Genomic DNA, 112261 nt, shown 5'->3' with positions numbered 1-112261 from the left:
CCGGCCAGGATGTCGTCCTCCTCGGACCTGGCGGTGAGGAAAAGCAGGGGAGCGGTGCTTAAGGCGCGGATTGCCCGGGCAACGACGTGACCGTCCATGTCCGGCAGGCCAAGGTCCAGAGTGATCAGCGAAACCGATGGTTCAGCGGCCGCGGCAATTCCTTCGGCGCCGTTGGCAACCGAACGCACGGAAAAGCCTGCGCGGGTCAGAACCACAGTGATCAGACCCCGGATGTCATCGTTGTCCTCGATGACAAGACAGATACGTTTTGTTTCCATGAACGCCCCTCAGCCAGCTTTGCCACCAGTGTACGGGCTGGTGGGGTGGTAAACCGTCATAGTGACGTATTCCGCAAACCGGCCGCCGGTCGTCTCAGCCGTCACTTCGCTGGCCGCCGGCTGCGGGGAGGGGTTCAGCCGTCGTAGTGCGTCCGGGCCGGCCCCTGGCCCAGCGCATTCACCACGGCCGCGGCGACGATATGAAGCTTGGAATTGCGGGTGCTGGACGCCGCTTTGAGGAGCTCGAAAGCCTCCTGCTGGCTGCACCGGTTCTGGGCCATGATGATGCCCACCGCCATGTCGATCACTGTTCGTGATTCGAGGGTGGCACGCAGATGCGCCGCCGTCTCGCTGTAGTGCGCGAAACGCACCGCAAGCCGCAGGGCAAGCGAAGTTTGGCGGACGAAGTCCTCGGCAGCCTTCAGGACGCGGCCTTCGAAGCGGGAGGTCCGGTGGGAGTAGAGGAGGAGAGTTGCTTTGGTTTCCCCCTCCAGTCGGAACGGGATGGCAAGGACTGACCGGATGCCTTGTTCCAGGACGGCTTCGCAGTATTCGGGCCAGCGGGCTTCGTCGTGCAAATCAGGAACATGGACCGTCACCGGCTCCAGCGACGCAGCCATCCCTGGGCTTTGCTCGGACCGATATTCAATCTGGCTGATGGCCCGGGCAGCGGCACCGCTGCTGGCTACCGTGGCAGCCATGCGCTCGCGCAGGAGGGTGATGCCGCACAGCACTTCGTCGCCGGGATCGGAAAGATTTCGCGCCGAAACGCGGGCGAGCTCGTCCAGAAACTCCTCAACATCGGTGCTGTTGAGAAGTTCCTCGTGCAGGTGCTCGGTGATTGATGAAGGTGTTTTTGCTGTTGACTCGCTGGCCACGGTTCTTAGTGCCATTCGCTCTGGTCAAAACGAGCCGGCAACTCCCCGCACACCTTGCCGTGGAGGCGGAAGGTGCCGGCGGTCGCTGGATCGACGAACTGTCCAACGGCCTGCTGCTAAACCGATAACCAGAAGTATATACAGGCCAGAGCCGTGGGAAGCGCCACATGACAGCCAGGCCGCGGAGTACTCAGGTACTACCTGCTTGCCGTGCGGGTGGCACTGCGCGAAGATCCGGCGGTGGGGCCTCTTGGCTTGAAACACAAGGAATGCGGCTGGCTCCCGAACGCTTGCGCGAAGAGTCCCCGCGTATCGGACACCGCCCGTCCGGTCGACGAAAACTGAGTACCCTGCCCCTCATCCAAGAGGTCGTGGCTGGGGAGGTCCGCAAAAGTCCAGTACTGCTACGCGTTGTTGGGATCACCAGGGCCGGGAAGTATGGGCGTCATCGATCAGCCGGAAGCAAGGCCCCGTAGTGGTTCCCGATGGCTGTGTGTCTCAGCATCTGTCTTTACCCCAGCCAAAGGAGTCTCTTCCATGCGCAAAATGACCAATAAGAACAAAGTCCTGGCAGCAGTCGGTGCACTGGCACTGGTGGCAGGCGGCGGCGGGGCTGCCTACGCCTACTGGACCACCACGGGCACCGGTTCCGGCCAGGCGACCAACTCGGTAGGCGAGGGTACGGTGACCCTGCACGCCAACTTCACTGACGGACTCGCCCCCGGAGACGTCCGGACGGTGGGCTACACGGCAGACAACGCCGACCCAAACACCAGCACCAAGGTGGGGGTGCTGTCCGCCACCGTGACCACCGACAAAGCCGGTTGCGATTCAGCTTGGTTCGTTGTCACTGCTGACACCAGCAACACCACGGTCGCGAAGAACTCATCGGGCACGTCTGTGGGCAGCGGAACCCTGACGTTCAATGACAGTGCAACGGTGGACCAAGGGGCCTGCAAGGGTGCCGTCGTCACCATCACGGTCGGCAGCGTCTAATAGTCTTCGCCGGCGGGGAGGAGCAGAACCTCCCCGCTGGCGAATTCCAACTCCTCCCGCTCAATTCAGATCAGGCCAGAAGGGCTGAACGTGCAGAATGATTCTGGGTACTTCCGCACAGTCATGCGAAGAACCACCACCGTAGCGAAGGTGCTGCTGGTGGGTCTTGTGGCGATGCTCGTTTCGGCGGGCACCATCTTCGCGGCCAGCCAGGGCGGGAGCCAGGGCAACAAAACCAAGGGAGTCACCATCCAGGTAAATCCCTCCAGCCGGACGGTTGACCGGGGCGACCCGGTCAGCTATGCGGTGTCCCTGACCTCCACCAACGGGTTCAGCGGCAGCGTCACCCCCACTGTTTCGGGCCTGCCGGCCAGTACGACGGCGGCCTTCGCGCCGGCGTCGGTCACTCTCGCTTCGGGCAAGACGGCCACCGTCACGCTGACGGTGGCGACGTCGGCAACCACTCCGGACGGCAAAGCGGACCTGACCATCGGCACGGCCGCCGGCGCAAGCCAGGCTGACGCTGTCGTCGTCCAGCTGTACATCCAGTCGTCCAAAAAGACCTTCAGCATCTCCGGGAACCTGGGCACCCAGCTCACTCCGGGAGCAAAAGTTCCGCTCAATCTTTCCATTGCCAATCCGAACAACAAGAGCCTGGCGCTGACCAGCCTGTCGGTCTCCATCACAGGCGTCACCCGGACTCAGTCTGCCGTGACGGCGGCGCTTCCCTGCACCAAGGACGACTACGTGGTGACCAACTACAGCGGCACCTACCCGCTCACGGTCCCCGTGGGGTCCAGCTCGCTCCAATCACTAGGTATACCGCCGGCACTATGGCCCAAAATCGCCATGCTGGACACGGCGCTGAACCAGGACGGCTGCAAGGGCGCCACTCTCCAGCTCGCCTATTCCGGAGCAGGGGAGGGGAACTGACATGACGCACACACCAAGGAGCACCTCCGCACGGTTGGCTGCCAGGACTGCGGCAGCAACCGTCACCCTCTGCCTCGCCACGGGAGTGGGCGGCGCGTACGCCTACTGGGCCACTGTGGGTGCCGGATCAGGCGCCGCCACCAACGGCAGCATGGCGACCGTCACCGTAGAAGCACTCGTGGCGGGCGACACCCCGCAGAGCACACTCGTCCCGGGCGGCACCGCCGATGTTGCCGTCCGGGCATACAACCCCAACGGTTACGCCGTGCAGGTTTACGCCATCCGCGGCAACGGGGCCACGACGGCCGACGCCAACCATTCTGGATGCACCACCACCGGCGTGACGTTCGCTAGTCCGGCGGCACCGCTGACCCCGGCGGTTAGCATTCCGGCGAATTCGTCGGTCCTGATCACGTTGCAGGGAGCGGCCTCGATGTCGACGGATTCGCTGTCCGCTTGCCAGGGCGCGACGTTCCGCCTCCCCGTCACTTTGGAGGCACGGAAATGACGCGCCCCATCCAGACTCCGCCGCCGGGCCGGAAGGCCCGCGTGGCCGGGATCGTCGCGGCTGCCCTCGTCATCTCGTGGGGCGGGCCGGCGGCCAGCGCCTACTGGCAGACCCTCAGCAGCAATGACGGCGCGGCCAAGGCCGACTCCATCGTTGCCTTGGCCGCACCCGTAGCGTCAGGTTCCGGCGGTGCTGCGTCAGTCAGTTGGGCGCAAGGCACGACGGCGGCAGGCCGGCTGGTCTCCAGCTACACCGTTGCCCGGTACTCGTCCGCGACCGGCGGCACCAAGGTGGCAGCCGGGGGAGGCTGCTTGGGAACCATCACAGCGCGGACCTGCAGCGAGGCTGCGTTGCCGAGCGGTACCTGGTACTACACCGTCACCCCGGTCGTCGGATCCTGGGCGGGCGTGGAATCATCGCGCAGCAGTGGAGTGGTGGGGGACTCCACGCCTCCTGCCATTCCGACAGTCACTGCTCCAGCGGTCGTGAACATCTCCAATGTGGCCACCGTCCCCGTCAGCGTCACTGCTGAGACAGGGTCATCAGTGAAGGTTACTGTCACCGATACGCCGCCGCCTGGGACACCGCAACAGACACTCACCCAGAACCTGACGGCGAATGGCTCCGTTCAGACGATGAACTTCGACCTTTCCACCTTTAGCCAAGGAACCATTACGTACACGGCGATCGCCACCGATGCGGCCGGCAACGTCAGCAATCCAGGCGCGGCAACGTCGACCAAGGATACGGTGGCGCCGACAGCCAAAGTCACTCTGTTCAGCCCTTCCAAGAACACAGCAGGCGTTGCGGAGACGGGGGACACAGTCAGGATCAAGTACTCCGCTGACATCAACAGCAAAACCATCTGCAGCTCGTGGACCAATGGCGTGCAGCCCCCGGACATAGCCGGCAATAACGTGGTAACAGTGACTATTAGTAGCGCGAACATTCTCACGGTCACCACTGCCGGTGCGGCCTGCACGCCTAACATCGGCCCCGTGACGCTTGGCGCCAATTACGTGAGCTCCGGATCCCTGACGTTCACCGGGACCGGAAACGGCGGCGGCGCGTCGAAGGTCGCATGGGACAATGCCAGCCAAACCCTGACAATCACTTTGGGCACCCGTAGCGGTACCGCCAACACCGGGGTGGGAACGTCTTCCCCCACGGTGGCGCCGCCCGCCGGCGTGACCGATACCTCGGGTAATCAGGCAGTTGGAGTTGCCCCAGACGCAGCATCCCGGTTCTGACCTCCCCCCAATCCAACGCCAGCCTCCAGGTGCCCTCCCGGAGGCTGGCGTTGTGTTGCCACTTGTGGGCAGAATGAAGCACACGTTGGCGCTGCCGACAGGGACCCGAGACCAGCAAGGCAAGGACGCCGCGGAGGAACAGGAATATGACCAGACTGCTCATCATCGGGCCGCCGGGCTCGGGGAAAGGCACCCAAGCGGTGCGCATCGCCAAGCACTTCAGCATCCCAACGGTATCCACGGGCGAAATCTTCCGGACCAATGTCAGCCAGGAGACGCCGCTGGGCCTGGAGGCCGCCAAGTATCTCGACGACGGCGCTTTTGTGCCGGACCATCTCACCAACGCCCTGGTCAAGGACTGGCTCCTCGACGCCGATCTGCAGCCCGGTTTCCTGTTGGACGGGTACCCCCGGACAGCTCCCCAGATCATGGAACTGGATAACGTGCTGGCCTCCCAGGGCCACCGCCTCGACGCTGTGGTGGAACTCCGCGCACCGGATTCCGAACTCGAGCAACGGATGTTGCAGCGGGCCAAGGAACAGGGCCGGAAGGACGACACCATCGAGGTCTTCAGGCGCCGGTTGGACCTCTACCATCGCGAAACCCATGAGGTCGTGGCGGTCTACGCCGGCCGGGGAATGGTGGTTTCGGTGGACGGCAGCGGTGACCCCGGTGCCATCACCACACGTGCCATTGCCGCCGTCGAAAAGTTCCTGGCTGCCCGGGTGTCCCCATGAGAATTGCAGTGACCGGCGGCAGCGGAAAACTCGGACGGCATGTGGTCCGCAGACTGACGGACGATGGCCACCAGGTGCTGAACCTGGACCGTGCGGGGGACAGAAGCCCGGGGCTGGCCATCGTGGACCTGCGCAACTACGGCCAGGTCCTTGACGTGTTCCTGGGTCTCGACGACCGGCATGATGGCTTCGACGCGATCGTTCACCTTGGAGCCATTCCGGCGCCCGGCATCATCCCGGACGCCGCTACGTTCGAGAACAACATGCTCTCCACCTACAACGTGTTCCAGGCGGCCAGACGGGCCGGGATCAAGAAGGTGGTCTACGCCTCCAGCGAGACGGTGCTGGGACTGCCGTTCGACGTCGACCCTCCCTACATCCCGGTGGATGAGGAATACCCGGCCCGGCCGGAAAGCACCTACTCACTTGTGAAGCACCTTGAGGAGCAGATGGCGATCCAGCTGACGCGCTGGGATCCGGAATTGAGCATCACGGGCCTGCGGTTTTCCAACGTCATGGATCCTGAGGACTACGAACGGTTCCCGTCGTTCGATGCCGACGCCACGCTGCGCAAGTGGAACCTCTGGGCCTACATCGACGGGCGCGACGGCGGGCAGGCTGTGGCGCGGGCGCTGGAAAACGGCCAGCCCGGATTCGAGGCTTTCATCATCGCGAACGCGGACACCGTCATGACGCGTTCCAGCGCCAGCCTTGCCGCGGAGGTGTTTCCCAACGTCACCGTGACCAAGGAGCTGGGCGAACACGAGACCATGCTGTCCATCGACAAGGCCCGGCGCCTGTTGGGCTTCGAGCCTGAACACACGTGGCGGACCTACCACTCCAACAGGACCACGCCCACGGAAGACTGAACCACGGAAAACTGAAACCGAAGTCAGGCCACTGCGGAGGGCGGTCCCTCAAGAATTCCGCAGGCGCCGAAGGGTTGGCGCAGGATCGGCTCAATTCCCGGCCGCGGCGCGTGGCGGCTCCTAATCTGGTGATACGTGGGGGATATTCCGCCGCCCACAACAGTCCAGACAGCCACGCTAGGACCTCAAAATGCGCACCTTCCGTTTTGTGCCGCCCGCTGCCGCAACGCTGCTGGCTGCCGTCGCCCTCACAGCTCCGGGCCTGCCCGCCGCGGCCGTTGCACCGGCCGGCAACGACGCCAGCGTCCGCTATCTGGTCCGCTACGCCGCGGAAACTGACGTCCCGGCCGAGGCTGCGCGCCTCAAGTCCCAAGGTATCGGCGTCGGCCGCTCCTTCACGCACGCCCTGCGCGGCGCCGTGGTTACCGCGACGCCGGCGCAAGCCGCGGCATTGTCCCGCTCGTCCGCCGTCACATCGGTGGAAGTGGATGCGCCCATCACCGTTTCCGCGACGCAGCAGCCCGCGCCGTGGGGCTTGGACCGGGTGGACCAGCGGGCCCTGCCGCTCTCCGGTTCCTACACCTGGAGTGCCGCTGGCGCCGGAGTGAGCGCGTATGTGGTGGACACCGGCGTGCTCGCCGCCCATTCCGAGTTTGCCGGCCGGGTGACGGCAGGCTGGACGGCCGTAGCCGATGGCCGCGGCTCCAGCGACTGCAACGGGCACGGCACGCACGTGGCCGGAACGGTGGCCGGGACCACCTACGGCGTGGCCAAGGCGGCGACGATTGTACCCGTCAGGGTCCTGGACTGCACCGGCTCCGGCTTCAACTCCGACGTCGTGGCAGGCCTGGACTGGATCGCCGCCAACCACCCCGCCGGAGCCCCCGCCGTGGTCAACCTGAGCCTGGGTGGAGCGGCCAGCGCGGCCGTGGATGCCGCGCTCCAGGGTGTCATCAACGACGGCGTCACCGCAGTGGTTGCCGCCGGCAACTCTGCCGCAGATGCCTGCGGCAGTTCCCCGGCGCGGCTCCCGGCAGCGGTCACGGTGGCAGCCAGCGATTCCGCCGACCGCCAGGCTTCCTTCTCCAACTTCGGTTCCTGCGTGGATCTGTATGCACCCGGCGTCGGCATTGTCTCCGCGTGGTACACCTCAACCACCGCAACCGCCTCCATGTCCGGCACGTCAATGGCCACGCCCCACACGGCAGGCGCCGCGGCGGTGCTGCTTTCCCAGAACCCGGCGCTTACGCCGGCCCAGGTGGTTTCGGCTTTGACCTCCAACGCGACCGCCGGTGCCATCACGGGCACCGCGACCGGCACGCCGAACCGGCTGCTGTACGCCACTGCCGCGGCGCCCGCGCCCGCGCCGGCCCCGGCACCCACTGTTACGGCCAAGTCACCCGCATCACAGTCGACGGCGGTGCCAGTGGCCAACAACGTGACGGCCACGTTCAGCAACGCCGTTCAGGGCGTTGGTACCGGAACATTTGTGCTCCGGAACGCCGCCGGAACCGCCATCCCCGCAACGGTAAGCTACAACGCCACAACCAAGACGGCCACCCTCGATCCGTCCTCCAACCTGGCCGTGGATGGCACCTTCACCGCGACGCTGGTGGGTGGCGCCTCCGCCATTCGCGACACCGAGGGCACGCCGCTGGCCAGCACGAGCTGGACCTTCACCACCGGCCCGGCGCCCACGGTCACGGGTTTCACGCCCGGCAGCAACGCCCTCCTGGTGCGGCGGAGCAACAACATCTCGGTGACCTTCAGTGAGGCTGTCCAAGGCGTCAGCACGGCCGCGTTCACGGTGAAAAACGCCGCCACCGGCGCAATGGTTGCCGCCGCCGTCTTCCGCAACGGCACCACCAACCAGTGGATCCTGGACCCCCAGAACGCCCTGTCGGCCAAGACCAAATACGCGGTGACGGTCACCGGCGGCGCGACGTCCATCCGCGACCTCGCGGGCAATCAGCTGGCCACCAGGACGTGGCAGTTCACCACGGGTTCGTTCTAGCTTTCCCCGAGGGAACGGGAGGCCGACGGCGGCAGTTGGGGGGCGCCGTCGGCCTCCGTTGGGTGCCGCAGGGACGCGTCCGGCGCCTCGTTTGGGTGATGCTCGGACCAGATATGGCCTACCTCTTCGGCGACCTGTTCCACGATTCTGCTCATGGCGGCATGCGCGGCGCCGGCTTCACCGCGCTGGATGGCGCTGGCCACGTCGACGTGCAGCTGCAGTGCTTCGTGATGGGGCAGGTGTGGCATCAGGCCGTGCTTCGTCCGGCCGGTGAGGACCTCGGTCACAAGTGACTGGAACTGGGCAAACATGGCGTTGCCTGATGCGTTGAGGACGGCGGCATGAAACTCGACGTCCAGCCGGAGGAATTCGTCGTTGTCGCCCCGCTGGCCGGCCGCCCACAGCCGCGCTGCCAGGGAGACCAGATCGCTGCCGGCATCCCAGGAGGCCCGCTCGGCCGCGAGCCGGGCGGCCTGAGGTTCTATCGCGCCACGGAGCTCGTTGAGGGCCTGAAGCTGCTCCAACCGCCGGGACGAGGCCAGCCGCCAGCGGATCACCTGGGGGTCGTAAAGGTTCCAGGCCTCTTCGGGCTGCACCACGGTGCCGAACCGCCTGCGGGATGCCAGCATGCCCTTGGACGAAAGAACCCGGGCGGCTTCCCGGACCACCGAGCGGGATACCTTGTGCTGGGCCTCCAGCTCGTCCAGCCGCACCACCGAATTCGGTGCGAGGGTCCCCTCGGCGATCGCGAGTCCCAAGCTCCGGACCAACGCAGCATGCCGGTCTGTGGGGGCCTCCGCCTTTGGGGTTTTCATAGATAAATCATACTGGTTGCCAAAAGGGGTTGTTTAAGTCTGCCTTATTTACCTAAGATCTCTTCCAGAGCAGATGTAAAGATGCATTTGTAGGTGGCTGGACAGTGACGTCAGCCTCGAAGCAAGGGAGTCGTCATGAAGCGACGTTCAGTAATGAAGTACGCGGCAGTCGCCGCGGCACTTTCCATGGGGCTGACAGCCTGCGGCGGCAGCGGCAGCAGCGACGCCAAGGAATCCGGTATCGTCCGGGTAACTCTCGCAAACCACGTCTGGACCGAAGGCATCAAGGCCGCCATCCCGGAATTTGAGAAGTCCTCCGGGCTCAAGGTGGAACTGACGCAGCTCGGCGAAGACCAGCTCTCGGACCAGTACAACGTCAAGCTCAACGCAGGCAGCGACGAGATCGACGTGATGATGTACCGCCCGCTCCAGGAAGGCAAGGCGTTCGCGAAGAACGGCTACCTCGCGGACCTGACCAACAAGGTCACCTCGGATTCCGGCTGGGACTGGAAGGACTACCAGGAGGGCCCGGTCAAGGCCACCACCGCTGACGGCAAGGTTGTGGGCGTCCCCATCATCACCGAGCGCGAAGTCCTTTACTACCGCAAGGACCTGCTGAAGGCCGCCGGACTTGAGGTCCCCAAGACCATGGAGGAGCTTGAAGCGGCTGCCAAGGCCATCAAGGAATCCAACCCGGACACCGCCGGCTTTGTGGCCCGCACCGGTAAGTCCGCCGCCGTCACACAGTTCTCCAGCTTCCTGTACAGCTTCGGCGGCGACTTCACCGATTCCAGCGGCAAGTCCACCGTCAACTCGGACGCTGCCAAAAAGGCCTACGCGTTCTACGGCGGCCTGATCAAGAACTACGGCCCCGCCAACGTCAGCACGGACATGAGCTGGCCCGAGGCGATGGCCATCTTCACGCAGGGCAAGGCCGCCTTCTACACCGAGGCGGACTCGCTCTACAAGAACGCCACTGACCCGGCCAAGTCCAAGGTTGCCGAGACTGTCGGGTTCGCCGCCCTGCCTGCCGGTCCCGCCGGTTCCAAGCCGTACAACATCCCGTCCTGGGGCCTGGCAGTGAACGAGGCTTCGGGCAACCGGGACAACGCCTGGAAGTTCATCCAGTGGGCCACCAGCAAGGAACGCACCCTGGCCGCACAGAAGGCCGGCGTCCCCGGACCCCGCGCCTCCGTCTGGGCTGACTCCGCGGGAACTTCTACGTACCCGAAGGACCTGGCCGAAGCCATTGCCGCCAGCGCCAAAAACGGTGTGGGCCACGACCGTCCCGAGGTAGTCACCGTAGGCAAGGCCCGCGAAATCGTGGGCGAGCCGATCGTTGCCAGCATCACCGGCGCCGACGCTTCCGCCGCTGCCGACTCCGCCCACGAGGCCTTCCAGAAGTTCCTGGACAGCGAAAAGAAGTAACGCACCCGGTGCACTCGGGGCTCAGGTATTGATGCCCGGTGCACGCAACAGCCCCGGCGGGACGGCAGTGACGCTGCCGTCCCGCCCCGGCCGTTCTTCACCCCCCAACTCCTTAGGTGAACCATGTCTGTAATGACTCCTCCCCGCAGCGCAGCCCGGAACGCAGGCCGTGCTCCCGGTGCCCGCGAAAAATTCTCTGACTGGGCCAACCGGCACCGCAAATGGCTCTTCGCAGCCCCGGCGATGGCCTTCGTCGGCGTCCTGATCATCTTCCCGCTGGCCTGGACGCTGTACCTGAGCCTCACCGATTCGCAGGGCTCCGTCCGCGCAGCCACCGAATTCATCGGCCTGGAAAACTACCTGACGGTCCTGTCCGACGTCGAACGCTTCTGGCCCGCTGTGGGCCGCACACTCACCTTCACCGGTGTTGCCCTGGTCTGCGAAGTGGCCCTGGGCATGGGCATCGCCCTGCTGCTCTGGCGCCCCTTTCGCGGCGAAAAGTGGGTCCGCGTGGCCATCCTGCTGCCGCTTGTTGCCACCCCGGTAGCCGTCGGCATGATGTGGCGGCTGATCTTCGACCCCAACATCGGGTTCGCGAACCAGCTGCTCGCCGCTGTGGGCATCCCCGCCCAGCCCTGGCTCTCCGGCCAGGACACCGCGCTCGGCACCACCATCTTTATGGACGTGTGGCAGTGGACCCCCATGGTGGTCCTGATCCTGCTCGCTGGCCTGACCTCCCTCTCCGAGGAGCCCGACGAAGCAGCCCGCATGGACGGCGCCAACGCGTTCCAGCGGTTCTTCTTCATCACTCTGCCCCTGATGATGCCCACGGTGATCGTGGCCATCCTGCTCCGGGGCATCGACGCCCTGAAGACCTTCGACATCCTGTACGCCACCAAGGGCAAGGGCGGCGGTTCCTTCCACGAGGTGGAGACCCTGAACGTCTACGCCTACGGGCTGAGCTTCGACTACAACCAGTACGGGCTGTCCTCCGCGGTGCTGATCCTGTTCTTCATGATCATCATCGGCTCCATGTGGCTGCTGACCATGCGCAAGAAAGCGGTAAGCAAATGACCGTCCTGAACGAAAACATCGAAACCCAAACGTCCGCCAGGCAGCCCCGGCCGGTCCGCCGCCCGAAGAAGCCCCTCGGCACCCGCGCCTACAGGGTCTTCCGTGTCGCGGCCCTGATCGCCGTGGTGCTGTTCCTGGTGGCGCCGCTGTTCTGGATGCTGCTGGCGTCGCTGAAGACCAACGTGGACATCTACGACACCGCCAAATCGTTCATCTTCAGCCCCACGTTCGAGAACTACGCGAACGTGCTGCAGCGCAACAACTACTTCGTCTTCATCTTCAACAGCTTCTGGGTGGCTTTTGTCTCCACGGCCCTGTCGCTGGTGCTGGGCGTCCCGGCCGCGTACGCCATGAGCCGGTTCACCATGCACCGCTCGGCCCTGGTGGTCCTGATGGCCCGCGTCATCCCGGGTGTCTCCCTGCTGGTGCCCTGGTACTACGTGTTCTCCAACCTGAAAATGGTGGGCGGGTTCGAGGTGCTGATCCTCAGCCACATGTTCGTTGCCCTGCCGCTGATCGTCTACATCATGATGAGCTACTTCGATTCGCTCCCGCTGGAACTGGAAGAATCGGCGCAGGTGGACGGGCTGACGCCGATCGGCGCGTTCCAGCGCATCACCCTGCCGCTGTCCGTGGCCGGCATGGCCACCGCAGGCATCCTGTCCTTCATCTTCTCGTGGAACAACTTCATGTTCGCCCTGGTGCTCTCCGGGTCCAAGACCAAGACGCTGCCGGTGGCCATCTTCGACTTCGTCTCCTACGCCAGCATCGACTGGGGCGGGCTGATGGCGGCCGCCACCGTGGTGACCATCCCCATCATGATCATTGCGCTCTTCACGCAGAAGTACATCGTCTCCGGTATGACCGCCGGAGCTACCAAGGGCTAGGTCCGGCATGACACTCATCAGCAGAATTGAAACCTTCCTAGTCGCGCCCCGGTGGCTGTTTGTCCGGATTGAGACCGAGAGCGGGATTGTCGGCTGGGGCGAGGCAACCTGCGAGGGGCGCAGCGAAACGGTCCGCACCGCCGTCGGGCAGCTCTCGGAGCTGCTGATCGGCAACGACGCCCTCCGGATCGAAGACCACTGGCAGGTCATGACCAAGGGCTCCTTCTACCGCGGCGGACCCATCCTGGCCAGTGCCGTCTCCGGGCTGGACCAGGCCCTCTGGGACATCGCCGGCAAGCACTTCAACACCCCCGTGCACCAGCTCCTGGGCGGCCACGTCCGCGACAGGATCCGGATGTACGGCTGGGTGGGCGGGGACGAACCCAACGAGGTGGCGGACCAGATCAGCGCGCAGCTGGAAGTGGGCCTGACCGCCGTCAAGATGAATGCCAGCGGCCGGATGAGCCCGGTCGCCTCGGTGGCAGAGCTCGACGGCGTCGTCCGCCGTGTTGCCGCGGCCCGCGAGGTGCTGGGGGACCATCGCGATGTCGCGGTGGACTTCCATGGCCGCTTCAGCCTGGCCAACGCCCGCCGGGTGGCGCCGCTGCTGGAACCGTACCGGCCGTTCTTCCTCGAAGAACCCGTGGTTCCGGAAAACACGCACCTGCTGCGCGAATTCACGTCCTCAACCACCACACCGGTTTCCACCGGTGAGCGGCTCTACAGCCGGCAGGAATTCCTGCCCGCCCTGCAGGCCGGCATTGCCGTGGCCCAGCCGGACCTTTCGCACGCCGGCGGCATCACAGAGGTCCGCAAGATCGCCTCGTTGGCGGAAATCTACGACGTCCAGCTGGCCCCGCACTGCCCACTGGGGCCGCTGGCCCTGGCAGCGTGCCTGCAGGTGGGTTTCGCGACGCCCAACTTCCTGATCCAGGAACAGAGCATCGGAATCCACTACAACCAGGGCGCGGAAGTCCTGGACTACGTGGTGGACAAATCCCCGCTGAGGTTCGTGGACGGCCACATCGAACGGCTGACCGGCCCCGGCCTCGGCATTGAGATCGACGAGGCCGTGGTCCGCGCCGCGGACAAGCGCGGCCACGCCTGGCGCGGGCCGGTCTGGCGCCACTCGGACGGAGCATTTGCAGAATGGTAAACAACATGACTGACAGCACGGACATGCCGCCCGAAGGCCTGCTGGCCGGAATCCAGGAGTCGCGGCTTGTGGGAATCGTGCGCGGCACGGACGGCAAGGCCGCGGCGCAGGCTGCCCTCGCCGCGATGGCGGAAGGGTTCCGTTTCGTCGAGATCGCCCTGACCACGCCGGGGGCCTTGGAAGCGATCCGCGAGGTCCGCGCCGCGTCGCCGGCGGGCTGCTACGTCGGCGGCGGAACCGTTTTGACCGTGCAGGACGTGGACAACGTCGCCGAGGCGGGTGGCCAGTTTATGGTCACGCCGTCACTGGCGGCATCCATCTACGAATCGGCGCGGCAGGGAATTCCCATCCTGGCCGGGGCACTGACGCCCAGCGAGGCGTACGAAGCGATGAACCGCGGGGCCACAGCCATCAAGCTGTTCCCCGCCTCCATCGGCGGCCCCGGCTACCTCAAGGCGCTGCGCGATCCCTTCCCAGGGATCCCGTTCATCGCGGTGGGCGGCGTGGGCCTTGACGAAGCGGCGGGCTACTGGGAAGCCGGCGCGATCGCCGTCGGGCTGGGCGAGCCGCTGTTCGGTGATGCCGGCTCCGGCGGAGACCTCGCCCCGATGCGCGGGCGTGCCCGCGCATTTGTGGACCTGGCGGACTCCTTTGCCCGCCGGACCGCCGCAGCGGGCGTGCGGTGAGCGCCGCCGTCGACCTTCTGACGTTCGGCGAATCCATGGTTTCGCTGCGGTCCGCCGGGCCGCTGTCCGCCGGCGGCAGCCTTGCCATGCACGTGGCCGGTGCGGAATCGAACGTCGCCGTGGGGGTTGCGCGGCTGGGCCACAGCGTCACATGGGCCGGTGCCGTTGGCGCCGACCCGCACGGTGAATACATTCTGCGGCAGCTGCGCTCCGAGGGCATCGCGGCGCAGTGCCGGGTGGATCAGTCCCGCAGCACGGGCGTGATGTTCCTCGAGCAGCGGACGGCCGACGTCACCCGGGCCTTCTATTACCGCGCCGGTTCGGCCGGTTCCACCGTCAGCCGGGACGATGTGGACGCTGCCCTCGCTGCCGGCCCGCGCGTCCTGCACCTGACCGGCATTACCCCCGCCCTCAGCCCCGAAGCCCGGAAAGCGTTTGAATACGCCGCCGAGCGCGCCGCAGCTGACGGTGTGGTGGTCTCCCTCGACGTCAATTACCGCAGCAAGCTCTGGACCCGGGATGAGGCCCGCGCAGTGCTGGCCCCCATCGCGCGGCACGCCGACATCCTGATAGCGTCCGAAGACGAACTGGACCTTGTGTCGTCGGCCGCCTTGCGCGGTGACAGCCCCGACTCCCTGGGGAACGACGACGCCGAAACCGCGCTCGCTGCCTCGTTGCTGGAGCAGGGGGTCGGGGAAGTCGTGGTCAAACGGGGTGCCGCCGGCGCCGGCGTCCACACCGCCTCCGGACGGTTCGAAGCGCCCGCCGTCACGGTGACAAGCATCGACACCGTGGGGGCCGGGGATGCCTTCACCGCCGGCTACCTCTCCGCCCTTCTCGACGGCGAGGACGTTGCCGGCCGCCTGAAACGCGGCGCCGTTATGGGGGCCTTCGCCGTCAGCACTGCCGGCGACTGGGAAGGCCTGCCCAGCCGGGCCGAGCTCGCCATGCTGGGCGCCACCGCCAGCGGAACCACCCAGCGGTAGCGGCCGGGTCTTGCCTGGGCGCGGAGCAGGCGGGTACTGACAGTGCCTGCCGCCCGGGACCGCCGACGCCTACCGTAGGGGTATGGGAGATGTGCGCGCGGACATAAAAGAGTTTCTAAGTTCGAGGCGGGCGCGGATTTCGCCGGAGCAGGCCGGCTTGCCTGCGTACGGCGGGAATCGGCGGGTCGCCGGCCTGCGGCGTGAGGAAGTGGCAATGCTGGCCGGTGTTTCCGTGGACTACTACGTGCGCCTGGAGCGCGGCAACCTCGCCGGGGCATCGGAAAGCGTTCTGGATGCGCTCGCGCGCACGCTGAAGCTGGACGAAGCCGAACGGGAGTACCTTTTTGACCTCGCCCGCGCTGCCGGGCCGGTTCGCAGGAGCCGCAGCAAACCTCCCGGCACTGTCCGGCCTGAAGCCCAGCAGGTACTCGATGCAATGTCTGACGCGCCGGCGTGGGTTCGCAACGGCCGCCATGACATCCTGGCTGCAAACCGGATGGGGCGTGCCCTTTACTCGCCCGTGTTCAAAAGCGCGCACCGGCCCGTGAACACCACCCGGTTTACCTACCTTGACCCGGCGGCCCGCGAGTTCTGGCGTGACTACGATCAGATCGCCAACGATGCCGCAGCGATGCTCCGGCTTGAAGCAGGCCGCCATCCCCACGACCCCGAACTGATCCGGCTCATCGGCGAACTGTCCACCCAGAGCGAGCTGTTCCGGGAACGGTGGGCTTCCCGGGACGTGGTCTTCCACCGCAGCGGGCTCAAGCGCTTGCATCACCCGGTGGTGGGGGACCTCGACTTGAACTACCAGTCCATGGAGCTGCCCAGCGAGCCGGGCGTGGTGCTGAACGTCTACACCGCACCGGCGGGCTCCCCTACGGCCGATGCCTTGCAGCTTTTGGCGTCCTGGGCTGCCACGCACGACGAGGCCTTTGCCGAACCGGGACCAACTGCTAAGCACCCGCAGTAACGCCGCGCCGCGGCCCTGCTGCGGGTGCGGGTCGTCGTCTTCCTACTTCGTCAAGGGGTATTCGTCGGCCGTGAGCTTGGCACCCCAGACTGTTTCGGGCTCATCGGTCCCTTGACGGTGGGACTTTTCGGTTGCTTCTGCGTGCTCATGGTTGTCCTCCTCGGATGTCCGTGCTGAGGATGACGGTCCGCCGGGGAGGACTGCTTTGATCATACTGACGGCGCCGAAAAAGTTAGTGTCGAACAATTGCCGGATGTCGGCGTCGTCCGCTTCTTCAACAGCGGCACGGTAGCCGTAGCCGGCGTTGTTGACCAGCACGTCAATGCCGCCGAAGCGCGTCCGGGCCTGCCACGGTTGTTTCCTTTTCGAGAGTGGAGCTACGGACGGACGAGGACCTTCAGGGCCTCGCGGGAATCCATGGCGCGGTAGCCGTCGGGCACGTCGTTCAGGCTGATGGTGCGGTCGAACACCTTGCCCGGGTTCACGGTGCCGTCAAGGACGCCCGGCAGCAGCGTCTCGATGTAGGCGCGGACGGGGGCCGGGCCGCCGGTGAGCGTGATGTTGGGGCCGAACATGGAGCCGAAACCAATCGGAGCGTCCTCATACTGCGGAACGCCCACGCGGCTGATGACGCCGCCCGGGCGGATCACGCCGAGGGCCTGGTCGTACGCCGGCCGGTGCCCCACGCACTCAAGAACGGTGTGCGTTCCGTCGCCGCCGCTGAGCTCGCGCACCTTCTCGATGCCGGCCTCACCGCGCTCGGCGACGACGTCGGTGGCGCCGTATTCGACGCCCAGGTCAGTGCGGGCCTTGTGCCGGCCCATCAGGATGATCTGCTCGGCACCCAGCTGCTTGGCGGACAGCACCGCCATCAGCCCGACTGCGCCGTCACCGATGACCGTGACAGTGGTCCGGGCGTTGACGCCTGCCTTGATGGCGGCGTGGTAACCGGTGCCGTAGACGTCGGAGAGGGTCAGCAGCGACGGCAGCAGCTCGCTGTCCTCGCCCACAGGGGCCTTGACCAGGGTCCCGTCAGCGAACGGGACACGGACAGCCTCGGCCTGGGCGCCGCCAATTCCGCCGGCGGCCCAGAACCCGCCGTGGCGGCAGGAGGTCTGCAGACCTTCACGGCAGAAGTCGCAGGTCCCATCGGACCAGGCGAAAGGGGCGATGACGAAGTCGCCCTTCTTCAGGGTGGACACGTCCTTGCCCGTTTCCTCGACAACGCCGATGAACTCGTGGCCCATGGGGCTGCCCTGCCTGGACGAGGGCATGCCGTGGTAGGGGTGCAGGTCGGAGCCGCAGATACAGGAATTGACGATCCGCACGATGGCGTCGGTCGGATTCTGGATGACGGGGTCGGGTACGTTCTCCACGCGCACGTCACCGGCGCCATACATGATGGTTGCTCGCATTTTGTTTCCAATCCATTCGTCAGGGGCTGGAGCCCGGGTGTTCCTTCACTAGCCAACCGCACATTCCGCATGTGTGGGAGTGGCTGTTGATACAGGTACCCGCAGTGCCTCCCACCTCAGAGGTGGAGTTCGAACTCTGTGTGCCCGTGCCGGATCCCGTTGATTTGCAGCTCAAGGGCATGGATCCCGGGGTGGTGCACTCGGGTGGTCATCTGCCGGAAGGCATGACGCTTCGAGAGTGACCGCGTCTCACCGGCGGTGAGGGTGAGCGCGGCGATCTTGAAGACCTTGGCCGATTGTGTGCCGTTGGCTTTGACGTAATGGACCACGTAGTCAATGGCGAACTTGGCATCGCCGTTCCCAGTGTTGGCGATCTCGAAGTCGAAGGCCAGTTCTCCGGGCATAGCCACCGAGTGCCGGTCCAGCCGCGGCCCCGTGACGGCGAGCGACGCTGGCGTGAACCCCTGCAGCGAGAGCGCACCGGGGTGGGCCTTTTTGATCAGGGTCCGCAGGCCATGCCTGACCACCCATGCGGTGTTGGCGTCCGGCGCGGCCAGCCAGCGAGCCGCCGTCGCCACCACCAGCGCGGGCGCGTGCCGCGCGACATCGTTGAGATGGTTCGCCACCGAGCGCCGCACGTACTCCGAGGGATCCCGGTACAGGGCGTCCAGGACCGGGAGGGACGCCTCCGGATGAAGCACGACGGCGGGAACCCGCACCGCCCAGGGGAGGTAGGGCCGCGTCCCCTCGCTGGCCAGCCGCCGAACATGCTCATCCGGGTGCCCGGTCCAGCCCTGGATAATCTGCAGGGCACGCTCCAAATCCGCGGCCAGCAGCCGGCGGATGGCGAACTCGCCGGTCAGCCTCGGGGTCAGTTCCGCCAGGAGGGCCAGGCAGTCGTCAACGTCGCGGCCGGGATTCAAGCCGCCACCTGGTTCAAGAGCCAACGTCACTGCGGCCTCGGAAACCGGCCAGAGGATCCAACCCGTGAAACCGGCTCCGGAAAGGGCGCTCCGGAAGATGCGTGCCGCCGTCGGATATCCCGGATCCGGATGCTGCCGCACATCCGCCAGCAGCGCACTGCTTACCGCATCCGTCCGGCCGCGCAGACTGAGCTCGTCCAAATGTGCGGCGGATGCAGCCACGTGCGGCCAGTCCGATCCGGGAGCGGCCTCGGCCAGGATCCCGGCCAGTGTTTCCACGCCCTGCCGGTTGATCAGCTCATTCATCGCGCCCATTGAGTCAGGCTAACCCGGCAGGCCGACATGCCTGACGGGGGGGTGGGCCAACGCAGGGCATAAGGGATAATCTTCACCTTAAGCACTCAGCAACGGCGCACGGAAGGAAACCACAGTGGCAGAGCAGGCAGGCAAGAACAGTCTTTGGCGGACCTTCAATGACAAGTTCGTGGTGGAGGAACGTTTCATGGAACCGGCCGCGCGCAAGGCTCTGTACCGGACCGCTGTGGTGCTCATCGGTGTGGGGGCCCTGCTGTTCATCGCCACCCTGGTGGGTGTTGTGCAGAGCCACACCGGCCCCTGGGGTCCTGACGAACCCATCCGCGACTGGCTGCTCTCACTCCGGTCAGACACCCTCACAGCTGTGATGATCTTCCTTGCGGTGGTCTTCGGCCCCGTTGCCCTGCCCATTATCGTGCTGGTGGTGACGGTGGTCTGGGGGTTCGCGGCCAAGCACGCCTGGCGGCCCATCGTGCTCGCCGCCGCCATGCTCACCGGTGTGGTGATATCGCAGATCATCCTGGCGATCGTCCAGCGCTCGCGGCCCCCGGTGGAGCTGATGCTGTTCGGCGCCGACCACACCTTCTCGTTCCCCTCCGGGCACGTGCTGGGTGCCTGTGACTTCCTGCTGGTGACAACGTTCCTGGTGTTCTCGCGACGGAAAAACCCGAGGTCGGCCGTCGTCGGCTTCGTTGGCGCGGGCATCGGCATAGTCCTGGCATCGCTGAGCCGCCTGTACCTCGGCTACCACTGGCTCAGCGATGCGCTGGCCTCGATTACCATCTCCGTGCTGATCCTGGGTGCAGTGATCGCCCTGGATACGTGGCGGACCGCCCGGATCCCCGGCGAACGGATCACGGGCGAGCTCTCCAAAGCCGACGCACCGGGGGAGTAGCCACGAAGTCAACCGAGGACGACGTGCGGCGGAAGTGCCTGGCACTGCCCGGTGTCACCGAACGCAGCAGCTGGAACCAGCCCGCCTGGTTCGCGAAGACCCTGATGGCGCGCATGTGGGAGGACGGCGTACTGACGGTGAAGACCACCGAGCGGGAGGCACTGGCCGGCACGGAACCCGGTACCTATTTCTGGACCCCGCACCATGAGCGTTCGCCGCAGCTGGTGCTGGTCCGGCTGGCCCGCATCGGCGTTGAGGAGCTCGGTGAATTGCTGGAGGAGTCCTACCGGCTGGCGGGCGGCCTAGGATCCTGAGCGGCCCGGCCCAGGCATGCCAGGCCCGGGGAAGCCCGGCCCAGGGATGCCCGGAGCAGGCATGCCGGGCACCGGGAAACCAGGCGAACCGGCCGCGTCCGTGCCGCTGCCCAGCAGGCTGCGGGTGAGGGTTTCGGCGTCGGCCATCAGGTCCTCCACGGCGGCCGCCAGATGGGAATCGGACACCGGCGCGTCATCCAGCGCCGCAGCCACCACGGCGCGCCGGACCAGTTCCCGGGCGAAGGATGCGGTGGTTCCCGCCGTCCGTTCCGCGGCGGCATCGAGCGCCGCCGGGCTGAAGGCCACCAGGCGGCCGTACAGTTCCAGCAGCCGAACCCGCTCGGCATGGGCCGGGAGCGGGATCTCCACGGCGAGGTCCACCCGGCCAGGGCGCTGCGCCAGCGCCCGCTCCAGCATGTCCGGCCGGTTGGTGGTGAGCACAAACGCGACGTCGGCGTCGTTATCCAGGCCATCCATTGCGTCGAGCACCTCAAAAAGCAGCGGCTGCGGCCCGTGCCCGAAACTGCGGTCCTCGGCAATCAGGTCGCAGTCCTCCAGCACCACGATCGAGGGTTGCAGTGCCCGGGCCATGCGAGCCGCCTCCGAGATCCTGGCGAGCGACCCGCCGGAGAGGAGGATCGCCGTCGCGCCTTCACTCTGGCTCAGCAGGTGCCGCACGGTGTGCGTCTTGCCGGTCCCGGGCCGGCCGTACAGCAGGATGCCGCGTTTGAGGTGCTGGCCGTGCTGCTTCAGGGACGCCCGGTGCGTGGCGATGCCCACGGTGTGGTCCGCAACCTTCTGCAGCAGGCCGTCGGGCATGATGACGTCCGACGCCGGGAGGCTGGGGCGGTGGTGAAACGTCACCCCCGCGGTGCTCGGACCATACTCGGACATGACCAGGGATATGACCTGGCCCTTGAGGACGCTGTTGTTGTCCATCCGGAGCCGGAACTCCGCCAGGAATTCCGTGGCTGTTCGCGGCCCGGCGGCCAGTACTTCCAAGGTGGCGGTTTGGCGCCCCGTCCGCGGGTCCGCGTCGCGCTGAAAGACCGCCAGCCGGTGTCCTTCGAAGCTGAAGAGCCAGAGCCCCATGGCCACAGCCTGTCGCTGTGTGTCTGGCCCTACCGCAAGGTTGGTGTAGTCGGGCTGGGCGAGCGGGAACTGGGGAAACAGCTGCGACTGCTGCACCATGTCGCTGAGTGTCTGGTGGTGCCGCTGGGCTCCGCCGATGCCCACCAGCCGGCTGTCCGGATCGTGGCCCGCAAACTCCGCCATCAGGATGTCCGCGTCCACAAACCGGTGCGGCGGGATGTTTTCCACCACTACGGAGAGGCCCTCAGCCGGCTCTCCCAGGTGCTCCGTCAGCGCCTCAAGCAGCTGTTTTCCCGCCTGCTGCCGGTAGTTTCCGGCCTGCGCCAGCTGAACCAGCTCGGAAAAATCGTCGATGAACTTCCCCAGTTTTTCATCCATGCACAGACCCTAGCAGCCCCCTCCTCAGCGTCGCTTCCATGTGCCATTCTGGGTGCTACCCGTTCGACATTTTCTCCCGCATAAGAAGGCTGACTCCATGCACATTTCCGCCAAGGACCTGGCCGCCCTCATCCCTGCGGACTTCACGCTGGGGGTGGCCACCGCAGCCTTCCAGATAGAGGGCGCGCTCACCGAGGACGGCAGGGGCCCGGCGGGCTGGGACGTGTTTTCGGCCAAGGATGGAGCCATCGTGGACGGCCACAGTCCGGCCGTAGCCTGCGACCACTATCACCGCATGCGCGGCGACGTGGCACTCATGAAGCAGCTGGGCGTCGACTCGTACCGGTTCTCGCTGTCCTGGCCGCGGATCCAGCCCAACGGCAGCGGGCCGGTCAATCCTGCCGGGCTGGCGTTCTACGACCGGCTCCTGGACGAGCTCCTGGCCAACGGGATTTCGCCCATGGTCACCCTCTATCACTGGGACACTCCACTGGCACTGGACGACGCCGGCGGCTGGATGAATCGCGATATCGCCTACCGCCTGGGGGAGTTCGCCGCGATCGCCGCCGCTGCGTACGGCGACCGCGTTGCCCGCTGGGTCACCATCAACGAGCCCGCCACGGTCAGCACCAACGGCTACACCATGGGCCTGCACTCACCGGGCGAAGCGCTTATGCTCAACGCGTTGCCCACCGTGCACCACCAGCTGCTGGGCCACGGGCTCGCCATGCAGGCATTGCGGGCGGCGGGGGTTCCCGGCGAGATCGGGATGACCAACGTGTACTCGCCCATGGTCCCGAATTCCATCAACCCCCTGGACAGGATCAGTGCGGGCCTGATGGACATCGCACAGAACCGGCTGTATGCGGACCCCGTCCTGACGGGCCAGTATCCGGATCTCATCCGCGCCGCGAAGTTCTTCGGCTCGTTCGACCATCCGGACGAGGACATGGAGATCATCTCGCAGCCGCTGGATTTCTACGGCCTGAACTACTACATGCCCACGAAGGTGGCTTTCGGTCCTGGTGAAGGGGCTGTGCCGGCGAGCATGGCGGAGGCCTTGGGCAGTGACTTGAGTGCGGCCGGCAACGGCTCCACGCCGTTCCACGTCGAGGCCTGGCCCGAAGCGGACATCACCTCCTATGGCTGGCCGGTGAAGCCCGAGTACATGCGGGTGGCGCTGAAGGAAATGGCGGAGCGGTACCCGCATCTGCCACCGGTGATCATCACTGAGGGCGGGGCCAGTTTTGAGGACATCATCGTCCGCGACAAGTCCACCAACACCACCTTCATTCCGGACGAGCGGCGGCTGAAATACCTGTCGGACCACATCGAGTCAGCGCTGAAAGCCACGGCTCCCGGCGGCGACGCCGAGGGCATTGACCTCCGCGGCTACTACGTGTGGTCACTCATGGACAATTTCGAATGGTCGGCAGGCTACAACCAGCCGTTCGGCCTGCTGCATGTTGATTTCGAGACCCTGGAGCGCACGCCGAAGGCGTCCTACTTCTGGCTTCAGGAGCTCATCGAGGAGCGGAACCTTGCCGCGGCGGCGGGTGCCGCCGTCGCGCAGGCCGCCAGCCCGGAACCGGACATAACGGAAGCGCCCGACGACGACGTGACCACCTCGGGTGCCACGGCCTAGCCTGGCGGGGCTACTGGCCTGCTGGGGCTAGAGAAGGTCCAGGACCTTGAGCTGTTTGGCCATCCCCGCGCCGTCGGGCGAATAGATCCAGGGCACCACCGAGGTGGTGTGGTCGCCGTCCTCGGAGTGCCCGCCGGCGAAGACGGACTCGCTGACGGAGAGTTGCCGGATGGCGATGGCCGCCACTTTGTCGGCGTTTCCCTGGGCAAAGCCTGAGTAGATCTGTTCGTCGTGCTGGCCGTTGTCGCCGATCAGGAGCCAGCGCACGTCCGGGAATTCCTTGGCAAGGCGTTCGAGGTTGCGGTGCTTGTGCTCCTGCCCGCTGCGGAACCAGCGGTCCTGGGTCAGGCCCCAGTCGGTGAGCAGGAGGGCGCCGGAAGGATACATGTTCCGGTTCAGGAACCGCGCCAGGGTGGGGGCGGCATTCCACGGACCTGTCGACAGGTAGATGACCGGTGCGTCCGGGTGTTCAAGGGTGAGCCTGTCCAGCAGGACCGCCATCCCTGGCGTGGCCATCCGTGCCCGTTCGCTCAGTACAAAGGTGTTCCATAGTGCCAGGAACGGCCTGGGCAGGGCGGTGACCATCACGGTGTCGTCGATGTCGGACACAATGCCGAACTTCGCGTCGGCCCCGATCACCTGGATCAGCGTCTCCACGGGTTCTGTTCCCTCAGCCCGCAGAACGGCGGTGTGCCAGCCGGGGGAGAGCTTCACGTCCACCACCGTGTCGATCAGACCGCCCCGGTCTGCCTTGACCCGGGTGGTGACGCCGCCGATGGTTATCTCAACCTCGGTGTACTGCACCGGGACGCTGGTGAAGGCCCGCCATCCGCGGACGTTCTGCGTGCCGTTCCGGGCTGCGTGTTCGGCGCGGCTGCCTGGGGCGGGTCTCCGGGTCAGGAGGACGCGGCCAAGCACGCGTACCCAGCCGGTTGAACCGTAGCCCTGGTACGCAATGGTCTGTGACATGAAATTCCAGCGCTTGGCGAGCCGGATGCGGACGCCGTTGACGACGTTGGAGATCCGGTGCGCCAGACGGAAAAGCTGGGTGCCGGACAGTGGTGCTGGGTGCGGAGTGTTCTGCGGTGCGTTCTGAGGAGCCCTGTCCATGCCTACCACTCTGCCACAGCGCAGCCGCGCGTCGGGCACGTCAGGCGGTCCCGCCGTCGTCCGTGACGTCAGCCTTCAATCAGGAAGGCGGAGTGCGTACCCAACCCCATCGGCAATCCGTGTGGCAGGGTATGGGCATGGCGCGCATTGAAGATTATGCAGTTGTCGGCGACCTCCATACCGGCGCCCTGGTCAGCACCGAGGGCTCCATCGACTGGCTGTGCCTGCCGCGCTTCGACTCCCCGGCATGTTTCAACGCGCTCCTGGATACGCCGGAGGCCGGACGTTGGCTGCTGGCACCCGAGCGTGGCGGTACCTGCACCAGGCGCGGCTATCGGGACAGGACCCTGATCCTGGAAACAGAATGGGATACGCCGGAGGGCACTGTCAGGGTTATTGACTTCATGCCGCCACGCGACGAGGTGGCGGACATCGTGCGGATCGTCGAGGGCGTGAGCGGAAGCGTCAGGATGCACGGCGAACTGGCGCTGAGGTTCGACTACGGGCACATCGTTCCCTGGGTGCGGCGGGACAAACACGGCCTGCATGCCATCGCCGGCCCCGACGCCGTCTACTTTGTCACCAAGGCGCCCCTTCACGGCGAGAATATGCACTCCGTCAGTGACTTCACAGTCCAGGCGGGGGAGCGCGTTTCCTTTGTCCTGACCTGGGCGCCCAGCCATGTTCCCCGCCCCCACACGGTGGACGCCGAGGTAGTTCTGGGCACAACCCTGGCCTTCTGGCGCGGCTGGGCGTCCCAGTGCACCGTCGAAGGCAAGTACCAGGATGCCGTGGTCCGTTCACTCGTGACGCTTAAGGCCCTTACCTACGCTCCCACGGGCGGCATCGTCGCTGCCGTCACCACGTCCCTCCCGGAACAGCTCGGCGGTCCCCGCAACTGGGATTACCGTTACTGCTGGCTGCGGGACGCCACCATGACGCTGCAGGCGCTGCTGGCCGCCGGCTACACCACCGAGGCTGCCGCGTGGCGTGACTGGCTGCTCCGTGCTGTGGCAGGCGATCCGGCCGACCTGCAGATCATGTACGGGATCCACGGCGAACGCAGGCTTCCGGAGATGGAACTGCCGTGGCTTGCCGGGTATGAGGGGTCTAAACCGGTACGGATCGGGAACGGCGCCGCGGAGCAGCTTCAGCTGGACGTCTGGGGCGAGGTGCTCGATTGCCTGGCCCTGACCCGGAATTCGCTGCTGAAACACACGGATGAATCCTGGGACGTTCAGGTTGCCCTGATGCAGCATCTGGAGACCATCTGGGACCAGCCGGACAACGGACTCTGGGAGATGCGCGGACCGCGGCGCCATTTCACGCATTCCAAGGTCATGGCCTGGGTGGCCGCCGACCGGATGGTCAAGGGCGTCCGCGACTTCGGCCTGCCCGGCCCCGTGGAACGCTGGGAGGCCCTTCGCGACACCATCCACCGGGACGTCATAGCCAACGGCTTCGACCCTGCCCGCAACACCTTCGTGCAGTCATACGGGCGGCCCGAACTGGACGCCAGCCTCCTGCTGATCCCGCGGGTGGGCTTCCTCCCGCCTGATGATCCCCGGGTGCTGGGGACTATCGACGCGATCCAGCGCGAACTCACCGAAGACGGTTTTGTGCTGCGTTACCGTCCGGCCGACAGCGACGACGGACTCCCGGGGGCCGAAGGCGTTTTCCTGGCGTGCTCGTTCTGGATGGTGGAGGCGCTCCTGGGCGCAGGGCGCACCGAGGAATCCACCGAACTCTTCGAACGGCTCCTCGAACTGCGCAACGATGTGGGCCTGCTAAGCGAGGAATGGGCAGTCGGGGCAGGGAGGCAACTGGGCAATACGCCCCAGGCCTTCAGTCACTTCGCGCTTGTGACAAGCGCTCTTGAGCTTCATCAGGATACAGTTCGCCCCAGTGATACACCTCTCCCCCGGAACCCGGAGGAGAGGTAAGTATACTTACTAAACTCGCGGAGCGCTCCTAAAAGGCACAGCGCCGTGACTGAACGAGGGGTGGTTGTAATGGCCGGACATTTTGAGCTGGTGGATGCGCCTGACGGCGGCTACAGGGTACGGATGCTGGACGGTTCAGGAAACTTGATCGCTATCTCGGTGACCTTTCCAACCAAGCGCGCCGCCGTCGCCGGCATTGGCATGGCCCGCGAGATTGCCGGTACGGGCTTGATCAGGGACTACAGCAGCAACCGCGCTGGAGCAATCATCCGGGACCGGACTGGCCCCGTGTCCTCCCCGAAGGATAATGCGGCTGCCCGCGGCAAGAAGGTGTCCGGGGCTGCACGCGCCGTAGCAGGGTGATGGTCACCCAAAGCCATGCCCTGGCCCGCGGACGGCGGTGGGGCGTACTCTTTGATGTCGACGGGACCTTGGTGGACTCCGCCTATATCCACACCTTGGCGTGGTGGCAGGCGTTCCGCCAACACCAGCATGACGTCCCCATGGCCTCCATCCACCGGTGCGTTGGGATGGGCGGAGACCGTTTGGTTGACACCCTTCTTCCCGCTGGCCGGGACAGGAACGCGGACGTCGAGATCCTGGCCAGCCATGCAGCGATCTTCGCCCTGAGTTGGCCGTCGCTGCGTCCGTTCGACGGCGCCAAGGAGTTGCTTGCCCAGTGCCACGCAGGGGGACTCGCCGTCGCACTGGCATCATCGGCGCGCAAGCAAGACCTGGCGGCCACCCGCAAAGCCCTCGGCGCGGACTCGTTGATCCATGCTGCCACCAGTGCCGACGATGCCAAGGCGAGCAAACCTGCCCCGGACATCCTCGTGGCGGCGCTTGAGGCGGTCGGCGTCCTGGCGGCCGACTCCGTCTACGTGGGCGACGCGGTGTGGGACATGCAGGCCGCCGCCGCGTTGGGTATCCCCGCCATTGGCGTTACCTGCGGCGGGACCAGCGCCGCCGAGCTGCGGGAGGCCGGTGCGGCCGAGATTTACGACGGCCCCCGGGACATTCTGGAGAACCTGCAGGCAACCGCCATCGGCAGGTTGCTGACGCCGCCGGCCTGACCCACCCGTCAGCCCCCCAGAGTTTTTGTCCAGATAATCCCCTAAATCGGACCCGTCGACCCCATTATCTGGACAAAAACTCCGTGTCGGGGAAGTCGCCCTGTGGATAACTCAATACTGCCGCGCGATGGGTGCCTCAATGGACTATGAGCAGACTGCAGCCACTACCGGAACAGATCGGCGCGAGGCCGTTTACGCTGACCGAGGCCGCCTTGGCGGGCATCCCCGCGAGCCGGCTGCTCGGCGGCGACCTCCACCTGCCAAGCCGCGGAATCCGCGTCCCAAAATCCTGCAAGCACAGTCTCCATGCACTCGCGAGGTCCCACACCCAGTTGGATGAGGACACCTTCGCCAGTCTTATGACGGCAGCGGAGGTTCTCGGCGTTCCCCTGCCGCCGTGGGCCCAGTTCAGGCCCGACGACGGCGGCCCGGTGACAGCCGTCGTCGAACCTGTTCCATGGGGCAAGAAAAGCGGTCCTCACTTCCGGGAGCCCGGCCGCTTCCTGCACCTTTCGCGCCGTAACGCCGGGACGCTGCCCCGGCGCAGGGGCGTGGCGGGCCACCGGCTCCGGATCCGCGACGGCGACATCATCAGCGTCGACGGATTGCTGTTGACCTCACCAGCGAGGACTTGGGTGGACCTGGGGTCGGTCCTGCCTCTGGAGGACCTCATTGTTGCCGGCGATGCGATCGTCAGCGAGCACGCCCGGACGTTCGGCACGCCAAGGGTGGCCATGGTTCCCCTGCCTGAGCTCCGGACGTTTGTGGCCAACGCCAACGGCATCCACGGTGTACGCAAGGCTAGGATCGCGCTCGAATCCCTGCGCGCCGGCGTCGATTCACCCCGGGAAACTGTGCTCCGCCTGATGCTGGACGACGCCGGGCTGCCGGAGTTCCTGCCCAACTTCCCCGTTGACGACATTCTGGGCCGGCCAGTGTGGACGGATCTTGGCTGCGCCCGGTTCAGGACGTGCATCGAATATGAGGGCCTGCACCATTTGACGCCAGAACAGCAGGCGTTGGACGCGTACCGCGATCAGCGGGTGGCCGACTCCGGGTGGCGGCAGGTGAAGATCAACAGAATTGATATGGCCTATGGCGCCGGCTGGGTGGTAACCCGGGTGAAACAGGCGCTCCGCAAACAGGGCTGGCAGCGCTGAGAGTTTTTGGGCAGATAACGCGCCGAAAATCGTCCGGAAGGGCCAATAAGTGGACAAAAACTCGGGGTCAGAGGGGCAGCAGCGCTGAGAGGTCAGCGCGCAGACCGGAGGCGGACACCCTGTTCGCCGCGACAGCGTCGGCCCAGCTCAACTTGCCGGTCACCATCCCAAGCCAGGTGGCGGCGTCGCACTCGATCACGTTCGGCGGGGTTCCGCGGGTGTGCCGCGGCCCCTCCACGCACTGGGTGACGCCGAACGGCGGCACCCGCACTTCGACCGAATTCCCCGGCGCCCGCGCGGTCACCTCCTCCAGTGTGTACCGCACGGCCGTGGCCGTGACGTTGCGGGGGAGTGGAACGTCCGACGGCGACGCGGCGGCTTCCTGCCAGGCGGCCAGTGCCGCAGTGCCTTCTTCAATGCCGATCCGACGGCGCGCTACAGCCATGTCAGTCCAGGAGCGCGGACACGGCCGGACCCAGGCGGATCTTGCCCACCTCGTGGCTGCCGCCCATCACCGGGGCCACCACTTTTTCCAGGACGCTGGAGACGCCAGGGATATCCACGGCGCCAACCGCGGCGAGGAGGGTCAGGCCCACCAGCGAGGTGGCGCGCAGGTTCCCGTCCAGCATCTTGATGGCCACCGAGACACCCTGGGGTGTGGCCATGGCCAGGACGCCCTCGGCGCCGATCTTGGCGATGATGCCCAGCTCGTCCATCACGATGGTGTTGGCCTCGCCGCGGCCCTGGACGGCCCACGGGTAGTCGAGCATGGACGTGGCGATGGTGGCGGCGCGGGCGTTGGAGGTCTTGTCGCTAGGAGCCTTCGCCAGCATCGAGAATGCGCGGGCCAGCCCGGTCAGCGAGATAGCGGCGACGGGGGCGCCGCACCCGTCAATGCCCAGGTGCGCGATGCGTTCGCCGGTGTACTCCTCGATCACGCTGCGGACGCGTTGCTGCAGGGGATGGTTCGGCTCAAGGTAGCTGTGGGTGTCCCAGCCGTTTTCCGTGCATGCCCACAGGAAGGCGGCGTGCTTTCCGGAGCAGTTGAAGGCGAGCTTCGATTTTCCCCGCTCGGAACGCACCATCCAGTTGCGGGCCGTCTCGTCCTGGGGCCAGGCAGCGGGGCACTGGAGCTGGTCCTCCCGGACGCCGGCGGCCTTGAGCATCCCCTCCACCACATCCATATGGTCCAGGGAACCTACGTGGCTGCCGCAGGCCAGCGCCACCTGCGCGCCGCGCAGGGGGACTCCGGACTGCATGGACGCCAAGGCCTGCAGCGGTTTGAGCGCGGACCGTGCGTACAAGGGGGTCCGGATGTCGCCGAGTTCGGTGACGACGGACCCGTCGGCGGACAGTACGACGGCGGAGCCAATGTGCCGGGACTCCACAAAACCGCTTCGTTCAACAACGGCGAGTTCGACGGCGGAGTCCACGGTGAACGTGGCATGCGGGTTGTGCGGCATGTTGCCAGTCTAGGGGCGGAATCGTCGAATGCCGGGCTACTCCACGGTGACCATGACGGACTGCCAGCCGGAGGCGCCGTCGGGTACCGGATCGGCCCGCTGATCGGTCTGGACCTCGCCTGTTCCGTCGGTGGCGCGGACCTTGATGTAGTGCGGTCCGGGCGTGGCTTCCCAGTCGAAGGACCACTGGCGCCACGTGATGAGGGACGCCTCGGTGGACAGGACGGCCTCGGCCCAGGGGTTGTTGTCGATCTGGACTTCCACCTTGGTGATGCCACGGGTCTGCGCCCATGCCGTGCCGCCGATCGCCACCCGGCCGGCCGGCACCTTGGCGAAGGACCTCGGGACTTCCACCCGTGCCATGGTCTTGATGGGGCCGCGCTCGGACCAGCCGCGCTGGGTCCAGTAGGCCTTGCTGTCCGCGAACCGTGTGACTTCCAGGTCCACCACCCACTTGGTGGCGGAGACAAAACCGTACAGCCCGGGCACCACCATCCGCACCGGATAGCCGTGCTCGAGCGGCAGCGGCTCGCCGTTCATGCCGATCGCCAGCATGGCGTCGCGGTCATCCTGCAGGACCTCCAGCGGCGTGGAGGCGCTGAAGCCGTCGATCGACGTCGACAGCACCATGTCCGCGCCGTCCTTGGGACGTGCCCGCTTGAGGACCTCGCGGATGGGCAGCCCGAGCCAGCGTGCGTTCCCGGCGAGGTTGCCGCCCACGGGATTGGAGACACAGGTGAGGGTCACGTGCGATTCGATGAGGTCGGCGTCGAGCAGGTCCTGGAACGTGAGGCGGACCTCCTGCTCCACCAGCCCGTGCACCCGGAGCTCCCAGTCAGCGGCGTTGATTTCCGGAACGCTCAGGGCGGTGTCGATCCGGTAGAAGTCACCGTTCGGGGTCAGCCACGGGCCGACGCCGGCAGCGGGGGACTGGACACCGGCGGGCACAGCCGCGGCGGCCTTTGCCGGGGTGGGCAGCTGCAGGGCTTCGCGGGCCTTAGAGATGTTGCTGCGCGCGGCACTGAGCAGGCGTCCGCCTGTGGCCGCGATGCCGGCGCCGATCACTGTGATTCCGGCGGCGGCGAAGAAGCGGCGGCGGCTGGTGGCGGGCCGGTCAGGTTCCTCGGCACCCGTGTCGGCGGGTGCCTCGGGCCAGGACTTCAGCCGCCAGAGCGGGGCGATCAGCAGCCGCAGCACTACCAGCCCGGCCACTGTACCCAGCACGGTGGGGATGGCATCCAACGGTTTCACGCTGGCCCGTGTCACCACGCTGACCACGATCACCGCGCCCATCAACAGCACGCCTGCCACGCCCAGCGCCCACTTGCGGTAGGCCACCACACCCAGCACGCAGGCCAGCAGGAAGATGGTCAGGCCCATCCCCGCGAAAAGGGCTGCTTTGTCATTGGTGCCGAACGTTTCGACGGCAAAGTTCTTCATCCACAGCGGTGTGAAGTCGATGAAGGTGGACCCCAGCGCGATCACCGGGGTAGCCCGGGCGGTAAAGAACGCCCCGATCAGTTCCGCAACGGAAAGTACGACGGCGGCAGCCGCCACGCCTGCCAGCGCGGCCATTGCGGCGGGATCCTTGAGCCACTTCAGAAGCTTCTTCATGCCTTGGATTCGTTGCGGCGGGCCGCAGGGATGGCCGGGCGAGGACAGAGCTTAGGACCACCCCCTTAGGAAAGGGCAGGGTGCACAAAGTACCCTTGGAGACTGTGAAGGTACTCGTCATTGGCCCTGGAGGCCGCGAACACGCCATTGTCCGCTCCCTGCTCGCCGACCCCAACGTTTCCGAGGTCCATGCAGCTCCCGGCAACGCCGGCATCAGCAAGCTGGTCCCCACCCACAACATTGACGGGAATGATCCCGATGCCGTCGCGGCGCTTGCCACCAAGCTCGGCGTGGACTTGGTGGTGGTGGGCCCCGAGGCTCCCCTTGCTGCCGGGGTGTCCGACGCCGTCCGCGACGCCGGCATTCCGGTCTTTGGCCCCAGCAAGGCCGCGGCCCAGCTGGAAGCCTCCAAAGCATTCGCCAAGGAAGTCATGGCGGAAGCGGGAGTCCCCACGGCCATGGCGATGGTGGCCACCAACGCCATGGAAGCCGCGGCGGCCGTGGACACCTTCGGCGCACCCTACGTGGTGAAGGACGACGGCCTCGCAGCCGGCAAGGGCGTGGTGGTTACCAACAACCGCGACGAAGCGCTGGCCCACGCGCAGACGTGCTTCGACGCCGGCGGAACCGTGGTGATCGAGGAATTCCTCGATGGCCCCGAGGTCTCCGTTTTTGTCCTGTGCGACGGCCGCAACACCGTGGCACTGTCCCCGGCGCAGGACTTCAAGCGCATCTTCGACAACGACGAAGGCCCCAACACCGGCGGCATGGGTGCGTACACCCCGCTGGAATGGGCTCCCGCCGGACTGGTCCAGGAGGTCATCGACCGGGTGGCCCAGCCCACGGTCAATGAGATGGCGAACCGCGGCACCCCGTTTGTGGGTGTGCTGTTTGTTGGTCTGGCGCTGACGACGCGCGGCACCCGCGTCATTGAATTCAACGTCCGCTTCGGCGACCCCGAGACGCAGGCCGTGCTGGCCCGGCTCAAAACCCCCCTCGGTGCGCTGCTGCTGGCAGCCGCCAAGGGCGAACTGGACAAGGCAGACGAGCTGCGCTGGTCCAAGGAGACGGCCGTCGCCGTCGTCGTCGCGTCCGAAAACTACCCGGACTCCCCGCGCACCGGTGACCGCATCCGCGGACTCAAGAAGGTGGATGAGCTCGACGGCGTGCACGTGATCCACGCGGGCACCGCGCTCGACGACGACGGCAAGGTGATCTCCGCCGGCGGCCGGGTGCTCGCCGTCGTTGCTCTCGGCAGCGACCTGGTGGAGGCCCGGGAACGGGCGTACGACGGCGTGGAGCTGGTTCAGCTGGACGGCTCCCAGTTCCGGACGGACATCGGCCGCAAAGCCGCCCGCGGCGAAATCAAGGTAACGGCCCTGGCCACCGGAGCGCTCCCTGTCACGAAGGCGAAGGCATAACATGACTGAGAACTCCGGTCAGGAACCACAGCAGCCCCGCGGCTTCAGCACGGAAACCCTGGACCTGCCAGGCTGGAAGCACGTTTACTCCGGCAAGGTACGCGACCTCTACGAACCGGCCGACGAAGCCATCCGCCAGCAGGTGGGCCAGGACTGCGTCCTGGTGGTGGCAAGCGACCGCATCAGCGCCTACGACCACGTACTGGCCAGCGAAATCCCGGACAAGGGCCGCATCCTCACGCAGCTGAGCCTGTGGTGGTTCGACCAGCTTGACGTGGTCCACCACGTGCTGGCGTCCACCGTGGAAGACGGCGTTCCCGCGGCCGTTGAAGGCCGCGCGATGATCTGCAGGAAGCTGGACATGTTCCCCGTGGAATGCATTGCCCGCGGCTACCTCACCGGCTCCGGACTGCTGGAGTACAAGGCCAGGGGGACGGTCTGCGAGATTCCGCTGCCGCCGGGCCTGGTGGACGGATCCCGGCTGGAGCAGGCGATCTTCACACCGTCTGCCAAGGCCGAGGTGGGCGAGCATGACGAGAACATCTCCTACAACGATGTTGTGGCCATGGTGGGGGACGACATCGCCGCACGCCTCAGCGAGCTGACCCTCAAGATCTACACGGGCGCCGAGAAGATCGCCCGCGAACGCGGCATCATCCTTGCCGACACCAAGGTGGAGTTCGGCTACGACGCCGTGTCCGGGGCCATCACCCTGGGCGATGAGGTCCTGACGCCGGATTCCTCGCGTTTCTGGGATGCGGCCACGTACGAGCCGGGCAAGGCGCAGCCTTCCTATGACAAGCAGTATGTGCGCGACTGGCTCACGTCGGCCGAATCGGGCTGGGACCGGTCCTCCGATGTGCCACCGCCCGCCCTGCCGGCAGACATTGTGGCCCGGACCCGTAGCCGCTACGTCGAGGCCTACGAAAAAATCACCGGCCGGACGTTCGCCTAGGAAACCCGTGACGGGCCCGGCTTCCGGCCGGGCCCGATCCTAGCTTGCCTTGGCGTTTTTCGCTGCTGCGGCGGCCCGCTGCTGGGCAAGCCTGATCTCAAGGACCGCGTCAAGTGCCTGCTGGACTCGGTCCGAGGCTCCCGCGGCACTGAAGGCCTTCTGCGCTTCTTCGAGGTAGACCAGGGCTTCGTCGGACTCGCCGGCGGCTTTCAGCGACTTGCCCAGCAGGAGTGAAACTTCCCCTGCCGTGTGCCTGGCCAGCGCCCCGGATTCCGCGTGGATCTCCCGGAGCTTGTTGATGGCAGCCACGATGTCGCCGGTGAGATACAGCCAGCGGGCGCGGATGAACGCAACTTCCAGCTCGTCGCTCTTGTTGCCGCCCACAATGGACAGCGCCAGCTCGGCGCGCTCGATGCTGGAAAGTGTTTCCGGTTCTACGATTCCGGAGGACAGCCGGACGGCGGCCGAGGCCTTGTTGAAACGGGCCCAGAGATCGATGTCATTGGCGGGCGACAGCATCCGGGCGGCGCGCTCGTGGTACCTGATGCCCTCGGGGTAATCGTGCCGCATAAAGGCCACGTTGCCGATCACCCAGGCAACCTCACCGGCGAGCTGGGACATGGAGTGCTCGTCCATCTGGTCATTCATGGCCTGGCAGTATTTCCAGGCCTCGTCCAGGCGGCCGCTCTCCGCCAGCCCGCCGATCAGCGCACGGTAGGCGCCGATGATCAGGGTGGATCCGTTGGGCAGCTGGCCGCACAGTTGTACGGCCACCAGCGCATGCTCCACGGCGGTACTCAGCTGGCCCTGTCCCTGGCAGATAGCGGCGAGCATCTGACGGGCACGGACGGCGAGGCCGGCAGACTCCGTGGCCATCGGGTGCTCCAGGAGGTGCTGCATGATCTTCTGGCATTCCTGCCAGTTGCCCTGTTTGATCAGGCATTCGGCCTGCATGTAGGTCATGTTCCACCACGCGCTGGTGTTCTTGCCCTCCAAGGCTATCTGGGCCGCGGTGGCCGCGTGGGTGGCGGCCAGCGGGTAGTCCCTGAGGTCCCAGGCCTGGCGTGCGTAGAGACCGGCCAGGACGTACTCGGCGTCGCTGACTGTGATGGGTTGGCTCCAGGCTTCCAGCGCCTTGGGCGCCAGCTCCAGCCTGCGGGCGAGCTCCTCGATCACTTCGGCCGTCGGCTCACGGCGGCCGGTTTCGAGGAGGGAGATATAACTGGGGGAATACAGGTCCTTGCCCAGTTCGGCCTGTGTCAGCCCACGTTCGAGACGCTCCGCCCGGAGCTTCTCCCCGAATCCGTTGCCCACGGGATTTCCTCCTAATTCTGGACAGTCTTTGTACTCAATGCTTGACAGTCCCTGTGGAAAACATTTTACAATGTATGTCAACAAGGACAGTGCTGACTTTGTAACGAATCCGACTCGTATTGAGGAACTTATATGTTGAAGAAGATTGCGGCCGCTGGCGTACTCGCTGCGGCCTTGGCATTTTCTGCGGCGGCTCCGGCTGTCCTGTCGGCAGGTTCCATCGCCGACACCACCGGCGTGTCCGTAGCCGTTGGCAACTGGCCCGATCCCATGTCCAAGCCCGTCAAGGACAAGGACAAGACCTACACCACCACCGTGGGCAACTGGCCGGACCCGATGTAAGGAATCCTCTCAGGAGGCGCGGCCCCGGGGCATGGTCATCATGCCTCGGGGCTATTTCTTTGCCCGGGCACTTGACCATTCTCTGTCCGGCTACTTGACAGCCGGGAGACACAAAAGAGGGCCTCCCCTGGGGGAGACCCTCTTTCAATTGGTCGGGATGACAGGATTTGAACCTGCGACCTCGTCGTCCCGAACGACGCGCGCTACCAAGCTGCGCCACATCCCGATCCGCTGCAAAAGCAACTTTACAAGGATAGCCGACGCCGGGCCCGGATGCGAAATCGGCGGCCGCGGGGGGAACCAAATGCCGGGAAAGCCGACCGCGCAGGTCAGACGAGGGAGTCCTTCCAGGCGCCATGGAGGTCTGCGAAGCGTCCGCCACCGCCGATGAGTTCTGCAGGGGTGCCGTCCTCGACCACGCGGCCGTCGTGGACCACCAGCACGCGGTCGGCAGTTTCGACGGTGGAGAGGCGGTGCGCGATGATCAGCGCAGTCCGGCCGCCGCCCGCAGCAGCAGAGCCCGGCGCCGCATCAGAGCCCGGGGCACCTGCTGAACCCGCCGCGCCTGCCGAAGTGTCGGCGTCGGACGTTGCCCGCAGAAGGCGCGCCAGGCCGCTCTGGACGAGCCGCTCAGAGGGGATATCCAGCGACGAGGTGGCCTCGTCCAGGATCAGGACCGCCGGCCGGGCCAGGAACGCCCGGGCGAAGCTGATCAGCTGCCGTTGCCCGGAGGACACCCGGCCGCCGCGCTTGTTGACATCGGTGTCATAGCCCTCGGGGAGTTCGGTAATGAACTCGTGGGCGCCCACGGCCCCGGCAGCATCCTCGATTTCCGAACGGGTTGCCTCCGGCCGGCCCAGGGCAATGTTGTCCGCCACGGAGCCACTGAACAGGAACGCCTCTTGCGTGACCATCACGATGTTCCGGCGCAGGTCCGTGGTGGTCAGGTTGCGCAGGTCCACTCCGTCCAGCGTCAGGGAGCCGGAGGAGACGTCGTAGAAGCGGGCGATCAGCTTCGCCAGGGTCGACTTGCCGGCGCCCGTTTGCCCCACCAGGGCCACGGTCTGGCCGGCGGGAATGTGCAGGTCCATGGTGGGGATGACCACCGGGCCGTCGCCGTAGCGGAACTCCACACCCTTGAAATCGATGGTGCCCCGGGCATCGCGGAGTGCCACAGGGTTTTTGGGCGGGCGGACCGTGGGAACCTCCTCCAGCAGGCCGGAGACCTTCTCCAAGGCCGCCTGGGCACTCTGGAAGGAGTTGTAGAACATGGCCATCTGGTCCACCGGCTGGAAGAAGCGCTTAGTGGAAAGGATCAGCGCCAGCAGGACGCCCACGGCAAGGTCCCCGCTAAGGACCCGGAACCCGCCGAACAGGAGCACCACGGCCACGCAGACGTTGCCGATCAGCACCAGGCCGGGCTGGAAGATGCCGTTGAGGTTGATGGAGCGCACTGTGACCAGACGGTAGTCCTCGGACAACTGGCCGTACTTCGCGGCGTTCTCGTTTTCCTTGCGGAAAGCCTTCACGGCGCGGATCCCGGTCATGGTCTCCACAAAGTGCACAATCAAACGGGCGGAGACAACGCGGGACTCCCGGAATGCGATCTGGGAGTGCTTCTGGTACCAGCGCGACAGGAAATACATGGGGACGCCCGCGGCCAGCACGATCAGCCCGCTGCGCCAGTCCAGGGCAAACACCGTGACAGCCGTGAAGACCATGAACAGCAGGCCCGAGGCCAGGGAGCTGACACCGGAGTCGAGGAGTTCCCGCAGCGCTTCCAGGTCCGAGGTTTGCCGGGCAATGATCCGGCCGGACGTGTACTTTTCGTGGAATTCCAGGCTCAGGCGCTGGGTGTGCCGGAAGACCCGGACGCGCAGGTCCAGCAGCATCGACTGGCTGAGCCGCGCGGTGGAGGTGACGTACAGGGCGGTAAGTCCCGCCGTCGCGATCGCCGCGAGGAGGTAGGCGACGCCGGTGAACACGAGCGGGAGGTTATCGCCCGCCTGTAGCGCAGGGAGCGCGTGGTCGATGCCGAACGCGATCAGTGCGGGCCCGGCCACGCGCGCGGCCTGGGACAGCACCACGGTGGCGATGGTCAGCCAGAACCTGAGCCGCACCGGACGGATCAGTGTGGCCAAAAGGGCGAGCGACCGCCGTCGTACGGTTTTGCTGTCCGCCTTGCTGAGGTGGGTGTTGTCCTCGTTGGCGGTGCCGAAGGTTGCGTTGCTCATCGGATGCTGTCCTTTGACTCTGCGTCTGCCTCTTCCTCAAGCTCCGACAGTTCCGAATCCAGGTCCCGTGGTTCCTGGTCCAGGCTGGCGATGACATAGCGGTAATGGGGGTTGCGGGCCAGGAGTTCGGTGTGGGTTCCGACCGCGGCGATCCGGCCTTCCTCGAGCAGCGCCACCCGGTCGGCCAGCGCCACGGTGGACGGGCGGTGGGCGACGATCAGCGTGGTGGTGTCCTTCAGGACCGCGCGGAGCCGGGTTTCCACGAGCTCCTCGGTGTGCACGTCCAGGGCGGACAGCGGGTCGTCCAGCACCAGGACCCGGGGCCGCGCAGCGATGGCCCGGGCAAGGGCAATCCGCTGCCGCTGCCCGCCGGACAGGCTCAGGCCCTCCTCGCCGATGAGGGTGTCCACGCCCTCCGGCAGCGAATACGCGAACTGCGCCTGCGCCACATCCAGCGCTTCGTCCAGGGCTGCCTCGGTCCGGTCCGGCGCCCCGAGGAGCACATTGTCGCGGACGGAATTGGAGAACAGCGTGGTGTCCTCGAACGCGACGCCCACCACGCGCCGGAGCCCGTCGACGTCGAACTCGCGCAGGTCCACGCCGTCGATGGTGATGGAACCGTCGGTGACGTCGTACAGGCGCGGGACCAGCTGGATCAGTGCGCTCTTACCGCTGCCTGTGATGCCCACCAGTGCCATTGTTTCGCCCGGCCGGACATCCAGGGTGATCTCTTTGAGGATGGGCTTGTCCGGTGCGTCCTCGAACGCGAACGTGGCGTTGTTGAAGCTGAGCGCGCCCTTGAGCTGCGTTGGGGTGCGCGGCTCCTGGGGACTGGTGATGGTGTTGACCGAATCCATGACCTCGAAGTGGCGGTCGACGGCGGATTTGGCGGTGAGTGCCATGGCCAGCAGCATGCCGGAGAATTCCACCGGCGCCGCGATGACCGCGGCGGTGGCGAAGAAGGCCACCAGGGCGCCAATGCTCAGTTGGCCGCTGGCGCAGAGCATGACGCCCACCACCAGCCCTCCGCCGAGCGCGAGTTCGGGCAGAAGGGTAACCACCATGGTGAAAGTGGCCTGGTGCTTCGCCTTCACGATCTCGGTCTGGCGGAGTTCCTCGGCCTGCTCGTTGAAGTTCTCCAGGGCCTCGCGGCTGCGGCCGAAGGCCTTCAGGACGCGGATGCCGTGGACGGATTCCTCCACCGTGGTGGCGAGGTCGCCGGCCTGGTCCTGGCTCCGCCGCGCAACCTTGCTGAAGCGGGTCCGGAACCGGAATCCGTACGCCATGATGGGCACCGCTGCGGCCAGGAAGATCAGGGCCAGCTGCCAGCTCATGGAGAACATGACCACAATGCCGATGACTACAGTGAGCGTGGTGACCACCAGCATGATGGCACCGAAAGCCATCCAGCGGCGGAGGAAGTTCAGGTCCGTCATGGCGCGCGACAGCAGTTGGCCGGAGCCCCAGCGGTCGTGGAAAGACACGGTCAGGTCCTGCAGGTGCCCGTACAGCGAGACCCTCATCCGGGTTTCCACAGTGGTGGCCGGGTTGATCACAAACTGCCGGCGGAGGGCCACGAGTCCCGCCTCGGCGATGCCCAGGATCAGGATTACGACGGCGGCAGTCCAGACGGCGTCTGACGCGCCACCGGGTTTGAGGGACTCATTTACGAGGACCCGCAGCACCTGCGGGATGGTCAGCGCGACGAGGCTGGCCAGAAGTGCGCAGAGTAGCCCCATCACGAGCCGGGGGATGATCGGCCTCACATGAGGATAAAGACGGCTGATGGATCTGAAAAATGAGGTCTGCTTGGCCATGCCCGCTTCTCAAGCTCTAAATCGAATGTAGTTTCCCTTAGCAACTACCCTATGCCATGGCGTGAGCCGTTTCACACGTACTTATTCGCGGGAGGTGAGCGTCAGCAGGACAGCCTCGGGTTTGCAGGCGATACGGATGGGAGCGAACCGGGAGGTGCCGATGCCGCCCGAGACGTTGACCGGCGTCGTACGTCCATTGCTTTCCCAGTTGTTGAGTCCCTTGGCCCGCCAAGTGGGAAGGTCGCAGTTGGCCACCAGGGCGCCGTAGCCGGGGATGCAGAGCTGGCCGCCGTGGGTGTGGCCCGCCAGCAGCAGGTCCGCGCCGTCCTGTGTGAAGTGGTCCAGGACCCGCTGGTAGGGGGCGTGGATGACCGCAACCCGGAGGTGCGCGTTCTTGTCCTGGTCACGGGTGCCGCGGGGCCAGCCCGCGTAGCGCTCCCGGCCCAAGTGCGGATCGTCCACGCCGGAGAAGTCGAAACGGATCCCTTTCAACACCACCGACTGATGCCGGTTGGTGAGGTCCACCCAGCCGCCCATGCCGAAGCCCGACCGCAGCCGCGGCCAGTCCAGTTCGATGGGTTTGGGCTCGGGCTTGGATGGGCTCAGCAGGTAGGAGGCGGGGTTTTTGAAGCTCGGGCCGTAGTAGTCGTTGGACCCCGGGACGAATACGCCGGGAAATTCCAGGAGCGGGCGCAGTGCCTTGAGCAGGGGCTCCACCGCCTTGACGTGGCTGAGGTTGTCCCCGGTGTTGACCACCAGGTCCGGCTCCAGCGACGCCAGCGACTCAAGCCAACGTGCCTTGGTGTCCTGGCCCGGGACGAAGTGGATGTCGCTCAGGTGCAGGACGCGGAAGGGCGCGTGGCCTGCCGGCAGGATGGGCAGGGTCTCCTCGCGCAGGACAAACTGGTTCTTCTCCCACAGCCCGTACCCGAAGGCGGCGAGACCCGCTGCAGTACCCGCGGCAGCGGTGACGGCAAAGCCGCGCCCGATGTTCCGGACGCGGCTTGCCAAAGCCTGGCTGACTGGCATGGGTGGCTAGTTCTTCTTCTCGCTGTTGCCGGGTGCGGACGGCTGCGGGGCCGGGGCTGTGGCAGGCGCGGTGGCCTGCGTTGACGGAGTAGTCCGGGCAGGCGTTCCGTTCACCATGTTGGTGGGCGGGGCCGGGAACGGGTTGGTGCCGTACGCCGGAGCGACCTGTGCCATGTACTTTGAGAACATGGGACCGGCGATCATGTAACCGTCGATCGACTCATAGCGCTTTCCGTTGATCGTCAGGTTCCGGCCGAACCGGAGCTGGTCACCCAGCGGGTCACCGAACCAGGCCGCGGTGGCTACACCGGTGGTGTAACCGACCACCCAGGTGGAGCCGTTGGTGTCGTTGGTGCCGGTCTTGGCTGCCACCGGGAAGTTGGTCTTGGTGGAGAGCCGCGGTTGGATGAGGGAGCCGGAACCCGCATTCAGGACTTCCTGCATGGCATACGCCACGCCGCGGGCGACCTCCGGTTTGACGGCATCACGGCAGCTCGTGGCCTGGGCCGGGAGCTGTGCGCCGGTCTGGTCCGTGACAGACGTGATGGCGATGGGCTCGCAGTACTTGCCGTCGTTGGCGAACGTGGCAAACGCGGAGGCCATGGTCAGCGGGGCGGTCTGCGTGGAGCCGATCAGGTTGGCCAGCGTGGTCATCTTGACCGGCGGGTGGGGATCGTCACCCGAAGGCAGGCCACCGTGGATCCCCACGGCGTCCACGATCTTCTGGATGCCGCAGAGGTCAACCTGTGCTGCCGAGGCGAAGGTGGCCGTGTTGATCGAGTTCATCAGGCCGTACAGGACCGTCATGTTCCGATAGTGCACATCGTCGGAGTTCTGCAGGTCGAAGCTGTCGGGAATCCTGGCGTCGTACCAGCCCACGGTGGGTTCCGGGCAGGTGTTCTTCCAGGGGAAGTTCTGCGGGTACTTTCGCACGGCCGCGTTGATGTTGGTGTTCATGGACTTGCCCTCGTTCAGCCATTCGGCGAACGTGAAGGGCTTCATGGTGGAGCCGGGCTGGAATCCGCCCAGGCCGTTGAGGTCGTTGCCGTCCTTGTCCAACTTGTCCACGTTGAAGTTCTGCGACTGGTTGAACTTGCCTTCGGTGGGCAGGAACGAGGTGTTTTGCGCCATGTTCAGGATCTTGCCGGTGTTGGGCTGCACGGAGACGATGGACGCGCCCCAATTGTCCGGATTGACGCCGGCGGCCGCATCCGACTCAGCTTGGGCAACGTTTTGGGCGTTGACGTCCAGCGTGGTGGTGATGGTCAGGCCGCCGCGAAGGATCTTCTGCTCGCGCTCTTTCGGGTCCGCGCCGTAGGCCGGGTTGTTCAGCAGCAGGTGAAGCACGTAGTCGCAGAAATAGGGTGCCGTGGTGGCGTACGCGCAGCCCTGGCGAGAGGGCGTGACCTTCGGCTCCACCGGGGTGGCCACGGCGGCGTCGTGATCGGCCTGGGTGATCTTTCGCTGGTCCAGCATGAGGCCCAGCACCAGGTCGCGGCGCTGTTTGGCGTTCTCCGGGTTGGTGACGGGATCAAACGCTGACGGGCTGTTGACGAGCCCCGCAAGGAGTGCTGCCTGCGGGAGGGTCAGATCCTTGGCCGTGGTGCTGAAGAAGAGTTTGGACGCGGCCTCGATGCCGTAGGCGTCACGGTTGAAGAAGACGATGTTGAGGTAACCCTCGAGGATCTGCTCCTTGGAGAATTCCTTCTCCAGGGCGATCGCGAGCTTCATTTCGCGAAGCTTGTCTCCCACGCCCTTGTTAACACCATTGAGCTTGATGTCGTCAGTGTTTCCCTCGGCGGCGAGGTTGGCGTTGAGTACGTTGTTCACATACTGCTGGGTGATGGTGGAGGCACCCTGTTTGTTGCCGCGGGCCGTGCTGACCATGGCGCGGAGGATGCCGGTGGTATCCACACCGCCATGGACGTAGAACCGGCTGTCCTCGACAGCGATGATGGCTTCCTTCATGAACGGCGAAATCTGGTCGAGGGCAACCTTGGTCCGGTTTTCCTCGTAGAGGTTCGCGATCAGGCTGCCGTCCGCGGCGAGGATCCGGGTGGACTGGCTGGGCGGGTCCACCTGCAGCTCTGCCGGGAGGGTATCGAAGAACTCGATAGAACCGCTTGCCGCACTGCCCGAAACAGCGGCGGCCGGGACAAGCAGGCCGGCCACCAGGACACCACAAATCGCGCTCACACCAAGGAAGCCAAAGATCTTTCCGAGGGTAGTGGCCGTGTCGAAAATGGGGTTCTTACGAGTCACCATGTTTTCCACTTTACCGGCAACGACTAGTCTTTCTTTCATGACCAAATGGGAGTACGCCACGATTCCGCTCATTATTCACGCCACCAAGCAGATCCTGGATCAGTGGGGAGAGGACGGCTGGGAGCTCGTCCAGGTCATCACCGGACCTGACGGCAACGGCCTGGTTGCCTACCTCAAGAGGGAGAAGCAGTAGCAATGAGCACCCCCGCAGAGACAACGTCCGGCCCTGTAACCACGCCGGAAAACGCGTCTGATTCAGCCCCGGTTTCCGCCGTCGAGCAGCGCCTCGCCGAGCTGGGACTGACCCTCCCCGAGGTGGCCGCGCCCGTCGCCGCCTACGTCCCGGCCGTCATCACCGGCAGCCATGTTTACACCTCCGGCCAGCTGCCGTTTATTAATGGCAAACTCGAAGCAACCGGCAAGGTCTCCACCGGCACAGAGGGATTCTCCGACGAGCCCACCGTGTCGCCGGAGGACGCCAAGGCCTACGCGGCTGTCTGCGCCATCAACGCGCTGGCGGCCATCAAGAGCGTCATCGGCGATCTGGACCGCATCACCCGCATCGTCAAGGTGGTGGGCTTCGTGTCCTCCGATCCGGCCTTCACCGGACAGCCCGGCGTCATCAACGGTGCGTCCGAGCTCCTCGGCCAGGTCTTTGGTGACGCAGGCCGGCACGCCCGTTCCGCCGTCGGCGTGTCGGTTCTTCCGCTCGACTCTCCCGTAGAGGTCGAACTGATCGCTGAATTCAGCTAAGGACCCGGTTCACTCAATTGCCTCAGCTCGCCCGACGCTTGTTTGCTCTTCCTCCGGATCTTGAAGGGGCTGCCCAAAGCTGGCTCGAACACGGCGAGCGGACCCCGCGTGCCGCCCGGTACGCATCGTCCGTGGTGCTTCTGCGGGACTCGCCCACCGGCCTGGAGACGTGGCTGGGTTACCGGCCGGGCTCCTCGCCGCTGGGCGTCCTCGCGTTCCCCGGAGGTTCCCTGGAGGCGTCCGACGACGACGCCGTCAGCTGGCTGGGCCCCTCACCCCAGCATTGGGCCGAGCAGATGGGGACGGACGACGTCGGGCTGGCGCGCCGCCACGTGGTGGGCGCCATCCGCGAGCTGTTTGAGGAAACCGGCGTGCTCCTGGCCGGGCCGGACATGTCCACCACCGTGGAAGGCACGTCTACGCACGACTGGATGCGTGCGCGTGTGGCCGTCGCCGACCAGGAGAAGACTTTCACGGAGCTGCTCGCCAAGCGGGGACTCTCGCTGCGGACCGACCTGCTGAAGCCGCTCGTCAACTGGCGCAGCCCCGACTTCGCGCACCGCCGCTTCGACACCCGCTATTTCGCGGCCACCGTCCCTATGAACCAGCAGCCCAGCCTGTTGGAGAGCAAAGGCGTCTGGGGCCGCTGGGTGTGCGCCACCCAGGCCATCGCCGCGCGCAGCACCACTGCCCTGGGCGATGAAGTGGGCCAGGAGAACACCGTGGGCCTCACCCTCGGCCAGCTCCTGGTGCCGGGCTCGGAGATCATGCTCGAGAAGATGGCCGCCGCGAACGGCTGCATCGCCTACCTCAGCTACAAACGCAAACCCCACGTGTACCAGGCACGGCTCGTCGAAGAAGAGGGCACGCTTATGCTCGAAGTCGAGGCCGCCAAAACCGTAGCCGGAGACCCCCAGCGCGAACGCTAGGCCGCGCCTCGAAAACAGAGATCCTCGGCGTGCTGCTCCTTCGTCGCTCTGACGCACGCTGCCGGATCCCCATTTCCGATCCGCTTTCGGCACACAAACAGAAGGCCGGCACCGATTCCTCGGGCCGGCCTTCCGTGTGCGGAGCTGCAGGGGTTTAGCGGGAGCGCTGGCGGAGGCGCTGCATGTCCAGGATCACTACGGCACGGGCCTCGAGGCGGAGCCAGCCGCGCTGGACGAACTCTGCCAGGGCCTTGTTGACCGTCTCGCGGGAGGCGCCTACCAGCTGGGCCAGCTCTTCCTGGGTGAGCTCGTGGGCTACCAGGACGCCGTCCGTTGCCGGGCGGCCGAAGCGGTCGGCCAGATCGAGCAGGGCCTTGGCCACGCGGCCGGGGACGTCGGAAAACACCAGGTCCGAGAGCGAATCGTTGGTGCGGCGCAGGCGACGGGCCAGGGCCTGCAGCAGCTGAGCCGAAACCTCGGGGCGCGTCCGCAGCAGGGCGTTGAGGCTTTCGTTCTTCAGGCCCGCCAGGCGGGTTTCGGAGACGGCCGTGGCCGTGGCCGTGCGGGGGCTGGGGTCAAAGAGTGCCATTTCGCCGAACAGTTCACCCGGGCCCAGGATGGCGAGCAGGGACTCCCTGCCATCGGGGGACGTGCGGCCCAGCTTCACCTTGCCGGAGACGATGAAGTAGAGCTGGTCGCCCTGGTCGCCCTCGCGGAATACCGATGCACCACGGGAGAGGTCCACCTCGGTCAGCTCATCCGTCAGCAGTCGGAATGCTTCGTCGTCGAGCGTGGCAAATAGGGGTGCTCGGCGCAGTACCTCGATGTCCATGAAATCTCCTGAATAAAAAGTGTCGGCTGTGGCGCTTTTGCCATTGTTTCAGAATTTTCAAGGTTCTGTGACGTACTTGGCAGCGGAAACGCCGCTGACAGTGTGTAATGCGGGCACGATCCGGTACCCGGCCGCGCCCGGGGTGTGATTTTCACGACCGAACGTGATGCGAACCCGGCCGAATGGGCGGGGGACTGGCGCCCACAGAACAATGTCAGCCTGCGCCACTAGAATTGGGTCTCAACCGTACTAGAGGAGCGTCAGTGTTTGGCTTGACTGTTCTGGACCTGGCGCTGATCCTGGCCCTGCTGTCTTACCTGATCTATGGCCTGCGCAACGGCTTCCTGGTCACCCTCGGCGGTATCGCCGGCTTTGCCGCGGGCGCCGTGGCTGCATTCTTTGCCGTTCCACTGGTCAGCGGCTTCGTGGACGACTCCGGCTGGAGGCTGACGGCCATCGTGGCCGCCGCCGTCGTACTGATGGCCTTGGGCCATGGCATCGGGACCATGATCGGGCGCAAAATCCGCGGCGCCGTGCGGATCAAGCCGCTGCGTGCTGTGGACCGGCTGGTGGGCGGGGCCGTGAATGTGGTGGTCTCGGCGCTGGTGATGTCCATGCTCGCTTTCAGCGTCAGCGCCCTGGGCGTTCCGTTTGTGTCCCAGCAACTGGCCGAGTCCAAAGTCATCGGGTACATCGATGGGCTGACTCCTGCCCCGTTGAAGACCACCATGGCCCAGCTGCGGTCCACCGTGATCGGCAACGGAATCCCCACGCTGCTTGAAGGCCTGGACCAGGGACAGCAAGTGGCGGTGCCCAATGCCAGCACCGATACGCTGGCGCTGAACCGGGCCGCGCAGTCAGTCCTGAAAATTGCCGGAACCGCCTACCAATGCGGCCAGAACCAGACCGGCACCGGCTTTGTGGTTTCCCCGGGCAGGGTTGTGACCAATGCCCATGTTGTGGCGGGCGTGTCGCAGCCGGTGGTTGAAGTTCCCGACGGCGGCGCGATGCCCGGGCAGGTGGTGTACTTCGACACCAGGCACGACCTCGCCGTCCTGGCCGTGGACGGGCTGCCTTCCGAACCGCTCACGCTGACGTCCGATCTCCCGAACGGCAGCGCTGCCGCCTTCGCGGGGTATCCCCACGGTGGTCCGTTCAAGTCAAACCCCGCCACCGTCCAGGACATCACCTCGGTTCTGGTACCCGATATCTACGGCGAAAACCCGGCCCCGGAAGAGATCTACCGCCTGGCCGGCGACGTCCAGCCCGGGAACTCGGGCGGCCCGCTGCTGACCATGGAGGGCCTGGTGGCCGGCGTCATTTTCGCTAAGGCAACCTCGGACACCGAAATGGGCTTCGCCATCACCATGGATGACCTGTTCCCGGTCGCGTCGCAGGCAGCAAGCCTCAGCGCTCCCGTCTCCTCCGGGCAGTGCATCAAGAAGTAGCCGGGTCCGCCTGAGCCACGCGGCCGGGCTACAGCGCTTCGGCCAGGTAATCGATGGCGAGCTTGTACCCGAAGACCCCGGCGCCCACGATCACCGCGGCGCATACAGGGGACAGGAACGAGTGGTGCCGGAATTCCTCACGCTGGTGCACGTTGGTGATGTGGACCTCGACGGCGGGCAGCTGCACCGCTGCCAGGGCGTCGCGCAGGGCCACGGAGGTGTGGGTGAAGGCGCCGGCGTTCAGCACAATCCCGACGGCGGTGCCGCGGGCTGCGTGGATGACGTCCAGGAGCACGCCCTCATGGTTGGACTGCACGCATTCCACCGTGAAACCGTGGGCCTGCGCCGAGGTGGCTGCCAGCTGTTCCACGTCCGCGAGGGTGGAGGTTCCATACTTCTCCGGTTCGCGGGTGCCCAGCAGATTGAGGTTGGGGCCGTTGATCACGAGGATGGTGCCGCGCCCGGCAGCGGACGCAGATGCGGAGTCAGGGGAGGAAACGTCAGTCATGGCTCCAATCTACCTGTCGGATTCTGCACCATCATTCGACCCGGGCGATTCCACTTGGCCGGTTTTCCGGCGGCCGTGGACTGCGGCAGGTGAATGATGGTGCAGAATCCGTCGCAAGGGACTCTAGAGTGCCGTGAACCTCAGGACCAGGGCGTGTTCCGGGTTGAGGATGGGCATCGGCAGGCCCACTTCGGCCAGGAAGCGGCCACCGGCAACCGCTCCGTCTGCCAGCCAGGCCGGCGGCTGGACCTGGGTGAACGTGTGGGCGTAGTCAGCGTCTCCGGGTGCCGGGAAGATGGCTTCTACGCGGTAGGTGCGGTCAGGCTCCAACCCGGGGATGGTGATCCGGCCGGTCTGCTCAGCGAACCCGGTACGGGTGCTGACCAGGGCGAACAGGGCCGCCGTCGTGCCCTGTGAGGCGCCGCTGGGGCCCACCACGCCGTGCAGCATCAGGGAATCGCCGGGGACGTCCGCGCGGACCATGCGCCCGGAGTGGATCAGGCCGCGGTGCTCCTTGTAGAGGGCGATGAAGCGTTTGAGTTCCTCGCGCTCGGCGCCCCGGACCCCGCGGACATCCCACTCCATGCCGAAGTGGCCGAACAGCGCCGTGATGGCGCGGAAGGACAGATCGTGTGTTCGAGCCGTGGTGTGCGAGGCGGTGGGACCGACGTGACCGCCCACGAGCTCCGGTGGGACTACCAGCCCGGTCCAGCGCTGGATAGTCTGCCGTTCGAGCGCGTCGTTGCAGTCCGAGGCCCAGATGCGGTCGGTGCGTTCCAGGATGCCCAGGTCCACCCGCGCGCCGCCGGAGGAGCAGCTTTCAATTTCGACGCCGGGATGGGCCTTCTTGAGTTCGTCAAAGAGCCGGTAGGCGGCCAGGGTCTGTTCGTGGACCGAGGAGCGGCCGGCGTGGCCATGCTCCAGCTGGTCCCGGTTCTGGTCCCACTTGAGGTAGCTGATGTTGTTCTCGCGCAGCAGGGCGTCGACGCGGTCGAAAATGTACTGCCACGCGTCAGGGTTCACGAGGTCGATCACATGCTGGTTCCGCCATTCAATCGGCAGGCGGCCGCCGTCCTTGTAGCTCTGGACCGAAGGACCAACAATCCATTCGGGGTGCGCGCGGACAATGTCGGAGTCCAGGTTGACCATTTCCGGTTCCACCCAGAGCCCGAATTCCATCCCGCGCGACGTCACGGCATCGATCAGGGGCGTGAGGCCGTCGGGCCAGAGTGATTCGTCCACGTACCAGTCGCCCAGGCCGGCGTGGTCGTCGCGGCGGCCGCGGAACCAGCCGTCGTCGAGCACAAATCGCTCCACGCCCAGTTCGGCGGCGGAGTCAGCCAGCTCGATCAGGGTGGACAGGCTGTGGTCGAAGTAGACCGCTTCCCAGGTGTTGAGCACCACGGGGCGGGGCTTGCCCGGGTGGGTAGCCGCACCGGCTGCAGGGAGTACGTGGTGCGGGCGGGACCGGAACCAGCTGTAGAACGCCTCGCTGATGCCGTCCAGGCCGCGGTCCGAGTACGCGGCAAAGAGCGCCGGTGTGGTGTAGCTGGCGCCGGGTGCGAGGATGACCTCGGCCGGGCCGAGGAGCTCGGAGCCGCCGATCATGGTGCGGCCGTCGCCGATGCTGTCGGCGAACTGTTCGTGGTTGCCGCTCCAGGCCAGGTGCGTGGCCCAGACCTTCCCGTGGCGGTTCCCGAACCCGGCGGTGCCGGCGGCCAAGAGCAGCGAGGAGTCGTGTCCGGTGCGGCCGTGCCGGCCGGTGCGGACCCAGGTGCCCTGCTGGATGGGGCGGCGCTGCGGGTGGCGTTCCCGGCACCAGCGCCCGGTCAGGTCAAGGAGCTCGACGGCGTCCGGCGCCACCGGGAGGGTGGTGGCCAGCTCGTCGAGCTGATAGCGCGTGGCGCCGTCGTTGGTGAGGGTGTGTCGCAGCTCCAGCAGGCCGCCGTCGTGCAGTGTCAGTGCGGACGAGACGGTGAGGCCGGCGTCGGAATCGGCCTGGACGATGATGGCGGAGTTGCCCTCGGCGCTTGCTGTCACGGCGCGGAGGCGGGCCGAAAAGTCAAGGCCGGAGACGCCGTCGGCGACGCGGTGGCCGCGGAGGGCGGGACGGCCGCGCCAGCTGGACGATGCCTGCGGCAGGAGGCCGGCGGGCACGGTGGCGTCGATGGCGGAGTGGGGGATCGGTTCGCCGAGGATGGCGAGGTCCGGCAGGGTGCTGCCAAGATCCGCGCCCCAGTGGATGACCTCGGCCTCCCCGCTGTCGAAGCTCATCACCAGACTGGTGCCGGCGGAACGGAGGTGCAGGGGGTCCATGAATACTGTCCTTCTAAAGGGTGGGAGTAAGAAAAAACTAGGCTGTGCGCCGCGGGAACACAATGCCCGCGGCGCACAGCCGGTCAAGCTGGTGGCCTACTTGAAGAGGGCGTTGACCTGTTCGTTGGCATCGCTGAGGGAGCTGACCGGCTTCTTGCCGGAGAGGACTGCGTCCATGGCCGGCTTCATGATGCCCTCGACCTTGGCTGCTTTGTCCGCGATCGGGAGGAGGAACGTGGTGTCGTCCTTGACGTGGGTGGTGAAGGCGCTGACGTCAACGCTCTTGGCCTCGAACGCCTTGGCCGCGAGCTCGGAGGAGGAGGTGATGGCGGGGAACACGACTGCTTTGGACGCCACTACGTCCTGGCATTTTGCCGAGGCGAGGTATTCGACCCATTTGATGGAGGCTGCCGGGTTCTTGGTTCCGGCCCAGATGGAGTCGGCCAGGCCGTTGAACATGGACGCGCGCTTGCGGTCGGGTCCCTTGGGTGTGGGGGCGATGCCTGTTTCCACTCCCTTGTAGCTGGTGTACTGGCCGATCATCCAGGAGCCGTTAGTGTTGATGGCGGCCTTGCCGGCACCGAAGTTATCAGTCACGCTGGCACCCACGGTGGTTTCGAGCTTGGGCATGTAGCCCTTGTCCACGAGTCCGGTCCACCAGGCAATAGTTTCCTGGAACTTGGGGTCGTCGTAGTTGAAGTCCTTGCCCCACGGGTTCTTGTCGGTGTGGGTCCAGCCCATGGTGGCGCTGAGGAAGCTCCACTGGGTCTGTCCGGTGCCGGCGCCGGAGTTTTCCAGGCCCAATCCATAGACCGCGACGTTGTTCTTGTCGAAGCCGGACTCGTCGCCGCGGACACCGTTCTTGTCCACGGTCAGGTGCGCGATGGCCTTTTCGTAGCTGCCGCCGTCGGATGGGTTCCAGTCGAGGCCCTTGAGCTGCGCTTCCGTGTAGCCGGCATCAGCGACGAGCTTCTTGTTGTAGAACATCGCGACGGTGTCCCAGTCCTTGGGCAGACCGTAGCGTTTGCCATCTTCGGTGACCCACAGATCCGCGAGGCCTTTGTTGTAGATGTCCAGGTCGAGTTTGTCGTTCTTGACGGCGTCGTCCAGGGCGAGGAGCTGCTTCTTGGAGGCGAACTCGGGGTATTTGGCCAGGTGGTCAGTGAAGACGTCCGGCGCGGTGCCGGCGACGAAGCCGTTGGTCAGGGTGGTCCAGTAGTCGTCCCAGCCGCGCTGGGTGACTTTGACCTTGATGTCCGGGTTGGCCTTGGTGAAGTCGTCGGCGCACTGCTGGTAAGCGGGGAGCTGGTTGGCGTCCCAGAGCCAGTAGTTGATCTCGCCTTTGGCCTCGGTGGAGGTCGGAGCGGGTGCGCCGCAGGCGGAGAGGGACAGGGCGATGGCAGCAGCAGCAGCAGCGGCGATGCCAAGGGTTTTTTTCATGGTGGACCTTTCGAGGGTGTTACGGGGGAGGAGTGAAGCGAGGGGTTATTTGATGCCGGAGAAGCCGATGGAGTTCACTACCTTTTTGCCGAAGGCGATGAAGAGGATCAGGACGGGCAGGGCGGCGATGAGGGTGGCGGCCATCAGGCCGGACCAGTCGGGGGCGCCTTGGGGGGACTGGGATTTGAAGACGCCCAGTCCGACGGTGAGGACCCGGACGGATTCGTCCTGGCCTACGAGCAGTGGCCAGAAGTATTCGTTCCAGGTGCCGATGAAGGTCAGCAGCGCCAGGGTGGCCATGGGGGCGCCGGCGTTGGGCAGCACGATCTTGAAGAAGATGCGGAACTTGCTGGCGCCGTCGAGCATGGCGGCTTCCTCGACTTCCCGGGACATGGAGAGGAAGAACTGGCGCAGGAAGAAGATCGCGAAGGGGGTCATGAACAGGAAGGGCAGGATGATGCCGGCGTAGGTGTTCAGGAGTCCGAGGTTCTTGATCATCAGGAAATTGGGGAGGGCGGTGAAGATCGGCGGGACCATCATGGTGGCCAGGAACAGGGCGAAGACTTTCTCCCGGCCGGGCCAGCGCAGCCTTGAGAAGGCGTAGGCGGCCATGGAGCTGAAGAACACCTGTCCGGCGGTGACCAGGGTGGAGACGATGATGGAACTGCGCAGGTACCACCAGAAGTTGATGGCAGCTCCGGAGCCGCCTTCGGCGATGGCTTCTTCAGGGGTTTGCAGGCCCAGGACGCGTTTGAAGGCGCCCCAGCTGAAGTCGGCCGGCAGGAGGTTGCCGGCGTTCGCGGCGAGGGAATGGTTGCTGGAGAGGGCGGTGCGGAGCATCCACAGGAACGGGGCGATGGTGACGACCAGCGCGATGGCTACCAGGGTCCAGGCCCCGGCGCGTCGCCAGTTGAACGGCTTGCGGGGCTTGATGATGATGGCGGTGAGGGCGGGGGCGGCCGGGTCGTGGCGGGACGGAGTCGAAGTGGTCATGGCGGGGGTCCTTAGTCCAGGTCCGATTCGTTGCCCTTGAGGAACTTCATTTGAACGAAGGCGACCAGGGCGAGGATGACGAAGAGAATGACAGAGAGTGCGGAGGCGTACCCGAAGTCCGACTCGGTGAAGGCTTTCTGGTAGATATACATCTGGATGACGCGGGAGGCGTTGATGGGTCCACCGGCGGTGGTGACGGCCACGGTGTCGAACACCTGGAACGAACCGATGACGGTGACCACCAGGACGAGTACCAGGACCGGGCGCAGCAGCGGCATGGTGATGGACCAGAACGTCCTTGTCGGCGATGCCCCGTCCAGGGAGGCGACCTCGTAGACGTGGCTGGGGATCGACTGCAGTCCGGCGAAGATCAGCAGGGCGGTGTAGCCCATGTGGCGCCACACGTTCACGAATGCGATGGTGGGAATGGCCCACTGCTCGCTGCCGAAGAACGCGATGCGGGGCCCGCCCAGCCAGCTGATGATTTCGTTGACGATGCCCAGCTGGTAGTCGAGCATCCAGAACCAAAGGAGGGCGACGATCACGTTGGCCACCAGGAACGGCAGCAGCAGGGCGCCCCGGATGAACGTGGATTTCGCGACCCGGTGCATCAGCAGCGCCAGGCCCAGGGCAATGACGGTCTGGAAACCGATGTTCAGTGCCACGTACTGCAGGGTCACGCTCATGGCGTTCCAGAACAGTTCATCAGCGAAAATCGCAGTGTAGTTCTTGATCCCGATCCAGGTCGGATCACCCAAGATGCTGTACTCGGTGAAGCTGAGGTAAACACCCCGGATCGTGGGGATCAGGAAAAACGCCACGAAGCCGATCATCGCCGGGAAGATAAACACCATCGCGATCCTCAGATCGCCCATCCGGTGCGTGAGGCTCTTCTTCCGGGTACTCCCGGTCCTTCCTGCCTTGGACCGTGCCGCCCGGCCTGCCGGGTCCCGTTGCTGCTTGGTAAGGGTGGTCATCTTCGACCCTTTCCTGACTGTGATGTGGGTAACAACTGATGAGAAATCTACACGAGTAGATTGAAGCTGGCAAGTGTCTATTTTTCTTTTATTCCTAAAGGGATTCATCCAGTCGATAGGCCATTGACTCGAGTAGATTCGGGTGAAAGACTGGGAATTCTGATGGACAGCGCTTGCCCGGCGCTCCCGCACAGCATCTAGGGAAGGCAAACAATGACGTTTTCAATCGGCGTAGTAGGAGTTGGCCAGTTTGGCGGCCAGTTCGCTCACCTTTTCAATCTCCACCCCGGCGTTAGCTCCGTGTATGTCGTGGATGAAGTTTCACTGCGTGCAGCCGAAGCGGCGGACCGCCTGCACCTCGCCGGTGTGAAGGCGAGCTTTAAGGAACTATTGGAATCCGACGTCGACGCCGTGGCCATCTTCACCCAGCGCTGGACACACGGACCGCTGGTGGAGCAGGCACTCCGCGCAGGCAAGCACGTCTACTCAGCCGTCCCCATGGCCATTTCCGAGGAAGAGATCGCCCGCATCATCGATGCCGTGCGCGAGACCGGACAGGTCTACATGATGGGGGAAACCAGCTATTACAACCCTGCCACCGTCTACGCTCGCAAGCAGCATGCCGCCGGCCGCTTCGGGCGGATCTTCTACACCGAAGGTGACTACGTCCACGACATGGACCTGGGTTTCTACGATGCCTACCAGTACAGCGGCGGTGAGCGCTGGAAGGAAACCGCCAGCTACCCGCCGATGCTGTACCCTACGCACGCTGTCGGGGGAGTGTTGGGTGCCGTCCCCGCCCATGCCGTCAGCGTCAGCTGCGTCGGAGTCAAGGATGACCGCAACGACGGCGTCTTTGACAAGGAAGTCAGCATGTTCGGCAATGACTTCTCTAATGCCACTGCCCTTTTTGAACTCAACGACGGCGGCGTTATGCGCACCAACGAGATGCGCCGCGTGGGCTACCCCTCACACATCAGGGAGTCCCGGTTCCGGTTCTTCGGGACGGAAGCGAGCTTTGAACAGCTCGCAAATGTCACGGTCTGGCAGGACAAGGAGAGCGTCCACGACATTTCCGAGCAGCTGGAAACACGGCCCAGCATGTCCCTGGATGACCCGTCACTGGCCAACGTTGCGCCGGAACTGAGGGACGCCTTTGTCTCCGGGCTCTCGCCGGTCCATGACGCTGACCGGCTTCCGGAAGAGTTCCGCGGCGCACCGAACGGCCATGAAGGCAGCCACCACTTCCTGGTGGATGACTTCGTAACAGCGGTCAACACCGGCACGCAGCCGCCGGTCAACGCCTGGGTTGCCGCCCGGTTCACGCTGCCTGGCATCGTGGCGCACGAGTCGGCCCTCCGCCGCGGGGAACGGTTGCCCATCCGCGACTTCGGCGACGCCCCGGGGATCTGATCGCTAGCATGTACACCATGACGACTCCCGCAGTGCAGGCCCCGCGCGGCCCGGTGACCCGCAAGGATGTTGCCCGGTACGCGGGCGTTAGCACCGCCGTCGTCAGCTATGTAGTGAACGGCGGGCCCAAGAAAGTGGCTCCCGCCACGGAAGCGAAAGTCCAGGACGCCATCCGCGTCCTGGACTACCGCCCCAACGCGGCGGCCAGGGCCCTCAAGCTGGGGTCAAGCGAGACGCTGGGGCTCATCGTGCCGGACAACTCGAACCCTTTCTTCTCGCTTCTGGCGCATGCCGTTGAAGACGCCGCGGCTGAGCGGGGCTACGCCCTGCTGCTGACCAACTCCGACGGGAACCTTGCGAAGGAGCGCCGGAACGTCCGGAACCTGGCGGCGCGGCAGGTGGACGGGGTACTGCTGGCCAGCGTCCTGTTCCAGCCGGACCTTGAAGACCTCGTGAAGGCCGACATTCCCTGGGTCCTGCTCAACCATGACAGCGAAGGGCCGGGCATTAACAGCATCGGTGTGGACCTAGCGGCCGGGGCACAGATCGCCGTGGAACACCTTCTGGGCCACGGGCATACCAACATCGGCCTGGCCATGGGCACCAACGTGGGGAAAAACGTCGACGGCCGTGAACTGGGCTGGCTGAAGGCGCTGAAGGAGGCAGGCCTCCCCGAAGGGCCGATCGCTCGCAGCGACTTCACCCGGTCCGGTGGCTACGAAGCGGGGAAGCGGCTCCTGGCCTCCGCCAACCGGCCCACGGCGATTTTTGCGAGCTCGGACATGCAGGCAGTCGGCATCCTCCGCGCGCTCCATGAGGCAGGTGTCGCCGTGCCCGGAGACATCGCGCTGACCTCCTTCGACGGCTCCGCCGAGGCGGAGTACACGTGGCCGGCGCTGACCACCGTGGATCAGCCGGTCCGGGAGATGGCCGAGGCCGCCGTCGAAGGCATCCTGGGTGCGCGGCGCAAGGCCGCGCCGCAGCAGCGGATGTTCCCCACGACGCTCCACGTCCGCCAGTCCTGCGGCTGCCCTTGAACCAAGGGCCGCTGGTTCGTTAGCCCGCGATCCGGATCTTGCCCACGCGCTCGCCGAGGATGCGCTGGGCTTCGGGGCCCAACCCGGCGTCGCTGATGACCTCATCGGCCGCGTCCAATGGGGCGATGGTGCTGATGCCCAGCAGCCCCCACTTGGTGTGGTCGGCGAGGACCACGGTTTTCCGGGCGGCGGCGACGAACGCCCGGTCCGTCTCGGCTTCCAGCAGGTTGGGTGTGGTGAAGCCGGCGTCGGCGTCCATGCCGTGGACACCCAGGAACAGCACGTCCAGGTGCAGCTGCTTGAGTGCCGCCGTCGCGATGGGACCCACCAAAGCGTCCGACGGCGTCCGCTCGCCGCCGATCAGGATCACGGTTGACGCGAACCGGGCCGAGCCGCCGGACGCGGCGTGGTGGAAGAGGTCAGCGATGCGCACGGAATTGGTGACCACCGTGATCCGCGGACCGTTCACCAGCTCCTTGGCAAGGGCCCAGGTGGTAGTCCCGGCGCTGAGCCCGACGGCCATGCCCTCATGCACCAGGCCGGCGGCCTCCAGCGCGATGGCCCGTTTCTCCGCCGTCAGCTGCGTGGACTTAAGCTCGAAGCCCGGTTCGTGGGTGCTGACATCGCCCGGGACCTTGGCGCCGCCATGGATGCGCTCCAGCCGGCCGCCTTCCTCCAGCAGCTCGATGTCCCGGCGCACAGTCATCAGCGAAACGCCCAACTGCTGGGCAAGGTCCGAAACCCGAACCACACGCTCCCGCTGCACAGCATCCACAATGGCCTGGTGACGTGCAGCAGGGAGCATCTAAAGCAATCCTTAAAGCCGGGGGATAGAACTGCACCAAGCATACGGCGACGGCGCCGCCCACCGTGGTGAGAAGCGCCGTCGACGAGGTGTGGCAGTTATCCGGAAGCGCGCGTCAGAGCGAGGAACGAGCAGAGCGCGGAGGATGACTGCCGCCCCTCGCCACCCGCCCCACCTACTTCCGCAGGGACGCCGCGATCTGGGCCATGACGGTGGTGTCGGCCAGGGTGGTGGCGTCGCCGGATTCGCGGCCCTCGGCGATGTCCTTGAGCAGGCGGCGGACGATCTTGCCGGAGCGGGTTTTGGGCAGTTCCGGGACCACGAGGATGGTTTTGGGTTTGGCGATAGGCCCGATCTCCTTGCCCACGTGGTTGCGGAGTTCCTGGATGGTGGCCTCGCCGGAGTCCACGGCGTCGCCGCGAAGGATCACGAACGCGACGACGGCCTGGCCGGTGGTCTCGTCCGCGGCGCCCACAACGGCGGCTTCGGCCACGGAGGGGTGGGACACCAAGGCGGATTCGATCTCGGTGGTGGAGAGCCGGTGCCCGGAGATGTTCATAACGTCATCCACGCGGCCCAGGAGCCAGATGTCGCCGTCTTCGTCCTTCTTGGCGCCGTCGCCGGCGAAGTACATGCCTTCGAAGCGGGACCAGTAGGTCTCCTTGAACCGCTCGGGGTCGCCCCAGATGCCGCGGAGCATGGCAGGCCAGGGCTCGCGGATCACCAGGAAGCCGCCGTGGCCGTCCGGCACGGATTCGCCCTGCTCATCGACGACGTCCACGGCGATGCCGGGCAGCGGGACCTGGGCCGAGCCGGGCTTGGTGGCGGTGACGCCGGGCAGCGGGGCGATCATCTGGGCGCCGGTTTCGGTCTGCCACCAGGTGTCCACGATGGGTGCGTTGTTGCCGCCGATGACGTCCCGGTACCACATCCAGGCTTCGGGGTTGATGGATTCGCCCACGGAACCAAGGACCCGGAGGGAGGACAGGTCGTACTTGTCCGGGATGTCCCGGCCCCACTTCATGAACGTACGGATGGCCGTGGGTGCGGTGTACAGGATGGAGACCTTGTACTTCTCGATGATCTCCCACCAGCGGCCCTGGTGCGGCGAATCCGGGGTGCCCTCGTACATCACCTGGGTGGCGCCGTTGATGAGCGGGGCGTAGGCGACGTACGTGTGGCCGGTGACCCAGCCGACGTCGGCCGTGCACCAGTAGACATCCGTTTCGGGGTGCAGGTCGAACACGGCCCTGTGGGTGTAGGCGCCCTGGGTGAGGTAGCCGCCGGTGGTGTGCAGGATGCCCTTGGGCTTGCCCGTGGTCCCGGAGGTGTACAGGATGAACAGCGGGTGCTCGGAGTCGTGGCCTACGGCCTTGTGCTCGGCGGAGGCCAGCTCCACGGTGTCCGCCCACCAGTGGTCCCGGCCTTCGTGCCAGTCCACGTTCTGGCCGTTGCGCTTGACCACCACAACGTTCTGGACCGTGTGGCCGGGCCGGGCCAGGGCATCGTCCACGGCGGTCTTGAGCGCGCTGGGCTTGCCGCGGCGGTAGGTGCCGTCCGCGGTGACAACGAGCTTGGCTTCGGCGTCCTCGATCCGGGAGCGCAGGGCGTCGGCGGAGAAGCCACCAAACACTACGGAGTGCACCGCGCCGATGCGGGCGCAGGCCAGCAGCGTGATGACGGCCTCCGGGATCATGGGCAGGTAGACGGCCACCCGGTCACCCTTGCCAACGCCGAGGGACTCGAAGGCGTTCGCTGCCTTCTTGACCTCTTCGGTGAGCTGGGCGTACGTGTAGGTGCGGGTGTCGCCGGGTTCGCCCTCGAAGTAGATGGCCACCCGGTCCCCGAGGCCGTTCTCCACGTGCCGGTCCAGCGCGTTGTACGCGGCATTGACTTCTCCGCCCACGAACCATTTGGCGAACGGCGGGTTGGACCAGTCCAGTGCCTGGTCGAAGTCCTTGCTCCACGTGAGCAGTTCGCGGGCCTGCTTCGCCCAGAAAGCCGGGCGGCCGGCGTCGGCCTCTGCATAATCAGCGGCGGTGACAACGGCGTCGGCAGCGAATTGGGGGCTGGGGGCGAAAGCACGGTTTTCGTGCAGCAGGTTTTCAAAGGCGTCGCCCTGCTGGTCGGTCTGCACGGAAGCTGCGGGGGCGGTGGCGGTGGAGCCGGGAGTGTCCTGAGACATGGTGAACCTCATCATTCATCGGTCTTTTCAGCGGCTGCCGTCGCCCGGCCGTGCTCCGCCGCTTTGCGCGGCATTGGGCAGCGGCCGATCACGGACATTCCGCAAAGAGCTGTTCCGGAATCAAGCCTAATACGCGCCGGGGCCGCGATGTGTTCGCTGTCACAAAGGCGCCCGCGAACGGCATTTATTTAGCGGTGAATGGTTAAAGGACCCTGCTCACTGGCTTCCTGCCGCTGCGGATCAGCTAGTGATCGGCCATGCGGTTGGCTAGGCTGAGATTGAATTGTGACTTTCTACGGAGCTGTCGGATCCGGTGCATCACTGCCGGGCCTGGCGGTTGCCGCCGTTTCGGACGGCACAGTTTTGGGACGGAACCGTCCCGGTGCCGCCACGCTAAGGAGTACAGAATGAACCAGCAAAGCTTCGGCCGGAAATTTGGCCGTGCAACCGAGGCAGGGCCTGGCACCACCCCGGGGGGCGGCTCCGCGAAGGGCGAGCAGAAGCCGGCCGGTGCCAAGCCAGGCACCACCAACCAGGCCGTGCTGGGTCCGTTCACGCTGCGGGACCTGACGGTTTTCGCCGCCACCCTCATTCTGCTGGTGGCCTCGCTGCTGCCGGTTTTCTTCGGCCGGTTTAATCTCTGGAATGCGGGCAGCCTGTTCTTCCTGGGCCTGGGCATTGTGCTGCCGCTGATTGTCACGGCACTCTTTGTTGCCCGCCGGCTCGCCCCCGCCACGAAGGTCCGCATCGGCTCGCTGTCCGTTGACCAGTTCGCTTCTGTGGTTGCTTCCTTTGCACTGGCGTTCTTCTTCGTTTCCACGGCCGCGGGCTATGTGCCCAGCCTGTTGGTGGGACTGGTCGGTTCCGTCGTGCTGTTCGCGGGGACCGTGCTGAGCCGGTTCATTCCGTACTTCGCCGGCGACTTCCTGGGGCGCGACGAAACCCCGGCACACGTGATGGCGCGCGACTCGGCTGTCCCGCTGCCCAAGCCGCACACGCCCAAGGAAGCCAAGCCTGCGGTCGCGCCCGTCCCGGTGGCTTCCGCGCCTGCAGCAACCTCTGCAGCAGCGGCTACATCTGCGCGTGCCGCCACCCCCGCCGCTTCGGCTGGGGCCTTTTCCGCACCGGCCGCCTCTACCCCGGCTGCCGCCGCTGCCGTCTCCTCCGCCCCTGAGGTCAGCGATTGGTCCGCTGCCGGCGACGCGAGCCCCGCAACCCAGGCGGCCGACGTCGTGCTTTCCCCTTCAACGGCGGGCGCCTCCGGGGCGCCTGCCGTTGCGGAGACCACGATGGGTGACACCGCGACGGCGGCCTCGGCTCCGGCTGCCCCTGCCCCGGCCGCTACAGCGTCCGCCGCCGCTGCTCCTGAAGCAACAAACCACGACGCCGGCACCGGCGTCGCTGCCGCGGCGCGCCAGTCTGCCCAGGAACCTGCGGCGACGGCCGTGCATCAGCAGGTGCGCAGCGTGGAGCCCATCGGTGCCACCGTGGATCCGGCTTCCAGGCCTGAAGAATCATACGAAGAGCCGGCGCATGAGGCGTTTTGGTTTGCCGTGGCCCAGCACCGGACCGCAGTGGACCCCCAGACCGGTGCCCCCGCCTTTGTGATTGAACCGGGCGGCTGGGTGCTGGCCCTGGAAGACCGGGGCCACGAATTCCTGGTCCAGCACACCGACGGACGCGTGGGCGTGCTGCGCGACCTCAGCAACATCGAGCGCGGTTAGCCGGCCCGATGGCCACGTCCCGTAGACCCGGATCCGGCCCGGCCATAACAGCCCCGGAGTCTTTGCTGGCGTTGAAGGGCCGGGCGCGACGGATCAACAGGGCCCTGGCGGAGAAGTACCCGTATGCCCATGCGGAGCTGGACTTCCGGAACCCGTTCGAGCTGGTCGTGGCCACGGTCCTGTCGGCCCAGACCACCGATGTGCTGGTCAACCAGGTCACCAAAATCCTGTTCGCGCGCTACCCGGACGCCCGCGCCATGTCAGAGGCCGATCCCGCCGAACTGGAAGTGATCCTGCAGCCCACCGGGTTTTTCCGGGCCAAAACGAGGAACGTGCTGGCACTGAGCACGCGCCTCGTGGACGAGTACGACGGTGTGGTCCCCGGCCGGCTGGAGGACCTGGTGAGGCTGCCGGGAGTGGGACGCAAGACCGCGAACGTGGTGCTGGGCAACGCCTTTGGTGTCCCCGGGATCACCGTGGATACGCACTTCGGTCGGCTCGCACGGCGCTTCGGCTGGACCACTTCCGAGGATCCGGTGCAGATCGAATTCGACGTCGCTGAACTGTTTGAGCCCAAGGACTGGACCATGCTCTCGCACCGGGTGGTGTTCCACGGGCGGCGGGTGTGCCACTCACGCAAGCCCGCCTGCGGCGCGTGTCCGGTAGCGAACTGGTGCCCCAGCTACGGGTTGGGCGAGACCGATCCCGTCAAGGCCGCCAAACTCCTAAAGTACGAGTTGGCGCCCGGGAGCGAGATTCTCTTGGAACGATTGCTTGCGGAGACCCACCGCGCCGCTGAAATCCGGATGGAATCGCAGAGGCGGCTCCCGTGAGCGCACGCCAGGACCTGGTCGACCTGGTGCGCAGATCGGACGGCGGCGACGTCACGGCGCCGAATACGGCTTGGGCGGCCCTGACCGTGGACGAAACCATAGCCCGCAAGGCCGCAGTCCTGATGCTTTTCGGTGTGCTGGACGACGTTCCGGCCGCCTCCGGCAAACCCCTCGCCGCGGCGGATCTTGACGTCCTGCTGCTGGAGCGCGCGCACACCCTGGGTTCCCACCCCGGCCAGGTCGCCTTTCCAGGTGGTTCCATCGACGGGGACGAAACTCCGGTTGCCGCAGCCCTGCGTGAAGCCGAAGAGGAGACCGGGCTGGACTCCGCCGGTGTGGAGGTCCTCGGCGTGCTGCAGGAGCTTGGGCTGGCCCGCAGCAACTTCCTGGTGACGCCGGTGCTCGGGTGGTGGGCGTCGCCGTCGCCGGTGCACGTGGTGGACTACGCGGAATCCGCCCAGGTTTTCCGGATCCCCGTCCGGGACCTGCTGGACCCGGCCAACCGGGTGACGGCCACGGTCAGCCGCGATGGCAGGACCTTCAGCAGCCCCGCCTTCGCGGTCAGCGGTGTGCTGGTCTGGGGCTTCACCGGGATCATCCTGGATGGCCTCTTTGAGCAGCTGGGCTGGGCTGTGCCGTGGGACCGGACCCGGCTTCACGAGGTGGTCTTCTAGCGTGGGTGTGGCCCGTAGCGTGGGTGCGCCGGCTTAGCTGGAGCGCACCGGCTTAGCTGGTGAGCGGCTGCTGCCGAAGATCAACAACAATGCCGGTGGCCGCGTTTTCACGCAGGGCAGTGATGCCGGCCTTCAATGCACCGAGGTGCTTGAAGGCAGGCGAAACCGCCACGGTATTTCCGTTTGAGTCGGTGAGCCTGATCCGATAGCACTCGTCACTTGCACTATGTATTTCCAACCTGCCCGCCATAGGCCGGACCTCCCTTGATACGCGTTTTTGCATGAATAGCTGGACCGTCTGCTTCAGTCGCTGCTCTGATGTAACCATGGTCACAGAAGTTCGACCAGCTACTCCCGGGTAGGTTTCTTCGGTCTACCCGCGGGGCCTTTGCTACTTTGCGTTGTCGTAGGAATCCACCACGGCCACGCTGACGGGGAATTCCACCGGGATAGGACCGAACAGCAGTTCCTTCGCAGCGGCGGCGGCTTCCTCGATGGCCCGGATGCAGGCCTGGACGCCGGCCTCGGGGGCGTGGACCATCACCTCGTCATGCAGGAAGAACACCAGCTCCGCCTGAACGGAACCGTCCGCACGCAAGGCCCGCAGCCGCCGTCGTATTTCCGCCAGCCAGCACGCCGCCCAGTCAGCGGCGGATCCCTGCACCACAAAGTTGCGGGTGAAGCGGCCGCGCGAACGGGCAATTGATTCTGCGCGGCGCTGCTCCTCGGCAGTGGCCGACTGCTGGCTCCGGAACCACCCTTCCGACGGCGGCGGGCTGCTCCGGCCAAGCCGGGTGGTCACGGTGCCGCCGGCCTCGCCGTCGCGCGCCGCCTGCTCCACAAAGCCGACGGCGCGCGGGTAGGTCCGTGCCAGCTGCGGCATCAGGCGCCCGGATTCGCCCGTGGTGGCGCCATAGATGGCGCCCAGGAGGGCGACTTTCGCTTTGGCGCGGTCGCCGCCGAAACCCTGGGCGGCGATGCCGGCGTACAGGTCCTTGTCGCGCGCCGCTTCAGCCATTTTGGAGTCCTGCGCCAGCGCCACCAGCACCCGGGGTTCCAGCTGGGAGGCGTCCGCGACGATGAGCTTGTGGCCGGGATCCGCGTGGACCGCGCCGCGGATCTGGCGCGGGATCTGCAGGGCCCCGCCGCCCCGCGAGGCCCAGCGGCCGGACACCACGCCGCCCACCACATACTCGGGCTGGAAACGGCCGTCGGCCACCCACGCGTCCAGCCAGGCCCAGCCGTTAGCGGTGTGCAGGCGGGACAGTTTCTTGTAGGCGAGGAGCGGTTCAATGGCAGGATGGCTGGACTCCATCAGCTCCCACTGCCGCGTGCTTTTCACCTCGATGCCGTTGCGGTGCAGGGCTCGCATCAGCTCCTGCGGCGAGTCCGGGTTCAGCCCCGGCGAGTTGAGCAGCCCCCGCAGTTCGGTGTTCAGGGCCTCCAGCTTCGCGGGGCGGTGACCGGACAGAGGGCGCGGCCCGAGGTGGTCGGCCAGGATCTGCTCATGCAGGTCCTCCCGCCAGGGGACGCCGGTGTGCTGCATCTCCGCGGCGATCATGGCGCCGGCGGATTCGGCGGCCAGCAGCAGCTGGAGCCGCTTCCGCTTGTTTTCTTCCGGAGCCGCCGAGGCCACGGCTGCCTGCTGCGCGGCATATTCTGCGCGGAGCTCCGCCAGGGTGTGACGCGGTGTCCGGGGGCGAACGTCGTCAAAGAGCGCGCCTTGGTCCGCCGGCGGGGGCGGCGGCTGGAGGGCGCGGGGCAGCTCTTGGGGATCGTCCAGCGGTTCCTTTTCGGCGTTCCGGGCGTACTCCGTGTGGGCGGTGAACTGCGAGTACGCCAGGATATTGCCGCACAGGCTGAGGTCATAGCAGCGGTCCACTTCCACGCCCGCCGCCAGCAGCGCGGGGTACCAGTCCTGGGTTCGGTGCCAGATCCAGCGGGGCGGCGCCTCGCGGGGCCGGTTTTCCAGGTGGCGTACGACGCCGGCCAGCTCACCTGCGCTGATGAGGCGCGGTTCGGGGCGGTCGGGATGCGGATCGCCGGCCTGGGTGACCTGCTGGAGGGCTGCGCCGTGGGCGTGGGCGGCGAGCAGCAAATACATAGGTCCAATTCTGCCCTGTGGCGGGGGCGCGGGTGGACCGGGCGGGTGGGGCGTGTGCCGTGGTGTGGGCTGTGACGTGAACGCCAGGATTATGGGGGCCTGTCAACCATATGTTGCCTGGCCTTCACGCGTCACTAACGTTGACGAATGGAGATAGAGCGAATGAAAACGCTAGTGGCATCGATGCACGGGAAGGGTCCCGCTGAAGCGCTGTTTGCGGTAGCGGAACTGCAGAAGGAAGTGGGCCGCACCGAAGCGTCGCTGGTCCGCAAGGCCAGGCAGGCGGGCCTGTCCTGGGAGGCGATCGCACTGTGCCTCGGGGTCAGCAAACAGGGTGTCCACCGCAAATACGGGAAGCAGTAGGCGGCCCGGTTTCTCGGCCACGTCGTTCGGGCTGGTCGTTCGGGGGAGTTGTCCACATACGGTGGCATACCCCTGTTTCTCTCCCTTGAGTACGGTGGAGAGTTGCTTCATGAGCAGGCACCAGCTATCTCCACCCCCTTCCGAGCGGCCTTCCACCCAGCTGTCCCGCGCCCGGCCCTCCCCTCCCCATGGATCTGACTCCGGCGGTTCCCAGTCCCGTGGTTCCAGGTCCCGTGCGCCTGCCTCGGGACAGGCTGCGGGAGCCTGGCTGCCGGACCCCGCTGGTGCCGAGGTTCTCCTGGTCACCGGCTACGACTTTCTGCAGGGCGAAGTGGAACGGATTGTGGCTGCCGCTGGCGGCCAGCTGCGAGTGGTGGCGGACGTGGCTGATGCCGCCAAGTACTGGGACGCCGCGGCCGCAGTGTTGGTGGGGAGCGATGTCCGTGAGCTGCCGCCACGGCGACGGGCCCCTGCCGTGTTGGTGGGCCTGAACGGGGAGGGGGACAGTCTCTGGCACCTGGCCACAGCCCTCGGAGCGGAGCGGGTGGCGGTGCTTCCGGATGCCTCGGCATGGCTGGCAGAGTACCTGAGCCGGTCGCGGTCGCCCGAAGCGGGAGGGCTGGTACTCGGCATAACAGGCGGCTGCGGCGGTGCCGGCGCCACCACCGCGGCAATCTGGATCGCCCAGGCGGCGGCCGGGCTGGGTGTGCGCGTACTGCTGGTTGATGGGGACCCGTGGGGTGGTGGCCTGGAACTGGCGCTGGCGGCTGAGGAGACGCCGGGGCTGCGCTGGCCCGACCTGTCCGACGCGAGCGGAAGCATCGATCCCCAGCAGCTGGTCGACTCACTGCCGGTCGCCGGTGGGTTTTCCTTCCTGTCCTGGCCCGGCAGCCGCGACCGTCAGGCAGCGGTGGATGCCGCCACCACAGGAGGCGTGCTGGATGCGGCCCGGCGGGGCTATGAACTGGTGGTGGTGGACATCGGCCGGGGCGCCGAGCCCGTGCGCATGTTTGCCTGGGACTGTGACCGCATCCTGGTGGTTGTGCCGGCGCAGCTGAAGGCCGCGGTGGCTACAGCCCGGCTGCTCCACGAGCTTCCGCCGGTTGAGGCGGCCCTCCTGGTCCGGGGCAAGGCCGGTGCCGCGCTGGACGGCGGACTGATTGCGGACGCCGTCGGGCTGCCGGTCCACGGCCGGGTTCCGGAGCTGCGCGGCGTTACGGCGGCCGGGGAAAACGGGCGGCTCCTTGACGTGGGCAAACGGCGGAGCGTCAGGCATTTCGCCGCCTCGGTGCTCGATCTGCTGGACGGCGACATCCCCGTCGGAGACCTGCCGTGAACGCGCGGCAGCCAGTCGCGCCGCCGTCGCCCCCGGACCAGCGGACCGGGGCACGCCGTCGGCAGACCCGCGTCCTGGACCCGCGCTTTTTGGATTCGACGCTGTTGGAAACGGTCCGTGAATCCGTTATGGCCGACGCCGGACCTGTCACCCCGTCCCGGGTCGCCGCCGCCGTCCAGGCCACCGGGCGGTTGCTGGGGACCGCCGGCTCCCTCGCCGCCGTGGAACGGATCAGCGCCGAGCTGAACGGGCTTGGCCCGCTCCAGGAACTGACGCGGGACGTCCACGTCACCGACATCTTCGTCAACGCCCCGGACTCGGTGTGGATCGACCGGGGTCGGGGCATCGAACCGGCAGGGGTTTCGTTTTCCGGGGAGGCACAGGTGCGGGCGTTGGCATCACGGCTGGTGGCCGCCGGCGGCAGGCGGCTGGACGACGGGTCCCCGTGCGTTGATGTCAGGCTCGACGGCGGTTACCGCGTCCACGCCGTCCTGCCGCCGATTTCGACGGCCGGCACCCTGCTGAGTGTCCGGATCCGGCGGGAGCAGGTCTTCTCCATGGACGAACTCCGTGCCGGCGGCATGTTCGGCGGCGTGGTCCACGACGTTCTTGAACGCGTTGTTGATCAGCGGCTGAGTTTCCTGATCAGCGGAGCCACGGGTTCCGGGAAGACCACTCTGCTCTCCACCCTGCTGGGGCTGTGCTCCCCGGCAGAACGGCTGGTGCTGATCGAGGACGCATCCGAACTGAACCCCGTCCATCCGCACATTGTTTCGCTCGAGTCGCGTCACGGAAACCTGGAAGGCGGCGGCGAAGTGGATCTCGGCGAACTCGTCCGGCAGGCACTGCGGATGCGGCCGGACCGGCTGGTGGTGGGGGAATGCCGCGGCGCCGAGGTGCGGGAACTCCTGACTGCCATGAACACCGGTCACACCGGCGGGGGAGGGACCATCCATGCGAACGCTGCCACCGCTGTCCCGGCCCGCCTGACAGCCTTGGGCGCACTGGCAGGCATGGGCCAGGACGCGGTCCGGCTGCAGGCAGCCAGCGCCTTGGACGTTGTGGTCCATGTGGAGCGGTCCAGCCACGGGCGGCATGTTGCCTGCGTGGGCGTGGTGCAGGACGGTCCCGGCGGGCTTACCGTGGTTCCGGCGTTGGAAGCCAGGCGCGGCCAGCTCGGCACCGGCCCTGCCTGGGAGGCGCTGAGCTCGCGGCTGGGAGTGTCCCCCGCGGCGGGTGCCGACGCATGACACTTCTTCTGGCCGTGGTCCTCGGGCTGGCGGTCGTGCTGCTCTTCAGTCCGCCCGGCGGTGCCACAGGCCGTTTCTGGCGGGCCGTGGGGAGTGCGGGACCAGGCCTCGCTGGTGGGGTTCGCCCCGGGTCCGGTGGCACCAGAACGGGCGGCTCGTGGCGCAACGTGCGTCGTGCCGGACAGGAACGGAGTGACCTGTCCCTGACCCTTGTGGTGCAGCAGCTTGCTGCGCTGCTGAAGGGCGGCCGCACCCCGGCGCGGCTATGGGATGAACTGTGGTTGGTCCACGGTGGCCGTCGGGAGCCAGGTTCCGCGCAAACGGACGCAGGTTCATGCGCGCCGCAGGACCCTGCGAGAAGGACGGCACCATCCCGTGGGTCAGCGGCCGGGCGCAGCGGTCCGAGCCTCAACGCAGGTTCCATGGTGATGCTTGGCGCCGTCCGGGCGGCAGCGTCCCGGGGCGCACCGGTGTCTGAGGCGATCAGGAAGGCCGCGCAAACGGAGTTTTCGCGCGCCGACAGCAGGGAGTTACGGATCTGGTGTGAGCTGGCCGCCTGCTTTGACATTGCCGAAGCCAGCGGCTGTCCGCTGGCCGATGTCCTGGCGCGTTTCGCGGCACAACTGGAAGTGGAAGACGATGCCGAGGCCGCACGGCAGACAGCCCTCGCCGGACCCAAAGCCACGGTCAGTCTCCTGACGTGGCTCCCGCTGATGGGACTGGGCCTGGGAATAGCGCTGGGCGTGGATCCCCTGGCCATCCTGATCGGGACCCCGCTGGGAATGGCGGCGCTCGGAGCGGGAGTGGGCCTCACTATCGCCGGAAGAATCTGGTCCGCACGCCTGGTCCGTGCTGCCGCAGGGGCCGGTGTGCCATGACGGACATTCTTGTGCCGGGGCTTGCCTTGGTAGTTGTTCTGGCTGCTGCCGCTTGCCTTGCCCTTTCGCAGCCAAGCCGGGTCCGAAAGCGACTGCTCAGACTGCGAGGGGAAGTGGGTGCGGGGTCGCAAGGGGCCGATGAAGCACTCACCCAGGGCGGCCGTCTTCACGGATTGCGTGACACGGCGATGATGCTGGAGCTCGTGGCCGCGATGCTGGACGCGGGGTCAGGGATTGGACGGTCACTGGAACTCGTCGCAGCCTCGGCCTCCACGGACTACGGCAAGGCGCTGCGTCCGGTGGTGTCTGCGCTCGCCATCGGAGCCGACTGGGAGACCGCCTGGCGCAGTTCTGAAGTCAGGCTTCCTGAAATCCTGGAATTGCGTGACGCACTGGGGTTCGCCGCCCTGACCGGAGCGCCGTCGTCGGCCATCCTTTACGCGCAGGCTGCCAGGCTTCGCCGGGAAAGGTTCCGCGCTGCGGAGAAACGGGCGGCCTCGCTCGGCGTGAAGCTGGTCATTCCGCTGGGCCTGTGCTCGCTCCCGGCCTTCATCTGCCTGGGCGTTGTCCCGGTCCTGCTGGCACTGGTGCCGTCCGGGTCCTGACTCCCGGTCCCTTCCGCCACACCCCGTCCCGTCCTCCACATTCAGCTCAAAGCCGCGCTTATCCACTTAGAGGATGTTGGCCCTTACCGAGACCTGCGGAGCCGGGAAGAGTCGAAGCAGCCGGCAACTCGGCCGGAGCACAGAAGGGAAACCGTCACCATGACCATCATCCAAAACAGCCTTTCCGCCGTCCCGGCACCGGAGCTCAGCACCGGAGCAACGGGCACCGCGCCACGGGACTCGGGAGCACACGCCAACACAGGATCGGGTGGCGGGGCAGGGCAACGCCAGCTGGCTGCGGAGCACGGGACCAACGTTGTGGAGCTTTACCCCGGTGCCAGCGAGCGGAAGAAGCGCAGGCGCCGGCTCTCAGGTTCAGAAGCTGGAATGGCAACGGCCGAATACGCCATAGCCACCCTGGCCGCCGTGGGGTTCGCCGGACTTCTCGTGTTCATTCTCCGCAGCGACGAAGTACGCGGATTCCTGTTGAACCTCATCCGCACGGCGCTGGCCTTGCCATGAGTCTGTCGCCGGCAGCGCTGCAACGGGCTAATGACCGCAGCAGCCGCTGGGACCAGGGCGGGGACAACCGCGTGGTGCTGGGACCGGCAGCCTCGTTCCGTTGCCGGCGGCGTGGGCCGGGGAATGCCCACGGCGCCGTGACGGCGGAGTTCGCGGTCGCGCTGCCGGCAGTCCTGTTGCTCCTCGCACTGCTCTTGGCCGGAGCCTCCGCGGGCGTAACCCAGCTCAGGCTCGAGGAGGCGGCGCGTGCCGGCGCCAGGGCGCTGGCCCGGGGCGAGGACCCGGCCGCAGTGCAGGGGATCGTCAGGACCTTGGCGGGGACGTCGGCAACGGCGTCCGTTGCGGCCGAGGGCGATTGGCTCAGCGTTACGGTGGCTGCCGGTGTGGGCGGACCACTGGGGGCAACAGTGCCCTGGACTCTCACAGCCAAGGCCACCACGCGGAGCGAAACGCCGTCGGCCGCGGCCACTCCGCGCTTCGAGCCGGTCCGGGCCTCGGAGGACGAGTCGGCGTGAACAGGCAATTCGGGGACAATCCGGAGCGCGGTTCGGGAACAGTCCTGGCCGCGGGACTGGCATTGGTTGTCATCATGGCGATGGCTCTGATGCTGTTGTTCGCGCAGTCCGCGGTGATGGCCAGCAGGGCCGCGGCAGCGGCGGACCTCGCTGCCCTTGCCGCGGCCGATGCCCTGCGCGGGATTACGTCCGGAGACCCCTGCACGGTGGCCGCCGAGGTAGCAGCCCGCCATGCGGCCGCTCTCGTCAGCTGTACGGAAGGGGCCGGCCAGACCGTCATGGTCCGAACGGAGCTGAATGCACGGACACTGGTTGGCGCCGCCACCGGTCAGGCGCGGGCCGGCCCGCCGCCCTGAGTGGATGTGGTGCTGAACGGCTCCGCGCTTGCCATGAATTCCGCACCGCGGGGAGGCATTTCACGGGCGTCTTTGAGGAGGACGTCGATGAGCATGACGGCGGCAGCCTTGTCCAGCGGATTGTTCTTGTTCCCGCATTTGGGGGACTGGACGCAGGACGGGCAGCCCGACTCGCACTCACACGCCTTGATGGCGTCGCGCGTCGCCGAGAGCCACACCTTTGCCTTGTCGAAGCCGCGTTCGGCAAAGCCCGCACCGCCAGGGTGCCCGTCATACACAAAGATGGTGGGCACGCCTGTGTCGGCGTGGATGGCCGTGGACACTCCGCCGATGTCCCAGCGGTCGCTGGAGGCCACCAGCGGCAGCAATCCGATCGCTGCGTGCTCGGCGGCGTGCAGGGCCCCCGGGAATTGCGCCTCGATAAGCCCGGCGCCCGTCAGCGAGCGGTTCTCCACAACAAACCAAACGGCCTTCGTGAACAGATCCCGGGCGCCCAGCTCCAGCGGCTCCTCACCCAGGATTTCATTCGAAATCAAGGCCTTGCGCTGAAAGGAAACCACCTGCGTTGTCACCTTCACATCGCCGAAGTGCACGGCAACATCGCCCCAGTGCTCAGTCCGGAGTGTTTCGAGCACTTCGATCTGGGTCACGTCCCGGGCCGTTGTGTAGTAATCGGGGTTGGCACGCCGCACCACCACACAGTGGTCGTCTTCGTTCAGGTCCTCCACCACATAGCTGTCGCCTTGGTGTATGTAGATGGCCCCTGTGTGCGCCTGGTAGTGCGTCTGGGGCGCGTCCATGGTCCCGAGCAGGGAGCCGGTGTCGGCGTCGACGATGCTCACCGGTCCGCCTCCGTCGGCGCGGAGGTTCACCATGGCGGCAGCGCTCTGGGAGTGCGTCCAGAACCAGCCCGCCGGCCGGCGGCGCAGATAGCCCTGCGCCACGAGTTGGCCCAGCAGCTTCTCTGCTGTGCCGCCGAAAAGGCCCAGTTCGGCCACGCCCAACGGAAGCTCCGCGGCGGCGGCACAGAGGTGGGGCCCCAGCACGTACGGATTGGAGGGATCAAAGACGGTGGCCTCCACCGACACGTCGAAAATCGCCTCGGGATGGTTCACCAGGTAGGTGTCGAGCGGATCATCGCTGGCAACAAATGCGGCGATGGCATCCTGGCCCGCGCGCCCCGCCCGGCCGATCTGCTGGAACAGCGACGCCCTCGTGCCTGGCCAGCCCGCCACCAGGACGGCATCCAGCCCGGAAATGTCGATCCCCAGTTCAAGGGCGGAGGTGCTGGAGACACCCAGCAGTTCGCCGGATCGGAGGGCCTTTTCCAAGGCCCGGCGTTCTTCCGGAAGGTACCCGGAACGGTAGGCGGCCACGCGTTGCGGCAGACTGGGATCCACTTCGTCCAGAAGGCGCTTGGTGATCGAAGCGATTGTCTCCGCACCGCGGCGGGACTTGATGAAAGCGATGGTCCGGATCCGGGACGAAACCAGGTTCGCCAGCAGGTCGGCCGTTTCAGCAACAGCGGTGCGGCGTTCCTTGGCGCCGTTCTCGCCCTTGAGCTCGGTCAATGCAGGTTCCCAGAACGCGACGGTGGTGGAACCGTGCGGCGAACAGTCCTCGGCAACGGCCCGGACCGGCGCCCCGATCAGGCGGCCAAACGATGTGCCTGGCTCCGATGCCGTGGCAGAGGCGGCGATGAACACCGGACCGGGGTGGGTCGTCCCGGCACCGTAGTACGCGCAGATGCGGCGCAGCCGGCGCATCAGGTTGGCCACGTGCGAGCCGAACACCCCACGGTAGCTGTGGGCCTCATCCACAATCACGTACCGCAGCCGCCGGAAAAAGCTGGCCCACCAGGCGTGATTGGGAAGGATGCCGAAGTGGAGCATGTCCGGGTTCGCCAGGATGAAGTTGGCGTGGTCCCGGATCCACCGGCGGGACGCGGGGTCGGTATCGCCGTCGTACGTCTCGGCCCGAACGGTGGGCAGTTTCAAGGATCGGATGGCTGCCAGCTGGTCAGCGGCCAGCGCCTTCGTGGGCGAGAGATAAAGCGTCACGGCGCCGTCGTCGTGGATTTTTCCCGGTTCGGACAGCACGCGCAGCTCGGAGCGGTGGATGGCGTCAAGCGCAGGCAGTTGGTAGGCCAGGGACTTTCCGGAGGCGGTGCCGGTGGCGATGACCACATGCTCGCCGCCGTGGGCCAGGTTGGCGGCCTGGATCTGGTGGCGGTAGGGCTCGTGGATGCCGAGGGAACCATATGCGGCCACGAGATCCGGATGTGCCCACGCTGGCCACGGTTCGTGGACTGCCTGCCGGGCTGGGATGGTGCGGACATGACGCAGCTGCTCCGGGTCCGGGCCTCGGCCCAGCAAAGGAATCAGGGAGTCATGGGGGTTCACCCCAACATTCTTTCACCCGGGGAAAAATCACCCTACGGAAAGGTCTGCGCCTTCGTCAGACGTGGACAGCATCAGTACGCGGCAAACAGTGGACCAGCCCAGATGGGAATACAGCTTCTGGCCGTCGATGGAGGCCAGCAGCAGGCCGTTCTCCACATCCGGTCCGATGGCCTGCGCCGCAAGGGCCTTCATGATGAAGCTGCCCAGGCCGCGGCGCTGGAACGCCGCCTCGGTGACAATCTTGTCGAACACTGCAGTCTCGCCCACCACAAAAACCCTGCCGCTCGCCGCCACCGTGTCACCCGAGCGGACCACCGCGTGGTGGACGCCGTCGAGTTCGGAGGTGACCAGGTTCAGGTCATCGTCGGAGAGCCACGGATCTTCCGTATCCTGGGTGGACATGTCCACAATCATCATGGCCTGCGATGCGGACGTGACGTTCAGACCGTTCTGCTGGGCCAGCGCCGCGAAGCGGGCGACGTTGTTGCTGAGGATGGTCAGGACCCTTGCCGGAGCCTCGGCGGTCTTCGCAGCCAGCGCCGCGAACTCGTCAGCGGAGGGGTCGTGGGCGAAGTATTCCCATTCCCCGGTGGTGTCGGCCCGCAGTGCAGCGGGGAAGCGGCCCTCAACTGATTTCTGGTAACCGCGGCAGCCGGCCCAGCCGGCTACCCAGACTTCCAGAAGGTGCGTGATGTCTTCAACCAAGGCGTCCGGACTCATGTCATGAGGGTATTCCAGCCCCGACATAAGCAACAGGGGTAGGGTGCCCCGATATGACTTGCTTATGCAATCGTGACCCGACAAGACTGACGGAATGCCCGCTGCCACAGAAGATGCCGTTCCGTACACTTTTCCTTTGTCCTTGCTGGTCTGCGTCGCCGCGACCTTCGCGGGTGTGGGCGGCGCCAGGTACTGGGAGGCGGCCACCGGACTGAGCTATTGGCTCTGGCTTGCCTGCGGTCTCATCCCGCTGGCAGCTGGTCTTCTGATCCACCGCCGGCAGACATACCCTGTGGTGTTCCTGGGTTCCCGTCCCGACCCTGAAGGCGGGAACCGGCCAGGACTCGGTGGACTGCTGCAGTCGCTCGTCCTGTTCCTGGTGCCACGGCTTCTGGGGGACGGCGCTGCAGCACTCTCCCTCAACAATGGCGCCGATGCTGTCGGGGCCGCTGTGACGGCAACCGTGGTGACCTTCGCCGTCGTCGTCCTGGGCTACCGGGCGGCCGAAACCGCCCTGAACAGGCGCGACGCCGGCATCGCAGCGGGGCAACCGTAGCCCGGTCAACCGGCGGTTCCGGTGCCCGGCAACCCAGTACCCTTAAATACGTGGCTTTGAACCGAATTGTGCTCTTTTACGGCTTTACCCCCATCGCTGATCCGGACGCGGTGCGGCTCTGGCAGCGTGCCCTGTGCGAAAAACTCGGGCTGACCGGACGCATCCTCCTTTCCAAGGACGGCATCAACGCCACGGTGGGCGGCGAGATCGGCGCGGTCAAGCAATACGTCAAGACCACACGCGAATACAAGGGCTTTCACGGCATCGACGTGAAATGGTCCCACGGCGGCGCGGAGGATTTCCCGCGGCTGAGCGTTAAGGTCAGGGACGAGATCGTCTCCTTCGGCGCGCCCGGCGAACTCAAGGTGGATGAGCACGGCGTTGTGGGAGGCGGCACCCATCTCAAGCCCGAAGAACTGCACGAACTGGTGGAGGCCACGAAACAGGCCGGCGAGGACGTGGTGTTCTTCGACGGCCGCAACGCCTTCGAAGCCCAGATCGGCAAGTTCAAGGACGCGATCGTCCCCGACGTGGCCACTACCCACGATTTCATCAAGGAGCTCGACTCCGGCAAGTACGACGCCCTCAAAGACAAACCGGTGGTCACGTACTGCACCGGCGGCATCCGCTGCGAGGTGCTCTCCAGCCTGATGGTGAACCGCGGTTTCAAGCAGGTGTACCAACTCGACGGCGGCATCGTCCGCTACGGCGAAACGTTCAAGGACAAGGGCCTTTGGGAAGGCTCGCTCTACGTGTTCGACAAACGCATGCACCTGGAATTCAGCGAGGACGCGAAGACTATCGGTGAGTGCGTCCGCTGTGCCGCTCCCACCAGTAAATTCGAGAACTGCTCCAACCCGAGCTGCCGCACACTGACGCTGTACTGCGCCGAGTGTGCCGCCAGCCCGGAGACGCTGCGCTGCCCCGAAGGCTGCGTGGCCTGAAAGGTGCGGCCGGTTCCGAGCCGGCAGGCAGAAAAAGTTCAGAGCCGGGCCAGCCGGTAAGCGAAATTGGCGGGGGACTGCGCTTCAACCTGGAAACGCAGCACCGTTTCCTTGGACAGGTAGATCACGCTTTCGCGCCGGGATCCGCAGCGCAGGCTGAGGTCCACCATGGTGAATTCGTCGTTGCGGACTTTGTAGTCGACGCGCCGTTGGCTCCGGCACACCAGGACCAGGACGTAGGTTCCGGTGGCCAGGGGCGCCGTGGCGTCGGTCCGGATTTCTTCGGCCCGCAACAGGCCGAATTCCCTATGCACCACCTGCAGGCCGGGCCCCACCTGGGACTCCGTCAGCCACGCCTCCATTTCGGCGTCGCTGACGGGATCGTTCTGCCACAGCTCAGCGCGCGGCCCCGGCTCGGTCACTGCCGGGGCGTTCTCGGCGGGCCGCCACCCTTCGTCGTACGTGTATTCACATCCGGCGAGCGCAGATCCGGCCACCAAGGCGCCCGCCGTCCAGAGTACGACGGCGGCCCTCACCCGGGTGCGCACGGAGACTGACCGGGGCGGGCAAGCGCCCGGACGAAGTACCGCCCTGCGGGGCGGCGGCGCCCCCTGCGTTGCGGGCATACTCCGACTCTATGCCCGGCACGGACCCCAATCCAGAGCCCCGAGGAAGTGAGGGGACGGCTGGTCAATGGAGGGGGTTAGGGGCTGCTGCTTGCCGGGGCAGCGGGGGTTGGACTGGTTGGCGGTTCTGCAGGAGCCTTCTCAATGCGGAGGGCGGCGACCGATTCTCCGCCGCTGGTGGGTGACAGCGTAGCCGTCACCCGTCCGGCGGTCAGCTGCAGGGTGGATTCGAAGGGATCGCCGCAAGGAACCTCAAGGTCAAGGAGCTGGACGCCGCCCTGCGAAACGGTGAGCTTCGCCGCGGGCGCGGGCGCGGGGCCGGGGCCGGGGCTTGGGCTGCAGGCTGCCCGGATGAGATAGGAGCCGTGGTCCGGCACCAAACCCATCAGGCTCGAGCCGGTGTTTCCCATGCCGCCCAGCATCGAGGCCACCCGGCGGTCCGTTTCCGGCCCGAGTTGCGCTTCCACATCGGCGATCCGCTCAAGCTGGCGGGCCTCTTCCTGAGCGCCGGGGCTGGCCGGTCCATCGCCGGGAACCGGTGGCAGCGCCGCGGTGCTCGCTCCTGGCAGGGGTTCGGAATCCGCGTACTCGCACGCACTCAGCCCGAAAGCTGCCAGCAGCGTGCAGGCGGCCGCCGCAGCACTGCGCCCCGCAAGCCTGTGCCCCGTGAAGGCGCGCACGGAAGCTCCCAGCTGCATCGATCGGCGAGCAACGGACTTTCCCCCAAGAAGCGTCATTCCGCGAGCCTACCGGCGAGTGGCTGGCAACTAACCCGCGGTTACCAGCTGGTAGGCGTAGATCAGCGGCGCGTCAACGCTGGAGACGCTGAGCTCCAGCGGTCCGGATTCCGGGAGTGTGATCTTGACGGACTCCCGCGCGCCGTAGCAGGCCGCCCCGAGGTCGGCGAGTTCCTTGCCGCCGGACCGCACTGCGAGGAAGGCCTTGCCTCCGCCTTCGCAGACGAGTGTCAGCGTGTACTTGCCTGCCGGAACGTCCTCCGTACGGTCAATCGGCTGGGCGTTGAGAATCTTGCCGGCATCCTCGGCAACAATGCCGCTGGCCGACGGCATAGCAGTGGCTTTCCAGGCCGGCACATCGGCGTTCTCCACCGAAAGCTGCTGCGCGCAGCCGGAGACGCCCAGAAGGACAGCTGCTGCAGCCACAGCGGAGAGGGCGCGCGGCAGGGAGGAAGGAAATAGAACCATGCTTCCAAACTTACCCGGCCCCATCTGCGCTCCGTGATTCAGGCCCTTGACCTTGACGCTACGTCAACATTTATTGTTGAACCATTAGCAGGAACAGGACCCCGGACCCTCAAACACACCAGGAAGGAGGAACACATGGACTGGTCCATCCAGGACATAGCCCGGATCGCAGGCACCACCAGCAGGACGCTGCGGCACTACGACGGTATCGGCCTGCTCAAGCCCAGCCGCACCGGCAACAACGGTTACCGCCACTACAACCAGGATGCGCTCGTGCAGCTCCAGCGCATCCTGCTCCTGCGCGGGCTGGGGCTGGGCCTGCCGGTGATCAGCCAGGTGCTCGACGACGAAGCGGACGCAGCCAAGGCGCTCACCGGGCATCTCGAGTGGCTCAAGCAGGAACAGGACAGGCTGGCGCGGCAGATCGCGTCGGTCACACAAACCATCCAAGCAGTGAAAGGAGGTGGCGAAATCATGGCAGAAGACATGTTCAACGGTTTCGACCACACGCAGTACAAGGACGAAGTGGAGGAACGCTGGGGCATGGACGCCTACGCCAAGGGGGACTCGTGGTGGCGCGGCATGAGCGCCGACCAGAAGGCAGCGTGGAAGCAGCGCTCGCAGCAGCTGGGCGAGGACTGGATCGCCGCCGCCGCGGCGGGTATCGCACCGGACAGCGCGGAGGCTCAGGACATCGCCAGGCGGCACGTCGAATGGCTGACCGGAATCCCGGGCACACCGGCGTCGGACGCCCGCGGCAAGGGCGACGGCAAGGGCAACAGAGACAAGGGTGACGTCAAGGCATACGTCACCGGGCTCGGCGAAATGTACGTTGCGGATCCCCGGTTCGCCAAGAACTACGGCGGCGTGGAGGGAACCGGCTTCGTCCGGGATACCCTGAAGATCTACGCGACGGAGAGCCTGTAGCCCGTCAGCAGGCTGTCGACCCGCCAATAGACTTGGGCGGTGACTGATTCCACGCTTTTCCTGGCCGGCAACACCCCCGATGCCCCGCGCAGCGACCTCCCCGGGCTGCTGACGGCCCTCGCCGCGGACCTGCGCCGGGTGGACTACACGCTCGACGGTGTGGCCGGGCTGCTGGGCGAGTCAGCCTACAACGCGCTGAACCGGGACCAGATCATCCCGGCGCTGCTCGCCACCGAAAGCGCCACAGAGGGTGACGCAGCGAACGGTGAGAATACGACGGCGGCGCTCGCCGCCGTCGTACGTTTTTGGCTGCTGGCGGAACCGCAAACGCGGGAAACGCTCGACGCCGCCCTGCCGGGAATCCGGTCCGACGGCCTGGTGGAGTTGGGGCTGCTCGAGCCCGTGCCCGGCGCTGATCTGCCTGGCGCGGATCAGTCGGCGCAGGACCTGCTGCAGGCAAAAGCGGATCTGCGGCCGTACGGCTGGGATTCAAATGAGGACGGCAGCGGCGGCGCCGAGCTCTGGGTGGCCAGCGACCTCGCGGCGCACCAGCAGGCCGGAGTACTGCGGCACGATCACGTGCTCGGGATCGGGCAGGCGTCCACCACGCTGGTGCAGACCACCGTCCGACGCCACGTCACGAAGGCACTGGACCTGGGCACGGGCTGCGGCATCCAGTCCTTCCACCTCCTGCACCATGCCGAGCACGTGACGGCAACGGACATCTCGGAGCGGGCGCTGGCCTTCACCCGGTTTAACCTTCTACTTAATGCCGAGGCCCTGCACCTGGACGCGGACAGGATGGAGGACCGGGTCAGCCTTCGTATGGGGTCGCTCCTGGAGCCGGTGGCCGGCGAAGAATTCGAGCTGGTGGTGTCCAACCCGCCGTTTGTCATCACGCCGCGGACCTTGGGCGAGCACGCGTCCGGGCAGTTCACCTACCGCGACGGCGGCCTGCCCGGCGATGACATTGTGTCCTCGCTCGTGGCGGCGCTGCCCGGTGCCCTTGCCCCCGGCGGCACCGCACAGCTGCTGGGCAACTGGGAAATTCCCGCCGGGACCGAGTGGCACGAGCGGCCCAAGAGCTGGATCGGTCCGGACGCGGATGCCTGGTTCATCCAGCGCGAGCAGGTGGGCCCGGAGCAATACGCCGAAACGTGGTTGCAGGACGCCTCCGAATCCCGCGACCGGAAGCATTACCGGGACGCCTACGCCGCCTACCTGGCGGACTTCGCGTCCCGGAACGTGGCGGGGATCGGCTTCGGGATGATCTGGCTGCGCCGGCCGCCGGTCACAGGACAGGTCGCTGGACCAGAAGCGGGTCCCGCAGCCGCCTCCATCAGCCGTTTCGAGGAAATCACGTACCCCATTGAGCAGCCCATCGGGCCTCACCTGGGCGCCGCCGTCGAGCGTTCCGACTGGCTGGCCGTCAACAGCCTGGCGGACGCGCACCTGCTCGTGCCGGACGACGTCACCGAGGAACGCCATCAGCGTCCCGGCGCCGAGCACCCCGGCGTGATCCTGTTGCGCCAGGGTGCGGGCCTGCGCCGGACCAATCTGCTCAGCACCGAACTCGCCGGATTTGTCTCCGCCTGCGACGGTGACCTCACCGTCGGTCAGATCATCGGTGCCCTCGCGGCGCTGCTCGGCGGGAGCCTTGCCGGGGAGGACGGGTTCGACGGCGACGCGTTCCGGGCCGGGCTGCTCGACGACGTCGCGAACCTGGTCAGCGACGGTTTCCTGGTTCCTTCCGAGCCTGCTGAATAGTGGTTTGGCGGGCTCCGGAACACCCCCAATCGGGGTCCCGGACGTGCCTGATGAGTCAGCGGTTTTTCCACATGAATGCGCACGATTGTCCAAAATATGGTGAACTAGGCCAATATGGGCTCATCTGCCCGCGCAACCTTTTTCTGTAGGAGCACCGTGCCAAGCAAGGCCAAAACAGGCAAGAAACTCGTGATTGTGGAGTCTCCGGCCAAGAGCAAGACCATCGCCAAGTACCTCGGCGAGGGCTTCATCGTAGAGGCCTCCATCGGTCACATCCGCGACCTGCCGCAGCCGTCTGAGCTCCCCGCAGAACTGAAGAAAACCTCGGTGGGCAAGTTCGCCGTCGACATCGAAAACGACTTCAAACCCTATTACGTGGTGTCCGCGGACAAGCGGAAAAAGGTCACTGAGCTGAAGGCCGCCCTCAAGGATGCCGACGCTCTCTATCTCGCAACCGATGGGGACCGTGAGGGCGAGGCCATCGCGTGGCACCTGCTGGAAGTGCTCAAGCCCAAGGTCCCCGTGTACCGGATGACGTTCGGCGAAATCACCAAGGAAGCCATCCACCGCGCCATGGACAACCTGCGCGATGTTGATACGGCCCTGGTGGACGCCCAGGAAACCCGCCGCGTCCTGGACCGCCTGTACGGTTACGAGATTTCCCCGGTGCTGTGGCGCAAGGTGGCCCGCGGCCTGTCCGCCGGTCGCGTGCAGTCCGTGGTCACGCGCATGGTGGTGGACCGTGAACGCGAACGTATGGCCTTCAAGGCCGCCTCCTACTGGGACCTCACCGGCCAGTTCGGGGCCGGTTCCGGTTCGTTTAAGGCGAAGCTCGCTGCGGTTGACGGAGCCAAGGTGGCTTCGGGCCGGGACTTTAACGACAACGGCGAACTGACCTCGCGCAATGCGGCACACCTCAACGAGGAACTCGCCACGTCGCTGGCCGCGGGTCTCCAGGATGCGGACTTTAATGTCCGGTCCGTGGACACCAAGCCGTACACCCGTCGTCCCGCAGCGCCGTTCACCACTTCCACGCTGCAGCAGGAGGCCGGCCGCAAGCTGCGCTTCTCCTCCAAGAGCACCATGCAGGTGGCCCAGCGGCTGTACGAAAACGGCTACATCACCTATATGCGTACCGATTCCTCGGCGCTGAGCGACGAAGCCGTTACGGCCGCCCGCCGCCAGGCCTCCGAGCTGTACGGCCCGGAATACATCCCGGCGTCCCCCCGCGTATACACCAGCAAGGCTGCGAACGCGCAGGAAGCCCACGAGGCCATCCGCCCCGCCGGTGACTCCTTCCGCACCCCCGCCCAGGTGGCCAAGCAGCTCTCCGGTGACGAGTTCCGCCTGTACGAGCTGATCTGGAAGCGCACCGTCGCGTCCCAGATGGGCGACGCCAAGGGCTCGACGGCGACCATCCGCCTGGGCGCCGTGGCCACCGATGGCCGGGACGCCGAATTCTCCGCCTCCGGTACCGTCGTCACCTTCCCCGGCTTCCTGGCCGCCTATGAAGAAGGCAAGGACGAAAGCCGCGGGGACGACGACTCCGACGAAGCCCGGCGGCTGCCGAACGTGGCCAAGGACGATGCCCTCACGGCGTCGGACATTCTGGCCGTGGGCCACGAGACCTCGCCGCCGCCGCGCTTCACCGAAGCTTCGCTGACAGCCGAGCTGGAGAAGAAGGGCATCGGCCGCCCGTCGACCTACGCCTCCACCATTTCCACCATCCAGGACCGCGGCTACGTCCGGAAGCAGGGTTCCGCGCTGGTGCCCAGCTGGATCGCCTTCTCGGTGATCCGCCTGCTCGAGCAGCACTTCACGGATTACGTGGATTACGAGTTCACGGCAGACATGGAAGGCGACCTGGACAAGATCGCCAACGGCCAGGCGGTTGGGTCTGCCTGGCTCAAGCACTTCTACTACGGTGAAGATTCCGATCCGGGCCTGCTCAGCATCGTGAACAACCTGGGCGAGATCGACGCCCGGGAAATCAACTCCATTCCCATCACGGATGAGATCACGCTGCGGGTGGGCAAGTTCGGCCCGTACCTGGAAAGCTCCGCCGCCACGGTGGACGCCAAGACCGGCGAAATCGTGGAGAACTCCCGCGCCAACGTCCCCGAGGACCTGGCGCCGGACGAACTGACGGCGGCGAAGGCCATCGAACTGATGGAAACGGCTGCGCCGGAAGAACGCGTACTGGGCGACGACCCCCACACCGGGCACAGCGTTGTCGCCAAGAACGGCCGCTACGGCGCGTACGTCACCGAAGTCATCCCCGAGATGACCGAGGAACAGCTGGCCAACCAGCCCGTTGAGTACTACAAAAACGGCAAGCCGAAGCCGCCGAAAAAGCCCGTCAAGGCCAAGCCGCGCACCGGTTCGCTGTTCGCGTCCATGACCGTGGATTCCGTGACCCTGGACGAAGCGCTGCAGCTGATGAGCCTGCCCCGCGCCCTGGGTGAGGACGCCGAGGGTAACCTCATCACGGTGCAGAACGGCCGCTTCGGTCCGTACCTGAAGAAGGGTACGGACTCCCGTTCCATCGGTACCGAAGAGGAAATCTTCACCATCACGCTGGAGCAGGCGCTGGAGATCTACTCCCAGCCCAAGCAGCGCGGCGCGCGTGCCGCCGTGGCACCGCTGGCCGAGTTCGGACCGGACCCCGTTTCCGAGAAGAACATCGTGGTCAAGGAGGGCCGCTTCGGCCCGTACATCACCGACGGCATCACCAACATCACCGTCCCGCGAGCCACCTCCCTGGAGGAACTGACCCGCGAACAGGCCATAGAACTCCTCGCCGAGAAGCGGGCCAAGGGTCCGGTCAAGCGCACCACAACGGCCCGCAAGGCCCCGGTCAAGAAGAAGGCTCCCGCCAAGAAGTAAGTACCGGTGGAATTGCGCCGGGCTCTCCAACGTGGTCGAGTAGATGCATGACTGAACAGCCCGGAACAGCCGACACCACGCCGCTCAACGAACTCGAAGAGAAGCTCGCCTTGGGCGGACAGCCCGAGAGCAGCCCCGTGGACGTCATCCTGTCCTTCCTCAACAGCGAGGTCTACGTCATCAGCACCGACGGGATCGAGGGGGAAGATTCCCAGGTGGAGCCGCTGGTTTTGGCGAACGCCGACGGCGACCCCGTCTTGGCGGTGTTCTCGCACCCCAGCCGGGTTGACGAGCAGTACCTCGAGGCGGCGCCGAACGTCCTGGGGACCCAGGGTGCAGCCATCATCGCCAACATTGGCGAGGAACTGGGCATGGTGATCAACCCCGGCGCCGCCTACGGGTTTGAGATCAACCCAGAGGGAGTCGCCAACATTAAGCGCGACTTCAAGCGCGCTGATGAACTTCCCGACGGCGCACCCGAGGACCCCTCCGCCAACTGACATCTTGCCTCGCGGGTTGTGAGTGTGGGCCCGGGCGGGGGAATAATGGCAGGATGCGGCTAGGCGTCCTCGATATCGGGTCAAACACTGTCCACCTTCTCCTGGTGGATGCCCACCCTGGCGCGCGTCCGGTGCCCTTCGCGTCGCACAAACGGCCAATATCCCTGGTCCAATACCTGGATGCCGACGGCAACATCACGGACGCAGGGCAGCACGAGCTGACCGAATTCGTCCTTGAAGCCTGGGAGTTTGCGGCCAGGCACAAGGCGGACGACCTGCTGGCTTTCTGTACGTCGGCCATCCGCGAAGCCACCAACGGCCCTGAGGTGCTGGCCCGGGTCAAGCACGAAACCACTGTCACGCTGCAGGAACTGACCGGCAGCGAAGAAGCCTCCATGACCTTCTTCGCCGTCCGCCGCTGGTACGGCTGGGGCGCGGGACCCATCCTGAACCTGGACATCGGTGGCGGCTCCTTCGAAATGGCCTTTGGCCAGGACGAACTGCCCGAAGTGGCCACCTCGGTGCCGCTGGGCGCCAGCCGCGTAACCCGCGACTGGCTGGCTGAGGACCCGCCTTCCGCCAAGAGTGTCAAGGAGCTGCGCCGCTACATCCGGGCCACACTCGCCCCCGCGGTGAGGCAGTTCGACGGCCTGGGGCGCGCCAACGTTGTGGCCGGAACCTCCAAGACCTTCCGGTCGCTCGCCAGGGTCGCCGGGGCAGCCCCAAGCGCCGCAGGCCCCTACGTGAAGCGCACACTTAACGCCACGGATCTGGGCGTATGGGCGCAGCGCATTTCAGCCATGAAGTCCGAGGACCGGCTCTTCCTGCCGGGCGTGTCAGAGGCCCGCGCCCACCAGCTCCTCGCCGGGGCTCTGGTGGCCGAGGCTGCCTTGGAAATGTTCAAGTTCAAGAAGATCAGAATCTGCCCCTGGGCGCTGCGTGAAGGGCTGATCCTGCGCCGGCTCGACCAGCTGGTCTTCGCCGGTCCGCTGGATCCGGCCCCGCATATCATGGAGCCAGACCCGGCACGTCAGGCGATCGAGGCCACACCCGCCTGAGGCTGTTTGCCTGAGGCCCGCCTGAAAGGAGCGTTAACGCGAAAGCGCCGGCGTCCGCAACAGGAAAATGGGGGGAAACCTGCTGCAAACCACCGGCGCCTCGGGCAAACATCCCCATGCTTGCCGCATCACTCGCACCCTCAATGAGGTAATAACTACGTTAGGCTACGAAGTTGTGTGCAAGCTGCAGCGAACATGGGAGTCCGCTGTGAATCGGTCTCGGCGGGTTCCCGCTTTTCCGATTCGTCCCATTTCTGCAGCCGCCCACGCGAACTGCAATGATGGAACCATGACTAACCGAATCGCCTTCCTTGGCTGTGGATCCATGAACGAAGCCATCCTTTCCGGCCTCCTGGGCGCGGGAACCGATCCCGTCGACGTCGTGGCTACGGTCAGGCGTGCTGAACGCGCCGAGGAGCTTGCTGTGCGTCACCACGGCATCACTGCCATCGCCGGCGAAGAGGAACCGGACAACAACAAGCAGGCGGCCAAGGGATCCGCCGTCGTGATTCTTGGCGTCAAGCCGGTGGGCATCGTCGATCTGGCACGCGAGATCAGCGGCTCCCTGTCTCTGAGCACCATCGTTGTCAGCGTCGCCGCAGCCGTATCGCTGGCGCAACTGGAAGCTGCCCTGCCTCCCGGACAGCCGGTGATCCGCTCCATGCCGAACACCCCTGCCAAGCTGGGCCGCGGCGTCGTCTCCGTTTCACCCGGTACCAACTGCACGCCGGAACAGCTCAAGACTGTCAAGGACATCCTTCGGGCCGCAGGCACCGTGGTGGAGGTGCCCGAGGAGCAAGTGGATGCGTTGTCGGCCATCAGCGGCTCGGGTCCCGCCTACGCGTTCTACCTGGCCGAGGCTATGGCAGCTGCCGGCGTCGAGCTGGGCCTGGATCCTGAGTTGTCGCTGCTCCTGGCCCGGGAGACAGTCGCAGGTGCGGGCTTTATGCTGGCCGAGCCGGGCGCCGATCCCTCAGCCCTGCGCAAGGGAGTGACCAGCCCTAACGGCACCACCGAAAGGGCCATCGCCACCTTTGACGACCGGGGCATTCCGGCCATCATCGCCGCCGGCGCCCGTGCCGCAGCGGACCGCTCCGCGGAGATCACCAAGCAGCTCGGCTAGTCCCCACCGCACAGAGTTTTTGTCCAGATAATGGGCCCAAAAGCACGTTTTCGAGGCAGTATCTGGACAAAAAATCGAGAGTTAGGGCCCCACTTACGGCCGGGCGGCGAACCGTTCCAGCAGGTCTACGTGTCCGGACACGATCAGCATGTCGCGGGCGGACACCTTGGTTTCAGGGCGGGCGTAGGTGAAGTCCTCGCCGGGCGACTTCACGCCCACGATCGTCACGCCGTACTTGGAGCGCACCTTGGACTCATCTAGTGTGAAGCCCACAGTCTCGCGCGGAGGATACATTTTCACGATGGCGAAGTCGTCGTCGAACTCGATGAAGTCCAGCATGCGGCCGGAGACCAAGTGCGCGGCGCGGACGCCAGCGTCGGCCTCGGGGTAGATCACGTGGTTCGCGCCGATCCGGGTGAGGATCTTGCCGTGCGACGGCGTGATGGCCTTGACCCAGAGGTGCTCGATGCCGAGGTCCACCAGGTTCACTGTGATCAGCACGGAGGACTCGATCGAGGTGCCCACGCCACAAACGGCGGAGCTGAACTCCTGTGCACCGAGCTGGCGTAGCGCATCGATATTGGTAGCGTCCGCCTCCACCACGTGGGTGAGGAGCGGCGCCCATTTCTGGACCAGGTTCCGGTCGCGTTCGATCGCCAGCACCTCGCGCCCCTGTTTCACGAGCTGCTCGGCTGTGGACGAGCCGAAGCGGCCCAGCCCGATCACCAGGACCGGCGCGTTGTGGGCGGGGCGGTTGGGTGCTCCTGAGGAATTAGCCAATGATGGGCCTCTCTTCCGGGTAGTGGTACAGCTGGCTGCGTTGGCGCAGTGCCAGCGCAGCGGCAAGGGTGACGGTGCCGACGCGGCCCGCGAACATCAGGGCGGTGAGGACATAAACGCCCCACGGCGGCAGTTCGGCGCTGAGGTTGGTGCTCAGCCCCACGGTGGCGACTCCATGCCACACCGACTGCCAGAAGGGCTCGCCCAACGTCATAAACCGGGGGATCAGCGCCAGCGCCAGGACGCCCTCGATCACCACGGAGGTGACGATGACGATCCGCAGCAGGGTACCCACTTCACCGAGCCGGCCGGCGTTGTTCATGGCTTCCTGCGCGATGAGCTTGCCGCGGACGCCAAGCTTCTTGCTCACCATGAGGGCCAGCAGCGACGCGAGCGTGAGGGTTCCCAAACCGCCCACAAAGATGCCGATCAGGATGACCAGTTGGCCGAAGAAGGACCAGTGCACCGCCGTCGAAACAACCGTAAGGCCAGTCACGCAGACCGCGGACACCGCGGTGAACAACGCCTGGTGTATCGGAGTGGCCGTACCGGTGGCGGAGGAGACGGGCAGCGAAAGGAGGAAAGTGAAGACCAGACAGACCGCCCCGAAGGCGCTCAGGGCAAGCCGGGCGGGCGACGTATTGGCAATATCGTCAATGAAGTCGCGCACGCGGGTGAAGATCCAGAGGCCTTCGCGCTCCGGTGCGGCGGGGTGCCAGCTGGCCGGGTTTCGTGGCCTCGACTGGCGTTGCGTCATGGGGGGGCTTTTCCTCGGTTGAAACTGTTTCCTCCAGTAGTAAACCACTAATGCCCGCGTAATGGCCGGGCTGGGGCAGTGGCGTCCTCCGGTAGCCTGTCATTGATGACATTCCTGCCCGGTCTCAGCCAGCCCGCGCCACCAACGATGGTGGTGTGGAATTCGGCCATGACAGCCTACAATTTTGGCCCGGGCCACCCCATGGCTCCCGCAAGGCTGGACCTGACGGCCCGGCTTTCCCGCAGCCTCGGCCTGCTGGACCTTGCGCATGTGTCCGTGGAGGCTCCGGAGGTTGCGTCCGATGCCCAACTGGAAGCCGTGCACTCGCCTGAGTTTGTGGCCGCGGTCCGTCGGGTCAGCGACGACCCGACCTCGCCGGATGAAGCCCGCGGACTGGGCACCGACGACGATCCGGCCTTCGCCGGCATGCACGAGGCCGCCGCGAGGCTCGCGGGCGGATCGCTGCTCGCCGCGTCCGCCATCCTGGACGGATCCGCGCTCCACGCCGTGAACTTCGGCGGGGGCATGCACCACGCGGCCCGTGACCGAGCCAGCGGCTTCTGCATCTACAACGACTCTGCCTTGGCCGTCCAGAGACTGCTCGACGGCGGCATCCGCCGCGTGGTGTACATCGACGTCGATGCGCACCACGGCGACGGGACGGAAAGCATCTTTTGGGACGACCCCCGGGTCCTGACCATTTCCCTGCATGAAAGCGGACTCACGCTTTTCCCCGGGACCGGCTTCGCGAACGAGATCGGCGGTCCTCAGGCTGAGGGCAGTGCCGTCAACGTTGCCCTGCCGTCGGGCACCGGCGATGCCGGCTGGCTGCGTGCTTTCCACGCTGTGGTGCCGCAGCTCGTGGGCGCGTTCAAGCCGGAAGTCGTCGTCAGCCAGCACGGCTGCGACTCGCACCGCCTTGACCCGCTGGCCCATCTGAACATCAGTGTGGACGGCCAGCGCGAGGCGGCCACCGCCGTCGGGAATCTCGCTGCCCGGCACTGTGAAGGCCGCTGGATCGCCACGGGCGGCGGCGGGTACAGCGTCACCGACGTCGTGCCGCGCTCCTGGAGCCACCTGATCGCCATCGCCGCCGGGCGTCCCGTTCCGCTCCGGACCTCGGTGCCGGAGGATTGGCGCACGTATGTTTCGGACAAATTCGGCATGGATGCCCCGGGCCTGATGGGCGATGACGTGGAGCTCTGGTGGCGGTCCTGGGAAGTGGGGTTCGACCCCAACGACGCCGTGGACCGCACCGTCATGGCCACCCGCAAAGCCGTTTTCCCGTTGCACGGCTTGGATCCCTGGTTCGACTAACCCTTCTTCAACCCGCGCGGTCCGGTCACGGGCGAAATAGTTGATGCCTTGCGACGTATATGTCGCTATGGTGGGAGGCATGGTGACAGACGACGTATTTGCCGTCATTGCGGAAGCAACCCGACGCGACATCCTGGTATCCCTGCGCGCCGGGGACAAAGCAGTGGGCGAGCTGGTGGAAGAACTCTCCGCAAGCCAGCCCACCATTTCCAAGCACCTGAAAGTCCTCCGCGAGGCGCAGTTGGTCAGCATGCGGGCGCAGGGCCAGAAGCGCTATTACGCGCTGAACCCCAAGCCGCTGGAGGGGATCGTCAGCTGGCTGGAGACGTTCGACGTCGGCCCGGCGGCCGCCGTCGCCAAATCCCCCCGTGCTGCGGCGGAAGCGGGCACCGGGCGAGCTGTGGCTGCGCCGCTGCCGGACAACGAAGCCATCGCCGCCGTCCTCGAGCGCCCGGGCGCCGAGCTGAGTCCCGCCGTCGTGATTCACGGCGGCACCGTGGTCCCGCTCAGTGACGACACCGTGCCGCAGCAGATCGGCCGCACGGTTGGCCGCGCCGCCACGAAGGCCGCGGACCTGCTGGCCAACCTCCCGAATCTCCCCAAGTTCGGCCGCAAAAAGTAGCTCCCCCAATACTCTGAGTTTTTGTCCAGATAATGGCCGGAATATCGGCTTTTGGTGCCATTATCTGGACAAAAACTCGGGGCGGAAGCGCGGCTTATTTGTTGAGCAGGCGCACGTGGTCCGGGGTGAGTTCGGAGATCTTGCTGACGCCCAGCAGGGCCATGGTGCGGGCCATGTCCTTTTCCAGGATCTGCAGGGCTCGGTCCACACCTGCCCGGCCGCCGGCCATCAGGCCGTACAGGTAGGCGCGGCCGATCAGCGTGAAGTCGGCGCCCAGCGCAAGGGCGGCCACGATGTCCGCGCCGCTCATGATGCCGGTGTCCAGCATGATGGCCGCGTCTGAGTTGTCCTTGGTGAAGGCTTCCTTGACTCCCGGCAGCAGGTGGAGCGGGATGGGTGCGCGGTCCAGCTGGCGGCCGCCGTGGTTGGAGAGCACCACGCCGTCGGCGCCATGGTCCACCACCTTGCGGGCGTCCCCCACAGTCTGGATGCCCTTGACCACGAGCTTGCCCTTCCAGGTTTCGCGCAGCCAGTCCAGGTCCTCGAACGTGAGGGTGGGGTCGAACATCGAGTTGATGAGGTCGGCCACAGTTCCGGTGTAGCGCGAGAGCGAGGCGAAGGTCAGCGGCTCGTGCGTGAGGAAGTTGAACCACCAGGCCGGGCGGTAGGACGCATCCAGGACGGTCTTGATGGTCAGTGCCGGCGGGATGGTCATGCCGTTGCGCACGTCGCGGAGGCGGGCGCCGGCGACGGCGGTGTCCACGGTGACCATGAGGGTATCGTTCCCGGCTTTGGCGGCGCGCTCGATCAGTTCCAGTGAGCGGTCGCGGTCCGTCCACAGGTACAGCTGGAACCAGTTGCGGCCGTTCGGGGCGGCGGCGGCCACGTCCTCGATGGAGGCGGTGCCCATGGTGGAAAGGGTGTACGGAATGCCGGCGGCCTCAGCTGCCTGCGAGCCGGCGTATTCGCCCTCGGACTGCATCATGCGCGTGAAGCCGGTGGGGGCGATGCCCACAGGCAGCCGGGAAGTCTTGCCCAGGATGTCGGTACTGAGGTCGATGCTGGAGACGTTGCGCAGGATGCCGGGCCGGAATTCGATGTCCAGGAAGGCTTCGCGGGCGCGGCGCAGGGTGATCTCGCCCTCGGCGGCGCCGTCGGTGTAGTCGAACGGTGCCTGCGGTGTGCGTCGTTTGGCCATGTCCCGCAGGTCCCAGATGGTGCTGGCACGCTTCAGCCGGGCGTCCTTGCTGAATTCGGGCTTCTTGAACTGCATCAGCGGGGCCAGGTCCGCGTACTTGGGGATGCGGCGCTTCAGCGCAGCCGGCACCGCTGAAGCGGCCGGACTCGGCGCGGTAGCGGTGGAGACCGGGGCGTCCGGGGCCGGGGTGACCGCGGGATTGTTCGGCTGGATGGTGCGGGTCATGGCTGCCTCCGTTGGTGGGCCTGGCACAGGGGGTTTGGCTGTGGTCTAACCACACTCTAGGTTATGTGGTCCAACCACATCAACTACGATAGCGATATGCGTACGCACCAGCTTGTCCTGACGTGGATCGAAAAGCAGCTCTCCGACGGCCAGCTGAGCGTGGGCGGACGCCTGCCCGCGGAACGGACACTCGCTGAGCAGCTTGCGGTTTCAAGAACCTCGGTGCGCGAGGCGATCCGCATCCTGGAGGCCATGGGGGTGGTCCGGGCCGGGGTTGGTTCCGGCCCGGAAGCAGGGACTGTGGTGATTTCGGATCCGACGGCGGCGCTTGGCTCGGCGCTGCGCCTCCACGTTGCCACGCAGCATCTGCCCGTGTCCGACATCGTGGAAACGCGCATCCTGCTGGAGGCCTGGGCGGCTGCCCGGGCAAAGCCGGACGCTCCGGAGCTGGAACAGGCCGCCACGCTCCTGGGCGAGATGGACGCCGTCGAACGCGTAGCCCGGACGGCGGATGACTTCCTGGCGTTGGACATCCGGTTCCATCTGGCACTCGCGGACGCCGCCGGCAATGCCGTGGTCAGCGCCATGATGGGCTCGCTGCGCGAATCCATCCAGGGGTATACCGCCAGGTTTACGGCCAATCTTCCAGACTGGGATGCCACTGCGTCGCGTCTGCAGGCGGAGCACCGTGACATTCTGGCCGCCATCAGGAACGACGACGGCGCTCGCGCGGCAACGCTGGTGGCTGCCCATATCGAGGGGTACTACCGCGAGGCGGGGGTTGGGCGCCAGGCGGAGGACTGACAGCGATTCGACATGGCATTTCGCGGCAGTGTTCACGAACAACACTGCCGCGAAATGTCATGTCGCGGGGGATTGGGGCGGGTCAGCCGTGGGTCGCAGAACGTGGCGCCTTGGCGGGGCCGCTGCTGGCCCGGATTTCCAGGCGCGGCTGGTACCGGCCGCCGGGGGCATCGTGGTCTTCCTCGCGGATGAGTGCCCGCAGTTCACGCCAGGCCTGGCCGCCGAGTTCGGCAATGGGGACCGCCGCGGTGGTCAGGGTGGGCGTGGTGTAGCGGGCGAAGGGGATGTCGTCGAAGCCGGTGACGGAAATGTCGCCCGGAACGTCCACGCCGCGTTCGTGCAGTCCGCTCATCAGGCCCATGGCCACGAGGTCGTTGAAGGCCAGGATGCCTGTGGCGCCGCTGGCCAGGACCGAGTCCACTGCCCCGTGGCCGGAATCGAAGTCCGAGCCGCCGTCGAGCTTGGTGACATCTACCTGCGGGTGCCTGGCCTTGAACGCCTCCAGGCCCTCGAGTCGGAGGCCGTTGGAGGCACTGCCTGCCGGACCGGCCAGGAAGGCCAGGCGCCTATGGCCGAGGCCCACCAGGTACTCGGCGAGGTCCCGGACTCCCTGCCCGTAGTCCACCACGAGGCTCGGAATCCCGGCAGCCGCCGTCGTCCGGTTGATCAGGACCAGCGGGTGCAGCGATGGTGCGATTTCCTCAAGCTCGGCATCGCTCATGCGCGGGGCGCAGAGAACCAGGCCGTCGCACCGCCGGCGGGCCTCGCCGGCCAGGATGGCTTCCTCGCTGGAGACTTCGAAGGAATCGGCAATCAGGACGCGGTAGCCATCTTCCGCCGCAGCCCGGCTCAATCCGCGCAGGATCGCCTGGAAGGTGGGGTTGGCAAGGTCCGGCACCACAATGCCGATGGTGTCCGTCTTTCCCAGCGCGAGGCTGCGCGCCACGGGATTGGGTTGGTATTTGAGCTCGACGGCGGCCGCCCGTACCCGTGCCGCGATGTCCGGGTCCACGGTGAAGTTGCCGTTCATTACGCGCGAAACAGTGGCGTGCGATACCCCTGCCTTTACGGCAACGTCGACAATGCCGATCCTGCCGGTTGCCGATTTCTTGGCCATGGCCTGCCTTTTCTTAAGTCCCGGTCCCCGTAAATACCGGCGCCCGTGGGACAGCATACAAGGCCTTCGGAAACCGGTTTCCATTCGCTCGGCGAGCCCGCTGGAGGCCGTGTCGCCACCGAAAGGGCCTTTCGGTCAGAAAACGCTTTCTCTTGGAGAGGATAAGGGTTGACGACCGTTCGTCTATTGATAGAAACCATGTGCTGCGGCCGACCTATTACATGCCCAGCGGGGCTGCCCAGTTGCCGTTCCGGCTGCCACTGCCGCCTTCCTGGTACTTACCGCAGCGTGCGCATCGCCGGTAGCTGCCGCCGTCGTCCGTGGTTTGGATGCGCCAATCGTGGCGCAGATTCAACTTGCACAGCAGGGCTTTGAGCATGACGTTCTCTGATCCAATAGCAAGGTCATCAGTCAGGCGTGATGTTCTGGTTAAGCCTGAAGAAGTTCGTCGGGTCGTACGTGCGCTTGAGTGCCTTGAGCCGGTCGTATTTGGCGGCGCCGTACGCCTGCCTGACGCGCTCCTCGCCCTCTTCCATAAGGAAGTTCACGTACACGCTGGTGTGGTGGGGCGCCAGGGCGGACCAATAGTCCCGGGCCCACTGGCGCTCGGCGTCGAAGCCGTGGGCGGTCTTGCTGTTGCCGTTGATGTTGAAGGTGAACCCGGCTTGGCGGCCGTTGAACGCGGTCGCATCCTCGTCGATCCTTCCCACGGCTCCGCCCATCTGCCACAGCGCGATGCTGGTGATCGGTGAAATGATGCGCCAGCCATGCTCGACGACGATGTCGATGACGTCGTCGCTGAGACCTGCGACGTCACAGGACCGGACATAGTAGTGCCAGCCGTGGGGGAACGAGGGATCGAACATCTTCTGATGCTCCAGAAACGGCTTTGGCCGGCAAAAATCAAGCACGGGCGAACCGAATTGCTTGAGCGGCCGCAGGACCCGTTCGCCCTCCTCGACCGGTCCCGCGTAGCAGGCGACGATCGCAATGACGTGCTTGCCGACCATTTCCGGTGGGACGATGGGCAGCGCCGGTGCCCTCCGCTGCACGGCGATGGTCATAAGCTCGTCGGGGCAGTCCGCGATCCAGTCCCGATAAAACCGCAGCACTTCCGGGGCATCTTCCATCGCCCAGAAGACCGGACCCGCCATAACGTAGGGGCCCACAGGGTTCAGCCGGAACTCGAAGTCGGTGACGATGCCGAAGTTCCCGCCGCCGCCCCGCACGCCCCAGAAGAGGTCCGCATTCTGATCCTCGCTGGCCCTGACCAGCTCGCCGTCGGCGGTGATCACATCCACGGACAGCAGCTGATCGATCGACAGTCCATACTTGCGCATGACCCAGCCGATACCGCCGCCCAGCGTGAGGCCCGCAACCCCCGTATGGGTAACAATTCCGGACGGCACAGCGAGGCCGAATTCCTGGGTCTCGCGATCGAGTTCGCCGAGCAGTACCCCGGCCTGGACACGCACTGTTCGGGCCTCGGGGTCCACCCGGATCCCTTTCATCGGTCCGAGATCGATGAGCAGGCCGTTGTCGCACACTGACAGCCCGGGGAAGCTGTGACCGCCTCCACGCACGGCGACCAGCAGGTCCTGCGACCGGGCCAGCCGGATCGCAGCGCGGACGTCTGCGACGCCGGTGCAGCGGGCTATGAGTGCGGGACTGCGATCAATCGAACCGTTCCACACCCTGCGGTGCTCGTCGTAACCAGCGTCGTCAGGACGGACGAGTTCACCGCGAAAGGATGTCTGCAATTCGTCGACAGCAACGCCGTCGATCTCCGCGCTTTGTGCCATGGGACTCACGGACCTCTCGCTCCTTCCAGCAGACTCCCACCGTTCTGACGAACTCGCAAGGGGAAACTGCCGGAGCTCGCCCGCCCCGTCCAGGGCGGGCTTAGCCGCTAGCTGACGGCCTTCTTCACGAGCTCGATGATTCTTGTTTCGTCGGCGGCAGTGAGCTCCGTCAGGGCAAAGGAAGTCGGCCACATGGTGCCGTCGTCGAGGCCGGCCACGTCGTTGAAGCCGAGGGTTGAATACCGGGTCTTGAACTTGTGCGAGCTTTGGAAAAAGCAGACCACCTTGCCGTCCTTGGCATACCCGGGCATCCCGTACCAGGTCTTCGGTGTGAGTTCCGGGGCACTGGCCTTGACGATGGCATGGATCTGCTCCGCCATGACGCGGTCCGGTTCCGGCATCTCGGCGATCTTTGCGAGGACCTCGCTTTCCCCGTCAACCTTGGCGCTGCGTGATCCGCGGCGCGACTCAGCCTTGAGCTCCTGCGCGCGTTCCTTCATCGCGGCCCGTTCTTCCTCGTCGAATCCTTCGTACGACTTGGCGCTCGCTGTGGGCTTATCCGTGTCTTTCATCGCGGGTTCCTTCCTTCGCGGGGTAGTGGATCCCACACTAATGTCCGGCGGTCACAGCGGCTTCTCCAGAACTGCTCGATGCCGCCGCCGACGCCTACGGCGGCGCGAAGGAGATCGAGGTCTCCCGGTTCAACAACCACGAGGGCGGCCAGAAGCACCACTGGATCAGGCAGCTGCAGTACCTCCGCGAGCTCCTGGGCTGATCGGGAGGGGCGGCGGCTGACTGGGCGCGGATTTCCACGTATGACGGACTCGATTTTGCGGCCATTACAGCCCGCGGTTATGGTGTGCCTATGACAAACCGTTGGTATGCGTATTTTTCGTTGGCTCTGGAGGAGCCCGCGTCTAACTGACACGCATCCATCTTCCTTCAGAGCCAACAGGGCAGAGATCATTCTCTGCCCTTCGCCATTTCTCCGGCGGGTTCTGATCTGGGCCCGCTTCCTATCTGGAACAGGACCCGAACATGAGCACCGCGACAGCCACTCCCTCAAAATCCACGTCCAATCTGCGCGTCAGCGAATTCACACCGCTGCCCACGCCCCAGGAGCTCATCGCCGAGCTGCCCTTGGACGCCCGGGTGACGGACGTCGTCGAGCGTGGCCGCGACGAGGTCCGCGCCATCATGGACGGCGTGGATGACCGGCTGCTGGTCATCGTTGGCCCCTGCTCCATCCATGATCCCAAGGCAGGGCTGGAATACGCCCGGCGCCTGCTCAGCCAGGCAGAAAAGCACCGTGACGACCTCCTGATCGTGATGCGCACCTACTTCGAAAAGCCGCGCACGACGGTGGGCTGGAAGGGCCTGATCAACGATCCTCGCCTGGACGGCAGCCACGACATGGTCACCGGGCTCCGGACCGCCCGGGAGTTCCTGCAGCAGGTCACCGCGCTCGGACTGCCCACCGCCACCGAATTCCTGGAACCCATCAGCCCCCAGTACATGGCGGACCTGATCTCGTGGGGAGCCATCGGGGCCCGCACCACCGAGAGCCAGATCCACCGCCAGCTTGCCTCCGGACTCTCCATGCCCATCGGATTCAAGAACGGGACCGACGGCGACCCCCAGGTCGCGCTCGACGCGTGCGGCGCCGCCGCCGCCGCCCAGGCGTTCCTGGGGATCGACGGCGACGGCCGGGCTGCGCTGGTGGCCACCGCCGGGAACCCGGACACCCACGTCATCCTCCGTGGCGGCCGGAAGGGGCCCAACTACTCAGCGGCCGACGTCGAAAGCGCCTCCGCCAAGCTCGCTGGCAAGGGGCTCAACCCCCGGCTGATCGTGGACGCCAGCCACGCCAACAGCGGCAAGAGCCACCACCGGCAGGCGGAAGTGGCACTGGAAATCGGTGCGCAGCTGGAGGACGGCGGCGCGGCGGCACAGGCCATCGCGGGCGTTATGCTGGAGAGCTTCCTGGTGGGCGGTGCCCAGAACCTGGATGTCACAGAGCACGCGGCGGGGCGGGCGGAACTGGTCTACGGCCAGAGTGTCACGGACGCGTGCATGGATTGGGACGTATCCGTTTCGGTCCTCGATCAGCTCGGAGCGTCCGCCCGGAAGCGCCGGACCGCTTAATGATTGCCCGGATGACTTTCACTACAGCCCCATGAACCTCTAGAGTATCTAACACATGGTTGGTGGATGGCTCAGCATCGGCACACCGCAATGAAACACAGCTGGGGTTACTGTCGTCATCCGTCAGCAAAGGAATAGCGAAATGTCCGCAGAACAGAACTTCTCGAACGCGAAGTTCCTGACCGTGGCCGAAGTGGCCGAGGTCATGCGCGTCTCCAAGATGACCGTTTATCGGTTGGTCCACTCAGGCGAAATGCCTGCGGTGCGTTTCGGCCGGTCGTACCGGGTGCCGGAGAGCGCCGTCGAGCAGTACCTCAAGGGTGCTGTGGTGGACGGGCACACCGAAACTGCCTGAGCATTACCTGCGGTCAGTGGGCATCGCCAAGAAGCGGTACCCTGTTAAGGAACGTTTTACGTCATTGTAAGAATCTGTCAGTTGTTTCAGTCTGTAGCTCTGTCCACGGACCATTTCCATCAGACAGGTACTGCATCTAGTTTGTGAGGAACTTTCGTGGGTTCAGTTATTAAGAAGCGTCGCAAGCGTATGGCCAAGAAGAAGCACCGCAAGTTGCTTCGTAAGACCCGTCACCAGCGCCGCAATAAGAAGTAGAGATACTTCGACAAGCGTGAAATGCCCGTTGCCTCTCCGGCAGCGGGCATTTTTTTGTGCGCCCGGCAACGGCCCGCCCGACTAGGTCGCAGTAGATGTCGCTATGAGCCCTCATAAGGACATGTACTGCTACTTAGATGCGGGGGCCGCGCATCCGGGAGTATCCGCGCCAGAGCCCGTACACGGCGCCGCCGGCCGTAGCTGCCTTGAGCCCCAGGGTGGCGGCGCGGCGGCCGGAACGGAAATCGTAGACCGGCCAGTTGTTGTCCCGCGCGTGGCGGCGGAGCCTGGAATCGGGATTGATGGCCACGGGATGCCCCACCACTGTCAGCAGCGGGATGTCATTGTAGGAATCGCTGTAGGCCCAGCACCGTTTGAGGTCCAGGCCTTCGGCGTCGGCCATTTCCCGGACAGCCACAGCCTTGGCTGCACCGTGCAGGATGTCACCCACCAGCCGGCCGGTGTACATGCCGTCGGCAACCTCGCCTACCGTGCCCAAGGCTCCGGTCAGGCCCAGCCTGGTTGAAATGACCGCGGCGACCTCAATGGGGGTTGCTGTGACCAGCCAGACCCGCCGCCCCACGCGGAGGTGCTGCTGCGCCAGTGCCTTGGCGCCGGGCCAGATCCTGGACGCGATCATTTCGTCGTAGACCTCTTCGCCCAAGGCCTTGACGTCTTCCACCGTGATGCCCGCAGCGAGGGTAAGGGCGGAATCGCGGACAGCGTGGACGTCGTCCATGTTCTCGCCGCGCGCCACAAATTTGAACTGCTTCCACGCGAACCCCGCAGCCTGCGTCAGCGTAAAGGCGCCGCGCTGGTGCATCTTGCGGGCAACGTGGAAAAGGCTGGCGCCCTTCATAAGGGTGTTATCGACGTCGAAGAAGGCGGCTTCGCCGGTCTGCATCAACGCATCCGGCTGGGTCACCACAGCGACGTACTTCTCCTCGGGCATGTCCACGAGTCTAGTCAATACTCGGTGACCGAGATTTCAGTGCCGGTGCCAGTGTCTGGGCCCGCCCCGATGCCCGTGCCTCCGTGTGCCCCGCCGTCGGCAGCTAAAGGGGGATACGGTTAATGCATGGCAAAGCCCGAGGTAGTCCTCATCACCAAAGCAGACTGTCACCTGTGCGCGGCGGCGCGCGACGCCGTCGGACGCGTTACTGCCCTGCTGGGACTTGGGTGGACGGAACAGCAGGTTGACGAACTGCCGGAACTGCGTGAACGGTACGCGGAGGAAATCCCCGTGGTCCTGGTGGATGGCATCCAGCGCGATTTCTGGAAGATCGACGAAGCCCGGCTGGAGCGCGTCCTCCAACGCGCCATGGCCCAATAGGGAAGCGGCCTCGCAGAATGACACCGGCTTTGTTGGCACCAGCGGCGGGGCTCTAGAGTGGAGTCACGACGCGATGGGATGGAGGGGATAGTGACTTCGCTGGATTCATCTCCCCAGGCTGTCCAAGGTGCAGAGAATGTCCACGGGACACCGCCTGTCCACGGGACACAGCTTGCCCACGGGACACAGCCTGCCCACGGCACAGAGGCCGCCAAGCAGATACCGCCCGCAGCAGTGGCACGGTTGACCATCTACCTGCGCGCCCTTAACACGCTGCTGTCCGACGGCGTCGAACGAGTATCTTCGGAATCCCTTGCCGAAGCTTCGGGCGTGAGCTCGTCAACTCTGCGCAAGGACGTTTCCTATGTGGGTTCCTACGGTACGCGCGGCGTGGGCTACGAAGTGCAGTACCTGAGCCGTCACATCTCCGCGGCCTTGGGGCTGACCCATGACTGGAAGGTCGCCATTGTTGGCGCGGGTAACCTGGGCAAAGCCCTGGCCCGCTACGGCGGCTTCGAGTCCCGCGGTTTTGACGTGGTGGCAATTTTCGACGCCGACCAGATGGTGGTGGGCAATGAGGTGGGCTGGCTGCGCGTCAGCGACGCCGCGGACATGGAGGCCGTGCTGCAGCGGACCGGCGCCAACATGGTGGTCCTGGCACTTCCGGCCACCGTGGCGCAGGCCGTGTGCGACCGCGTGGTGGCGGCCGGCGTCCACAGCATCCTGAGCTTCGCCCCCGTCATGCTGCAGGTCCCCGAGGGTGTCAACCTCCGCAAGGTGGACATGGCCACCGAACTGCAGATCCTCGCCTATCATGCACAACGGGCGCAGACCCCGGACCAGACCGCCTAGTTCTTCGGCGCTTGGTGGGGTCCGCGCCCGTTGGGGTGTGGATTCGACTGGTTGGTACTACTGGCCGTAGGGGTTGCCAGGCGTGGTGCCCGGGGTGCCGTACGGGCTGCCGAACGCGTGCTGCTTACGGAAGTAGGGTGCCGACGCCGGCAGGTAGAGCAGGACGATGGCCGCGATCCCCGCGAGAGTTCCCAGGGTTCCGAGGCCCGGTACGCCGAAGAGGCCGAAAACGGACAGCGCCGCGAAAACGGTGCCGAGGATGCGGGCCCAGTTCTTGCCCTTGCGGACGAAGAGCGCCACCAGTGCGTACAACCCCGCACCGATGATCGCCAAGACTACGAGCGATCCGGCAAGGACGCCCTTGAAGTCGTCGAACGCGAATTCCGCACCAGTGGCGCCGCTGCTGCGCATGGCCTCGTCGAACGCATTCCGGATCTGAGGATCGTCAAGCATGCCGATGCCCATGAGCAGGCTGATCACAAATACCACGCCCGAGGCAATCAGCAGCCAGAACGAGATATTGACCAACTGGGGAACCCCGTTGGAGCCCGTGGCCTGCGGCTGTTCGGACGGGTACTGCGCGTAAGGGGACTGTCCGTACGGCTGCTGGCCAGAGGGCGGGGGAGTGGGCTGGCCGAACTGCGGCGGGTTGTTCTGCCCATACTGCGGGGCGTTCTGCCCGTACTGTGGCGCCGGGGGAGCCTGCTGCCCATACTGCGGGGCGTTCTGCCCATACTGTGGCGCCGGTGGCGTGGGCTGCCCGAACTGCGGGCTGTTCTCGCCGTATCGGGGCGCTGGCGGCTGGTTGCCGGGCTCGGGTTCGTTCGGGACGGGAGGCGGGACAGGCGTGCTCATGAGCGGTCCTTTGCAGGTCGGATGTCAGTTCGGCTGCTGGGTGCAGTCCAACTGGCCTGCCCCCAGAACGGCTTACTTCCCACCGTACCCCCGGCGCGTGCCGCGGGGGATCATTCCGGAGAGGTATTCCCGCGGAACTCAGCCGGTATCGTTCAAGACTCTGGTTCTAGCAATATCGAGCACGCGCGGCTGTCTCTTCGCGGCCAGTAAAACGCCCGCAAACGCCCGGCCATCTGGGGCGAGGCGACTACGCGCGGCCCTTGACGGCGTTGAACCAGGCCTGCGAGTTCGGCAGCCACATGAGAACGGTTGCCGCGGCGCTGATAAGGAAGCCGAGCCAGTTGTTGCCGACGCCTTGGCCCATGCCGCCGCCGCCCACGCTGCCGCCGAGTACGGCGAGCACCAGCGAAACGCCGGCCACGATGGTGAGCGCAAGGCGGGCCCATTCCTTGCCCTCCTTCATCTTCAGGACCAGGACAATCTGGGCCGCGGCCAGGGCGAGTGCCACCAGGACAAGAAGGAGGACCACCGCAGCCAGCCCGGGTGCCACCGTGAACAATGCCAGCGTGGCAAGGATCCCGAAGAGGCCGCCCAGTACACCCAGCATGCCGCCAATGAGCCAGATCCAGTACGAGACCTTGAGCTCGGTGGGCAGCCCGGTCACGCTGAACATGCCGGAGAATCCGCCGTTGGGCATAACGTCGTTGAAGTTGCGGGGACCGTCTGTGGGCATCTCAAAGGGGAGGCTGCCCGGCTGGCCCGGCTGGTTGTATGGCTGCCCGGGCTGGCCATAGGGCTGGGGGTAGGCCTGGCCGGGCTGCGGGTAACCCTGTGGCGGCTGGTTACCCGCGGGCGGAACGTTGCCGGCAGGGGGTACGTTACTGGCGGGCGGCTGGGTGGCAGGGGGCTGGGCACCGGGCTGCTCGCTGCCGGGCTGCTGGGGCTGCTGGGGCTGCGGTACTTCACTGTTGCTCATGGGTCTCACTGTAGACCGCGTGTCCGCCGGTATCTAGGTGATTAAGCAAGGCACCCCGGCCGCCAGATTCCGGGGAAATGGCGGCCGGGGTGCGTCAGGAAGAAACTATGCTGCGGGTGCGATGAACGCGAGCTCCAGGTTGATGGCAACCTTGTCGCTGACCAGCACGCCGCCGGCTTCCAGCACAGCGTTCCAGGTCAGGCCGAAGTCCTTGCGGCTGATGGTGGTTTCAGCGGAGACGCCGGCGCGGGTCAGGCCGAACGGGTCCACGGCCACGCCGTTGAACTCGGTCTCGAGGGAAACGGGCCGGGTGACGCCCTTGATGGTGAGGTCGCCGGTCAGCTCGTAGCTGTTGCCCTTGGCCACGAGGCCGTTGGAGACGAAGGAGATTTCCGGGAAGGTCTCGACGTCGAAGAAGTCTTCGCCGCGGACGTGGCCGTCGCGGTTGACATCGCCGGAGTCGAAGCTGGCGGTCTGGATGGTGGCGCTGATCTTGGAATCGGCCACGTTGTCGGCGAGGTCCAGGGTGGCTGCGGCATCCTTGAACTGGCCGCGGACCTTGCTGATGCCTGCGTGCCGGACGGTGAATCCGATTTCGCTGTGCGAGTTGTCGAGGGTCCAGGTGCCGGTGGTGACGTCTGCGGGAAGAGTCATGGTGTTTCTCCTTGGGTTTGTCGGGTGGTACTTCCGAATAGCTTGACGCTTCATCTGTTGAATCATCAACTATCCGCTGCATCCAGTATAAACATGCATTTGCATGTTTTGTTCCCTGTTCCGGAACATTTTTCCAAAAGTTTGAGTTCTACTGGATGTAGAAGATTTCGGATCGCACGCCATCTTTGAGAAACTGGTAAACATGCCCCAATCCACTGTCCATCTGCTCCGCCACGGCGAGGTCCACAATCCTGACCGCGTTCTGTACGGCAGGCTGCCCGAATTCCACCTCTCCGAGCTGGGCCGGGAAATGGCGCAGATGCTCGCCGACCACTTCGCCGAGCGTGCCGCGCGCGGGGCCAGGATCGTCTATCTCACGGCGTCGCCGCTGGTGAGGGCGCAGGAGACAGCGGCTCCCTCGGCTGAGGCGCTTGGTCTGGAAATCCACACAGACGGCCGCATCATCGAAGCGGAAAACTACTTCCAGGGCATGAGGGTCACCAAGGCTGAGCTCCGGAAGCCCAAGCACTGGCCCCACCTGGTCAACCCGTTCCGGCCGTCGTGGGGCGAACCGTACAAGGCGCAGGCCGCGCGCGTCAGGTCAGCTGTTGAGGACGCCCGGCTGCGAGCGATCGAGCTGGCCGCCGGGGAATACGGAACCGACGGCCCGGAAGCCATCATGGTCAGCCATCAGCTCCCCATCTGGGCCACGCGGCTCAGTGCCGAAGGCAAGCCGCTCTGGCACGACCCGCGCAAACGCGAGTGCACGCTGACGTCCATCACCTCCCTGGTGTTCGACGACGACGGCTCGCTCCTGCGCGTTGAGTACAGTGAGCCTGCTGCCGCCCTTCTTCCCGGTGCCGCCAGCACCCCTGGAGCCTGACATGACTGCCCCCCGCGCAACAACCCCCGCAACAACCCGCACAACATCCGTCACCGCATCCCGCCGCGCCGTACTCGCTGCCGGCGGCGCCGCCTTGACCGCCCTGACGCTGGGGCTGTCCGCCTGCGCTCAGGAAGACGCCCTCGCCAAGCAGGCAAAAGCCGGCGACAACAAGAACTACGTCGCCGGGGACGGCTCGGTGACCGAGTTCACCGCGGCGGACCGCAAGGCCGCCGTCGCCATCAACGGCACGCTGTTCAACGGCACCCAAGTAGCCCCCGCGGACTTCCAAGGCAAGGTGACGGTCCTGAACTTCTGGTTCGCCGCCTGCGCACCCTGCCGGGTGGAAGCACCCATTCTGGAAGAGCTGCACCAGGACTTCAAGGACCAGGGTGTGCAGTTCTTCGGCGTCAACCTCCGCGACGAAAAAGGCACCGCAGAGGCCTTCGACAAGACCTTCAACCTGACCTACCCCAGCTTCGACGACAAGAACGGCGGCGTGCTCCTGGCCGTCTCCGGCCTCGTCCCGCCGGGGGCCGTCCCCACCACGCTTGTCCTGGACAAGCAAGGCCGCGTGGCCTCGCGCGTGTTGGGCGAAATCCAGAAGGGCACGCTCAAAGCCCTCATCACCGCCGCTGTGGCGGAGTAGCGGCGGCCCCGGACCGTGAACAGCCTCTTCGCTGAAACCATCCTGAACGGCTCGCTCCTGCTTGCCATCCCGGTGGCGCTGCTCGCCGGCCTGGTGTCCTTCCTGTCGCCTTGCGTGCTGCCCCTCGTGCCCGGCTACCTGGGCTACGTCACCGGCCTGAGCGGCGTGGACCTGCAGAAGCAGAAGCGCGGCCGGATGCTCGTGGGCATCGGACTTTTTGTGCTGGGGTTCTCGGTGATTTTTGTCCTGCTGGGCGGCGCGTTTGGGCAGCTCGGCACACTGATCACCGGCTCACAGAACGCCTGGATCACCCAGGTGCTGGGGATCCTGGTGATCCTCATGGGCGTGGTGTTCATGGGCGGTTTCGGCTGGCTGCAGCGTGATGCGAAGATCCACGCCAAGCCGCCGGCCGGCCTGTGGGGCGCGCCGTTGCTGGGCCTCACGTTCGGCTTGGGCTGGGCGCCGTGCATCGGCCCCACCTATTCCGCCGTCCAGCTCCTGAGCCTGTCGGGCGGTTCGTCCGCAGCCAAGGGTGCCTTCCTGGCATTTGTCTACAGCCTGGGCCTGGGCATCCCGTTCCTGCTGATCGCACTGGCGGTGCGACGCGGCATGGGCGTGATGTCCTTCTTCCGCAAGCACCGCCTGGCCATCCAAAGGATCGGCGGCGGGATCCTGGTGGTGCTGGGCCTGCTGATGGCCAGCGGCGTCTGGGGCGCCTGGGTTACCGAATTGCAGTACTGGTTCCAAACCGATGTGAAGTTGCCGATCTGATGAGCGAGCGCGTGAAAGCAAAGAAAAAGTCCCCGGCCCCCGTTGCCGCCGCCAAAACCGGGGCGGCGCTGCCTGTCCTGGGGCCGGTGGAGATGCTGCGTTGGGCCTGGACCCAGCTGACCAGCATGCGCACGGCGCTGTTCCTGCTGCTGCTCCTGGCCGTTGCCGCGGTGCCCGGTTCGCTGTTCCCGCAGCGTCCGGCCAACCCGTCCATCGTGACGCAGTACATCAAGGTCAACCAGGATTACGGGAAGCTGCTGGACACCCTGCAGCTCTACGACGTCTATTCGTCGGCATGGTTCTCGGCCATCTATATCCTGCTGTTTATCTCGCTGATCGGCTGCGTGGTCCCGCGTGCCATCGCCCACTACCGGGCCGTGCGCTCGCAGCCGCCGCGGACCCCCAAGCGTCTCTCCCGCCTCCCCGAGTACGGCACGCTGGTGGTTCCCGCCGACGCCGGCCTCCCGGCGTCGGACGCCATCCGCAGTGCCGCCGGGGTGCTGAAGAAGCGCGGCTACCGCGTTGACGTGAGGGACGACGACGGCGCGCGGCCGTCTTTGGGCGCCGAGCGCGGCTTCGCCAAGGAGGTGGGGAACCTGGTGTTCCACACGTCGCTGATCGGCGTGCTGGTGTCCGTGGCCGTGGGCGGCCTGTTCGGCTACAGCGGCCAGCGCATCCTGGTGGAGGGCGACACCTTTGTGAACACCCTGGTGGGCTACGACCAGTTCACTCCCGGCACCAATTTCCAGTCCAGCCAGCTGCAGCCGTACTCCATCCAGCTGGACAAATTCGACGTCTTGTTTGACCGCGAATCACCAGGCAAAATCGGTCAGCCCATCGACTTCAACGCCGAAGTCACCACCCGGGAAACCCCGGACTCGCCCGCCAAGCAGGAAGTCCTGAAGGTCAACGATCCCGTGACCCTGGGCGGCACCAGCATCTACCTCACCGGCAACGGCTACGCGCCCGTGGTGACCATCCGCGACGGCGCCGGCAACGTGGCCATGCAGGGTCCCGTTGTGGCCAAGCTCCAGGGTGACAACTACTACTCGTCCCTGGTGATCAAGGTCCCGGACGCCCGGCCCGAACAGTTGGGCTTCGTGGGGTTCTTCCTGCCCACGGCGTTTGTCACCGACGCGGGGGTGTCCTTCAGCGGCGATCCGGACCTGTTCAACCCGCGGCTGACCCTGAACTCCTACTTCGGGGACCTTGGCCTGGACGCCGGCTCGCCGCAGAACGTCTTTGAGCTCGATGTCGGTGACCTCACGCCGCTGAACGCCCGCAACCTGGACGCCGGCGGCATCACTCTGGCGCCGGGCAGCACCTACACGTTGCCGGACGGCAAGGGCAGTATCAGCTTTGACAGCGTGAAGCGGTACGTGGGTGTGGACATCCACCACAATCCGGGCCAGCTTTACGTCCTCATTTTCGCGCTCCTGGCCGTGGGTGGCCTGATCGTCTCGCTGTATGTGAACCGGCGTCGCGTCTGGGTGCGGACCGGGACCCACGAGGACGGCCGGACCATGGTGGAGTATGGCCTGCTGGCCCGCGGTGAGGACCACCGGCTGGCCGCGGAGGCGGCGGTCATCAGGAAGCTGCTCTCCGAAGAGTGGCAGCTTGAGGATTCCGATTCCGGCGATTCTGCTGGCGATTCCGATTCCACCGGCACCCAGCAAACTCCCAGCCGCCAGGGCGATAATGGCGCAGTCTCGCTCACCTCCCCAGCTGGCCCCACCGGGCCGAAAAGGACCAGTAATGCCGTTCGCCATCAATGAAACCATGGGCCAGTACAGCGAGCTGTTTATGCTGCTCGCCGCCGGCACGTACACCGTGGCGTTCATCGCCTTTGCCTGGGACCTCGCGAAGAGCAGCAAGGCGCTGCGCGCCGTTGACCTGAAGGCGGCCGAGGCTGCCGGGACCAAGGTGCCCGCAATGGCCGGCGCTGGCTCAGCCGCGGCAGCGGAAAGCGTGGCAGTGGACCGCGTGGACTCGCACCTGGCCGGACCGGTGGGACGGGCCGAGCGGCCGTCGTCGTCCGTTGCCAAGCGGGTCGGCGACGCTTCCGGGGCCGGGCAGACCGCCGACGCCGATATGCGCTACGCGGCGGAACGGCGCGTTCCGGCGCGCGTTGCCGTCGCCCTCACTGTTCTCGGCGTGCTGATCCACGCCGCCGGCGTCATCACGCGCGCCGTGGGTTCAGGACGGGTGCCGTGGGGCAACATGTACGAGTTCCTGACCACCGGCGCTTTTTTGGTCGTGGCAGTGTTCCTGGTGGTGCTGATCCGGCGTGACCTGCGGTTCCTCGGCACGTTTGTGGTGGGCCTGGCCATTATCATGCTGGTGGCCGCCTCCGTGGCCTTCTGGACTCCGGTGGGCCACCTGGTTCCGGCGCTGCAGAGCTACTGGTTGATCATCCACGTGTCCATCGCCGTGATGTCCTCCGCCCTCTTCACCCTCACGTTCGCCATGTCCGCCCTGCAGCTGGTCCAGTCCCACCGGCAAAAGACGGTGGCGGCCGGCGGTGCCGACACGCTCGGTTTCATGCGCCTGGTTCCCTCGGCGCTGAGCCTGGAAAACCTGTCCTACCGGATTAACGCCATCGCCTTCATCGGCTGGACGTTCACTCTCATGTTCGGAGCCATCTGGGCCGAAAAAGCCTGGGGCCGGTTCTGGGGCTGGGACACCAAGGAAGTCTGGACATTTGTGATCTGGGTGGTTTACGCAGGCTACCTGCACGCCCGTGCCACGCGCGGCTGGACCGGTACGCGCGCCGCGTGGCTGTCGATCGTCGGCTACCTGTGCGTGGTCTTCAATTTCACGATTGTGAATCAGTTCTTTAACGGCCTGCATTCCTACTCGGGCCTCTGAGCAGGGGTTTCTCCGGAGAACCGCCTTAGCCCGCACCTAATACGCCAATCGATGTACGAATAAGGGTGTTGCTGGGCAAGCGGTGATGCTACCTTGGTTGAAGCTCGTCTGTGATGAAGCTCGCGGACCGCTCGCAGCGTTTTTCCGAGGTGCCCATGAACTACGTTCTCGCCATAGACGTCGGGACCAGTTTCACAGCTGCTGCGCTCCTCCGAATTGATCAGAATGCCTCGCGTGTTCCGGAGAGCCTCCCACTGGGGCTCCGCGGAACGGCTGTGCCCTCTGTGGTCTACTACCCCGAGGAAGGCCCCATCCTGGTGGGGGAAGCGGCCGAACGCCGCGGCCTTGATTCTCCTGAGCGGGTGGTGCGGGAGTTCAAAAGGCGCGTCGGAGACGACGTCCCCATTGCGGTAGGCACGCTTTCCCTCCCCGCTGAGGACGTCTTCGCCACCATGGCGCGTTGGGTCGTAGACCGGGCTGAAGAGCGCGAGGGCGCGCCGCCGTCGGACATTATCCTTTCCCACCCTGCCTCCTGGGGCGCGCACCGGACGCAGCTCATCCTCGCTGCCCTCGCGACCAAGGGCCTCGCCAAAGTCACCCTGATCAGCGAGCCGGAAGCGGCGGCGCTGCACTACGCCGCCCAAGTGCGGGTGGAGGACGGCAGCACCATTGCCGTCTATGACCTCGGTGGCGGGACCTTCGATACCGCAGTCCTGAAGAAAACGGACGCCGGTCACTTTGAACTACTGGGCCGTCCCGAAGGGATCGAGGGGCTGGGCGGCGCCGACTTCGACGCAGCCGTCCTGCGGTACGTTGCCGATCACGCCGGGCAGGGCCTGGCCAATCTTGACCCGTCGGCGCCCGGCGCGCTGGCGGCCTTGGCGCGCCTGCGGCGGGAGTGTGTGGAAGCCAAGGAGGCACTGTCCGCGGACAGCGAGGCCAGCATTTCCGTGCTGCTGCCGGGAATCCAGCAGCAGGTGCGGCTGGTCCGGTCCGAGTTCGAGGCCATGATCAGCGAGCCCATCCGGGAGACAGTGGACGCCCTGGAGCGTTCCCTGCAGGACCTTGGGCTCACCCCGGCCGACCTGTCCGCGGTGCTTCTCATCGGCGGCTCATCGCGCATTCCGTTGGTGGCACAGCTGATTTCGGAGCAGCTGGACCGGCCCATCGCCGTGGACGCCGATCCCAAGTCATCCATCTGCCTCGGCGCCGCCGTTGCCGCCCTCCGCGCGCAGCCGGAGGTGACAGCGCAGCCCGCTGCCTTGACCGCACAGCCAGCCGCCGCCGTCCTCACGCAGGCTGACGGGCATCCTGGAGCTGCCGGCCGACGAGCCAGCTGGTCCCGGTATGCCGACGCCGGTGCCCATACCGCCGGGCGCAAGGGCGGCGCGCATGCCCCCCGTCCGTCCGTGCGGCTCACCGCCGTGGCAGCGGTGGCGGCGCTTTTCACCGGGCTGACAGCGACGGCAGCCCAGAGCCCGGACGGACTCGGCAGCCTCACGGCGATGTTCGTCCCGCAGAACGCAGATGCGGCCAAGGACACCGCCGGAGGTGCCGCTGCTCCCGGCGGACCCGGCGCCGGTGGCGCCGCGGCGGGTGGTTCTGCGGCCGGTGGGGCAGCGGCAGGTGCCGGCGCGGCGCAGGTCCCGGTCCTGGGGATTGAAGCCAGCGCCAAGCCGAAGGACAGCGGTGCGCCGGCCAGTTCCGCGGGCCTGGACATCGCTGCCTCGCCCACCAGCAGGCCACCTACCGAAGCAGGACAACCAGCCGCCGGCGGGGCCGCTGCCGGGACGGACACCTCGGGTGAGCCTGCACAGGGTTCCGGGGGCTCCGTCCCCGGTCCGGTGACCAACCCGACGACGGACCCGGGACCCGGCCCTGATCCATTGCCCATTGACCCCGTTCCGGACCCCACCACTGACCCGGCCCCGGATCCTACAATTGACCCGGCTCCGGCTCCGGCTCCAGACCCGACGACCCCTGCACCGGACCCGACCACCGACCCGGCTCCGGATCCCACGACGGATCCTGCACCGGACCCGACCTCCGACCCGGCTCCGGATCCCACGACGGAGCCTGCGCCGGACCCGACGACGTACCCAGCGCCGGCACCCGAGCCCACGACGGATCCTGCGCCGGTACCTGACCCGGTCGCCGAACCGTTACCCACCATGGATCCCGTTCCAACTACCGAGTCGGCGGTCTGAGTCATGGCGGACGATCAGACGCAGCCCGAACGGGACCTGCCCGAGGCAGGGACGTCGGCCCCCCGCGGAACCAGCCACATGGCACAGCAGCTGCGGGGCGAGAATGCGGCAGTCCGGGAACTCCTGCTGGCACTGTCCGTGGGGTTCACCCTGCCCGGTCCGCTGCCCGCGGGGCTGGACCACAAGCTGGCAAGTCCTGACAGTCCGGACCTGGACGCGGTGGTCCAGCGGGCCGAGTCCTCGGGCCTGCTGCTTGCCGACGGGACCGTCGTCGGCCCGGCGCAGCACGCGCTCCTGAACGTCACGCCCACGGCCCGGGTGCATGCATTGCAGCGGGAACTCGTCGGTTTTGTTTCGGCCGAGGGCCGGCCCCTCGGCGACCTTGCCCGCGAGTTGGCAAGGGGCGGCCTGGCCGACCCTAGGGTCGCCGCCGAACTCGAAGCCGCCGCGGACAAAGCGCTGCAGCACGACCCCGGTCTGGCCGCCCAGTTATACAGCGAAGCGCTGCTGGCAGGGGCGGACGAACTGCGCACGGCTGCCCGCCGCGCCCAGGCCGCAGCCGCAGCGGGCGACCTCGACGCCGCCGGCCGGATCATCGACGGACTCCTGATGAGCTCCGATCCGCCGGATGTCAGGCTGGGCGTGGATGTTGCTGCTTCCGTCTGGGCACAGCGCGGGCTGCTGGTCCGCAGCGCCGACCTCTATGCCTGGCTTGGTCCGGCGAACGTAGGCCGGTCCGCCCCGCTCGCCGCGGTGGCCATGGTCGGCAGCGGCAACCGGGCGGGCGCGGCCGAGATCTTTCCCACCGGGTCGGAACCGGTGTCGCCCACCCTCCTGGCGGTGGCGCTTTCGCAAACGGGCAAGGGCGTGATGGAGTCGATGGAGAGGGATCCACACAGAGGCCTTCCCCTGCTGATCCATGCTTCGGACATGCTCAACGCGTCAGGTTCGGCGCTGCCCCTCCCGGACACCCCGGGGGCGCTGGCCGCGTTGCTGGCCCTCCACAGCGGTGAACCCCAGGTAGCGGACACCATCATCCGCTCCGCCGTCGCCGCGAGGCAGGGCGGTGACGCCGCCAGGCCACGGCTGCACCTCCTGCAGGCGTGGTCGGCCATGCAGCAGGACGATGCTGACGAAGCACGCCTGGCCATCAACGAAGCCTCCAAAGCCAACCACTGGCCGCTGGTGCCCAGGGACGAGTTCCTGTGCGCGGCCCTGGAAGTGGGCCTTGCCCGGCGCAGCGGCGACGTCCATGACCTGGTGATGGCCTGGGAGCGCGCCCGCGAAGCGATGCTGCACACCGCCGTCGACCTTTACAGCCTGCAGCCGTGGGGCGAGATGATGATTGCTGCCGCCCGTTTGCGGGAGACACCGCGCGTCGCGCATTATCTGGATGAAGCGTGGGCCCTGCTGACCAAACTGGGGGAGCCGCCCCTGTGGGCCGTTCCGCTTCACTGGGCGGCGGTCCAGGCTGCCCTGCTGAACAAAAGCCCGGCCGACCTTGCCCCGCATGCAGCAGCCCTGGTGCGGGCCGCGGACTACAGCCACCTGGCCGCTGTGCTCGCCGCCGCCGGCAAGGCCTGGGTCAGCGTCCTGGCCGGCCGGTTCCAGGCGACGGATGTGGAGAACGCTGCCCGGGGACTGAAAGTGGTGGGCATGCCGTGGGAAGGGGCCCGGCTGGCAGGACATGCGGCCGCGCAAGCGGAGGAGCGCAGGGACATGGTGCGGCTCCTTGCCTGCGCCAGGGACCTCCACCCGCACGGCGGACCCACCGGGCCGCCCACCGGGCCGCCCGCCGGGCTGTCACCGGAAGTGCGCCGCAGTGCCGCCGAGAACAACCATGGCGCGCATCCTGACTCCTCGGGGCTCAGCGAACGCGAAAAGGAAGTGGCGCGGTTGGTCCTGGAAGGGAAGACCTACCGGGAAATCGGCGAAGCCATCTACATTTCCCCCCGGACCGCTGAACACCACATTGCCCGGATGCGGCGGAGGCTTGGGGCCGAAAACCGCTCCGATCTGCTGGTGCGCCTGAGGCTGGCGCTGGGTGCAGATTATCCGGGCCCGGACTGAGCCCCCACTGCCCCTAGCCGCGGAACGGGCAATCCCCTAAGCGGGGCATCCGGGTACGGGGACACAACCCGATGCCCGGCCCCTACGAAGGACCTTAGGTTTGATTTAAGCCCGGCACCGAGGCCTGGCGATCCACAACTCAGAGAAGATTTGAGGACCATCCGATGCCTACACTCGCTAACCAGCTCGTCCAGTTCCTGATGGGCCTGTTCAACAACCCCGCCGCTGCCGAGGAGTTCCTGAACGATCCGGAGCGATCACTCGAGGATGCCGGCCTGCGCGAAGTCTGCTCCGCCGACGTTGACGCCGCCATGCCGGTCGTCCTGGACTACGCACCCATCAGTGTCAACGCTTCTTCCTTCGACCGGGAGTACAACACCGGCGGGAACACCTCGTGGACCGGCGGCAACGGCGGCGCCGGCCACACCCCGCCTCCTGGAGGCGGCGGAGCGGGTCACACCCCGCCTCCTGCCGGCGGCGGTCACCACGATCACGACGACCACGCCCACGCCGTCCAGCAGCTGAACCACGTAGTGAACAACTACTCCTACACGTCAACGGTGGATGATCGCGACACGGTCACGGACCAGTCCGTCAACCAGAACATCTGGGCCGACGGCGATGTGAACCAGTGGTTCGACAACGAGGCTGTCATCGCTTCCGGCGACCAGGCCCTGGCTGCCGGGGACGACAACAACGTGCGGGATTCCTACAACACCAGTGACTCCTACAACACGGACAACACCACGGATAACTCCACGGACAACTCGATCACAGCCGGCGGTGACGTCAACATCGGCAACAGTGACCTGAATGTGGACGATTCGTTCAATACCGATGTTGACCTTGATGTCGCTGATTCGTTCAACGACAACTCGGACAACTCCGATAACTCGGATAACTCGGACAACTCGGATAACTCCGTGGACAACTCGGTGGCGATCGAGGATTCCTTCCAGGACAACTCCGATAACTCGGATAACTCCGATAATTCGGACAACTCCACCAACACCGATGTTGCGGTTGAGGATTCCTTCCAGGACAACTCCTCCGTGGACAACTCGACCAACACCGATGTTGCGGTTGACGTGGCGGACTCCTTCAACGACAACTCGCAGACCGAGACCACCGAGGTGGAGGTTGTTGATTCCTTCAACCCGATTGAGGTCGAGGACTCCTTCCAGGACAACTCGGACAACTCCACCAACACCGATCTGGACGTCGAAACAGACGTCGCAGTCGAGGATTCGACAATCGTGCTCTAGACATCAGTTCCGGGTACCGGGAGCGCCCGGCAGGAGGCCATCAACCTCCTGCCGGGCTCTTCGGATTATCCCCCGTCCCACCCGCACCCTGCTGCAAAGGACAAATTATGGCTGAATCGCAACGACCGGGAGGCCCAGGACGTCCGCCGGTGCCGATGAGCGCCGGCCAGCTGGCGTCGCTGGTGGAGCAGGGCATCGATCTGGTGGGGACCGGGGACCGCGCGGACCTGCGGAAACGCCTGGACCAGTCCCTGCGCCGGCTGAAGGATCCGAGTATCCGCGTGATCGTGGTGGGGGAATTCAAACAAGGAAAAAGCAAACTTATCAACGCCCTGGTGAACGCCCCGGTATGCCCTGTCGACGACGACATAGCCACCTCGGTGCCCACCGTGGTCCGCCACGGGGAACCCGCTTCCGCCGCCATCCTGCTGCCCCAAGCCGGCGCAGAGCCCGGCGACGAAGCCGCACTGGAGCGGCAGCCGATCAACATAGCGGACCTGGCGGCTTACGTTTCCGAGCGGGGCAACCCCGGAAACGTCAAGAAGCTGGTAGCGGCCGAAGTTTTCCTGCCCCGCAAGGTCCTGGCCGGCGGACTGACGGTCATCGATTCCCCGGGTGTGGGAGGCCTGGGCTCCTCGCACACATTGACCACCCTGACTGCTTTGCCCACCGCGGACGCCATGCTGCTGGTTTCAGATGCCTCGCAGGAGTACACCGAACCCGAAATGCGGTTCCTGCGGCAGGCCATGCGGATCACCCCGAGCGTTGCGGGCATCCTGTCCAAAACGGACCTGTATCCGGACTGG

106 protein-coding genes, 1 tRNA gene and 2 pseudogenes (2 of these 109 only partly in view) are annotated in these 112261 nt (G+C 66.1%); 67 read left to right on the top strand and 42 right to left on the bottom strand.

All coding sequences use genetic code 11. From position 1 onward, the window contains the following. Together ACQCSW_RS17970 and ACQCSW_RS17965 are read right to left on the bottom strand one after the other, a co-directional pair. Positions 1–278, bottom strand: the 5' portion of a protein-coding gene (locus tag ACQCSW_RS17970; RefSeq protein WP_426988047.1) for a response regulator transcription factor. Its footprint begins 187 nt before the window's first position; 278 of the gene's 465 nt are visible here — the first part of the coding sequence; its start codon is at positions 276–278; its stop codon lies off the left edge, out of view. A gap of 134 nt (positions 279–412) precedes the next feature. Beyond that, positions 413–1156 carry an ANTAR domain-containing protein gene (locus tag ACQCSW_RS17965; RefSeq protein ID WP_426990732.1) on the bottom strand — a complete coding sequence of 248 codons (744 nt, stop codon included), beginning with the start codon at positions 1154–1156 and terminating at the stop codon, positions 413–415. Between the two features lie 537 nt (positions 1157–1693). On the opposite strand from ACQCSW_RS17965, the gene ACQCSW_RS17960 reads away from it, so the two are divergent. The 7 genes from ACQCSW_RS17960 to ACQCSW_RS17930 all read left to right on the top strand — a co-directional run bounded on the left by ACQCSW_RS17960 (position 1694) and on the right by ACQCSW_RS17930 (position 8463). After that, the gene (locus ACQCSW_RS17960) at positions 1694–2152 is read left to right on the top strand and encodes a hypothetical protein (RefSeq protein ID WP_426988045.1); all 459 of its coding nucleotides are present in this window, start codon (positions 1694–1696) and stop codon (positions 2150–2152) included. 90 nt (positions 2153–2242) lie between these two features. Beyond that, complete coding sequence (locus tag ACQCSW_RS17955) at positions 2243–3085, top strand: hypothetical protein (protein WP_426988043.1); 843 nt, start codon at positions 2243–2245, stop codon at positions 3083–3085. Between the two features lies 1 nt (position 3086). Further along, positions 3087–3593, top strand: coding sequence for a hypothetical protein (locus ACQCSW_RS17950; RefSeq protein WP_426988041.1), 507 nt, complete (start codon positions 3087–3089; stop codon positions 3591–3593). Continuing rightward, positions 3590–4843: a hypothetical protein gene (locus ACQCSW_RS17945; protein WP_426988039.1), complete on the top strand. Its 1254-nt coding sequence runs from the start codon at positions 3590–3592 to the stop codon at positions 4841–4843. Before ACQCSW_RS17950 ends, ACQCSW_RS17945 begins: the two co-directional genes overlap by 4 nt. A 146-nt stretch (positions 4844–4989) precedes the next feature. After that, positions 4990–5580: an adenylate kinase gene (locus ACQCSW_RS17940; RefSeq protein ID WP_426988037.1), complete on the top strand. Its 591-nt coding sequence runs from the start codon at positions 4990–4992 to the stop codon at positions 5578–5580. Beyond that, the gene (locus tag ACQCSW_RS17935; RefSeq protein ID WP_426988035.1) at positions 5577–6449 is read left to right on the top strand and encodes an NAD-dependent epimerase/dehydratase family protein; all 873 of its coding nucleotides are present in this window, start codon (positions 5577–5579) and stop codon (positions 6447–6449) included. The genes ACQCSW_RS17940 and ACQCSW_RS17935 overlap by 4 nt, the downstream gene beginning before the upstream one ends. Before the next feature lie 190 nt (positions 6450–6639). Continuing rightward, positions 6640–8463, top strand: coding sequence for a S8 family serine peptidase (locus ACQCSW_RS17930; RefSeq protein ID WP_426988033.1), 1824 nt, complete (start codon positions 6640–6642; stop codon positions 8461–8463). Here ACQCSW_RS17930 and ACQCSW_RS17925 read toward each other — a convergent pair. Beyond that, entirely contained in the window at positions 8460–9278 is an 819-nt protein-coding gene (locus ACQCSW_RS17925) for a FadR/GntR family transcriptional regulator (RefSeq protein WP_426988031.1), read from the bottom strand. The two genes, ACQCSW_RS17930 and ACQCSW_RS17925, sit on opposite strands and share 4 nt — an antisense overlap. Positions 9279–9413: 135 nt before the next feature. Between ACQCSW_RS17925 and ACQCSW_RS17920 the strand changes: the two genes are divergently transcribed. The 7 genes from ACQCSW_RS17920 (at position 9414) to ACQCSW_RS17890 (ending at position 16468) form a co-directional block, all read left to right on the top strand. Then, entirely contained in the window at positions 9414–10706 is a 1293-nt protein-coding gene (locus ACQCSW_RS17920; protein ID WP_426988029.1) for an ABC transporter substrate-binding protein, read from the top strand. Positions 10707–10838: 132 nt separating this feature from the next. Then, entirely contained in the window at positions 10839–11780 is a 942-nt protein-coding gene (locus tag ACQCSW_RS17915; RefSeq protein ID WP_426988027.1) for a carbohydrate ABC transporter permease, read from the top strand. Then, a complete protein-coding gene (locus ACQCSW_RS17910) occupies positions 11777–12667 on the top strand; it encodes a carbohydrate ABC transporter permease (RefSeq protein WP_426988025.1) in 891 nt (296 codons plus the stop codon). Before ACQCSW_RS17915 ends, ACQCSW_RS17910 begins: the two co-directional genes overlap by 4 nt. Before the next feature lie 7 nt (positions 12668–12674). Then, positions 12675–13823, top strand: coding sequence for a galactonate dehydratase (gene dgoD / locus ACQCSW_RS17905; RefSeq protein WP_426988023.1), 1149 nt, complete (start codon positions 12675–12677; stop codon positions 13821–13823). A 5-nt stretch (positions 13824–13828) separates the two neighbouring features. Then, positions 13829–14509, top strand: coding sequence for a bifunctional 4-hydroxy-2-oxoglutarate aldolase/2-dehydro-3-deoxy-phosphogluconate aldolase (locus ACQCSW_RS17900; RefSeq protein WP_426988021.1), 681 nt, complete (start codon positions 13829–13831; stop codon positions 14507–14509). After that, the gene (locus ACQCSW_RS17895) at positions 14506–15495 is read left to right on the top strand and encodes a sugar kinase (protein ID WP_426988019.1); all 990 of its coding nucleotides are present in this window, start codon (positions 14506–14508) and stop codon (positions 15493–15495) included. Before ACQCSW_RS17900 ends, ACQCSW_RS17895 begins: the two co-directional genes overlap by 4 nt. An 82-nt stretch (positions 15496–15577) precedes the next feature. Continuing rightward, on the top strand, positions 15578–16468 hold the full coding sequence (locus ACQCSW_RS17890; protein WP_426988017.1) for a helix-turn-helix transcriptional regulator: 891 nt from the start codon (positions 15578–15580) through the stop codon (positions 16466–16468). A gap of 189 nt (positions 16469–16657) precedes the next feature. Here the strand turns inward: ACQCSW_RS17890 and ACQCSW_RS17885 are convergent. The 3 genes and pseudogenes from ACQCSW_RS17885 to ACQCSW_RS17875 all read right to left on the bottom strand — a co-directional run. Next, positions 16658–16816, bottom strand: a pseudogene (locus tag ACQCSW_RS17885) (SDR family NAD(P)-dependent oxidoreductase); the annotation flags it as partial. Between the two features lie 29 nt (positions 16817–16845). Then, the gene (locus ACQCSW_RS17880; RefSeq protein ID WP_354251068.1) at positions 16846–17883 is read right to left on the bottom strand and encodes an alcohol dehydrogenase catalytic domain-containing protein; all 1038 of its coding nucleotides are present in this window, start codon (positions 17881–17883) and stop codon (positions 16846–16848) included. 116 nt (positions 17884–17999) lie between these two features. Beyond that, complete coding sequence (locus ACQCSW_RS17875; RefSeq protein ID WP_426988014.1) at positions 18000–19121, bottom strand: DNA alkylation repair protein; 1122 nt, start codon at positions 19119–19121, stop codon at positions 18000–18002. A 187-nt stretch (positions 19122–19308) separates the two neighbouring features. Here ACQCSW_RS17875 and ACQCSW_RS17870 point away from each other — a divergent pair, with 187 nt between their 5' ends. Beyond that, on the top strand, positions 19309–20016 hold the full coding sequence (locus ACQCSW_RS17870) for a phosphatase PAP2 family protein (protein WP_426990731.1): 708 nt from the start codon (positions 19309–19311) through the stop codon (positions 20014–20016). Between the two features lie 23 nt (positions 20017–20039). Then, positions 20040–20330, top strand: coding sequence for an MmcQ/YjbR family DNA-binding protein (locus ACQCSW_RS17865; RefSeq protein WP_354251066.1), 291 nt, complete (start codon positions 20040–20042; stop codon positions 20328–20330). Here the strand turns inward: ACQCSW_RS17865 and ACQCSW_RS17860 are convergent. After that, positions 20319–21800 (bottom strand): AAA family ATPase, encoded by a 1482-nt coding sequence (locus tag ACQCSW_RS17860; protein WP_426988012.1) that lies wholly within the window; start codon positions 21798–21800, stop codon positions 20319–20321. The two genes, ACQCSW_RS17865 and ACQCSW_RS17860, sit on opposite strands and share 12 nt — an antisense overlap. 97 nt (positions 21801–21897) lie before the next feature. Here ACQCSW_RS17860 and ACQCSW_RS17855 point away from each other — a divergent pair, with 97 nt between their 5' ends. After that, positions 21898–23445 carry a GH1 family beta-glucosidase gene (locus ACQCSW_RS17855; protein ID WP_426988010.1) on the top strand — a complete coding sequence of 516 codons (1548 nt, stop codon included), beginning with the start codon at positions 21898–21900 and terminating at the stop codon, positions 23443–23445. Positions 23446–23472: 27 nt separating this feature from the next. Here ACQCSW_RS17855 and ACQCSW_RS17850 read toward each other — a convergent pair whose 3' ends face one another. Next, positions 23473–24555 (bottom strand): App1 family protein, encoded by a 1083-nt coding sequence (locus ACQCSW_RS17850; protein ID WP_426988008.1) that lies wholly within the window; start codon positions 24553–24555, stop codon positions 23473–23475. Positions 24556–24692: 137 nt separating this feature from the next. Between ACQCSW_RS17850 and ACQCSW_RS17845 the strand changes: the two genes are divergently transcribed. The 4 genes from ACQCSW_RS17845 to ACQCSW_RS17830 all read left to right on the top strand — a co-directional run bounded on the left by ACQCSW_RS17845 (position 24693) and on the right by ACQCSW_RS17830 (position 28731). Then, positions 24693–26498 carry a glycoside hydrolase family 15 protein gene (locus tag ACQCSW_RS17845; RefSeq protein ID WP_426988006.1) on the top strand — a complete coding sequence of 602 codons (1806 nt, stop codon included), beginning with the start codon at positions 24693–24695 and terminating at the stop codon, positions 26496–26498. A 69-nt stretch (positions 26499–26567) separates the two neighbouring features. Further along, positions 26568–26861: a YegP family protein gene (locus tag ACQCSW_RS17840; RefSeq protein ID WP_426990729.1), complete on the top strand. Its 294-nt coding sequence runs from the start codon at positions 26568–26570 to the stop codon at positions 26859–26861. After that, positions 26861–27571 carry an HAD family hydrolase gene (locus tag ACQCSW_RS17835; protein WP_426988004.1) on the top strand — a complete coding sequence of 237 codons (711 nt, stop codon included), beginning with the start codon at positions 26861–26863 and terminating at the stop codon, positions 27569–27571. The genes ACQCSW_RS17840 and ACQCSW_RS17835 overlap by 1 nt, the downstream gene beginning before the upstream one ends. A gap of 146 nt (positions 27572–27717) precedes the next feature. Further along, positions 27718–28731, top strand: a complete 1014-nt coding sequence (locus tag ACQCSW_RS17830) for a hypothetical protein (RefSeq protein WP_426988002.1) — start codon at positions 27718–27720, stop codon at positions 28729–28731. Positions 28732–28798: 67 nt separating this feature from the next. On the opposite strand, the gene ACQCSW_RS17825 is transcribed toward ACQCSW_RS17830, so the two are convergent. Genes ACQCSW_RS17825 through ACQCSW_RS17815 form a run of 3 tightly spaced genes read right to left on the bottom strand, consistent with a single transcriptional unit; the run spans position 28799 to position 31808 of the window. Next, positions 28799–29176: a sterol carrier family protein gene (locus ACQCSW_RS17825; protein WP_426988000.1), complete on the bottom strand. Its 378-nt coding sequence runs from the start codon at positions 29174–29176 to the stop codon at positions 28799–28801. A gap of 1 nt (position 29177) precedes the next feature. Continuing rightward, the gene (locus tag ACQCSW_RS17820) at positions 29178–30194 is read right to left on the bottom strand and encodes an asparaginase (RefSeq protein WP_426987998.1); all 1017 of its coding nucleotides are present in this window, start codon (positions 30192–30194) and stop codon (positions 29178–29180) included. 36 nt (positions 30195–30230) lie between these two features. Continuing rightward, positions 30231–31808 (bottom strand): molybdopterin-dependent oxidoreductase, encoded by a 1578-nt coding sequence (locus tag ACQCSW_RS17815; RefSeq protein WP_426987996.1) that lies wholly within the window; start codon positions 31806–31808, stop codon positions 30231–30233. 104 nt (positions 31809–31912) lie between these two features. Between ACQCSW_RS17815 and purD the strand changes: the two genes are divergently transcribed. Further along, positions 31913–33229 (top strand): phosphoribosylamine--glycine ligase, encoded by a 1317-nt coding sequence (gene purD / locus ACQCSW_RS17810; RefSeq protein WP_426990728.1) that lies wholly within the window; start codon positions 31913–31915, stop codon positions 33227–33229. Position 33230: 1 nt separating this feature from the next. After that, the gene (locus ACQCSW_RS17805; RefSeq protein WP_426987994.1) at positions 33231–34184 is read left to right on the top strand and encodes a phosphoribosylaminoimidazolesuccinocarboxamide synthase; all 954 of its coding nucleotides are present in this window, start codon (positions 33231–33233) and stop codon (positions 34182–34184) included. 39 nt (positions 34185–34223) lie between these two features. Here the strand turns inward: ACQCSW_RS17805 and ACQCSW_RS17800 are convergent, their stop codons facing one another. After that, positions 34224–35498: a helix-turn-helix domain-containing protein gene (locus tag ACQCSW_RS17800; protein ID WP_426987992.1), complete on the bottom strand. Its 1275-nt coding sequence runs from the start codon at positions 35496–35498 to the stop codon at positions 34224–34226. A 132-nt stretch (positions 35499–35630) separates the two neighbouring features. Between ACQCSW_RS17800 and ACQCSW_RS17795 the strand changes: the two genes are divergently transcribed. Then, positions 35631–35840: a hypothetical protein gene (locus tag ACQCSW_RS17795; protein ID WP_354251055.1), complete on the top strand. Its 210-nt coding sequence runs from the start codon at positions 35631–35633 to the stop codon at positions 35838–35840. Positions 35841–35989: 149 nt separating this feature from the next. On the opposite strand, the gene ACQCSW_RS17790 is transcribed toward ACQCSW_RS17795, so the two are convergent. The 5 genes from ACQCSW_RS17790 to ACQCSW_RS17770 all read right to left on the bottom strand — a co-directional run bounded on the left by ACQCSW_RS17790 (position 35990) and on the right by ACQCSW_RS17770 (position 43224). After that, a tRNA-Pro gene (locus tag ACQCSW_RS17790) sits at positions 35990–36066 on the bottom strand. Positions 36067–36169: 103 nt separating this feature from the next. Then, positions 36170–38074 (bottom strand): ABC transporter ATP-binding protein, encoded by a 1905-nt coding sequence (locus ACQCSW_RS17785; protein ID WP_426987989.1) that lies wholly within the window; start codon positions 38072–38074, stop codon positions 36170–36172. After that, entirely contained in the window at positions 38071–39891 is a 1821-nt protein-coding gene (locus ACQCSW_RS17780) for an ABC transporter ATP-binding protein (RefSeq protein ID WP_426987987.1), read from the bottom strand. The genes ACQCSW_RS17785 and ACQCSW_RS17780 overlap by 4 nt, the downstream gene beginning before the upstream one ends. A gap of 81 nt (positions 39892–39972) precedes the next feature. Beyond that, entirely contained in the window at positions 39973–40920 is a 948-nt protein-coding gene (locus tag ACQCSW_RS17775; protein ID WP_426987985.1) for a metallophosphoesterase, read from the bottom strand. A 6-nt stretch (positions 40921–40926) separates the two neighbouring features. Beyond that, complete coding sequence (locus tag ACQCSW_RS17770; protein ID WP_426987983.1) at positions 40927–43224, bottom strand: transglycosylase domain-containing protein; 2298 nt, start codon at positions 43222–43224, stop codon at positions 40927–40929. Between ACQCSW_RS17770 and ACQCSW_RS17765 the strand changes: the two genes are divergently transcribed. The 3 genes from ACQCSW_RS17765 to ACQCSW_RS17755 are packed head-to-tail and all read left to right on the top strand — an operon-like array spanning position 43223 to position 44867. Beyond that, positions 43223–43378 carry a DUF4177 domain-containing protein gene (locus ACQCSW_RS17765; protein ID WP_099093395.1) on the top strand — a complete coding sequence of 52 codons (156 nt, stop codon included), beginning with the start codon at positions 43223–43225 and terminating at the stop codon, positions 43376–43378. The two genes, ACQCSW_RS17770 and ACQCSW_RS17765, sit on opposite strands and share 2 nt — an antisense overlap. Before the next feature lie 2 nt (positions 43379–43380). Further along, entirely contained in the window at positions 43381–43938 is a 558-nt protein-coding gene (locus tag ACQCSW_RS17760; RefSeq protein WP_426987981.1) for a RidA family protein, read from the top strand. Between the two features lie 17 nt (positions 43939–43955). Continuing rightward, on the top strand, positions 43956–44867 hold the full coding sequence (locus tag ACQCSW_RS17755; RefSeq protein ID WP_426987979.1) for an NUDIX hydrolase: 912 nt from the start codon (positions 43956–43958) through the stop codon (positions 44865–44867). A gap of 154 nt (positions 44868–45021) precedes the next feature. Here the strand turns inward: ACQCSW_RS17755 and ACQCSW_RS17750 are convergent, their stop codons facing one another. Further along, complete coding sequence (locus tag ACQCSW_RS17750) at positions 45022–45699, bottom strand: Crp/Fnr family transcriptional regulator (protein WP_011693220.1); 678 nt, start codon at positions 45697–45699, stop codon at positions 45022–45024. Positions 45700–45962: 263 nt separating this feature from the next. Here ACQCSW_RS17750 and ACQCSW_RS17745 point away from each other — a divergent pair, with 263 nt between their 5' ends. After that, positions 45963–47147: a MarP family serine protease gene (locus ACQCSW_RS17745; protein ID WP_426987977.1), complete on the top strand. Its 1185-nt coding sequence runs from the start codon at positions 45963–45965 to the stop codon at positions 47145–47147. A 28-nt stretch (positions 47148–47175) separates the two neighbouring features. Here ACQCSW_RS17745 and aroQ read toward each other — a convergent pair whose 3' ends face one another. From aroQ to ACQCSW_RS17720, 5 genes are all read right to left on the bottom strand, one after another. Next, positions 47176–47655 carry a type II 3-dehydroquinate dehydratase gene (gene aroQ / locus ACQCSW_RS17740; protein WP_426987975.1) on the bottom strand — a complete coding sequence of 160 codons (480 nt, stop codon included), beginning with the start codon at positions 47653–47655 and terminating at the stop codon, positions 47176–47178. Positions 47656–47778: 123 nt separating this feature from the next. Continuing rightward, positions 47779–49971 carry an alpha-galactosidase gene (locus ACQCSW_RS17735; RefSeq protein ID WP_426987973.1) on the bottom strand — a complete coding sequence of 731 codons (2193 nt, stop codon included), beginning with the start codon at positions 49969–49971 and terminating at the stop codon, positions 47779–47781. Positions 49972–50067: 96 nt separating this feature from the next. Continuing rightward, on the bottom strand, positions 50068–51411 hold the full coding sequence (locus ACQCSW_RS17730; protein WP_426987971.1) for an ABC transporter substrate-binding protein: 1344 nt from the start codon (positions 51409–51411) through the stop codon (positions 50068–50070). A 45-nt stretch (positions 51412–51456) separates the two neighbouring features. Further along, positions 51457–52404 (bottom strand): carbohydrate ABC transporter permease, encoded by a 948-nt coding sequence (locus tag ACQCSW_RS17725; RefSeq protein WP_354251044.1) that lies wholly within the window; start codon positions 52402–52404, stop codon positions 51457–51459. Positions 52405–52415: 11 nt separating this feature from the next. After that, the gene (locus ACQCSW_RS17720; protein WP_354251043.1) at positions 52416–53381 is read right to left on the bottom strand and encodes a sugar ABC transporter permease; all 966 of its coding nucleotides are present in this window, start codon (positions 53379–53381) and stop codon (positions 52416–52418) included. 213 nt (positions 53382–53594) lie between these two features. Here ACQCSW_RS17720 and ACQCSW_RS17715 point away from each other — a divergent pair, with 213 nt between their 5' ends. Both ACQCSW_RS17715 and ACQCSW_RS17710 read left to right on the top strand, forming a co-directional pair. Next, a complete protein-coding gene (locus ACQCSW_RS17715) occupies positions 53595–54794 on the top strand; it encodes a Gfo/Idh/MocA family protein (protein ID WP_426987968.1) in 1200 nt (399 codons plus the stop codon). 17 nt (positions 54795–54811) lie between these two features. Beyond that, a complete protein-coding gene (locus ACQCSW_RS17710) occupies positions 54812–55831 on the top strand; it encodes a LacI family DNA-binding transcriptional regulator (protein ID WP_426987966.1) in 1020 nt (339 codons plus the stop codon). A gap of 19 nt (positions 55832–55850) precedes the next feature. Here ACQCSW_RS17710 and ACQCSW_RS17705 read toward each other — a convergent pair whose 3' ends face one another. Next, complete coding sequence (locus ACQCSW_RS17705) at positions 55851–56636, bottom strand: DeoR/GlpR family DNA-binding transcription regulator (protein ID WP_426987964.1); 786 nt, start codon at positions 56634–56636, stop codon at positions 55851–55853. 175 nt (positions 56637–56811) lie between these two features. After that, positions 56812–58821, bottom strand: a complete 2010-nt coding sequence (gene acs, locus ACQCSW_RS17700) for an acetate--CoA ligase (protein WP_426987962.1) — start codon at positions 58819–58821, stop codon at positions 56812–56814. A gap of 407 nt (positions 58822–59228) precedes the next feature. Here acs and ACQCSW_RS17695 point away from each other — a divergent pair, with 407 nt between their 5' ends. The 3 genes from ACQCSW_RS17695 to ACQCSW_RS17685 are packed head-to-tail and all read left to right on the top strand — an operon-like array spanning position 59229 to position 62052. Then, on the top strand, positions 59229–60545 hold the full coding sequence (locus tag ACQCSW_RS17695) for a hypothetical protein (RefSeq protein ID WP_426987960.1): 1317 nt from the start codon (positions 59229–59231) through the stop codon (positions 60543–60545). Positions 60546–60553: 8 nt separating this feature from the next. Further along, positions 60554–61378: an endonuclease III gene (gene nth / locus ACQCSW_RS17690; protein WP_426987958.1), complete on the top strand. Its 825-nt coding sequence runs from the start codon at positions 60554–60556 to the stop codon at positions 61376–61378. Continuing rightward, on the top strand, positions 61375–62052 hold the full coding sequence (locus ACQCSW_RS17685) for an NUDIX hydrolase (RefSeq protein WP_426987956.1): 678 nt from the start codon (positions 61375–61377) through the stop codon (positions 62050–62052). The genes nth and ACQCSW_RS17685 overlap by 4 nt, the downstream gene beginning before the upstream one ends. 52 nt (positions 62053–62104) lie before the next feature. On the opposite strand, the gene ACQCSW_RS17680 is transcribed toward ACQCSW_RS17685, so the two are convergent. Continuing rightward, positions 62105–62302: a YegP family protein gene (locus ACQCSW_RS17680; RefSeq protein ID WP_426990727.1), complete on the bottom strand. Its 198-nt coding sequence runs from the start codon at positions 62300–62302 to the stop codon at positions 62105–62107. 141 nt (positions 62303–62443) lie between these two features. Further along, a complete protein-coding gene (locus ACQCSW_RS17675; protein ID WP_426987954.1) occupies positions 62444–64156 on the bottom strand; it encodes a bifunctional 3'-5' exonuclease/DNA polymerase in 1713 nt (570 codons plus the stop codon). A 147-nt stretch (positions 64157–64303) separates the two neighbouring features. On the opposite strand from ACQCSW_RS17675, the gene ACQCSW_RS17670 reads away from it, so the two are divergent. The 8 genes from ACQCSW_RS17670 to ACQCSW_RS17635 all read left to right on the top strand — a co-directional run bounded on the left by ACQCSW_RS17670 (position 64304) and on the right by ACQCSW_RS17635 (position 69981). Continuing rightward, the gene (locus ACQCSW_RS17670; protein WP_426987952.1) at positions 64304–64519 is read left to right on the top strand and encodes an AsnC family protein; all 216 of its coding nucleotides are present in this window, start codon (positions 64304–64306) and stop codon (positions 64517–64519) included. 109 nt (positions 64520–64628) lie between these two features. Continuing rightward, complete coding sequence (ssd, locus tag ACQCSW_RS17665; protein ID WP_426987950.1) at positions 64629–65855, top strand: septum site-determining protein Ssd; 1227 nt, start codon at positions 64629–64631, stop codon at positions 65853–65855. Next, complete coding sequence (locus ACQCSW_RS17660) at positions 65852–67105, top strand: TadA family conjugal transfer-associated ATPase (protein ID WP_426987948.1); 1254 nt, start codon at positions 65852–65854, stop codon at positions 67103–67105. The genes ssd and ACQCSW_RS17660 overlap by 4 nt, the downstream gene beginning before the upstream one ends. Continuing rightward, on the top strand, positions 67102–67983 hold the full coding sequence (locus ACQCSW_RS17655; protein WP_426987946.1) for a type II secretion system F family protein: 882 nt from the start codon (positions 67102–67104) through the stop codon (positions 67981–67983). The genes ACQCSW_RS17660 and ACQCSW_RS17655 overlap by 4 nt, the downstream gene beginning before the upstream one ends. Next, positions 67980–68588, top strand: coding sequence for a type II secretion system F family protein (locus tag ACQCSW_RS17650; RefSeq protein ID WP_111909686.1), 609 nt, complete (start codon positions 67980–67982; stop codon positions 68586–68588). Before ACQCSW_RS17655 ends, ACQCSW_RS17650 begins: the two co-directional genes overlap by 4 nt. 159 nt (positions 68589–68747) lie before the next feature. Further along, positions 68748–69110, top strand: a complete 363-nt coding sequence (locus ACQCSW_RS17645) for a DUF4244 domain-containing protein (RefSeq protein WP_426987944.1) — start codon at positions 68748–68750, stop codon at positions 69108–69110. Continuing rightward, complete coding sequence (locus tag ACQCSW_RS17640; protein ID WP_426987942.1) at positions 69107–69625, top strand: TadE family type IV pilus minor pilin; 519 nt, start codon at positions 69107–69109, stop codon at positions 69623–69625. The genes ACQCSW_RS17645 and ACQCSW_RS17640 overlap by 4 nt, the downstream gene beginning before the upstream one ends. Then, a complete protein-coding gene (locus ACQCSW_RS17635) occupies positions 69622–69981 on the top strand; it encodes an Rv3654c family TadE-like protein (protein WP_426987940.1) in 360 nt (119 codons plus the stop codon). Before ACQCSW_RS17640 ends, ACQCSW_RS17635 begins: the two co-directional genes overlap by 4 nt. Here the strand turns inward: ACQCSW_RS17635 and ACQCSW_RS17630 are convergent. After that, positions 69954–72383 carry a DEAD/DEAH box helicase gene (locus ACQCSW_RS17630; RefSeq protein WP_426987938.1) on the bottom strand — a complete coding sequence of 810 codons (2430 nt, stop codon included), beginning with the start codon at positions 72381–72383 and terminating at the stop codon, positions 69954–69956. The genes ACQCSW_RS17635 and ACQCSW_RS17630 overlap by 28 nt on opposite strands. Before the next feature lie 27 nt (positions 72384–72410). Then, complete coding sequence (locus tag ACQCSW_RS17625; RefSeq protein ID WP_426987936.1) at positions 72411–73103, bottom strand: GNAT family N-acetyltransferase; 693 nt, start codon at positions 73101–73103, stop codon at positions 72411–72413. Positions 73104–73197: 94 nt separating this feature from the next. Here ACQCSW_RS17625 and ACQCSW_RS17620 point away from each other — a divergent pair, with 94 nt between their 5' ends. Together ACQCSW_RS17620 and ACQCSW_RS17615 are read left to right on the top strand one after the other, a co-directional pair. After that, a complete protein-coding gene (locus ACQCSW_RS17620) occupies positions 73198–73659 on the top strand; it encodes a hypothetical protein (RefSeq protein WP_426987934.1) in 462 nt (153 codons plus the stop codon). 50 nt (positions 73660–73709) lie between these two features. Further along, positions 73710–74603 (top strand): rhodanese-related sulfurtransferase, encoded by an 894-nt coding sequence (locus ACQCSW_RS17615; RefSeq protein ID WP_426987932.1) that lies wholly within the window; start codon positions 73710–73712, stop codon positions 74601–74603. 38 nt (positions 74604–74641) lie between these two features. Here the strand turns inward: ACQCSW_RS17615 and ACQCSW_RS17610 are convergent, their stop codons facing one another. The 3 genes from ACQCSW_RS17610 to ACQCSW_RS17600 form a co-directional block, all read right to left on the bottom strand. After that, on the bottom strand, positions 74642–75229 hold the full coding sequence (locus ACQCSW_RS17610) for a hypothetical protein (RefSeq protein ID WP_426987930.1): 588 nt from the start codon (positions 75227–75229) through the stop codon (positions 74642–74644). 77 nt (positions 75230–75306) lie between these two features. After that, on the bottom strand, positions 75307–75966 hold the full coding sequence (locus ACQCSW_RS17605; RefSeq protein ID WP_426987928.1) for a hypothetical protein: 660 nt from the start codon (positions 75964–75966) through the stop codon (positions 75307–75309). Positions 75967–75996: 30 nt separating this feature from the next. Continuing rightward, positions 75997–76434 (bottom strand): hypothetical protein, encoded by a 438-nt coding sequence (locus ACQCSW_RS17600; RefSeq protein WP_426987926.1) that lies wholly within the window; start codon positions 76432–76434, stop codon positions 75997–75999. A 135-nt stretch (positions 76435–76569) separates the two neighbouring features. Here ACQCSW_RS17600 and ACQCSW_RS17595 point away from each other — a divergent pair, with 135 nt between their 5' ends. The 6 genes from ACQCSW_RS17595 to proC all read left to right on the top strand — a co-directional run bounded on the left by ACQCSW_RS17595 (position 76570) and on the right by proC (position 84695). Continuing rightward, positions 76570–77361 carry a MerR family transcriptional regulator gene (locus ACQCSW_RS17595; protein ID WP_426987924.1) on the top strand — a complete coding sequence of 264 codons (792 nt, stop codon included), beginning with the start codon at positions 76570–76572 and terminating at the stop codon, positions 77359–77361. A gap of 39 nt (positions 77362–77400) precedes the next feature. Beyond that, a complete protein-coding gene (locus tag ACQCSW_RS17590) occupies positions 77401–79128 on the top strand; it encodes a DUF7059 domain-containing protein (protein ID WP_426987922.1) in 1728 nt (575 codons plus the stop codon). A gap of 156 nt (positions 79129–79284) precedes the next feature. Next, positions 79285–82014 (top strand): type I DNA topoisomerase, encoded by a 2730-nt coding sequence (gene topA / locus ACQCSW_RS17585; RefSeq protein ID WP_426987920.1) that lies wholly within the window; start codon positions 79285–79287, stop codon positions 82012–82014. Positions 82015–82061: 47 nt separating this feature from the next. Then, positions 82062–82514, top strand: coding sequence for an SseB family protein (locus tag ACQCSW_RS17580; protein ID WP_426987918.1), 453 nt, complete (start codon positions 82062–82064; stop codon positions 82512–82514). A 53-nt stretch (positions 82515–82567) separates the two neighbouring features. Next, positions 82568–83572, top strand: a complete 1005-nt coding sequence (locus ACQCSW_RS17575) for a Ppx/GppA phosphatase family protein (RefSeq protein ID WP_426987916.1) — start codon at positions 82568–82570, stop codon at positions 83570–83572. A 289-nt stretch (positions 83573–83861) separates the two neighbouring features. Beyond that, the gene (gene proC / locus ACQCSW_RS17570) at positions 83862–84695 is read left to right on the top strand and encodes a pyrroline-5-carboxylate reductase (protein WP_426987914.1); all 834 of its coding nucleotides are present in this window, start codon (positions 83862–83864) and stop codon (positions 84693–84695) included. A 93-nt stretch (positions 84696–84788) separates the two neighbouring features. Here proC and ACQCSW_RS17565 read toward each other — a convergent pair whose 3' ends face one another. Together ACQCSW_RS17565 and ACQCSW_RS17560 are read right to left on the bottom strand one after the other, a co-directional pair. Beyond that, positions 84789–85475 carry a potassium channel family protein gene (locus tag ACQCSW_RS17565; protein ID WP_058931335.1) on the bottom strand — a complete coding sequence of 229 codons (687 nt, stop codon included), beginning with the start codon at positions 85473–85475 and terminating at the stop codon, positions 84789–84791. Continuing rightward, the gene (locus ACQCSW_RS17560; protein ID WP_426987911.1) at positions 85468–86232 is read right to left on the bottom strand and encodes a hypothetical protein; all 765 of its coding nucleotides are present in this window, start codon (positions 86230–86232) and stop codon (positions 85468–85470) included. Before ACQCSW_RS17560 ends, ACQCSW_RS17565 begins: the two co-directional genes overlap by 8 nt. 105 nt (positions 86233–86337) lie before the next feature. Here ACQCSW_RS17560 and ACQCSW_RS17555 point away from each other — a divergent pair, with 105 nt between their 5' ends. Next, complete coding sequence (locus ACQCSW_RS17555) at positions 86338–87549, top strand: acetoin utilization protein AcuC (RefSeq protein ID WP_426987909.1); 1212 nt, start codon at positions 86338–86340, stop codon at positions 87547–87549. Between the two features lie 79 nt (positions 87550–87628). After that, positions 87629–88171: an ArsR/SmtB family transcription factor gene (locus ACQCSW_RS17550; RefSeq protein WP_426987907.1), complete on the top strand. Its 543-nt coding sequence runs from the start codon at positions 87629–87631 to the stop codon at positions 88169–88171. Positions 88172–88265: 94 nt separating this feature from the next. Here ACQCSW_RS17550 and ACQCSW_RS17545 read toward each other — a convergent pair whose 3' ends face one another. Continuing rightward, positions 88266–89594: an alpha-hydroxy acid oxidase gene (locus ACQCSW_RS17545; RefSeq protein WP_426987905.1), complete on the bottom strand. Its 1329-nt coding sequence runs from the start codon at positions 89592–89594 to the stop codon at positions 88266–88268. Positions 89595–89657: 63 nt separating this feature from the next. Here ACQCSW_RS17545 and ACQCSW_RS17540 point away from each other — a divergent pair, with 63 nt between their 5' ends. Beyond that, on the top strand, positions 89658–90398 hold the full coding sequence (locus tag ACQCSW_RS17540; protein WP_426987903.1) for a FadR/GntR family transcriptional regulator: 741 nt from the start codon (positions 89658–89660) through the stop codon (positions 90396–90398). Positions 90399–90480: 82 nt separating this feature from the next. Here ACQCSW_RS17540 and ACQCSW_RS17535 read toward each other — a convergent pair whose 3' ends face one another. From ACQCSW_RS17535 to ACQCSW_RS17525, 3 genes are all read right to left on the bottom strand, one after another. Next, positions 90481–91515: a LacI family DNA-binding transcriptional regulator gene (locus tag ACQCSW_RS17535; RefSeq protein WP_426987901.1), complete on the bottom strand. Its 1035-nt coding sequence runs from the start codon at positions 91513–91515 to the stop codon at positions 90481–90483. 407 nt (positions 91516–91922) lie between these two features. After that, the gene (locus ACQCSW_RS17530; RefSeq protein WP_426990726.1) at positions 91923–93317 is read right to left on the bottom strand and encodes an FAD-binding oxidoreductase; all 1395 of its coding nucleotides are present in this window, start codon (positions 93315–93317) and stop codon (positions 91923–91925) included. A 107-nt stretch (positions 93318–93424) separates the two neighbouring features. Further along, positions 93425–93889: an iron chaperone gene (locus ACQCSW_RS17525; RefSeq protein WP_426987899.1), complete on the bottom strand. Its 465-nt coding sequence runs from the start codon at positions 93887–93889 to the stop codon at positions 93425–93427. A 98-nt stretch (positions 93890–93987) separates the two neighbouring features. Between ACQCSW_RS17525 and ACQCSW_RS17520 the strand changes: the two are divergent. The 4 genes and pseudogenes from ACQCSW_RS17520 to ACQCSW_RS17505 form a co-directional block, all read left to right on the top strand. Beyond that, positions 93988–94092: pseudogene (locus ACQCSW_RS17520) on the top strand (acetylxylan esterase); the annotation flags it as partial. 263 nt (positions 94093–94355) lie between these two features. Then, positions 94356–95462 carry a 3-deoxy-7-phosphoheptulonate synthase gene (locus ACQCSW_RS17515; protein ID WP_426987897.1) on the top strand — a complete coding sequence of 369 codons (1107 nt, stop codon included), beginning with the start codon at positions 94356–94358 and terminating at the stop codon, positions 95460–95462. Positions 95463–95604: 142 nt separating this feature from the next. Then, positions 95605–95817, top strand: a complete 213-nt coding sequence (locus ACQCSW_RS17510) for a helix-turn-helix domain-containing protein (RefSeq protein WP_190987656.1) — start codon at positions 95605–95607, stop codon at positions 95815–95817. Between the two features lie 156 nt (positions 95818–95973). Next, a complete protein-coding gene (locus ACQCSW_RS17505) occupies positions 95974–96072 on the top strand; it encodes a 30S ribosomal protein bS22 (protein ID WP_003792170.1) in 99 nt (32 codons plus the stop codon). Between the two features lie 133 nt (positions 96073–96205). Here the strand turns inward: ACQCSW_RS17505 and ACQCSW_RS17500 are convergent, their stop codons facing one another. Next, the gene (locus ACQCSW_RS17500) at positions 96206–97024 is read right to left on the bottom strand and encodes an HAD family hydrolase (RefSeq protein ID WP_426987894.1); all 819 of its coding nucleotides are present in this window, start codon (positions 97022–97024) and stop codon (positions 96206–96208) included. A gap of 126 nt (positions 97025–97150) precedes the next feature. On the opposite strand from ACQCSW_RS17500, the gene ACQCSW_RS17495 reads away from it, so the two are divergent. Then, positions 97151–97405 (top strand): glutaredoxin family protein, encoded by a 255-nt coding sequence (locus tag ACQCSW_RS17495; RefSeq protein WP_111908965.1) that lies wholly within the window; start codon positions 97151–97153, stop codon positions 97403–97405. Between the two features lie 90 nt (positions 97406–97495). Then, a complete protein-coding gene (locus ACQCSW_RS17490) occupies positions 97496–98257 on the top strand; it encodes a redox-sensing transcriptional repressor Rex (RefSeq protein ID WP_426987892.1) in 762 nt (253 codons plus the stop codon). Positions 98258–98314: 57 nt separating this feature from the next. Here the strand turns inward: ACQCSW_RS17490 and ACQCSW_RS17485 are convergent, their stop codons facing one another. The 3 genes from ACQCSW_RS17485 to ACQCSW_RS17475 form a co-directional block, all read right to left on the bottom strand. Further along, positions 98315–99112 carry a hypothetical protein gene (locus ACQCSW_RS17485; RefSeq protein WP_426987890.1) on the bottom strand — a complete coding sequence of 266 codons (798 nt, stop codon included), beginning with the start codon at positions 99110–99112 and terminating at the stop codon, positions 98315–98317. A 247-nt stretch (positions 99113–99359) separates the two neighbouring features. Next, a complete protein-coding gene (locus tag ACQCSW_RS17480; protein ID WP_426987888.1) occupies positions 99360–100088 on the bottom strand; it encodes a hypothetical protein in 729 nt (242 codons plus the stop codon). A gap of 105 nt (positions 100089–100193) precedes the next feature. Further along, positions 100194–100742, bottom strand: a complete 549-nt coding sequence (locus tag ACQCSW_RS17475) for a YceI family protein (protein WP_426987886.1) — start codon at positions 100740–100742, stop codon at positions 100194–100196. Positions 100743–100944: 202 nt separating this feature from the next. Between ACQCSW_RS17475 and ACQCSW_RS17470 the strand changes: the two genes are divergently transcribed. The 9 genes from ACQCSW_RS17470 to ACQCSW_RS17430 form a co-directional block, all read left to right on the top strand. Beyond that, a complete protein-coding gene (locus ACQCSW_RS17470) occupies positions 100945–101625 on the top strand; it encodes a histidine phosphatase family protein (protein ID WP_426987884.1) in 681 nt (226 codons plus the stop codon). A gap of 1 nt (position 101626) precedes the next feature. Then, positions 101627–102274: a TlpA family protein disulfide reductase gene (locus ACQCSW_RS17465; protein WP_426987882.1), complete on the top strand. Its 648-nt coding sequence runs from the start codon at positions 101627–101629 to the stop codon at positions 102272–102274. A 15-nt stretch (positions 102275–102289) separates the two neighbouring features. Next, positions 102290–103045 carry a cytochrome c biogenesis CcdA family protein gene (locus ACQCSW_RS17460; protein WP_426987880.1) on the top strand — a complete coding sequence of 252 codons (756 nt, stop codon included), beginning with the start codon at positions 102290–102292 and terminating at the stop codon, positions 103043–103045. Next, positions 103045–104820, top strand: coding sequence for a cytochrome c biogenesis protein ResB (gene resB, locus ACQCSW_RS17455; protein ID WP_426987878.1), 1776 nt, complete (start codon positions 103045–103047; stop codon positions 104818–104820). The genes ACQCSW_RS17460 and resB overlap by 1 nt, the downstream gene beginning before the upstream one ends. Continuing rightward, positions 104801–105913 (top strand): c-type cytochrome biogenesis protein CcsB, encoded by a 1113-nt coding sequence (ccsB, locus tag ACQCSW_RS17450; protein ID WP_426987876.1) that lies wholly within the window; start codon positions 104801–104803, stop codon positions 105911–105913. The genes resB and ccsB overlap by 20 nt, the downstream gene beginning before the upstream one ends. Positions 105914–106068: 155 nt before the next feature. After that, a complete protein-coding gene (locus tag ACQCSW_RS17445; protein ID WP_426987874.1) occupies positions 106069–108120 on the top strand; it encodes an Hsp70 family protein in 2052 nt (683 codons plus the stop codon). Positions 108121–108123: 3 nt separating this feature from the next. Beyond that, positions 108124–110190: a LuxR C-terminal-related transcriptional regulator gene (locus tag ACQCSW_RS17440; RefSeq protein ID WP_426987872.1), complete on the top strand. Its 2067-nt coding sequence runs from the start codon at positions 108124–108126 to the stop codon at positions 110188–110190. Positions 110191–110354: 164 nt separating this feature from the next. Continuing rightward, positions 110355–111455, top strand: coding sequence for an IniB N-terminal domain-containing protein (locus ACQCSW_RS17435; protein WP_426987870.1), 1101 nt, complete (start codon positions 110355–110357; stop codon positions 111453–111455). Between the two features lie 155 nt (positions 111456–111610). Beyond that, positions 111611–112261: the beginning of a dynamin family protein gene (locus ACQCSW_RS17430; RefSeq protein ID WP_426990725.1), read on the top strand. Its footprint extends 1317 nt past the window's final position; only the first 651 of its 1968 coding nucleotides appear in the window; its start codon is at positions 111611–111613; its stop codon lies off the right edge, out of view.

The sequence above is a fragment of the Pseudarthrobacter sp. Y6 genome (assembly GCF_050156205.1).
GTDB lineage: Bacteria > Actinomycetota > Actinomycetes > Actinomycetales > Micrococcaceae > Arthrobacter.
The sequence above is the reverse complement of the archived record's forward strand: the minus strand, read 5'-3'. Positions and strand labels throughout refer to the sequence as shown.

Excerpts from the sequence above, each read along its gene's own strand:
- ACQCSW_RS17540 (WP_426987903.1), top strand. The coding sequence starts at position 89,658 with ATGTGGTCCAACCACATCAACTACGATAGCGATATGCGTACGCACCAG.
- ACQCSW_RS17960 (WP_426988045.1), top strand. The coding sequence starts at position 1,694 with ATGCGCAAAATGACCAATAAGAACAAAGTCCTGGCAGCAGTCGGTGCA.
- ACQCSW_RS17670 (WP_426987952.1), top strand. The coding sequence starts at position 64,304 with ATGGAGATAGAGCGAATGAAAACGCTAGTGGCATCGATGCACGGGAAG.
- proC (WP_426987914.1), top strand. The coding sequence starts at position 83,862 with ATGACTAACCGAATCGCCTTCCTTGGCTGTGGATCCATGAACGAAGCC.
- ACQCSW_RS17475 (WP_426987886.1), bottom strand. The coding sequence starts at position 100,742 with ATGACTCTTCCCGCAGACGTCACCACCGGCACCTGGACCCTCGACAAC.
- ACQCSW_RS17675 (WP_426987954.1), bottom strand. The coding sequence starts at position 64,156 with ATGTATTTGCTGCTCGCCGCCCACGCCCACGGCGCAGCCCTCCAGCAG.
- ACQCSW_RS17950 (WP_426988041.1), top strand. The coding sequence starts at position 3,087 with ATGACGCACACACCAAGGAGCACCTCCGCACGGTTGGCTGCCAGGACT.
- ACQCSW_RS17575 (WP_426987916.1), top strand. The coding sequence starts at position 82,568 with ATGCGGCTAGGCGTCCTCGATATCGGGTCAAACACTGTCCACCTTCTC.
- ACQCSW_RS17910 (WP_426988025.1), top strand. The coding sequence starts at position 11,777 with ATGACCGTCCTGAACGAAAACATCGAAACCCAAACGTCCGCCAGGCAG.
- ACQCSW_RS17625 (WP_426987936.1), bottom strand. The coding sequence starts at position 73,103 with ATGAGTCCGGACGCCTTGGTTGAAGACATCACGCACCTTCTGGAAGTC.
- ACQCSW_RS17465 (WP_426987882.1), top strand. The coding sequence starts at position 101,627 with ATGACTGCCCCCCGCGCAACAACCCCCGCAACAACCCGCACAACATCC.
- nth (WP_426987958.1), top strand. The coding sequence starts at position 60,554 with ATGGCCACGTCCCGTAGACCCGGATCCGGCCCGGCCATAACAGCCCCG.
- ACQCSW_RS17920 (WP_426988029.1), top strand. The coding sequence starts at position 9,414 with ATGAAGCGACGTTCAGTAATGAAGTACGCGGCAGTCGCCGCGGCACTT.
- ACQCSW_RS17480 (WP_426987888.1), bottom strand. The coding sequence starts at position 100,088 with ATGAGCAACAGTGAAGTACCGCAGCCCCAGCAGCCCCAGCAGCCCGGC.
- ACQCSW_RS17770 (WP_426987983.1), bottom strand. The coding sequence starts at position 43,224 with ATGAAAGAAAGACTAGTCGTTGCCGGTAAAGTGGAAAACATGGTGACT.
- ACQCSW_RS17935 (WP_426988035.1), top strand. The coding sequence starts at position 5,577 with ATGAGAATTGCAGTGACCGGCGGCAGCGGAAAACTCGGACGGCATGTG.
- ACQCSW_RS17535 (WP_426987901.1), bottom strand. The coding sequence starts at position 91,515 with ATGGCCAAGAAATCGGCAACCGGCAGGATCGGCATTGTCGACGTTGCC.
- ACQCSW_RS17650 (WP_111909686.1), top strand. The coding sequence starts at position 67,980 with ATGACGGACATTCTTGTGCCGGGGCTTGCCTTGGTAGTTGTTCTGGCT.
- ACQCSW_RS17710 (WP_426987966.1), top strand. The coding sequence starts at position 54,812 with ATGACGACTCCCGCAGTGCAGGCCCCGCGCGGCCCGGTGACCCGCAAG.
- ACQCSW_RS17600 (WP_426987926.1), bottom strand. The coding sequence starts at position 76,434 with ATGGTTCTATTTCCTTCCTCCCTGCCGCGCGCCCTCTCCGCTGTGGCT.
- ACQCSW_RS17890 (WP_426988017.1), top strand. The coding sequence starts at position 15,578 with ATGGGAGATGTGCGCGCGGACATAAAAGAGTTTCTAAGTTCGAGGCGG.
- ACQCSW_RS17640 (WP_426987942.1), top strand. The coding sequence starts at position 69,107 with ATGAGTCTGTCGCCGGCAGCGCTGCAACGGGCTAATGACCGCAGCAGC.
- ACQCSW_RS17900 (WP_426988021.1), top strand. The coding sequence starts at position 13,829 with ATGACTGACAGCACGGACATGCCGCCCGAAGGCCTGCTGGCCGGAATC.
- ccsB (WP_426987876.1), top strand. The coding sequence starts at position 104,801 with ATGCCGTTCGCCATCAATGAAACCATGGGCCAGTACAGCGAGCTGTTT.
- ACQCSW_RS17930 (WP_426988033.1), top strand. The coding sequence starts at position 6,640 with ATGCGCACCTTCCGTTTTGTGCCGCCCGCTGCCGCAACGCTGCTGGCT.
- ACQCSW_RS17875 (WP_426988014.1), bottom strand. The coding sequence starts at position 19,121 with ATGGGCGCGATGAATGAGCTGATCAACCGGCAGGGCGTGGAAACACTG.
- ACQCSW_RS17545 (WP_426987905.1), bottom strand. The coding sequence starts at position 89,594 with ATGACCCGCACCATCCAGCCGAACAATCCCGCGGTCACCCCGGCCCCG.
- ACQCSW_RS17605 (WP_426987928.1), bottom strand. The coding sequence starts at position 75,966 with ATGACGCTTCTTGGGGGAAAGTCCGTTGCTCGCCGATCGATGCAGCTG.
- ACQCSW_RS17485 (WP_426987890.1), bottom strand. The coding sequence starts at position 99,112 with ATGAGCACGCCTGTCCCGCCTCCCGTCCCGAACGAACCCGAGCCCGGC.
- ACQCSW_RS17620 (WP_426987934.1), top strand. The coding sequence starts at position 73,198 with ATGCCCGCTGCCACAGAAGATGCCGTTCCGTACACTTTTCCTTTGTCC.
- ACQCSW_RS17820 (WP_426987998.1), bottom strand. The coding sequence starts at position 30,194 with ATGCCGCACAACCCGCATGCCACGTTCACCGTGGACTCCGCCGTCGAA.
- ACQCSW_RS17695 (WP_426987960.1), top strand. The coding sequence starts at position 59,229 with ATGAACCAGCAAAGCTTCGGCCGGAAATTTGGCCGTGCAACCGAGGCA.
- ACQCSW_RS17850 (WP_426988008.1), bottom strand. The coding sequence starts at position 24,555 with ATGGACAGGGCTCCTCAGAACGCACCGCAGAACACTCCGCACCCAGCA.
- ACQCSW_RS17715 (WP_426987968.1), top strand. The coding sequence starts at position 53,595 with ATGACGTTTTCAATCGGCGTAGTAGGAGTTGGCCAGTTTGGCGGCCAG.
- ACQCSW_RS17915 (WP_426988027.1), top strand. The coding sequence starts at position 10,839 with ATGACTCCTCCCCGCAGCGCAGCCCGGAACGCAGGCCGTGCTCCCGGT.
- ACQCSW_RS17470 (WP_426987884.1), top strand. The coding sequence starts at position 100,945 with ATGCCCCAATCCACTGTCCATCTGCTCCGCCACGGCGAGGTCCACAAT.
- ACQCSW_RS17765 (WP_099093395.1), top strand. The coding sequence starts at position 43,223 with ATGACCAAATGGGAGTACGCCACGATTCCGCTCATTATTCACGCCACC.
- ACQCSW_RS17705 (WP_426987964.1), bottom strand. The coding sequence starts at position 56,636 with ATGCTCCCTGCTGCACGTCACCAGGCCATTGTGGATGCTGTGCAGCGG.
- ACQCSW_RS17550 (WP_426987907.1), top strand. The coding sequence starts at position 87,629 with ATGGTGACAGACGACGTATTTGCCGTCATTGCGGAAGCAACCCGACGC.
- ACQCSW_RS17560 (WP_426987911.1), bottom strand. The coding sequence starts at position 86,232 with ATGACGCAACGCCAGTCGAGGCCACGAAACCCGGCCAGCTGGCACCCC.
- ACQCSW_RS17835 (WP_426988004.1), top strand. The coding sequence starts at position 26,861 with ATGGTCACCCAAAGCCATGCCCTGGCCCGCGGACGGCGGTGGGGCGTA.
- ACQCSW_RS17530 (WP_426990726.1), bottom strand. The coding sequence starts at position 93,317 with ATGGCACAAAGCGCGGAGATCGACGGCGTTGCTGTCGACGAATTGCAG.
- ACQCSW_RS17870 (WP_426990731.1), top strand. The coding sequence starts at position 19,309 with ATGGAACCGGCCGCGCGCAAGGCTCTGTACCGGACCGCTGTGGTGCTC.
- ACQCSW_RS17645 (WP_426987944.1), top strand. The coding sequence starts at position 68,748 with ATGACCATCATCCAAAACAGCCTTTCCGCCGTCCCGGCACCGGAGCTC.
- ACQCSW_RS17555 (WP_426987909.1), top strand. The coding sequence starts at position 86,338 with ATGACATTCCTGCCCGGTCTCAGCCAGCCCGCGCCACCAACGATGGTG.
- ACQCSW_RS17880 (WP_354251068.1), bottom strand. The coding sequence starts at position 17,883 with ATGCGAGCAACCATCATGTATGGCGCCGGTGACGTGCGCGTGGAGAAC.
- ACQCSW_RS17610 (WP_426987930.1), bottom strand. The coding sequence starts at position 75,229 with ATGCCCGCAACGCAGGGGGCGCCGCCGCCCCGCAGGGCGGTACTTCGT.
- ACQCSW_RS17735 (WP_426987973.1), bottom strand. The coding sequence starts at position 49,971 with ATGGACCCCCTGCACCTCCGTTCCGCCGGCACCAGTCTGGTGATGAGC.
- ssd (WP_426987950.1), top strand. The coding sequence starts at position 64,629 with ATGAGCAGGCACCAGCTATCTCCACCCCCTTCCGAGCGGCCTTCCACC.
- ACQCSW_RS17805 (WP_426987994.1), top strand. The coding sequence starts at position 33,231 with ATGACTGAGAACTCCGGTCAGGAACCACAGCAGCCCCGCGGCTTCAGC.
- ACQCSW_RS17435 (WP_426987870.1), top strand. The coding sequence starts at position 110,355 with ATGCCTACACTCGCTAACCAGCTCGTCCAGTTCCTGATGGGCCTGTTC.
- ACQCSW_RS17510 (WP_190987656.1), top strand. The coding sequence starts at position 95,605 with ATGTCCGCAGAACAGAACTTCTCGAACGCGAAGTTCCTGACCGTGGCC.
- ACQCSW_RS17795 (WP_354251055.1), top strand. The coding sequence starts at position 35,631 with ATGTTGAAGAAGATTGCGGCCGCTGGCGTACTCGCTGCGGCCTTGGCA.
- ACQCSW_RS17750 (WP_011693220.1), bottom strand. The coding sequence starts at position 45,699 with ATGGACATCGAGGTACTGCGCCGAGCACCCCTATTTGCCACGCTCGAC.
- ACQCSW_RS17825 (WP_426988000.1), bottom strand. The coding sequence starts at position 29,176 with ATGGCTGTAGCGCGCCGTCGGATCGGCATTGAAGAAGGCACTGCGGCA.
- ACQCSW_RS17840 (WP_426990729.1), top strand. The coding sequence starts at position 26,568 with ATGGCCGGACATTTTGAGCTGGTGGATGCGCCTGACGGCGGCTACAGG.
- ACQCSW_RS17760 (WP_426987981.1), top strand. The coding sequence starts at position 43,381 with ATGAGCACCCCCGCAGAGACAACGTCCGGCCCTGTAACCACGCCGGAA.
- ACQCSW_RS17445 (WP_426987874.1), top strand. The coding sequence starts at position 106,069 with ATGAACTACGTTCTCGCCATAGACGTCGGGACCAGTTTCACAGCTGCT.
- aroQ (WP_426987975.1), bottom strand. The coding sequence starts at position 47,655 with ATGACTGACGTTTCCTCCCCTGACTCCGCATCTGCGTCCGCTGCCGGG.
- dgoD (WP_426988023.1), top strand. The coding sequence starts at position 12,675 with ATGACACTCATCAGCAGAATTGAAACCTTCCTAGTCGCGCCCCGGTGG.
- ACQCSW_RS17495 (WP_111908965.1), top strand. The coding sequence starts at position 97,151 with ATGGCAAAGCCCGAGGTAGTCCTCATCACCAAAGCAGACTGTCACCTG.
- ACQCSW_RS17440 (WP_426987872.1), top strand. The coding sequence starts at position 108,124 with ATGGCGGACGATCAGACGCAGCCCGAACGGGACCTGCCCGAGGCAGGG.
- ACQCSW_RS17860 (WP_426988012.1), bottom strand. The coding sequence starts at position 21,800 with ATGGATGAAAAACTGGGGAAGTTCATCGACGATTTTTCCGAGCTGGTT.
- ACQCSW_RS17830 (WP_426988002.1), top strand. The coding sequence starts at position 27,718 with ATGAGCAGACTGCAGCCACTACCGGAACAGATCGGCGCGAGGCCGTTT.
- ACQCSW_RS17945 (WP_426988039.1), top strand. The coding sequence starts at position 3,590 with ATGACGCGCCCCATCCAGACTCCGCCGCCGGGCCGGAAGGCCCGCGTG.
- ACQCSW_RS17515 (WP_426987897.1), top strand. The coding sequence starts at position 94,356 with ATGAGCACCGCGACAGCCACTCCCTCAAAATCCACGTCCAATCTGCGC.
- resB (WP_426987878.1), top strand. The coding sequence starts at position 103,045 with ATGAGCGAGCGCGTGAAAGCAAAGAAAAAGTCCCCGGCCCCCGTTGCC.
- ACQCSW_RS17925 (WP_426988031.1), bottom strand. The coding sequence starts at position 9,278 with ATGAAAACCCCAAAGGCGGAGGCCCCCACAGACCGGCATGCTGCGTTG.
- ACQCSW_RS17580 (WP_426987918.1), top strand. The coding sequence starts at position 82,062 with ATGACTGAACAGCCCGGAACAGCCGACACCACGCCGCTCAACGAACTC.
- ACQCSW_RS17815 (WP_426987996.1), bottom strand. The coding sequence starts at position 31,808 with ATGAAGAAGCTTCTGAAGTGGCTCAAGGATCCCGCCGCAATGGCCGCG.
- ACQCSW_RS17785 (WP_426987989.1), bottom strand. The coding sequence starts at position 38,074 with ATGAGCAACGCAACCTTCGGCACCGCCAACGAGGACAACACCCACCTC.
- acs (WP_426987962.1), bottom strand. The coding sequence starts at position 58,821 with ATGTCTCAGGACACTCCCGGCTCCACCGCCACCGCCCCCGCAGCTTCC.
- ACQCSW_RS17855 (WP_426988010.1), top strand. The coding sequence starts at position 21,898 with ATGCACATTTCCGCCAAGGACCTGGCCGCCCTCATCCCTGCGGACTTC.
- ACQCSW_RS17680 (WP_426990727.1), bottom strand. The coding sequence starts at position 62,302 with ATGGCGGGCAGGTTGGAAATACATAGTGCAAGTGACGAGTGCTATCGG.
- ACQCSW_RS17655 (WP_426987946.1), top strand. The coding sequence starts at position 67,102 with ATGACACTTCTTCTGGCCGTGGTCCTCGGGCTGGCGGTCGTGCTGCTC.
- ACQCSW_RS17730 (WP_426987971.1), bottom strand. The coding sequence starts at position 51,411 with ATGAAAAAAACCCTTGGCATCGCCGCTGCTGCTGCTGCTGCCATCGCC.
- ACQCSW_RS17940 (WP_426988037.1), top strand. The coding sequence starts at position 4,990 with ATGACCAGACTGCTCATCATCGGGCCGCCGGGCTCGGGGAAAGGCACC.
- ACQCSW_RS17725 (WP_354251044.1), bottom strand. The coding sequence starts at position 52,404 with ATGACCACTTCGACTCCGTCCCGCCACGACCCGGCCGCCCCCGCCCTC.
- ACQCSW_RS17500 (WP_426987894.1), bottom strand. The coding sequence starts at position 97,024 with ATGCCCGAGGAGAAGTACGTCGCTGTGGTGACCCAGCCGGATGCGTTG.
- ACQCSW_RS17720 (WP_354251043.1), bottom strand. The coding sequence starts at position 53,381 with ATGACCACCCTTACCAAGCAGCAACGGGACCCGGCAGGCCGGGCGGCA.
- ACQCSW_RS17775 (WP_426987985.1), bottom strand. The coding sequence starts at position 40,920 with ATGCCAGTCAGCCAGGCTTTGGCAAGCCGCGTCCGGAACATCGGGCGC.
- ACQCSW_RS17595 (WP_426987924.1), top strand. The coding sequence starts at position 76,570 with ATGGACTGGTCCATCCAGGACATAGCCCGGATCGCAGGCACCACCAGC.
- ACQCSW_RS17525 (WP_426987899.1), bottom strand. The coding sequence starts at position 93,889 with ATGAAAGACACGGATAAGCCCACAGCGAGCGCCAAGTCGTACGAAGGA.
- ACQCSW_RS17780 (WP_426987987.1), bottom strand. The coding sequence starts at position 39,891 with ATGGCCAAGCAGACCTCATTTTTCAGATCCATCAGCCGTCTTTATCCT.
- ACQCSW_RS17845 (WP_426988006.1), top strand. The coding sequence starts at position 24,693 with ATGGCGCGCATTGAAGATTATGCAGTTGTCGGCGACCTCCATACCGGC.